A 115,343-nucleotide genomic window follows, 5' to 3' on the forward strand; every position below is an offset into this window, starting at 1 on the left:
CTGAAACGTGCAATCATCCCGTTCGGTGGTATCAAAATGGTTGAAGGTTCCTGCAAAGCGTATAACCGCGAGCTGGACCCAATGCTGAAAAAAATCTTCAGCGAATACCGCAAAACCCACAACCAGGGTGTATTCGATGTTTATACCAAAGACATTCTGAACTGCCGTAAATCTGGCGTTCTGACTGGTCTGCCAGATGCGTATGGCCGTGGCCGTATCATCGGTGACTACCGTCGTGTTGCACTGTACGGTATCGACTTCCTGCTGAAAGACAAATACGCTCAGTTCGTTTCCCTGCAGTCTGACCTGGAAAACGGCGTAAACCTGGAAGCCACTATCCGTCTGCGTGAAGAAATCGCTGAACAGCACCGTGCGCTGGGTCAGATCAAAGAGATGGCTGCTAAATATGGCTGCGATATCTCTGGTCCTGCTACCAACGCTCAGGAAGCTATCCAGTGGACTTACTTCGGCTACCTGGCTGCTGTTAAGTCTCAGAACGGTGCAGCAATGTCCTTCGGTCGCGTATCCACCTTCCTGGACGCTTACATCGAACGTGACATCAAAGCAGGCAAAATCACAGAACAAGACGCTCAGGAAATGATTGACCACCTGGTCATGAAACTGCGTATGGTTCGCTTCCTGCGTACGCCTGAATATGATGAACTGTTCTCTGGTGACCCAATCTGGGCAACTGAGTCTATCGGTGGTATGGGCGTTGATGGCCGTACTCTGGTTACCAAAAACAGCTTCCGCTTCCTGAACACCCTGTACACCATGGGTCCTTCTCCGGAGCCGAACATCACCGTTCTGTGGTCTGAAAAACTGCCTCTGAACTTCAAGAAATTCGCCGCTAAAGTGTCCATCGACACCTCTTCTCTGCAGTACGAGAACGATGACCTGATGCGTCCGGACTTCAACAACGATGACTACGCTATCGCTTGCTGCGTAAGCCCAATGATCGTTGGTAAACAAATGCAGTTCTTCGGTGCGCGTGCAAACCTGGCGAAAACCATGCTGTACGCAATCAACGGCGGCGTTGATGAAAAACTGAAAATGCAGGTTGGTCCTAAGTCTGAACCAATCAAAGGCGACGTGCTGAAGTTCGACGAAGTGATGGACCGTATGGATCACTTCATGGACTGGCTGGCTAAACAGTATGTTACTGCGCTGAACGTTATCCACTACATGCACGACAAGTACAGCTACGAAGCCTCTCTGATGGCGCTGCACGACCGTGACGTTATCCGCACCATGGCGTGTGGTATCGCTGGTCTGTCCGTTGCTGCTGACTCCCTGTCTGCAATCAAATATGCGAAAGTTAAACCAATTCGTGACGAAGACGGCCTGGCTGTTGACTTCGAAATCGAAGGCGAATACCCGCAGTTTGGTAACAACGACTCTCGCGTTGATGACATGGCGGTTGACCTGGTAGAACGTTTCATGAAGAAAATTCAGAAACTGACTACTTACCGTAACGCTATCCCGACTCAGTCTGTTCTGACCATCACCTCTAACGTTGTGTATGGTAAGAAAACCGGTAACACCCCAGACGGTCGTCGTGCTGGCGCGCCATTCGGCCCAGGTGCTAACCCAATGCACGGTCGTGACCAGAAAGGTGCGGTTGCCTCTCTGACCTCCGTTGCTAAACTGCCGTTTGCTTACGCTAAAGATGGTATCTCTTACACCTTCTCTATCGTGCCAAACGCGCTGGGTAAAGACGACGAAGTGCGTAAAACTAACCTCGCGGGTCTGATGGATGGTTACTTCCACCACGAAGCGTCCATCGAAGGTGGTCAGCACCTGAACGTGAACGTCATGAACCGTGAAATGCTGCTCGACGCGATGGAACATCCTGAGAAATATCCTCAGCTGACCATCCGTGTATCAGGCTACGCAGTACGTTTTAACTCCCTGACTAAAGAACAACAGCAGGACGTTATCACCCGTACTTTCACTCAGTCCATGTAAGTGGAATTGACTGAAATCACGCGTTAAAAAGCGTACAATAAAGGCTCCACGCAAGTGGGGCCTTTTTAGCACCCTCTCCACACCAGTCTCTTTTGTCCGCTATCTATACTTTATGGATAACAGCCAAAACAGACTTAAACACAGCCGGTTTTGAGCTGTGCATACACAGGCCCCGGACGGGCCGATGCTGGAGATATCACCGCAATGTCAATTATTGGTCGCATTCACTCCTTTGAATCCTGTGGCACTGTCGATGGCCCGGGTATCCGTTTTATTACCTTCTTCCAGGGCTGCCTGATGCGTTGCCTGTACTGCCATAACCGTGACACATGGGATACGCACGGTGGCAAGGAAGTGACCGTTGAAGATTTGATGAAAGAGGTGGTGACCTACCGCCACTTTATGAACGCGTCCGGCGGCGGCGTGACTGCATCCGGCGGTGAGGCGATCCTTCAGGCTGAATTTGTACGCGACTGGTTCCGCGCCTGCCACAAAGAAGGTATCCATACCTGCCTCGACACCAACGGGTTTGTGCGCCGCTACGATCCGGTCATCGATGAATTGCTTGAAGTGACCGATCTGGTGATGCTCGATCTCAAACAGATGAACGATGAGATCCACCAGAATCTGGTGGGTGTTTCCAACCATCGTACCCTGGAGTTCGCGAAATACATCTCAGGGAAAGGTATCAAAACCTGGATCCGCTATGTTGTTGTACCCGGCTGGTCAGATGATGATGATTCTGCGCATCGTCTGGGCGAATTTACCCGGGATATGGGTAACGTTGAGAAAATAGAACTTCTGCCCTATCACGAGCTGGGTAAACATAAATGGGTGGCGATGGGTGAAGAGTACAAACTCGATGGCGTTAAGCCGCCGAAGAAAGAGACGATGGAACGCGTTAAAGGTATTCTTGAGCAGTACGGCCACAAGGTCATGTATTAATAAAAGGCCCGGTGAGAACCGGGCCTTTTTGTATTCTATTTGAAGACGCCATTGATAATGCTGGTCACAATCGCCGTACTCAATGCCACTAAGACCAGATCATCACCTACCACTCGCCACTCATAACCCGGATACGAAGGAAGCTGATCCAGCATAGAGGCAGGGACAGTTTTCTTAGCAATCCCCGGAGGAAGCGGTTTGCCACGAGCAAGGTTTTTCGCAATGCCTGGAGGCAATGAATCATACCCCGTTAAACCATAGTTCAACGCCAGATGGCGGGCATGATCGAAGCTGACGCGTGCATCAACATCATCGCTGACGTTTTTGCTCGATTTACCATGCACCTGGCTTGCGTTATTTTGTTTATTACTATGATTGCCAGAATTTCCGTTCCCATTATCACCGGAATTCCCGTTTCCATGATTGCCGCCATTGCCTTGTCCACCGCTGTTGCCGTGGCCACCACCATTCCCATTCCCATTCCCGTTTCCTGGGTTAGCCATGACCGGCGCAGTTGCGAACGTTAAAGACAACACTACTGCCAGAGCTGTAGTGGAAAAACGACGTATAGACATGATTACTGCCTTTTAGTGGTAGAACGTATTTGAATTATCGCCTGGCGCAATAAACAAACAATACGTAAAACTCTTATATGTGATGAGAACAAAAAAGCCTGTCATCGACAGGCTTTCATTTAATCAGGCATGTGCCACTGGGGTTGGATGCTCACCCGCTTTGCGCAGCAGCATTAAGAGGTATATAAACGACACGCTGGCGATCATAATAAAGAGCAGGTTGTCGGAATAATTCTGCATCAGCATGGCGGTAAACGTCGGCCCCAATAAGCTGCCGATGGTATAGCTTAATAACAGCGCCTGGTTCATCGCCACCAGTTGGTGATGTTCCACCTTCTCACAGGCCCATGCCATTGCGACCGGATAGAGCGTGAAACCCGCGGCTCCCAGAATAAACAACGCGGGAGCCATCGCAGCGTTGCTGAGCATGGCGAGACACCCCATGATCACCACAAAGACCTGCACGCGCAGCACCAGCAGGCGGCCAAAACGGTCCGCCAGACGGCCAACTGGCCACTGCCCGACAATACCTGCACTGACCATCACGGCCATCCAGAACCCGATCCCGGAATCACTAACCCCCTGATGGTTCAGCCAGAGCGGCATCAGGCCATAGAGCGACCCCAGCACAATGCCAGAGATAATACAGCCGTTCACTCCCAGACGCGCCTGACGCAGCTTCAACATCGGCCAGACGTGGGTCGTCGCTTCCTGATGCTCACTGCTCTGGTTCACAATACGCGTGAAGAGCAGAGGCAGGATCGCCGCCAGCGTCATACCCGTGACCCACGGCAGAACACTCATCAAATCAGTTGGCAGTTTGTTGACCATCAACTGCCCGAGCACGGTACCGACATAATAGACCATCATATAAGCCGCCAGCAGGCGGCCACGGTTGCGCGAAGTGCCACTGCACATTAGCGCACTTTCTACGACTACCCAGATCATCGCGCAGCCTACACCGGCAATAAAACGCCAGGCCATCCAGCTCCAGAAGCCAACCATCAGCCCCAGCCCGGCGCACCCGGCGGCGAAAATCAGCGACGCCAGATAATAGCTACGGTTAAAACCAAAACGTTTAATCAGGTTCCCTGTCACCAGGGTTCCCAGCAGGTTTCCCGTAAAAAACGACGAGCTAACCATACCCACCTGCCAGGTCGGTAAGTTTTCATGGGCGAGCCACAGCGGGACGAGCGTGTTTAACACCGCGATCGCCAGGGTCAGCAAAAGCAGGCCACAGAGCAACAGAAGCACTGGCCGGGTATAGGTGGTCATGGATTAAAAACCGTGAGGAAATTCAGATTTCGTGCGCATCATGCCACTGGCAAAAACAAAGTCAATCCACCGGTTCTGGCTGTGCGCACGATAAGTCCCTTGTCGATTTAAAAAACTCATCCTGCTACTGCAATATCTGTCATTAATATTAATTATGTATATGTTTTTATTTATTAATGGTCAGAATCTACACCTGATGACAGTCGAAAAATTTCATGATCGGAAAAAGAAAAGCCGGGCACTAAGTCCCGGCTTTATATAACAAAAACTGGAGTTAACTGGCGACGGCCATCCCAACGGTCATATGCAAACCGTAGAACACCCCACGGCCAATCAATTCACCGACCAGCACCAGCACAAACGCCAGTGACAGCAGCGGCAGCGCGGGTTGATAGCCCTTGATCTGAGGCGTAATCCAGCAGACTAATGCCGCCACCAGCAACACCACGCGCCAGGCCATCAGCGAACCGTAATCCGGCACCAGTGCAGAAGCCTGTTGAATGGAGCTGTGAATGGTTGCCAGTTCTGCCCCCTGCATCAGAGCAACAACCGCACTCACCACCAGCGCCAGCAGCGAAACAACCGGCAGTAAACGCATTGCCCAGCCATCAACACCCGCAACGCGTAACAGCAGGAAGCCGAGAAGCGGCCCGCCGATAAACATCGTCAGGAAGAAGCTCATCGGTGTCCAGACGCTGTACCAGGTCGGTACGGTGTCGATAGTGTTATAAACCCGCACCATCATCCACACGAACACCACGCCCAGCACCATCGTGACCACAAGCCACACGCTACGCAGACCCGCAGGCAGTTTTTTCAGCGCGGCCAACAGCCAGCCCAGACCACCCACAGCAAAGAAGATTGCCCCGCTGGCGATTTCGTTACTGAGCGAAGACGCACCTACGCGGTTCAGGGAGTTGAACGCGCGCATTGGCGAGCCGAGGTGTAACGTAGAGGCGATAAACCCGATCCCCATCAATACCCACAGGCCAAACATGCTCAATACCAGACGTTGCTGTTGTTCGGCATTCAGATTGCCTTTTAACAACGCAAGGGCGAGAACAATGAAACCGCCCGCAACGCACTGTCCAAAGACCGTGAAGATCATCAGCGGCCATTCATGCCATCCACTTCCCATCTCACACCTCCTTCGGGTTTGCCAGATAGCCGGTGGTATCACCCGTCGGGCGGCTGTTGGCGTTAGGTTTAATCACAATGCTCGGCTTCGTGAAGTGCGCCGACGGCAGCGGCGCGACGGCAGCAAGCTGGCCGTGTTTTTTACGCAGCTCTTCTATCGGACCGAAGTCCAGCGCACGCAGCGGACAGGACTCCACGCAGACGGGCTTTTTGCCGTCTGCGACGCGGGTATAGCAACCGTCGCATTTGGTCATGTGGCCTTTGGCGGCATTGTACTGCGGCGCACCATAAGGACAGGCCATATGGCAGTAGCGACAGCCGATGCAGACATCTTCGTCCACCACCACAAAGCCGTCCTCACGCTTATGCATCGCCCCGCTCGGGCACACTTTGGTACACGCCGGATCTTCGCAGTGGTTGCAGGCAATCGACAGGTAATAAGCAAAGACATTCTGATGCCAGACGCCATTGTCTTCCTGCCAGTCGCCGCCCGCGTATTCGTAAATACGACGGAAGCTGACGTCCGGGGTTAAGTCTTTGTAATCTTTGCAGGCCAGCTCGCAGGTTTTGCACCCGGTGCAACGGCTGGAATCAATATAAAATCCATACTGGGTTGTCATCGGTTACTCCTTACACCTTTTCAACCTGAACAAGGTTCGTGTGGGACGGGTTGCCTTTCGCCAGCGGTGATGGGCGCTGCGTGGTCAGTACGTTAATACTGCCTGCCTGGTCGATACGGTTTGCATCCGGGTTGTACCAGGCCCCTTCCCCCAGCGCGACAACGCCTGGCATCATGCGCGGTGTAACCCTGGCTTCAATGTGTACCTCTCCACGACCGTTAAAGATGCGTACGCGATCGCCATTGCTGATACCGCGCGCTTTCGCATCTATTGGGTTGATCCACATTTCCTGACGGCAGGCGGCTTTCAGTACGTCTACGTTGCCGTAGGTTGAGTGTACGCGTGCCTTATAGTGGAAACCGGTCAACTGCAGCGGGAATTTCGCCGTCAGCGGATCGTTGTAGTTTTCGAAACCAGGCGTATAGATTGGCAGTGGATCGATAACGTCCCCGTCCGGAAGCTCCCAGCTGGAGGCGATTTTCGCCAGCGCTTCCGAATAGATTTCGATTTTGCCTGACGGCGTCATCAACGGGTTGGCGTGAGGATCTTCACGGAATGCCTTATACGCCACGTGGTGCCCTTCCGGGTCACGCTGTTTATACATCCCCTGCTTGCGGAAGGTATCGAAGTCCGGCAGGTCAGGGATGGCTTTACGGGAGAGTTCATGCAGATGACGCATCCACCCTTCCTGAGTACGCCCCTCGGTAAACTGCTGCTCAACGCCAAGGCGTTTTGCCAGCTGGGAGGTCATCTCATAGATGGTTTTGCACTCAAAGCGCGGTTTGATGGCCTGATCGGTGAAGATCACATAGGACATGTTCCCGCAGGAGGCATCAAGCGCAAAATCCATCTGTTCAGAGGCGGTGCAGTCCGGCAGCAGAATATCGGCATATTTCGCCGACGAGGTCATGTGGCAGTCGATCACCACAATCATCTCGCACTTCTTGTCATCCTGCAGAATTTCATGAGTACGGTTAATTTCAGAGTGCTGGTTGATAAGACAGTTACCGGCATAGTTCCAGATCATCTTGATCGGCACATCCAGCTTGTCTTTACCCCGCACACCGTCACGCAACGCGGTCATTTCCGGGCCACGTTCAATTGCATCCGTCCACATAAACATGGAGATGCTGGTCTGAACCGGGTTATCCAGCGTCGGCATACGCTCAAACGGCACGTCATAAGAGCCTTCGCGCGCACCGGTGTTACCGCCATTAATACCAACGTTGCCGGTCAGAATGGAGAGCATCGAAATGGCGCGGGTCGCGATTTCACCGTTTGCGTGACGCTGCGGCCCCCAGCCCTGGCTGATAAAGGCCGGTTTGGCTAAACCAATTTCACGCGCCAGTTGAACAATACGTTCGACCGGAATACCGGTGATGGTAGAGGCCCACTCTGGGGTTTTCGCCACACCGTCACTGCCCTGACCGAGAATGTACGCTTTGTAATGCCCGTTAGCCGGTGCGCTGGCGGGCAGGGTTTTCTCGTCATAACCAACGCAGTATTTATCAAGGAATGGCTGATCGACAAGGTTTTCGGTGATCATCACCCACGCCAGCGCGCTGACTAATGCGGCATCGGTACCAGGACGGATAGGGATCCACTCATCTTCACGCCCTGCACCGGTATCGGTATAGCGTGGATCGATAATAATCATACGTGCATTGGATTTCGCTCGAGCCTGCTCAAGGTAGTATGTCACCCCGCCGCCGCTCATGCGCGTTTCACCCGGGTTATTACCGAACAGCACCACCAGCTTACTGTTCTCAATATCAGAAGGGCTGTTACCGTCTGCCCAGCCACCATAGGTGTAGTTCAGACCTGCGGCAATCTGTGCAGAAGAGTAGTCACCATAGTGATTGAGATAACCGCCGCAGCAGTTCATCAGACGTGCTACCAGCGTTTTTCCCGGTGGCCAGGAACGCGTCAGCGTACCGCCAAGAGTCCCGGTACCATAGTTCAGGTAGATGGATTCGTTGCCATACTCTTTGATCAGACGCTGCATGTTGGTGGCAATGATATCGTAGGCTTCATCCCAGCTAATGCGTTCGAACTTCCCTTCCCCACGCTGACCGACGCGTTTCATCGGATACTTCAGGCGATCCGGGTTATAGACGCGGCGGCGCATTGAGCGGCCACGCAGGCAGGCACGAACCTGATGTAATCCATCGTAGTTATCGTCGCCAGTATTGTCGGTTTCGACATACTTAATTTCACCATCCACCACATGCATACGCAATGGACAACGACTACCACAGTTTACGGTACAGGCACTCCACACCACTTTTTCCGGGGCTGTCGCCGGGGACAGAGCATCCGCCGCTGATGCCAGTCGGGTAAAGGGGAGCGTGAAGGCACTGCTGGCAACAGCCAGGCCGCCAATTGCCGTGGTTTTCATCAACCCACGGCGAGTGACCTCGGCAGCCATTAACGCATCAGGCGCTTTGATTTTCATAGAGACTCACTTTGGTTGCTCACAAAAAAAAGAGAGGCGGCCCAGGCCGCTATATAGCCTTATATACAACGTATTTCTTCGTTATCAGCGCGTTATGCTGACTTTCATTCGGAGGAGTATTACCACTTTAGAGGGAGGGGTTATTGCTTCGTATCAAATCAGAGGCATAAAAAAAGCGCCCTCAGGCGCTTTTTTGTTTTACGACAAATTAACCGATGTACTGCTGGCCTTTCATGTACGGGCGCAGCACTTCAGGGATCTCAATACGACCATCCGCCTGCTGGTAGTTTTCCAGCACCGCGACCAGCGTACGACCCACTGCCAGACCAGAACCGTTCAGGGTATGCACCAGACGGGTTTTCTTGTCAGACTTGTTACGGCAGCGTGCCTGCATGCGACGCGCCTGGAAATCCCAGACGTTAGAGCAGGAAGAGATTTCACGGTAGGTATTCTGCGCAGGAACCCAGACTTCCAGGTCGAAGGTTTTGCAGGCACCGAAGCCCATGTCACCGGTACACAGCGCCATACGGCGGTACGGCAGACCCAGCAGCTCCAGCACTTTTTCAGCATGGCCGGTCATCTCTTCCAGCGCATCCATAGACTCTTCAGGACGCACGATCTGCACCATCTCCACTTTGTCGAACTGGTGCATACGGATCAGACCACGGGTGTCACGGCCATAAGAGCCGGCTTCTGAACGGAAGCACGGAGAGTGCGCCGTCAGTTTGATTGGCAGGTCATCTTCGTCGATGATCTCATCGCGCACGAGGTTGGTCAGCGGTACTTCTGCCGTTGGGATCAGCGCATAGTTGCTGCTGTCAGCTTCCTCGTCCAGCGGACGGGTATGGAACAGATCGCCAGCAAATTTCGGCAACTGACCTGTACCGTACAGCGTATCGTGGTTCACCAGATACGGTACGTAGGTTTCGCTGTAGCCGTGCTGTTCAGTGTGCAGATCCAGCATGAACTGCGCCAGTGCGCGGTGCAGGTGGGCAATCTGACCTTTCATCACCACAAAGCGAGACCCCGTCAGCTTAACCGCTGCGGCAAAGTCCAGTCCTGAGTGCATTTCACCCAGCGTCACGTGATCGCGAACGTCGAAGTCGAACGCGCGAGGAGTGCCCCAGCGTTTCACTTCAACGTTGTCGTTTTCGTCTTTACCGACAGGCACGCTGTCGTCAGGAATGTTCGGGATCGCCAGAGCAATATCACGAATTTCTGCCTGAAGAACGTCCAGTTCCGCTTTCGCCTGGTCCAGCTCTTCACCCAGTTTGTTCACTTCCAGGCGTAATGGCTCAATGTCTTCCCCGCGCGCTTTCGCCTGGCCGATGGACTTCGATCGAGAGTTACGCTCTGCCTGCAGATTTTCAGTTTGTACCTGCAGAACTTTACGACGCTCTTCAAGAGCGCGCAGCTTATCTACATCCAGCTTAAAGCCCCGGCGTGCCAGTTTGTCAGCGACTGCGTCTGGCTCATTACGCAGCAGATTGGGATCGAGCATGCTTATCCTGTGCTTATCGAATTAAAATAGGGAAATGTAACCACAGCCTGCGGTCACAGGGATACTATGCCAACATTACCGCAACGATTGAACTAACGGTAGCGTTTTATAGGGCTATTTTGATCCTGTCCGGCGAGCCAGGCGAGCTTTTCGCCAATCTTGCCTTCAAGACCTCTGTTTGTAGGGTGATAATAGCGGGTTTGTGCCATCTCCTGAGGGAAATATTCCTCTCCGGCAGCGTAGGCATTGGGTTCATCGTGGGCGTAGCGGTACTCCTGCCCATAACCCATCTCTTTCATCAGTTTGGTCGGTGCATTACGCAGATGAACCGGAACATCATAGTCCGGACGTTCACGCGCGTCAGACATGGCCGCTTTAAATGCAGTGTAAACCGCATTACTTTTCGGTGCACAAGCCAGATACACAATCGCCTGCGCAATGGCGCGCTCACCTTCCGCTGGCCCGACGCGGGTAAAACAGTCCCACGCGGAAAGTGCCACCTGCATGGCGCGCGGATCGGCATTGCCGACATCTTCAGAGGCAATCGCCAGGCAGCGACGCGCAACATACAGAGGATCGCCACCCGCACTGATAATGCGCGCGTACCAGTAGAGCGCCGCATCCGGCGCACTGCCGCGCACGGACTTATGCAGAGCAGAAATCAGATCGTAAAAACGATCGCCTTTATTATCAAAACGCGCGCTGCGTTCGCCGGCAATTTCAGTAAGCAACTCCGGTTTCAGCATTCGCTTACCAGCATCGTCAACTTCAGCCATATCGGCCATCATTTCCAGCGTGTTCAGTGCCCGCCGCGCATCACCGTTGACCAGCTCCGCAATTGCCCGGCGCGTCTCGTCCGGCAGAACGATATCCTGCCCGCCGTAGCCGCGCGCTTTGTCGTCCATCGCCTGCGTCAGAACCTTTTCGATATCGTCAGTCGTGAGCGATTTAAGCAGGTACACACGGGCGCGGGAAAGCAGCGCCGAATTCAGTTCAAATGACGGGTTTTCCGTGGTCGCACCGATGAAGAAAATTGTGCCGTCTTCAATATGCGGCAGGAAAGCATCCTGCTGGCTCTTATTGAAGCGGTGGACTTCGTCCACAAAGAGGATGGTACGACGTCCGGCATTACGGTTCTGCCGCGCTCGCTCGATCGCCTCGCGGATCTCCTTCACGCCAGAAGTGACGGCAGAGATGCGTTCCACATCGGCGTTCGCATATCGGGCGATCACTTCCGCGAGTGTCGTTTTACCGGTTCCGGGTGGGCCCCAGAGGATCATCGAGTGCAGATGCCCGGCCTCAATGGCACGCGGCAATGGCTTGCCCGCAGCCAGCAAGTGCTGCTGGCCGATGTACTGCGCTAAATTTTCTGGCCGCATACGGGCGGCCAGAGGTTGAAACGCATTATCTGAAAAATCGAGCGACAGGTTGCCCACTCACGCCTCTTACTTACGTTGGTCGTCCACCGTTACGCCCTTCGGCGGGGTAAAGGTGAATTTTGATGCATCAACAGCGCCGTTTTGCTGAGATTTAAGCTGATAGCTGCTGCGCTGATCGTCCTGCTCAACAGCACCAAACTGATTGATGGTGCCATTGGTGCTCACGTTAATCGTGAACTGCTTAAGGTTGCCGTTGCTGCCTTTTGGCGTCAGGACAAACTCATCACCGCTTTGTTTGATATTGTACTGCTGCCAGTCGCTGGACTGGTTACGGGCAATCAGCATAAAGGGTGTATTGCTGGTCGCATCTTTCAGCCAGGTGGCGGTCGCCTGCTCAACAAACGGGTTGAAGAACCACAGGGTCTTACCGTCAGACACCAGGATGCTCTCATCCGGCTGGGTCATATGCCAGTTAAACAGATTCGGGCGTTTTACCCACAAATCACCCTGGCCTTCCTGCACCGCGTTGCCGCTGCCGTCAGTCACTTTTTGCGTGAAGCTGGCATGGAAGCTGCTCACTTTATCCAGTCGGCTTTTAAGGTCGCTGGCAGCATCAGCCCAGACGCTGCTGGCAACAAAACTGGTGAGTAATGCACAAGCGATTGCAATTTTTTTCATTGTTATTCCTTAAAATACGTCATCCCGATACGGGGTTCTGTCATCTATTGTGAACCTGCCCGCAGGCAGGTGACAGAAGAAAATGCTTAAATTTTGCTGATTTACCCTTCTTTGCAATCGATGAAAGGTCAATCAAACGGCGGTGGAGCCAGTACCTCACGGTTACCGTTATGCCCCTGCTCGCTCACGATGCCCTGGGCCTCCATCTGCTCGATGATACGCGCCGCACGGTTGTAGCCAATGCGGAACTGACGCTGTACCCCGGAGATAGACGCTTTACGTTTTTCGGTGACGAAGTTAACCGCCTGGTCGAATAACGGATCCAGCTCTTCGCCGCCGTCAAAGCCACCACCACCGCCTTCGCTTTCGCTGTCGGAGGTAATACCGTCAACGTACTGCGGACGGCCACGCGCTTTCCAGTCCTGTACCACCGCATGCACTTCCTGGTCACGAACGAACGCGCCGTGAACACGCACCGGAGAGGTTGAGTTCGGGCCGGAGTAGAGCATATCCCCCATCCCCAACAGTGACTCTGCACCGCCCTGGTCGAGGATGGTACGCGAGTCAATTTTACTCGATACGGTAAACGCAATACGGGTCGGGATGTTTGCTTTAATCAACCCGGTGATGACGTCTACTGATGGACGCTGCGTCGCCAGAACGAGGTGAATACCGGCCGCACGCGCTTTCTGTGCCAGACGCGCAATCAGCTCTTCCACTTTCTTACCGACGGTCATCATCAGGTCGGCGAATTCATCCACCAGCACAACGATGTAAGGCAGTTTTTCCAGCACCGGATGCTGGGCATCCATGCTGTCACCCGGCTTCCAGTATGGGTCCGGAATCGGACGGCCCATACGCGCCGCCTCAGCGATTTTCTCGTTATAACCGGCCAGGTTACGCACGCCCAGCGCCGACATCAGCTTATAGCGACGTTCCATCTCATTGACGCTCCAGCGCAGGGCGTTGGCGGCGTCCTTCATATCGGTCACAACTTCAGTCAGCAGATGCGGGATGCCTTCATAAACCGACAACTCCAGCATTTTCGGGTCAATCATGATGAAACGCACATCTTCAGGCTGCGCTTTATAGAGCATGCTGAGGATCATGGCGTTCACCCCAACGGACTTACCGGAGCCGGTGGTACCCGCGACCAGCAGGTGAGGCATTTTCGCCAGATCGGCAACCACCGGATCGCCCGCGATATCTTTACCCAGCACCACGGTCAGTGGAGATGGATTATCGCGGAAGCGGGTGTTGTCCAGCACTTCTCGCAAATACACGGTCTGACGTTTCTTATTCGGCAGTTCAAGCCCTACGTACGGCTTACCCGGGATAACTTCTACCACACGCACCGCCACGGTCGACAGGGAACGCGCCAGGTCGCGGGACAGGTTAGAAATACGCGCCGCTTTTACGCCAGGGGCCAGGTTCAGTTCGAAACGGGTGATCACCGGGCCAGGAGAGTAGTTCACCACATCCGCCTTGATGCGGAAATCAGCCAGACGCGCTTCGACCAGACGCGCCATCTGCTCCAGCGCAAAGGTATCAACCGGTTCAACTTCAGACGGTGGCGGCGTTAACAGATCCAGCGACGGCAATGGCGTACTCGGGCGTTGCAGCGGCCGGCTGTCACCGTTACGCATCAACAGTGGATGAATAAGGCTTTCCTGCGGCTGTGCCGGAGGCTGCTGGAACTGCGGCGGCTGCGCGTGAGTCTGAGGAGTCGGCTGTTGCGGCTGCGCATACGCCTGCTGTGCAGGAACATGCTGTGCCAGTGGCTGCTGGCGCACCGGTTGCTCAGCTTCCGGCATCACGCTCGGGGTGAATAACGGCTCACCAGGGCCATCATCCACCAGATCTTTCATTGGCGAGAATTCAAAATCTGACAGCGAGAACGGGTTCGCACCGGCAGGTTGTTCACCGGAATAGCGCTGCTGCTGCGTTGCCGCAAACTGGCGCGCTAACTCGGCTTCCGCCGCATCCTCTTCGTCTTCAGGAACATGAGGCGATGGCGCATCGTGCTGATACTCTTCACCGTAGCGCTGATGCTGCTGCGCGGCGAACTGACGTGCCAGCTCATCCTGCTGCAGTTCATCGGCGTCGTCTTCATATTCAGACTCGCGCGCTTTTTCCTCAGCCATACGCTGGGAAGGCAGCTTGATGCCGTAAGAGGCCAGCTCACGACGCGTTGGTACGCGAACACGATTAGGACGAGGCAACTGCGGGCCAATCCCCTCTTTCACCTGAGGACGTGGCGCGCCACCAGCTGCCAGGCTAAAGACTGGCGCAGCAACAGCGGCCGCTGCCGTGGCTTGCTTCACGCTTTCAGCCACCGGAGCAACAACAGGTGTAGGATCAACGGAAGGAGCAGAAACAGCAGGAACCTGTACGGCAGGTTCAGGAACGGGCTGATACCAGGCCGCCAGTTGCTCGCGCTCACGGGCCCGACGCTCTTCAACTTCTTCAAAGTAGTACATTGGCGGACGGGACGGTTTCGTCTCTTCCACCACTTCAGGTTCGGACTGCGGCTCTACATATGGCTGCACAGGTTCGACCGGTTCAGGCACATATGCCTGATACGGCTGGGCGGCAGGTTGCTCGTATTCCGGATACCCCTGCGGTTCATACGCAGGTTCAGGCGGCTGATAAGGTTGTTGCCACTGTTCCTGCTGTACCGGCACATAGCTTTCTGGCTCCGGCGTATGGACACCCGGCGCACTCTGCCAGTCAACCTGAGGCTGCTGCATAGCCAGCTCTGGTGCAGGAACCGGCGCGGATGGCATGACGGCTTCAGCAGGTGCAGCAAACGCCTGCGCTGCCGTGGTGGCCGCTGCAGCGACCGCAACCTGCCCGGTGACAGAGTGACCATTGAGTAGCGGATCGTACTCGTCAAAATCACCTGGCGTGGCGCGGCTCCCGGAGAAGAGCACATCATCAGGATCGACGGCCTTACCTGCAGCACGATATTCAACCTGCTCCTCTTCATCCATGCGTTTGCCGGAGAAAAGTGCAGCATCGGTTTTACGGCCCAGCGGGTTGGCAAATTTTTCGGCTACGCGCTGACGGCGCGCCAGCGCCCCACGCAGAATACGGGCACGGCGAGATTCGCGACGCTGCACCGGGGCATCGTCGTCCTCATCGTACTCATCTTCATTGTCGTCTTCATCAACCCATGTGTCATCACGACGGGTACGGTTGCTGGCAAAAGTGAGAATATTAAGGATAAAACTGCCGATCTTTTCGGCGATACTCACCCATGACCAGCCCGTGAACAACGTCAACCCAGCGGCCCAGATGCAGAGCAATGCCAGGGTTCCGCCACTACTGTGGAGCATCGGCTGTAGCGCGGTGCTCAGCAAGCTGCCGATCACCCCACCGGAAGCAAAGTACCAGATATCATCGGCGTTAATCGCCGCCAGCCCGCAGGAGGTCAGGATCAGTGCCAGCGCGCCAATCAGGCGCAGCGAAACAGCGAAATAATCGATGTAGTCATCGTTCTGCCGATGACGCCAGGCAAACCAGCATCCGCCAATCATAATGACGGGAAGGGTGTAGGCCATCACACCGAAAATGAAAAAGAGCGTATCCGCAAGCCAGGCTCCGGGAATGCCGCCTAAATTATGAATAGGCTCATGCCATGCGGTTTGTGACCAGCTTGGATCGGAGGGGTTGAAACTGAGTAAGGCTGCCATCAGCCAGACGGCAAAAAGGGCAATAACAATCAGCAACGCCTCAAGGAGACGACGTCCGCTGCTTAGCTTCGATAGTGTGACTTCTTTGTCTTCAGTGTATTCCTGGCTCAAGAAAGGCTCTCCAGGTATCAGGCATATCCTGCCTGTTTGCTAAAACGGACAACAGCGCCGGGTATCCCCGGCACTGTTGCTGTATGGATTAACAGGAGTGTAATCAAACTACGCTGATTTTGCACCTGTTCCGTGTTAGCGCGTCTTAATAACCAGACGATTGCTCTGTTTGACCTCTTCCATCACCACATAGGTACGGGTGTCGTTCACACCAGGCAGTCGCAGCAGGGTTTCACCCAGCAGCTTACGGTAGGCGGACATGTCTGGCACACGGGTTTTCAACAGGTAGTCAAAATCACCGGAAACCAGATGACACTCTTGAATTTCTTCAAGTTTTTGTACAGCGGCGTTAAATTGCTCAAACACATCCGGCGCACCACGATTCAGAGTAATCTCAACAAATACCAGAAGTGAGGCATCCAGATAATGCGGGTTCAGCAGAGCCGTATAGCCCTGAATAAAACCCTGTCTTTCCAGTCGACGTACACGCTCAAGGCACGGCGTCGGGGAAAGTCCCACACGTTTTGAAAGCTCGACGTTGGAAATACGCCCATCCTTTTGCAATTCATTAAGAATGTTACGATCGATACGGTCGAGGTCTTTGCCAGGGCGCTTCTTGCTATCTACCATTATTATTGTCTCTCTGTATTCCTTCCCTACTCCTGCCTGGACCCTGTGCACATCACTGTTCAGAGCCTGTACCCGTTATTCATCACATCGCCTGGTTATGTATTATATCCGTCATACTTCAAGTTGCCTGCGCGTTGGCTTTTCTCACTCACCCCAGTCACGTACTCATGTACGCTCCCGGGGATTCGCTGCGTCGCCGCCTTCATGCAACTCGAATTATTAGGCTATAGACGCGATGCGGATTCGGGTTCTGTTGGTAAGAAGTCCGTTGCCCGAAGGGCAGTCACCGACATCACGTATGGCGTCTGTCCACACCATGCGTAGATTTCACTAACCCGGTAAAAATGGCATTTACGTGCATGCCTATGCGGCACACAGTTAATGCGTTTTTTTTCTTCCTTGAATGTTTTCGCAAAAGCGCAGGTGATTGTCAAAGCAAAACATCGATTTTTAGTACAACATGCCGGATATTCATTGCGGTCGGGTATTAATCCTCATTTTATTGCCTTATAAACAACCGGTTTTCAATAGCACACAGTATGTTATCGCCCGCCATTCATCGTCAGCGTCTATTGCACATATTGATATCAAAATTGCTGTGCTCTTTTTTTACGGCAACAAATTCCCTACAATCCTGCCAAATGTCTGCCAACAACAATGGGGATCTCATGGGCACGGCCAAACACAGTAAGCTGCTAATTCTTGGTTCTGGACCTGCGGGATATACCGCGGCGGTCTACGCTGCACGCGCTAACCTGCAACCGGTGTTAATTACCGGCATGGAAAAAGGCGGTCAGCTGACCACCACCACCGAAGTGGAAAACTGGCCAGGCGACCCGAACGACCTGACCGGGCCGCTGTTGATGGAACGTATGCACGAGCATGCGACCAAGTTCGAAACCGAAATTCTGTTCGACCATATTCACAAGGTCGATCTGCAGAACCGTCCGTTCCGTCTGACCGGCGACAGTGGTGAGTACACCTGTGACGCGCTGATCGTTGCCACCGGTGCATCCGCCCGTTACCTGGGTCTGCCGTCTGAAGAAGCGTTCAAAGGCCGCGGCGTATCTGCCTGCGCCACCTGCGACGGTTTCTTCTACCGCAACCAGAAAGTCGCGGTCATTGGCGGGGGTAACACCGCAGTGGAAGAAGCGCTTTATCTGGCGAACATCGCCTCTGAGGTACACCTGATCCACCGCCGCGACACCTTCCGTGCGGAGAAAATCCTGATCAAACGTCTGATGGATAAAGTGGCGAGCGGCAACATCGTGCTGCACACCAACCGTACGCTGGAAGAAGTCACGGGCGATCAGATGGGCGTTGCGGGTCTGCGTATCCGTGATACCCAGAACACCGATACCGTGGAATCGCTGGAAGTGGCTGGCCTGTTTGTGGCGATCGGCCACAGCCCGAACACGGCGATCTTCGACGGTCAGCTGGAGCTGGAAAACGGCTACATTAAAGTGCAATCCGGCATTCACGGCAACGCAACCCAGACCAGCATCCCGGGCGTATTCGCCGCAGGTGACGTCATGGATCATATTTACCGTCAGGCAATCACCTCCGCCGGTACCGGTTGTATGGCCGCGCTGGATGCTGAACGCTATCTGGACGGGCTGGCCGAACACGGTAAATAATCTTTACAAGTCAGTAACAAACGTAAATAAAGGCGGCGATAAGTCGCCTTTATTGTCTCTCCGTTGTAACATTGCGCTGCCCAATTTCTAATAACGTCACCTGCAAAGTACGCAATGGAAAAAACCCGTCAACAAGAGTTAACACGCTGGCTGAAACAGCAAAGCGTTCTTTCCCGCCGCTGGCTCATGATTTCCCGCCTTCTGGGACTGATCAGCGGTCTGTTGATTGTTGCCCAGGCATGGCTGCTGGCCCGCATTCTTAACCACATGATCATGGAGAATATTCCGCGCGAAGCACTCCTGATGCCGTTTATCGTCCTTGTTCTGGTTTTTGTTCTGCGCGCCTGGGTGGTCTGGCTGCGTGAACGCGTCGGTTTCCATGCGGGGCAACATATACGCTATGAAATCCGCCGTCAGGTACTCGACCGTCTGCAGGAAGCCGGGCCCGCCTGGATCCAGGGTAAGCCTGCCGGAAGCTGGGCGACGCTTATCCTTGAGCAAATTGACGATATGCACGACTACTATGCCCGCTATCTTCCTCAGATGGCGCTGGCCGTTTGCGTGCCGCTGCTGATTGTGATCACCATTTTCCCGACCAACTGGGTAGCGGCGTTGATCCTGCTGGGTACCGCCCCGTTGATCCCGCTGTTTATGGCGATGGTGGGAATGGGGGCTGCAGACGCTAACCGCCGCAATTTCCTGGCGCTGGGTCGTCTGAGTGGCCATTTCCTTGACCGTCTGCGCGGTATGGAAACCTTGCGTATTTTTGGCCGTGGTGAAGCGGAAACTGAAAACATCCGCCTGGCGTCGCAGGATTTCCGCCAGCGCACGATGGAAGTGTTACGCCTGGCGTTTCTGTCGTCTGGCGTGCTCGAATTCTTTACCTCGCTGTCGATTGCACTGGTGGCGGTTTATTTCGGTTTCTCCTACCTCGGTGCGCTGGATTTTGGCCACTACGGTACGGCAGTGACGCTGTCTTCGGGCTTCCTGGCGCTAATCCTGGCTCCGGAGTTTTTCCAGCCACTGCGCGATCTCGGTACCTTTTATCATGCTAAAGCGCAGGCCGTTGGCGCGGCCGATAGCCTGAAAACATTCATGGAAACGCCGCTGGCACACCCGGAACGGGGTGACGTTACGCTGAATACCAAAGAACCAGTGACAATTGAGGCGAGTGATTTTTCTATTCTGTCGCCTGAAGGCAAAGTGCTGGCAGGCCCGCTGAACTTTACCCTGCCTGCCGGGCAGCGAGTGGTGCTGGTCGGTACCAGCGGTTCAGGTAAAAGTTCGCTGCTTAATACACTGTCCGGCTTTATGGCTTACACCGGTTCGCTACGGATTAACAAAACCGAGCTGCGCGATCTCGACCCGGATGCCTGGCGCAAACAGCTAAGCTGGGTGGGACAAAACCCACAGCTACCGGCCGCCACGCTGCGGGAGAACGTGCTTCTGGCTCGCCCGGATGCACGCGAAGATGAGCTGCAATCCGTCCTTGACCGCGCCTGGGTCAGCGAGTTTCTGCCCCTGCTTGTGCAGGGGGTCAACACTATCGTTGGCGACCAGTCTGCCGGGCTGTCCGTAGGCCAGGCGCAGCGTGTAGCCGTTGCCCGTGCTCTTCTTAATCCCTGCCAGTTGATGCTGCTGGATGAGCCCGCCGCCAGCCTGGATGCACACAGCGAGCAACGCGTAATGCATGCCCTTAACGCAGCCTCATTGCAGCAAACCACCCTGATGGTCACACACCAGCTGGAAGGCATTGCCGACTGGGATCAAATCTGGGTGATGGAAAACGGTCAAATTGTTGAGCAAGGCGATTACGCCTCTCTCGTTACCGCGCAGGGGCCATTTGCCACCCTGCTGGCGAATCGTCAGGAGGACATCTGATGCGTGCCCTGCTCCCGTATCTTGCGCTGTATAAACGCCATAAATGGATGCTGACGCTGGGCATCGTACTGGCGATCGTCACTCTGCTTGCCAGCATTGGCCTGCTGACGCTCTCCGGCTGGTTCTTATCGGCGTCTGCCGTCGCGGGCGTCGCCGGGTTATACAGCTTTAACTACATGCTCCCGGCCGCGGGCGTGCGTGGCACCGCCATTACCCGTACCGCCGGACGCTATTTTGAGCGGCTGGTCAGCCACGATGCGACCTTCCGCGTGCTGCAACACCTGCGCATTTACACCTTCAGCAAACTATTGCCCCTCTCCCCTGCCGGGCTGGCGCGTTTTCGCCAGGGTGAATTGCTCAACCGCGTGGTCGCGGATGTCGATACGCTGGATCACCTCTACCTGCGCGTCATTTCGCCGCTGGTGGGCGCATTTGTGGTGATCGCGGTGGTTACGCTGGGGTTGTGTGTTCTGGATGTTCCCATTGCGCTGACGCTCGGCGGCATCATGCTGTTGACGCTGATGATTCTGCCGCCGCTGTTCTACCGCGCCGGTAAATCCACCGGGGAAAATCTGACTCGCCTTCGCGGTGAATATCGTCAGCAACTCACCTCCTGGTTACAGGGGCAGGCCGAGCTGACCCTTTTTGGTGCCAGCAAACGCTACCGCGCCCGTATGGAAAGCACGGAGTTAAACTGGCACGAAGCGCAACGTCGCCAGTCTGAACTGACGGCGTTCTCCCAGGCCTTGATGATGTTAATTGGCGGCGTGGCTGTCATTGCTATGCTGTGGATGGCTTCTGGCGGAGTGGGCGATAACTCACAGCCCGGCGCACTGATTGCCCTCTTCGTCTTCTGTGCGCTGGCGGCCTTTGAGGCACTGGCACCGGTGACGGGGGCATTCCAGCATCTTGGGCAGGTTATCGCTTCTGCCCTGCGCATCACGGAGATTGCCGGGCAAGAGCCGGAAGTGACGTTCCGCGACGGGCAAACCGTTGTGCCAGAGCGCGTCACTCTGACACTGAATGACGTCACGTTTGCTTATGACAAGCAGGCACAAAACGCGCTGGAAGGCATCAATCTCGTCGTGAACGCAGGCCAACACATTGCGCTTCTTGGCCGCACGGGTTGCGGTAAATCGACGCTCCTGCAGCTGCTGACCCGCGCCTGGGATCCGCAGCAGGGACAGATCCTCCTTAACAATGTGCCACTGGCAGACTTCAGCGAACAGACGTTGCGCAAGACTGTCAGCGTGGTACCGCAGCGTGTGCATCTCTTTAGCGCAACGCTGCGCGATAACCTGCTGCTTGCCGCGCCAGATGCCTCTGATGCGCTGCTTAGCGTGGTGCTGGAGCAGGTTGGGCTGCATAAGCTGCTTGAAGATGACGGGTTAAACAGCTGGCTGGGTGAAGGGGGTCGTCAGCTCTCCGGCGGTGAGTTGCGCCGTCTGGCAATTGCGCGAGCACTGCTGCACGATGCCCCGCTGATGTTGCTGGATGAGCCGACAGAAGGGCTGGACGCCACTACCGAGAGCCAAATCCTTGATTTACTGGCCACTGTCATGGCCGGTAAAACCGTGCTGATGGTGACACACCGACTGCGCGGACTGGCGAGTTTTGATCAGATAATTGTGATGGACAACGGGCACATTATTGAGCATGGTAGTCACGCAGAACTGTTGGCGAAACAGGGTCGCTACTACCAGTTTAAACAGCGTCTGTAGACTATATTTGTACCGATCCTCACTCGCGTATTGGAGTTCTGCTGTCATGCGCCTGGTCCAGCTTTCTCGTCATAATATTGCGTTCCCTTCTCCGGAGGGGGCGCTGCGTGAACCCAATGGGCTACTGGCGCTTGGCGGTGACCTCAGTCCTGCACGGCTATTGATGGCTTACCAGCGCGGGATTTTCCCGTGGTTTTCCCCCGGTGACCCTATTTTATGGTGGTCGCCCGACCCGCGTGCTGTACTGTGGCCAGCCCAGTTTCATCTGAGCCGCAGCATGAAACGTTTCCATGCGAAATCACCGTACCGTGTAACGCTCAACCACGCGTTTGGTCAGGTCATTGAAGGTTGTGCCAGCGATCGTCATGAAGGCACATGGATAACCCGCGATATTATCGACGCCTATCACCGCCTGCATGAGCTTGGCTACGCCCATTCAATAGAAGTGTGGGAGAAAGGTGAGCTGGTTGGTGGCATGTATGGCGTGGCACAGGGTACGTTGTTCTGTGGCGAGTCGATGTTTTCCCGCGCAGTTAACGCCTCGAAAACTGCACTGCTGGTTTTCTGCAACGAGTTTGCCCTACGTGGCGGACAGTTGATGGATTGTCAGGTACTTAATGAGCATACCGCCTCGCTCGGTGCCGTAGAAATCTCCCGTCGTCACTACATTGAGCACCTGGATACCTGCCGCCAGGAGAAGCTTCCGCGCGACTTCTGGGTACCAAGGACACTCTTTATGCCCAATGTCTAAATGTTTTCCGCACATTTTTCATGAGGGTGTTATAATTACGCCGCAGAGTAGCTTCTGCCTGTTGCCCCGCCGCCGTTTGGGACCTTCGCTTCAGATAACGTCCTGACGTTTATCCTGTCGTCTCCCCTTTACGAATGCGCTTTTCGTTCGGTAGTACCGTGACGCTTGGGCAATGCGCCGAAACTGTTTTGCTGCGTTTTAATCGCGCAATTCTTTACTTAATTGATGAATTTCGGCATTATCTTGCCGGTTCAAAACTTGGTAGTGATACCCCAGAGGATTAGATGGCCAAAGAAGACAATATTGAAATGCAGGGTACCGTACTTGATACGTTGCCTAACACCATGTTTCGCGTAGAGCTGGAAAACGGTCACGTGGTAACTGCGCACATCTCCGGTAAAATGCGCAAAAACTATATCCGCATTTTAACGGGCGACAAAGTGACTGTTGAACTGACCCCGTACGACCTGAGCAAAGGCCGCATTGTCTTCCGTAGTCGCTAATTGTTTTCGCCTGTAATGGCAGATGAATATATACAAGGTCGGGATAATCCCGGCCTTATTTTTTTGTAGGCCACGACACCTTTAATCCCTCCGCTCTTAATGCGCAAAAAGTATCCATTCCATAAGTCATGACAAATGACTATACTTCCCTATGACAAATGACATTCATCAGGAGGTACAGATGAGAACATGGGTTCCCGCGCAGAAACCTGCTGACAACGCACTTTGGCGTTTTGCAGGTTTGCCTGCAAACAGAGGTATGCGGCTGATTGAATATCTCAATCAGGGCTTGCCCGTCAGCGTACTTGACAACATTCATGAATGGACCGCGATGTCAAAAGCGGACATTTTACGCGTGACAGGGATTAACGAGCGCAATGTCGCGCGCCGCAAAAGTGCGGGCCGTACGCTGACGCCCGATGAAAGCGAACGCGTGGCTCGTTTCGTTCGGGTACTGGATACCGCTGTCGATTATTTTGGCAGTAAAGACGAGGCATGGAACTGGCTGCAATCACCGGTTCGCGGGCTTGGCAATATAGCACCTGTCGACCTGATTGCCACAGAAACCGGCGCACTGGAAGTCACCGACCTGATTGGCCGTCTGGAACACGGAGTGCTGGCATGATTTTTTATCGTCTGGTGACGGGACGTTATGCCAGCGAAGCGTGGAGTGGAAGCGGTGCAAACCAGTATGGTGGCCGCTGGAATCATAAAGGACACCCTGCGGTGTACGTCTCCACATCCATCTCGCTGGCAGCGCTCGAAATTCTGGTTCACGTTAAAAGGGATACCGTACTGAATCAATACCAACTGTTCAGCATCGATATCCCGGACGATCAGATTGATCATCTGGATAAAGAGTGGCTGCCCGGGGACTGGCAGGAAAATCCAGCTCCGGTTTCAACGATGGACCTGGGAACCAGCTGGCTACAGGCCAGTGATGCACTGGCACTTATTTTACCTTCCTGCATTATTCCTTATGAAAACAATGCCATTCTCAACCCATTGAACCCGGCATTTCAACAGGCTTTATCCTCCGTTCAGCGCCACTCTTTTGTATTCGATACCCGGCTGGCAGAAAAAACCGCACCCTGAAACAGATGCGGTTGTTATTTCTCAGAACCAGGGAACCGTCGCTGTCGCGCTTAGCCCGTAAGTCGCCCGTAGAAAGATCCCCCAGTCAGCGAGCCGATCCTTATTTAATAAGAGTTGCTGACCTTATTTTCCACTTCCCATTTTCCTGAATCAGGCAATCTGCAACGACATGCTCCTGCTTCTGTCCGAATGCGATATAGATGTTTGTGCACACAGCGTCAAAATCAGATGAAACTACCGCAACATGATCCCAGTCATTACCCCAGTCCTGGGCTTTTATAAACATGTCAGCATCTGGCATGTCTTTATCATTACTGTCACCTGAATAAAGTTTTTTTATCGCTGCGATCGTTTCTGATGCTACGTAATCACCCATAGTGTCCGGGTTGAGGACAGGTGCATTATTCTGATTAAGCTGACTGATATACCACTGATTAAATTTTATGGCTATGGTAGCGGGTTGATTGTGTTCACTTGCCACAGCAATTGAAGACAGCGTGAAAATGATTATCAGGAGCGATCTCATTAGTTATCCCTGAAAATTTCATAATGGGGTTTTAATTATTCACTAAAGTGGCCCGCATACTTTTTGCTTCTCTCGTGTTTGGGATGTCCAGGCCACTACAATTTCTTATCACGTCCGTGACGTAATGGGTGCAAGAACCCGTACTGATGCAACAAATCAGATTCAGGGAATAATATGGATTACGGTTTTTTCACGACAAGGCATAATCACATCTGCGGCCATTGAATGCGCTATGTCATGCAATAACCCCGTAAGATGCGGCAACATATCGCGATCAAAATGCGAAATCAGCAATACGTGATTTAATGCCCGGCAGTAATCGCATTTGGTTTCGGTATCTTCCAGCATCCACTCTTTATACCGCGGCGGCTCCTCTGCGTCTTCAAATTCCACCACCTGAAAATCGCGCATTGATTCTGTGAGTCCCGTTTTAACTTCTTCCAGATAAGCGCCCAGACAGCGGCAAACGGGCTGGGTTTGAGGAAGCGAAGTGCAATCCAGCAGGATTTCGGTGAGCAACTTACAACGCTCGGCAAGGGTTGGGAGATCGGGGTTGAGGGAGAGTTCGCTGTAGAGTTGGGAGAAAGATTGGTTTTCCATATCATAATTTCCATATTTAGAAGCCGAAAACTACCACCAGAAACGCCAACTTCAGGTGGCAGACTGAACCGGTTTGGCGTACCGACCATATGGAAAATCGGCGCTTCAAAAGAAGCCCCAGTTCAGCCCACCATATTTGAAGATACGGATTATACCGCAGCTAAAAAAAGAGTGAACGAAACCAGTAACGTTGCTGTGAGCAACATCTTTCCATATGTGTGTATCAGGACGCCAATCCCGGCACCTGATTTTGCAGGTGTGTCGCCATTTTACTACTGTGAATTTATCCAGCAATCAGCATCATTAAATACTGGAAAGCGCCTCGCAAAATTCCTCTGCGCCCTGATGCCCTCACCCTAGCCCTCTCCCACAGGGAGAGGGAACAGATAGTGCGGTCTGCCAGAATCAGGCATAAAAAAACCGGGCAAATGCCCGGTTTTTAAGTTTAACGTTCAACTCAGTGAGCCGCTTCCGGCTTATGCTTCGCCGCACTCTGGAAATCGTACGTCAGCTCATTCTTCGCCTGATCCAGCGCCACGGTCACCTGACCACCGTCCACCAGCGAGCCAAACAACAGCTCGTTCGCCAGCGGTTTCTTCAGGTTATCCTGAATCACACGCGCCATCGGACGCGCACCCATCGCACGGTCGTAGCCTTTCTCAGCCAGCCAGTTGCGGGCCTCCTGGCTCACTTCTAGCGACACGCCTTTCTGATCCAGCTGAACCTGCAACTCGACGATGAACTTATCCACCACCTGATGGATCACCGCGGTAGAGAGGTGATCGAACCAGATAATGTTGTCCAGACGGTTACGGAATTCCGGCGTAAAGATCTTCTTGATCTCTTCCATCGCATCGGTGCTGTTATCCTGGTGGATAAGGCCGATAGATTTACGTTCAGTTTCACGCACCCCGGCGTTGGTGGTCATCACCAGCACCACGTTGCGGAAGTCCGCCTTGCGCCCGTTGTTGTCGGTCAGCGTCCCGTTGTCCATCACCTGCAGCAGGATATTGAACACATCCGGGTGCGCTTTCTCGATTTCATCAAGCAGCAGTACCGCGTGCGGATGCTTGATCACCGCATCGGTGAGCAGGCCGCCCTGATCAAAGCCCACGTAGCCCGGAGGTGCACCAATCAAACGGCTGACGGTGTGACGCTCCATGTACTCAGACATATCAAAACGCAGCAGCTCAATGCCCAGCGCTTTGGAGAGCTGAACCGTCACCTCGGTTTTCCCGACACCGGTCGGGCCGGCGAACAGGAAGGAACCAACAGGTTTATGATCATGCCCCAGTCCGGCGCGAGCCATCTTAATCGCTTCGGTTAAGGCCTCAATGGCTTTGTCCTGACCAAAGACCAGCATTTTCAGGCGGTTGCCGAGGGTACGCAGCGTATCACGGTCGCTCTGAGAAACGCTCTTCTCAGGGATACGCGCGATGCGTGCCACCACCGACTCAATATCCGCCACGTTAACGGTTTTCTTACGCTTGCTGGCTGGCATCAGACGTGCCCGCGCGCCCGCCTCATCAATCACGTCAATCGCCTTATCCGGCAGATGACGGTCGTTGATGTATTTCACCGCCAGCTCCACCGCCGCACGCACCGCTTTGGCGGTATAACGCACGTCGTGGTGGGCTTCATATTTCGGCTTCAGACCGTTAAGGATCTGCACCGTTTCCTCAACGGACGGCTCCGTCACGTCGATTTTCTGGAAGCGGCGCGCCAGAGCACGGTCTTTTTCGAAAATGTTGCTGAACTCCTGGTAGGTCGTGGAGCCAATCACGCGGATCTTGCCGCTGGAAAGCAGCGGTTTGATCAGGTTAGCAGCATCCACCTGGCCACCGGAGGCTGCACCTGCACCGATGATGGTATGAATTTCATCGATAAACAGAATGCTGTTGGTGTCCTGCTCCAGCTGTTTTAACAGCGCCTTGAAGCGTTTTTCAAAATCACCACGGTATTTGGTGCCCGCCAGCAAAGAACCGATATCCAGCGAGTAGATGGTGCAATCGGCAATCACTTCCGGCACATCGCCCTGCACAATACGCCAGGCAAGGCCTTCGGCAATCGCGGTTTTACCCACGCCAGATTCCCCCACCAGCAGCGGGTTGTTCTTACGGCGACGGCACAGCACCTGGATAGCGCGCTCCAGCTCTTTATCGCGGCCAATCAGCGGGTCGATACCGCCAACGCGAGCGAGCTGGTTAAGGTTGGTGGTGAAGTTTTCCATACGATCCTCCCCTCCTGCTTGCTCTTCATTGTTATTGACCTGATTGCTGGAGTCCGACGCCGGGTTAGGCTCGTCTTTCCGCGTTCCGTGAGAGATAAAGTTAACCACGTCGAGTCGGCTGACTTCGTGTTTGCGCAGCAGATAGGCCGCCTGGGACTCCTGCTCGCTGAAGATGGCGACTAATACGTTTGCACCAGTCACTTCGCTACGTCCGGAAGACTGGACGTGGAATACCGCACGCTGCAAGACACGCTGGAAGCTGAGCGTCGGCTGCGTGTCGCGCTCCTCTTCACTGGCTGGCAGCACCGGTGTGGTTTGTTCGATGAAGGCTTCGAGTTCCTGACGTAGCGCCACCAGATCCACAGAGCAGGCTTCCAGCGCTTCGCGGGCGGATGGGTTGCTAAGCAGCGCGAGCAGTAAATGCTCGACGGTCATAAACTCATGTCGGTGCTCACGCGCTCTGGCGAAAGCCATGTTTAAACTGAGTTCCAGTTCTTGATTGAGCATAGGCACCTCCCCCAATTTTATGCCTTATCAGGCCTTTTCCAGCGTACATAGCAACGGATGCTCGTTCTCCCTCGCGTAGTCGTTCACCATCGCCACTTTGGTTTCCGCCACTTCGGCTGTAAAGACGCCGCAGATAGCTTTGCCACGATAATGAACGGTAAGCATCAGTTGCGTTGCACGTTCTACATCATAAGAAAAGAACTTTTGTAGCACGTCAATAACAAATTCCATCGGCGTGTAATCATCGTTCATTAACATAACTTTATACATGGATGGCGGTTTTAGCGCGTCACGCACTTTATCTTCCGCCAGCTGGTCAAAATCCAGCCAGTCGTTAGTCTTACCCATTTTGCATAATCACTTTGAATCTACCTCAGATGTTAGATAACAATCATCTATTACTGTCATCCGCGATGTCTGTCACAAACCGTAGCAATAGCGTTAACTGCTTCAAACTTTGGTTGATTGTTGTCCCAACTCCAGCGCCAAACGCTTGACGGCTTCTTTCGTTTATCTAAATTGTACAAGCGTGAGATGGCGAGGTTTTGAACAGCCCCCACTCCACCACCGGTTCATTCCATCTTAATTTATAAGATTTACGAAGGATGTCGAAGCATGGAAATGGGTACTGTTAAGTGGTTCAACAACGCCAAAGGGTTTGGCTTCATCTGCCCCGAAGGCGGCGGCGAGGATATCTTCGCTCACTATTCCACCATTCAGATGGATGGTTACAGAACGCTCAAAGCCGGGCAATCCGTCCGGTTCGATGTACACCAGGGGCCAAAAGGCAATCACGCAAGCCTTATCGTGCCCATTGAAGCAGAGACGGTTGCATAGCTCTCTGTTTCATTGTGTACATCCCGCAGGCAAAATGCCAGCCCGATCGGCTGGCATTTTTATTTTCGGGTTATTCCCGAGCCAGCGCATCCACCGGATCCAGCCGCGCCGCATTTCGCGCCGGCAGCCAGCCAAACAAAATACCGGTAACGGTTGAGCATAAAAACGCCGTCAGGATCGCCACCGGTGAGAAGCCAATTTCCCAGCCGGGTAAAAAGAGCTGAAGCATAAAGGCGATCATCATCGAGAGTGCAATGCCCATCGCACCGCCAACCAGACACACCAGCACCGCTTCAATCAAAAACTGTTGCAGCACATCGCTTGCCCTGGCTCCAACCGCCATGCGGATACCAATCTCCCGCGTGCGCTCCGTCACCGACACCAGCATGATATTCATCACCCCGATCCCACCAACAACCAGTGAAATCACCGCCACCAGCGTCAGGAACATCTGAAGAGTACGTGTGGTCTTTTCCGCCGTTTTCAAGAGGCCATCCATGTTCCAGGTGAAGAAATCCTTCTTCCCGTGGCGCAGGGTTAACAGCCGCTCAAGCTGCTGCTCGGCCAGCGCACTGTCGTAGCCCTCTTTCACGCGCACGGTGATGGAGTTGAGCCAGGACTGCCCCATGATCCGCCCGGAAATGGTGGTATACGGCAGCCAGACGCGCAGGATTTTACTGCTGCCAAACATCGACTGTTTCTCTTCCGCCACACCGATAACCGTCGCAGGCATGTTCCCGACGAGGATCACTTCGCCCACCACGCGGGTTTTATTGGGGAAGAGCTGCCTGCGTGAGTTGGCATCCAGAACCACCACCTGCGCCCTGCCCGCCAGTTGCTCGGCATTAAAGGTAGCCCCTTCGCTAAAGGTCATGCCGTAAACAGTAAAGTAGTCGCCGCTGACGCCGTTGGCGCTGGCCGCCACGTCGACATTGCCTACGCGCAGACGCAGGTTTTGCGACACCGCAGGTGTGGCTGAATTCACCCACGGCTGCTTCTGGATGGCCGTCAGGTCGTCATATTTCAGCGCCTGCTGATACTGCGGTTCGTCATCACCAAAATCTTTGCCGGGGTAGACGTCAATGGTGTTGGTACCAATGGCACGGATATCCGCCAGCACCAGCTGTTTTGCCGCGTCGCCTACCACCACTATCGACACCACCGACGCGATACCGATGATAATGCCGAGCATGGTCAGCAATGTGCGCATTTTATTGGCCGCCATTGCCAGCCAGGCCATTGTCAACGCTTCGCGAAAACTGCTGGAGAACTGCCCCCAGCCGGACGAGGTGGGCAAAGTCTCTTTCTGTACGGCATCCTTCGTCCGTCGGGCTGGCGGGTTACTGACCAGCTCGCCGTCATAGATCTCAATAATGCGTTCGGCCTGCGCAGCCACCAGCGGATCGTGAGTCACGATGATCACCGTATGCCCCTGGTCGCGAAGCTGGTGGAGGATCTCCATCACCTCTTCGCTGGAACGGCTGTCGAGCGCACCTGTGGGTTCATCGGCGAGGATGACTTGTCCACCGTTCATCAGCGCCCGCGCAATACTGACGCGCTGCTGCTGGCCGCCGGAAAGCTGCGACGGTTGATAATCCACCCGCTCCGCCAGCCCCAGACGCGTCAACAGCTCTCGTGCGCGCTCAAGGCGTTTTTTCCGCTCCACACCGGCATACACCGCCGGAACTTCAACGTTCTGTGCCGCACTCAGATGCGAAAGCAGATGATAGCGCTGAAAAATAAAGCCGAAATGTTCACGGCGCAATTTCGCCAGCGCGTCATCATCCAGCGTGGAGACGTCCGCCCCGGCAACGCGATACGTCCCGCTGGTCGGTTTATCCAGGCAGCCGAGAATGTTCATCAGCGTCGATTTGCCGGAACCCGACGCGCCAACAATCGCCACCATCTCGCCCGCCTCGACGCGCAGGGAAATACCCTTCAGCACCTCCACCGGGCCATCACCCGACGGATAACTGCGACGGATGTTATTTAACTCAAGCAACGCCGTCATTTAACGGCTCCGGGCAGACTTTCGCTGGTGACAACCTCCTCACCCTCTTCCAGCCCTTTCACTACCACCACATCAGTGTCGTTACGCGCGCCAATCACCACTTCACGTTCACGCGTTTCGCCATTACGCAGCACTTTCACCTTATAGCGGCTGTCCCCGGCGGCTCCGCCCAGCGCAGAGAGTGGAATGGTCAATACGTTTTTCACACCGGTCAGCTGAATATGCACCTGCGCGGTCATGTCCAGACGCAGCACACCTTGCGGGTTTGGCACTTCAAAGCGAGCATAGTAGAAGATGGCATCGTTGACTTTTTCCGGCGTTGGCAGAATATCTTTCAGCACACCTTCATAGCGGGTCTGCGGATCGCCCAGCACAGTAAACCAGGCGCTTTGCCCCGGTTTAAGGTGAATCACATCCGCTTCAGAAACCTGTGCTTTCACCAGCATGGTGCCCATATCCGCCAGCGTCAGAATGTTCGGTGCCTGCTGCGCCGCAATCACGGTTTGTCCCTGCAGGGTGGTTATCTGAGTGACTTCACCGGCCATCGGTGCCACGATTTGCGTGTAGTCGAGGTTGGTTTTTGCCGTATCCAGCGAAGCCTGATTGCGCTTAATTTGCGCGTCGATAGTGCCAATCTGCGCCTGTTTTACTGCCAGCGCCGTTGTTGCGGTATCCAGATCCTGTTGCGATATCGCCTGCGTTTTAGCCAGCGCCTGCTGACGGGTCAGCGTGACCTGAGCAAGATTACGCTCCGCCAGGGCCTGGCTGCGCTGCGCACGCAACTCCATCAGCGTCGCTTCCACTTCGCGGATCTGGTTTTCGGCCTGTTCAGGATCGATAACGCCAAGCAGCTGACCTTTTTTCACCTTATCGCCAATCTCAACCGACAGCGTTTTCAACTGACCGCTCACCTGAGCACCCACATCAACCTTGCGCAGAGCATCAAGTTTGCCCGTCGCCAGCACGTTTTGTTGCAGTTCACCCGGACGAACAATCAGCGTCTGATATTGCGGCACGGGCGCATTCAGCACTTTCCAGAGCCAGAATCCGCCGACTAAGGCCACCACCGCCAGCAGCAGAACCAGCTTTCTGCGTTTTCCCTTAAGATTCATAAATATTTCCAATGAATGTTCTGGCAATCATAACTGTTGATTCTATCTAAACCGCACCTCAACGAAACCTCAAATTTCTGGAATCGTCACAATTTGTTTACGAGACGTTGATATACCTCCTGTTGAAATAAAGATCTTCCACAAGAAGGGATCTAACATGTCTTCCATCGTCGATACACCTCATTCACACTTGCCACAGCCTAAATCCGGCTGGCAATTATTTAAAAGCCTGGCCTCCGGGACAATCACGCCCGGGCTTGCGTGGCAAAACCCGTCCTATCGACGTAAGTTTGTACTACGTTCTCTGGCTACACCGTTCAACACGGCACGCCTGCTGGCAAGCCTGGCAAAACAACCTCGCCTGATGCAGATGTTACATGTGCAGCCAGGGTTACCGTGCCGTCTGCATCGCCCGTGGCTGACCGTAAATATGGATCGCCGACATACGCTGGAATCGCTTAGCTGGCACTATCAGACAATGAGTCGTCAGCTTCCGTCGACGCTGCTAAATGGCTATCTTTCTAAACAGGGTATAACGTTGCTGACGTTAACCGGTAAAGATGAGCAGCAATTTACCATCCGCCTGTGCGCCGATGCGTTTCTGGATAAAGAAGGCGAAGCCACTCTCGCTTTTTGTGACCAACAGAACACGGTGCTGGCAGAAATGACCTTCACCCTGTGCCCGTTTGAAGGGAAAACGACGCTCTTTATCGGTGGCCTGCAGGGGGCAAAAGCCCATGTTCCACATGAGCTGATCCAGGGCGCGACCAAAGCATGCCACGGCCTGTTCCCGAAACGTCTGCTGGTTGAAGCCGCCATGACGATCGGAGCCGTCTTCCCGGTGGAGCAGATTGTCGCGGTCAGTAACGCCACCCATATCTACCGCAGCTGGCGCTATCGTAAGAAAAAAGAGGGAAAACTGCTGGCCGATTACGACAGCTTCTGGCTCTCCATCGGCGGCCAACAGCAGGACAACGGTAACTTTGCGCTACCGCTGACCATGCCACGCAAACCGATGGAAGAAATTGCGAGCAAAAAACGCTCGGAATACCGCCGCCGCTATGAGCTACTGGATAGCCTGATCGACCAGGTAAACCAGGCCACCCACGGTTAATCCGCTCTCCCGCGAGCCAGCCAGAGTACGCGGGAGAACATTTTGCGCAGCAGCGTTGGAACAGACTCCACGCCTCTCTTCCCGGCTTCTATTGCCACTTCAATAGCCAGATCGGGTTTTGACGAACGGTGGATCGCTTTGGCGATCACCCGGCGCATATTCATAGGCACATCCACCGGCACCATCGCAACGCGGTGGAAAACATCGTCGAACCCCTGACGATACATAAAGTGTTCCATATCCATCGCTGGCAGCATGGTTAAATGGTCACGTTCTTCTTCCCGCTCGTTATTCAGCAGGCTGCGGACCGTAGAAGCATATTTTTTACCGGCCTCGTCACCGTCCACCAGTACGTGCCATTCAATGCCCATCCGACGGGCGAATCTAATCAGTGGCTTTAACCCTGACTGGGCAAACTCGATGACCTTAATACCTTCCGCATCGAAATGGTGTCCACACTGGCGCGCCAGTTCGTTGATAACCCAGGTTTCCGTTTCCCCTTCAACCAACAGCCAACATCGCGCAAACAGCGACGATGCGCGGTTAAAGCGGATATGAAACGCGATACGGCGTCCATCTTCCGCGTTTAGCCCACCCGGCCCAAGCCGGTAAGCAGAAACGCGTGATGATTCACGCACCAGGCGGCAGACATATTCGACCGGCGCAAGCGATAACAGCTCACCAGAGTTGGTAGTCGTAATGCGCTGGAGGGGCAGCAGGTTCAGTAAGTGCCACGCAACGGAGAGCATAATCGGGTGCAGGCGCGTTTCCGGGTCTTCCACCAGCAGCAGCGGACGTGCATCGCGATCCAGGTGGATAGTACCTTTAGCCTGCAAAAGCGTGGAGAACAGCCCCAGTAAGATCACCCGGTGCGTTCGACCGCCAGGCCTGTCGATCATCCGGTTAATGATGTCGAGATAACGCCAGCTTCGCTGTTCATCGTGAGAACGGCGGCGCATCAGGCGATTACGTGACTGCGATGTCCCCTGCTCGGAAAAGTAGTGCTCCAGCAGTTGTACCATTGCGGACAACCCCTGGCGAATTTGACCATCGGTAAGATTCTGCGGGCGCGAAACCAGCTCACGCGCCAGGAAATCCAGCTCGCGGGCGGTGACTTCCACTTCCGGCATATTCGGCACCGTACCGTTACGGATACGCCGCATAAAGCGTGCATCTCGCAGGCGCAGTACCGGCGTCAGGCGGATCAAATGACGGGCCAGTTCGTCAATGTCATTTAACGGAATAGTGTCGCCTTTGGCATCCAGGAATTCGCGCAGGGTTAGCACGCTGCCGTTCTCGGCCAGCTCACCTTCCAGCCGGTAGAAAATACGATGAAAATCATCATTGCATTGCACCCAGCACTCTGACATCGGGCGGAAGCGGCGCACACGGTGACGCCCCGGCTCAGATTCACGGAAGGTCAGAATAATGTGCAGATGCTTCTCGCGCCCCGCCACATCCCCGGGCGGGAACCAGAAATCATCATGCACGAAGTGGTAGAGATCATCCTCGGGCGAAAGCAACAGCGTAAGCGCATCCAGCAGGCTGGACTTACCCCAGGCATTCTCCCCAATCAGAACATTGTTCTGCTCAAGAAGCAGAGATAAGCGGTTGATACCGCGAAATCCGACTATTTCCACACGTTCGAGAAGCATAAATCCCCCGAGAAACGATCACTTTTTCCTTCAAGTTATCAGGAGTATAACGGCACAAAGCCCGGCAGGACACTGTAATACACCTCGATTATTCCGAAGTAGCCAGAAAAAACCAGAATCTTCCTGTCAGATTTAATTTGAATTAGGTATAGCTGCACAAGATACTACCGCCCGAGAATTGGTCTATGCTGTATTCACTACCAATTTGAACAAGGATTGACATCACATTGCCTTAAATCAAACTTACAGAGTTTATTTGAGTGGCGAAGGGGTGTTGTTGGTTTTTAAAATAATGGCTCCTTGAGTCGTCATCCCTTTTATGGCGATATAGCCTGCACGCAAGCAAGCGTGCGGAATTTTATTATTGAGGTGGTTATGTTCAGGAAATTAGCAGCGGAATGCTTTGGTACATTCTGGTTAGTGTTTGGTGGCTGCGGTAGTGCTGTTCTGGCAGCAGCATTCCCGGAATTAGGAATTGGTTTTGTCGGTGTTGCGCTGGCATTTGGCTTAACCGTATTAACCATGGCGTATGCCGTGGGACATATTTCCGGTGGTCACTTTAACCCGGCAGTGACATTAGGCTTATGGGCGGGCGGTCGTTTCCCGGCCAAAGACGTTATCGGCTACATTGTTGCCCAGGTCGTCGGTGGTATTATTGCTGCGGCGGTTCTGTATGTCATCGCCAGCGGCAAAGCAGGCTTTGACGCAGCAGCCAGCGGCTTTGCCTCTAACGGCTTCGGTGAACACTCTCCAGGCGGCTACTCCATGCTGTCTGCCATCGTCATTGAAATTGTGCTGACCGCAGGCTTCCTGCTGGTTATCCACGGTGCAACAGACAAACAGGCACCGGCGGGCTTTGCCCCTATCGCCATTGGTCTGGCATTAACGCTTATCCACCTGATCTCTATTCCGGTCACCAACACCTCTGTTAACCCGGCGCGTAGTACTGCAGTCGCGATTTTCCAGGGCGGCTGGGCGCTTGAGCAGCTGTGGCTGTTCTGGGTGATGCCAATCATCGGTGGTATTTTGGGCGGCTTGCTGTACCGCACTCTGCTGGAAAAACGTGATTAATTGTTTTCTTCCTCTCCCCGTGGGAGAGGGTCGGGGTGAGGGCATCTTGCCGCACAACCCCTCCTGAATACAGGCCGGGTAAGCGTTCACGCTACCCGGCTTTCTTTTGCCGCTTTACTGGACAGCCTTTATTGGGTAGTGTTTCTGGCGCTTAACAGATACTTAACAGACATTCAAAAGGACCGGCTGTTCATGTTTTCAGGACTCCTCATCATTCTGCTGCCCCTGATTGTGGGCTACCTTATCCCGCTGCATCGTGAATCAGCACTAAGGCTCATCAATCGTTTTCTCAGCTGGATTGTCTACGTCATTCTTTTCTTTATGGGGATTAGCCTGGCGTTTCTGGATAACCTGGCCGCCAATTTGCTGTCGATCCTGCATTATTCTGCCGTAACTGTTGTGGTTATTTTGCTGTGCAATATTGCCGCGCTGTTCTGGCTGGAACGCTCTATTCCATGGAAAAATAATCATCATCAGGAAAAACTGCCTTCCCGTATTGCAATGGCGCTGGAATCGTTAAAATTATGCGGCGTCGTGGTACTCGGTTTTCTTCTGGGACTCACCGGATGGTCCTTTTTACAACACGCCACGGAAGCCAGCGAATATACGCTGATATTCCTGCTGTTCCTGATTGGTATACAGCTGCGAAATAATGGCATGACGCTGAAACAGATTGTCCTCAACCGCCGGGGAATGATTGTGGCCGTTGTGGTGATTGGCAGTTCAATGGCCGCTGGGGTGATTAACGCCTTTATTCTCGACCTGCCGCTGAAAACCGGCCTGGCAATGGCGTCGGGTTTTGGCTGGTATTCCCTTTCCGGTATTCTGCTCACCGAATCTTTCGGCCCGGTCATTGGCAGCGCCGCTTTCTTTAATGACCTGGCACGCGAGCTGATTGCCATCATGCTGATCCCGGGACTGGTGCGCCGTAGCCGCTCTACCGCGCTCGGTCTGTGTGGTGCGACCTCAATGGACTTTACCCTGCCGGTGTTACAACGTTCTGGCGGCCTGGAGATGGTGCCTGCCGCCATCGTACACGGCTTTATTTTGAGCCTGCTGGTACCTGTTCTGATGGCGTTCTTCTCCGCCTGATACTTCTTTGGCGGTAGTCAACCTGCCGCCAAAATTGCGCTAAATCAATATCCCTCTATTTTGTAGCAGAAAGAACTTTTCTCCGTTCTGGCACAGGCATAATCTAAAACATGTATATCAAATATAACTTTAACAGGTGTGATTATGTTTTGTGTGCAATGTGAACAAACCATCCGTACTCCGGCAGGTAATGGCTGCTCCTACGCGCAAGGTATGTGCGGCAAAACGGCAGAGACGTCAGACCTGCAGGATCTGTTGATTGCTTCCCTGCAAGGACTTTCCGCATGGGCATTCAAAGCCCGTGAATACGGCATTATTGACCACTACGTAGACAGTTTCGCCCCTCGCGCATTTTTCTCCACGCTGACTAACGTAAACTTTGATTCTCCTCGCATTGTGGGTTACGCCCGCGAAGCCATCGCCCTGCGCGAAGCGCTCAAAGCACAGTGTCTGAATGCAGACGCCAGCGCCCGCGTGGATAACCCAATGGCGGAGCTGCAACTGGTGAGCGATGACCTGGGCGAACTGCAGCGCCAGGCGGCAGAATTTACCCCGAACAAAGACAAAGCGGCGATTGGCGAGAACATTCTCGGCCTGCGTCTGTTGTGCCTGTACGGCCTGAAAGGTGCGGCGGCCTATATGGAGCACGCGCACGTTCTCGGCCAGTACGACAACGATATTTATGCGCAGTACCACAAAATTATGGCGTGGCTGGGTACCTGGCCTTCCGACATGAACGCGCTGCTGGAGTGCTCGATGGAAATCGGGCTGATGAACTTCAAAGTGATGAGCATTCTGGATGCCGGTGAAACCAACACCTACGGCCACCCGACCCCAACTCAGGTCAACGTGAAGGCGACCGAAGGTAAGTGCATCCTGATCTCCGGCCATGACCTGAAAGATCTCTACAACCTGCTGAAGCAGACTGAAGGCACCGGCGTTAACGTTTATACCCACGGGGAAATGCTGCCCGCGCACGGCTACCCTGAACTGCGTAAGTTCAAACATCTGGTCGGTAACTACGGCAGCGGCTGGCAGAACCAGCAGGTTGAGTTCGCCCGCTTCCCTGGCCCAATCGTGATGACCTCTAACTGCATCATCGACCCAACCGTAGGCGCGTATGACGACCGCATCTGGACCCGCAGTATCGTTGGCTGGCCGGGTGTGAGCCACCTCGAAGGCGACGATTTCGGCCCGGTTATTGCCCAGGCACAGCAAATGGCGGGCTTCCCGTACAGCGAAATCGAACACCTGATCACCGTCGGCTTTGGCCGCGAAACTCTGCTGGGCGCTGCAGATTCGCTGATTGACCTGGTCAGCCGTGAAAAACTGCGTCACATCTTCCTGATCGGCGGCTGTGACGGCGCGCGCGGCGAACGTAACTACTTCACCGATTTTGCCACCAGCGTACCGGACGACTGCCTGATCCTGACCCTGGCATGCGGTAAGTACCGCTTCAACAAACTGGACTTCGGTGACATCGAAGGTCTGCCACGTCTGGTGGATGCCGGTCAGTGTAACGATGCTTACTCTGCCATCATTCTGGCCGTCACTCTGGCTGAAAAACTGGGCTGTGGCGTGAACGATCTGCCGCTGTCACTGGTGCTCTCCTGGTTCGAACAGAAAGCGATTGTCATCCTGCTGACCCTGCTCTCTCTGGGTGTGACCAACATTGTGACCGGCCCAACAGCACCAGGCTTCCTGACGCCGGATCTGCTGGCCGTACTGAACGAGAAATTCGGTCTGCGTTCCGTCACTAACGTTGAAGATGATATGAAGCAACTGCTGAGCGCGTAAGGAGCTATTGATGACGATGCCAACCTCACAGTGTCCGTGGCGGATGCAGGTTCATCACATCCGTCAGGAGACGCCGGACGTGTGGACGCTGTCACTGCTGTGTCATGACTACTATCCGTATCGTGCCGGTCAGTATGCGCTGGTCAGTGTCCGCAACGCGGCGGACACCCTGCGCGCCTACACCATCTCCTCTACGCCGGGTGTGAGCGAGTACATTACGCTCACTATCCGTCGCATTGATGACGGCGCTGGCTCTCAGTGGCTGACCCGTGACGTGAAACGTGGTGACTATATCTGGTTGTCTGACGCGCAGGGGGATTTCACCTGTGACGACAAGGCAGAGGATAAATTCCTGCTGCTGGCCGCTGGTTGTGGCGTAACACCGGTGATGTCAATGCGCCGCTGGCTGGCTAAAAACCGCCCGCAGGCCGACGTGCAGGTGATCTTCAGCGTCCGTTCACCGGAAGATGTGATTTTTGCCGACGAATGGCGTAACTATCCGGTCACGCTGGTTGCTGAAAACAATGCTACCCACGACTTTGTGGCCGGTCGCCTGAGCCGCGAGCTGCTGCAAAACGTGCCGGATATTGCCTCACGCACCGTGATGACCTGCGGCCCTGCGCCGTATATGGACATTGTCGAAGAGGACGTGAAAGCGCTGGGTGTCACCCGCTTCTTCAAAGAACAGTTCTTTACGCCTGTGGCGGAAGCGGCGACCAGCGGTATGAAGTTCACCAAACTGCAACCGGCGCAAACCTTCTTTGGCCGCGTGGGCACCACGCTGCTGGAAGCGCTGGAAAGCAACAACGTGCCGGTCGTTGCTGCCTGTCGTGCTGGCGTGTGCGGTTGTTGTAAGACGAAAGTGGTGGACGGTAACTACACCGTGACCAGCACCATGACGCTGACCGACGCGGAAATCGCCGAAGGGTATGTACTGGCCTGCTCATGTCACCCGCAGGGTGACCTTGTTCTCGCATAAACGGTAAACGTTCACTCGTAGGCCCGGTAAGCGTTAGCGCCACCGGGCTTTTTTGTCGGGGGGTACTGCGTTTACCCGACCGACAATGACACTACCGCCACGCGGGGTCTTTCCCCACTGCGTAACGCCCTGCCCCTAAAAACGCTATCGCGAGTGAACCCATAAAGAAGTAGACCAGGCTCTCCATCGCCCACGCGCCTACGGCGTCGAGCGCAAAGGTTTCACCCGTGCCCACCATCAGCCATGCCACCACCATCGTAAATGCCAGTACCAGCGCTGCGGGACGTGTAAGGAAACCAAGAATGATCAGGATCGGTGCCACGACTTCGCCAATCAAGACGCCATAAGCAATGAACCCCGGTAGCCCTTTTTCCACCAGCAAATGACTGATGAACCCAACGCCGCCCAATAATTTGTGTAATCCGTGAAACAACATCAGCCCGCCAACGGCAAGTCGTAACAAAAGTTTGCCAAGATCGTCGCACGCTAGCTTTTTATTAACAGCAGTTAACAATGATTTAACCATTTGGAATGATTCCTGTTTTCACCCGTGGTATCACCAGATTATGTCGGATAATGACATCTGAAAAGCACCCGTTAATAGGGGGGATTTGGCAGGCAATGCAGAGGCTTTCTTCTAAGCTTGTAAACGATATGACAAAAAGGAGCGGGACACTCATGAAACAAACCGTGGCTGCATACATAGCAAAAACCCTCGAACAGGCTGGTGTAAAACGTATCTGGGGCGTCACTGGCGACTCCCTGAACGGACTCAGTGACAGTCTCAACAAGATGAAAACCATTGAATGGATGCCAACCCGTCATGAAGAGGTTGCCGCCTTTGCCGCCGGAGCCGAAGCGCAACTCACGGGTGAACTGGCCGTCTGTGCCGGGTCATGCGGGCCGGGAAACTTACACCTGATCAACGGCCTGTTTGACTGCCACCGCAACCATGTGCCGGTGCTGGCGATAGCGGCTCACATCCCCTCGACGGAAATCGGCAGCGGCTATTTTCAGGAGACCCATCCTCAGGAGCTGTTTCGTGAATGCAGCCACTACTGCGAGCTGGTTTCCACACCGGAGCAGATCCCTCAGGTACTGGCGATTGCGATGCGCAAAGCCGTACTGAACCGGGGAGTTTCCGTCGTGGTGTTGCCGGGCGATGTGGCACTCAGGGCAGCACCGGAAAGTGCCAGCAGCCACTGGTATCACGCGCCGCAGCCGGTGGTTACGCCCACCGAAGAGGAACTGAAAAAACTGGCGCAGTTGCTGCGTTACTCCAGCAACATCGCCCTGATGTGCGGCAGCGGCTGCGCGGGGGCACATCAGGAACTGCTGGCGTTTGCCGGTAAACTGAAATCCCCGATTGTCCACGCCCTGCGCGGCAAAGAACACGTGGAGTACGATAACCCGTACGATGTGGGCATGACCGGGCTGATTGGTTTTTCCAGCGGTTTCCACACCATGATGAACGCCGACACGCTCATTTTGCTCGGCACTCAATTCCCTTATCGTCCGTTCTACCCGACGGATGCCAAAATCATTCAGATTGATATCAACCCGGCCAGCATTGGCGCGCACAGCAAAGTCGATATGGCGCTGGTGGGTGACATCAAATCCACCCTGGCCGCCCTGCTGCCGCACCTTGAAGAAAAAACAGATCGGACATTCCTCGATAAAGCCCTGAGCGATTACCGCGATGCGCGTAAAGGCCTGGACGATCTCGCCAAACCGAGCGATAAGGCCATCCATCCGCAATACCTGGCACAGCAAATCAGCCATTTTGCTGACGACGACGCCATCTTTACCTGCGATGTGGGCACGCCAACCGTCTGGGCAGCGCGCTACCTGAAAATGAACGGTAAGCGCCGCCTGCTGGGCTCGTTTAACCACGGCTCAATGGCCAACGCCATGCCGCAGGCGCTGGGAGCGAAAGCCACCGCGCCAGAGCGTCAGGTGGTGGCAATGTGTGGCGACGGCGGGTTCAGCATGCTGATGGGTGATTTCCTGTCGGTGGTACAGATGAAGCTCCCGCTTAAAATCGTGGTCTTTAACAACAGTGTGCTGGGCTTCGTGGCGATGGAGATGAAGGCCGGTGGTTATCTCACCAACGGTACCGAACTGCACGATACCCATTTCGCCCGTATCGCTGAAGCGTGCGGCATCACCGGTATCCGCGTGGAAAAAGCCGCTGATGTGGACGAAGCGCTCCAGCGCGCCTTCACCATCGACGGACCGGTGCTGGTGGATGTGGTGGTCGCCAAAGAAGAGCTGGCAATCCCGCCGCAGATCAAGCTGGAGCAGGCCAAAGGATTTAGCCTCTACATGCTGCGCGCCATTATCAGCGGACGCGGTGATGAAGTGATCGAACTGGCAAAAACCAACTGGCTCAGGTAAAACATTTCACATGACCTCTGACATTAAAGGGATGTGAAATGATTGATTTACGCAGCGATACTGTTACCCGCCCGGGCCGTGCCATGCTCGAAGAGATGATGGCCGCCCCGGTCGGGGACGACGTCTATGGTGACGATCCAACCGTCAACGAACTGCAGCGTTATGCCGCAGAACTGAGCGGTAAAGAGGCCGCTCTGTTCCTGCCAACCGGCACCCAGGCGAACCTGGTGGGGCTACTCAGCCACTGTGAACGCGGTGAAGAGTATATCGTCGGCCAGGGTGCACATAACTACCTGTATGAAGCGGGCGGCGCAGCGGTGCTCGGCAGCATTCAGCCACAGCCGATTGATGCCGCACCGGACGGCTCCCTGCCGCTCGATAAGGTCGCCGCAAAAATCAAAGCTGACGATATCCACTTCGCCCGTACAAAACTGCTCAGTCTGGAAAATACCCATAACGGCAAAGTGCTGCCGCGTGAGTATCTGAAAGCCGCATGGGAATTTACCCGCGAGCGCAAGCTGGGGCTGCACGTTGACGGTGCGCGCATCTTTAACGCCGTGGTGGAGTATGGCTGCGAGCTGAAAGAGATCACCCAATATTGTGACTCGTTCACCATTTGCCTCTCTAAAGGCCTGGGTACGCCGGTAGGTTCCCTGCTGGTCGGCAATGCGGACTACATCAAACGCGCCAACCGCTGGCGTAAGATGACCGGCGGCGGAATGCGTCAGGCGGGGATTCTGGCGGCGGCAGGGTTATATGCCCTGAAAAACAACGTGGCGCGCCTGAAGGACGATCACAACAACGCGGCATGGATGGCGACTCAATTGCGCGAAATCGGTGCCGACGTGATGCGTCACGACACCAATATGCTGTTTGTCCGCGTGGGTGACGAGCACGCTGCCGCGCTGGGTGAATTTATGAAAGCGCGTGGCGTGTTGATTAATGCCTCTCCGGTGGTGCGTCTGGTTATGCATCTCGATGTTAGCCGTGAACAGCTGTCAGAGGTGGTGAAACACTGGCAGGCATTTTTACAGCGTTAAGTAAGGAGCATAACGTGCCGCAACGTATTCTGGTGCTTGGTGCCAGTGGGTATATCGGTCAGCACCTGACGTCTGCGTTAAGCCAGCAGGGGCACCAGGTGCTGGCAGCGGCACGCAGCATTGAGCGCCTGCAAAAACAAAATTTGCCCGGCGTGACCTGTCACAGCGTCGATCTCAACTGGCCACAAGAACTTCCTGCCCTGCTGGAAGGGGTCGATACGCTTTACTACCTGGTCCACAGCATGGGTGAAGGTGGGAATTTTATTGCCCACGAGCGTCAGGTGGCAATGAACGTCCGTGACGCCCTGCGGCAAACGCCGGTAAAGCAGGTGATATTTTTAAGCTCGCTACAGGCTCCCGCAAATGAACAGTCCGATCACCTTCGCGCCCGCCAGCTCACGGCTGACACGTTGCGCAGCGCGAATATTCCCGTCACCGAACTACGGGCGGGGATCATCGTGGGAGCCGGTTCCGCCGCATTCGAAGTGATGCGCGATATGGTCTACAACCTGCCGGTACTCACGCCACCGCGCTGGGTGCGCTCGCGCACCACGCCAATTGCGCTGGAGAATTTACTTCATTATCTGGTGGCGTTGCTGGATCACCCAACCGACACACATCGCGTACTGGAAGCCGCTGGCCCTGAAGTGCTGAGCTATCAGGAACAATTTGAACATTTCATGAACGTCAGTGGCCGCCGACGCTGGCTGGTCCCTATCCCCTTCCCGACCCGCTGGATCTCGGTCTGGTTTTTAAATGTTATTACCTCGGTGCCGCCAACCACCGCGAAAGCGCTGATCCAGGGGCTAAAGCACGATCTACTGGCAGACGATCGCGAACTGCACGCGCTGATCCCACAGACGTTGATCCGCTTTGACGACGCGGTTCGCAACACGCTGAAAGAGGAAGAGAAACTGGTGAACTCCAGCGACTGGGGTTATGACGCACAGGCATTTGCCCGCTGGCGACCGGAGTATGGCTATTACCCAAAACAGGCAGGCTGCACGGTCAAAACCTCTGCCAGCCTCGCGGCGCTGTGGGAAGTCGTGAACCAGATTGGCGGTAAAGAGCGCTATTTCTTCGGCAATATCCTCTGGCAAACGCGTGGCGCGATGGATCTGCTCGTCGGCCATCGGCTGGCGAAAGGCCGTCCTGCTCACCCGTATCTTGAGGTGGGCGATACGGTCGACAGCTGGAAGGTGATTATCGTCGAGCCGGAAAAACAGCTGGCGCTGCTGTTCGGTATGAAAGCGCCAGGGCTGGGTCGACTCTGCTTTACCCTCAAAGACAAAGGCGACCACCGTGAACTGGATGTGCGCGCCTGGTGGCATCCTCACGGTATGCCGGGTCTGTTCTACTGGTTGTTCATGATCCCCGCGCACCTGTTTATCTTCCGCGGAATGGCCAAACGTATTGCGCAACTGGCAGCACAAAAGCAGGAAAAATGCTAAATAAAACTCTTATTCTTTCACCTTTCCCATTGCATAGCGCCGTAATTCACGAAAGAATGCGCACGAAATTCTTTTTCAACACAGTGGATTGATATGAAGGTACTGGTTACCGGGGCGACCAGCGGCTTAGGCCGAAATGCGGTCGAGTTTCTGCGCAACAAAGGCATCAGCGTCAGGGCGACCGGTCGCAATGAAGCAATGGGTAAACTTCTGCAAAAAATGGGTGCAGAATTTGTCCACGCCGACCTGACGGAGCTGGTTTCTTCTCAGGCAAAAGTGATGCTCGCCGGTATTGATACGCTGTGGCACTGCTCCAGTTTTACTTCCCCGTGGGGCACGCAGGAAGCCTTTGATCTCGCCAACGTGCGCGCCACGCGCCGTCTGGGCGAATGGGCCGTTGCATGGGGCGTACGTAACTTTATTCATATCTCTTCACCATCACTCTATTTCGACTATCACCACCACCGCGATATTCAGGAAGATTTCCGTCCGGCGCGTTTTGCCTGTGAGTTTGCCCGCAGCAAGGCGGCCAGCGAAGAGGTGATCGACCTGCTGGCGCAGTCGAACCCGCATACGCGGTTTACCGTGCTGCGTCCGCAAAGCCTGTTCGGCCCGCATGACAAAGTGTTTATCCCGCGTCTGGCGCAGATGATGCACCACTACGGTAGCGTGCTGCTGCCACGGGGTGGCGATGCGCTGGTGGATATGACTTATTACGAAAACGCCGTACACGCCATGTGGCTGGCGAGCCAGCCGGACTGCGATAAGCTGGTGTCAGGCCGCGCGTACAACATCACTAACGGCGAGTCCTGCACGCTACGCAGCATTGTGCAGCGGCTGATTGACGAGTTGCAGATCCACTGCCGTATTCGCTCTGTGCCCTACCCGATGCTGGATATGATCGCCCGCAGTATGGAGCGTTTTGGCAGTAAATCCGCCAAAGAGCCCGCGCTGACGCACTATGGCGTCTCAAAGCTCAACTTTGACTTTACGCTGGATATTTCACGCGCTGAGAACGAGCTGGGGTATAAACCGATTGTGACGCTGGATGAAGGGATTGTGCGCACGGCGGCGTGGTTACGCGATCACGGGAAATTGCACCGCTAAGAGACCCGGCCTCATGTAGGCCTGGTAAGCGCTACGCCATCCGGCAAAAGACAGGGAGTGCGACCTGATGTCCTCACCCTGCACCTCTCCCATAGGGGAAGAGGCAAAAAAAAATATTACGATAAAAAGAATAAGGTGTTGTCTGTTCCTCCGGCGATTTCGAAAATAAAAAAATGGTATCATTTCATCCTCTGCGATTCCGCAATAGAATTGATCGACATAATGATTTCACGTTATCCTGAACATGAATATTTATTCCCTAATCAGGGTTACGGTCAAAAGGTCAAACGCTGGAAAGATAAATTAGCTTCTGGTTTGAATGGAAAATATTCACAGGAACTAACAAAACATATGTCCAGCGATATGCTGTCTGATAATGTTGAACGCTTCTGTAAAAAACACCAGGTGATTAAATTTATCCCACGAGATTTCCGCCGAACGTTTAAGACTCTGGCTGGACAACTGAAAATCACAAAAGAAATTCGTGAAATAATACAACACCATGCTTTACATGACGTTTCATCTGTACACTACAACAGATATGATTACAATGAAGAAAAATTAGAAGCGCTTTTAAAATGGGAAAGTAAACTGCATGAGTTAATGAAGTTCTAAATCAGTTATTCCACAGTAATTATCACCACCGGGAATGATATGCAATATATAATTCTCGGTGGTGATAATTTGATTTTTAGTTACTTTTTCCCACGTAATAAATGTGATCCCCCCCCAATTCTCATATGTAAAATGTATAATATCTTACAGCCAAAATGACACTTAATTATTAACGATTCAACTAATGGAGAAGGTGAATATTATGGCGAGAGGATATTTTTTGACTGTGGGCTGTAAAACATCATGTGGTGGTACAATCACTACAGGTTATGCGCATCATACATTATCAGGGCAACCTACAGCCAGAAATGGAGATAAATACATATGCGGAGTTGATAAACAGGTTCATACCATTTTGGGCGGAATTCCGTTCTATTCTATAGATGGTGTAGCAGCAGCAGGTACTTTGCATAGTCGGGGAAGTTGTGATTGTAAATGTGAATTTATCCCTTCTGATTTTTCGATGTCTTATGATGATGAGCCTGTATCCAGACCTCAAAGACTTCAATCGTCCATATCAACCCCGATAGCACCAAAACCGGCGTCAACACCAACTTTCTCTCCTCAGCCACCAGCAGCCACACCTCCAAAACCAATTTACCCTGTGCCAGTAAAAGAGGAAGAACAACGCGAACCAGTAGATGCGGGATTTTGCGTATTACCCTATGAGGCTACTCCCTCAACATATGAATCTTATATTTTTGTTAATCCCCCGGAGGGAACGCGTGAGCTGTATAAGAAATTAAATCCCGATATAAAGAAAAAACCTGGTTCAATTTTGATTATTGCAGATCCAGAAAAGCAGGATGCAGATCAAATCAAACATATCGAGAAAGCCAGAGATAAAATTGATAGTGCACTGGAATCATTAACATTAGATGAAGCAAGATTTTTGTATCAAAGCAGACATGTAATAGATATGTTTACATCATATGGTTCTGACTATGGTGGCATTCTTAGTGATATGTCAGAAAAATATTTTGGAGAAATTGAAAATACATTAAAGCAAATTCAGGATGCATATAAAAATCAATATATAACGCATGGGACGTTAATTAGTGAGCAATTTTTTGCAGAACGAAAACAATTATTCAAAAAACTGGATTGGATATTTTTAAAAATATTTAGGGAGCACATTGGTCTTGCTCAATATGATGATATGAAAAAAGCACTAAGATTATCTTCGTCTTCAATTGTCCATAAATGGAATCAGACAGGGGTTAACGATATTGAAGGTTATGCAACATATATAGAAAAATCGGCAAAACTGGCTAAGCTAATGAAAAAATTCAATGCAGTTAGTATTGGTCTATCTGCATTGAATGGTGCTAATTATATTTATGATGCCTGTACAATTGGTAGAGATTGTGAAAAAACGGCTTATACCGAAATTGGCAAGTTTTCAGGAGGTTTGTTAGTTCCTGCGATGTTTAATGCTTCAATCGAGTCTGGTGCAACCGCAATATGTTCAGTAGTATTGACTGCATTAAGTGCTCCAGAGGGCGGCGTTGGAGGGATTGCTTGCGGGATCGTTGTACAGGCAGCGGCAGCATTTGGCGTAAGCAAGGCTGGAGAAAAGATAGGTGAAACATCCGGTGAGGTAATATACAATGCGACAAAATAAAACAGGGGAAAAGTAAGAGTTATTATTTTATCTATAGGGCATAGAGAGAAAATGATTAATAAATCATCAATTACTTTAAGTTTAATAGGTATAGTATTTTTAGGAGGTATAATTATATACATTCTAATGTTTATAGCCAATAGAAATTTTTATACTATATGTGATTTATATAAAAATAAATTTGGAAAGTTACCATTGAGTACAGATTTATTTTATACATCATCACCATTTTTTTTAGCGGGATATAATATGAAGATAAGTTTCATATTATGGCCTATGTTATATAATAAAAAGTCCAAATATAGTGAAAATATTAATGATGTAGAGTTTATACGTTCGCTTCCTAAAAAACTCACCAGAATATACGTGATACATTTTTATTTTAGCATGATTATTGCCTTTTTCGCTTGTTCACTTGCGGTAATGTTATATGCAATAAAGTAAATGTTTCATCATACTGGTGATAATGGTATACACGAACTAAAACGGCAACCTTTCGGTTGCCGTTTGTTTTTACAGAGCCGTCCAGGCGTCAGACCATGCCAGACCTGCGCCTGGTTCATAGTATGCCGGGGCGTTGTTACACCAGCCGCTGTACGGGAACGGTTTGCACTGGAACAGTTTACCGTGGTTGTTCACGATATCACCTGCCTTGTACTTGCTGTTCGCGCTCCACGCTGCGTAAGAGCCGGAAGTGCCTTCGTCTTTCGACGGCGTGGCCGCTTTCGCTTTCACGTTCAGCAGATAGGTCGTCGTGCTGCTCAGTTCACCGTCGCTGACGGTCAGGCTCACTTCAATCTGCTGAGCCGTAGCAGACTCCGGAGCCGTGAAGGTGACAACCGCTTTGTCCTGGCCGGTCACCGTGGTGCCGTCCTGGGAACGCCAGGTGTAGGTCAGCGTGTTACCATCCGGATCGGTTGAACCTTCCGCACTCAGGGAAACCTGAGCACCGGCTTCAACCGCGCCGACCGGGCCGGCAATCTGCGCGACTGGCGCATGGTTTACCACCGCCGGTTCAGCCGGGGTCTCGTCTGGCGTTGGCGTTGGCGTTGGTGCTGGCGTCTCGTCAGATGGCGCTGGTGTTACCGGTGTTTCATCAGCAGGCGTGACGGAAGAACCGTCATCGTTGATGATGTTAACGTTGTAGAATTTCTTCACGCAGTTAGTGTAATCACCCTCTTTGAACGCGCTGAATGGCGTCTGGTAGCCCACCAGCTGGCAAGAGTACGTCTTGCCGTCTGGCGTGTCCGCGCTCCATCCCCAGTCCTGCTCCCAGTAGATCTTCAGCGCACCGGAACCCCCTTCATCAAACTGCTTCATGTTGGCACAACCCAGCACTTCATTAGCCGGAACAGGCACTTTCAGGTAGTTAGCAAACTCCTTGTAGTACTTGATACGGTTCTGGGACTGAGCGATTTCAGTCGGGCCGCCGCACTCTACGCCACCGTTGATGATCTGGGTAGTCACGCCGAAGCCCGGTACCAGACCGTTGGCTTTATCGTGATCGTTCGGCTGCCAGGTTCCGTCGATAACCTGAAGCATGCTTGGTTTTGGCGGCTGCGGATAGGCGAAGAAGAAGATGGCACTCGCCAGGTTCAGCCAGGTATCAGCCACCAGCTCCGGTTTGTCGAGCAGAGTGCGAACGGTACCGAACATCGCTTCAGAGAACGGACCGTAGTTGTAGTTGTAAGACAACTGTTTAGCACCGCGACCAAAGTAGCTCACAAAGTCGCCATCTTTGTCTTTACCGCACGGCCAGGTCTGGCCCTGCCAGATTTCCGGGTTACATTCGCCGTTGTAACCCCCTTTCTGCCCTTCACTCCAGCCCATCTCACGGACGTGAACCAGCGCCTGACGCCATTCAGCCTCCGGACGCCAGCTTTCATGGCCGCCGGTTTCCTGGGCAAAGTGCGCAAACATGGTTGCCAGCTCTTTACGGCAAATCGCGTCGCTGTCGCGTCCGTCATTATAGGACTTACACAGCGCCGGGAATTTGCCCACCGCTTTCAGGAAGTTGCTGTAGGTGTAAGAGGCTGCGCGCATCGGGAACAGGTATTCCCAGTCGCTCTCTTTCACGATACCTTCAACACGTTTTACGTTATCCGGGTTAGCCGCGCGACCTGGTTCGATCATTTCAACCTGCGCGTTATCCAGCGTACGGATGGTGTCCTTTACGGAAGCCATCAGTGGGAAACTGGTCAGCTCATGTTCTTTTTTCGCCAGATCGCTGGCTTTCATGGTGTACGGTTCGCTGCTGGTCGCCTGCAGTGATGCAGCCTGAGCCATAAACGGAGCAATACATGCTCCTGCAACGAGTACGCTCAGAAGAGTCCTTTTAGTCATCTCAAATAATCCTGTTTTTAAGCAACAATGGTTAATGCAAACCCGGTTTATGTATTATTCCGTTAATAAATAAACCTGAGCGTGCAGTTCTTTTCATTTTCTGAAGAACACTGAACGGTATTCTTCAAAAAACAAAAATCAATATTCATAGGTACTACGCGGTTTTATTTCCTGATATTTACGCCAGACCTTATGGGCATAAATCATCCGTTGCGGATAATTTTCTTTTTTCAATCCGACATTATAGGCACCCACTGCTTCCCAGTTATAACCGTATACTTTAATCATATTTGATAATATTGAGGCACCCACCATAATGGAGGTGCAGGGCTCAGTTATCAGACGGCGCTCATCAATCCCATATCGCTGTAACTCTTCAAAATGCGTGCTATTAATTTGCATTAACCCTACATCATGTGAACCATCACGGTTCCAGCCGATAGCGTAAGGGTTCATACCCGACTCCACTTTCGCGATGGCAAATAATAAATACGGATCGACATGATAATAATGCGCCGCTTTATCCCAGCAGTTTGCAAATACGCTTTGGCTAACTAACAGTAATAATAAAATTATGCGTTTCATTTCTGCACCTGTTTACGTTATATCCCATCCTCTCCTTGCGCACGTCACTGTTATTTTAGAATTGACCACACCCGAAGCGGGGTGTGGTCGGGTATTGCGGGCGAATATCGCGCCCGCAATTTTGGTTCAGAAGATTATTTGCAGTCCGCAGACGCGCCTTCTTTCACCCATACATCGCTGTTGCCTGGCTTATCACCACGGGTCCACCATTTCGCACGGTATACAGAACCCTGATACGTGGTGGTTTCACCGCCGTTATAAACGATGTCTGAACGCCAGTTCATTTTCACCTGGCTGACCAGTTCCCACGCGTCGGCACCAAAGCCAGGTTTGTTACCCTGAGTCCAGTACTTCGCTTTCCACACCAGATTATCGCTGCTGACGGTATCGCCGCTGTTGTAAACCTTGCTGGCGGACCATGCCGCATATTTGCTGGCATTGGCGTCAACCGGGTTGTCACAGCTGCCTGTCGCAGAACCTTCGTCAGCTGGCGGTGTTACGTCATCAGCTGGCGGAGTCACGTCGTCAGAAGGTGGGGTAACGTCATCTGCTGGTGGGGTCACGTTATCTACGGCTTTCGGAGTCACGGTGACCTGTACGTTGGACTGTACGCTGGTCTTACCGTCAGAAACGATCACGCTCAGGGTGTAGCTGGAGTCTGAACTTACCTCTGGTGCCGTGATTGTGACGCTGGAGGTATCCGTACCGGTGGCATGCATATCGGCAGGAACGCTCCAGGAGTAGGTCAGCGCATCACCATCTGGATCCGCAGCCTGTGCGTTCAGGGTAAAGCTCTGGCCTGCTTCCAGGGTCACGGCTTCCATCTGGTTCACAACCGGTGCCTGGTTAGCTTTCGGCGCTTTGTTCACGACCTGTACGTCAACCGCATTGCTCAGCCCTTTCGCGTCAGTCACGGTCAGGCGGAAAGCCAGCGTCTGGTTGCTGGTGACAGCCGACACGTTGAAGGACGCTTTCGCTTTCGTGCTGTTGCTGATGGTTACCGATGGACCAGAGATCTGCGTCCATTTGTAGGTGATCGCATCACCATCCGGATCGGCAGAAGCGGAACCGTCCAGCGTTACGGTGGCCGGGCCAGTGACGGTCTGGTCAGCCGCCGTCGCAACCGGTGCATGGTTAGTCACAACCGGATCAACCGGTGCAGAGCCACCCATCAGGCTTTCGTTCATCGCATTCAGAATATCGCCGTTATCCGAGTCGATAGACCAGGAGAACAGGCCGCCCAGGTGTTTCGACAGAACGTACTTACCTTTCGCGGTCGCCGAGCGGGCATCTTCATAGGAGATCAGATCGCCGGTGGATTTGTTAAAGACGTAAGGCGCTTCGGCGTCAGCGTCATAGCCATATTCCCAGCCAGGCTTGCCTTTGTATTCGTTGACAATCTGACGATAGTCAACCACGCCGGGTTCCCAGGTCCCCTTCACAGGACCTGTTGCGGTACCCGTGAACGGATTGTTACCCGTCTGGCCATGCACGCCGGTCCAGCCACGACCATACATCCCGGTCCCCACAACGATCTTACCTGGCTGTACGCCCTGTTGCAGCAGCGCATCCACACCATTAGCCGTGGTGTAGTTGGTATCCGGACGCCATGCCGGAGCATGCAGTGCCGCCTGATGGCCCAGTTCAGTGTTGCTCCACGCGCCATAGAAGTCATAGCTCATCAGGAAGATGTGATCGAGGTACTGCTGAGCGGTGGTGTAATCCACGTCGTCGATCTTATCTTTGCCGGAACCAATCGCCGTGGTCAGTTCATAGGTACGGCCTGTTTCCGTCGACAGCTCATTCAGCATTGCACGCAGATCGTGCATCAGGGCCGTGTAGGTTGCTTTATCCTGCTGAATGTTACCCAGCGTTTCATTCACGCCACCGCCGCCAGGGAATTCCCAGTCGATATCCACACCGTCAAAGAATTTCCAGGTTTTCAGGAAATCTTTCACAGAGGAGACAAAGCGCGCGCGAATAGCAGGATCGTTCATTTTGAAGAACGGATCGGACATGGTCCAGCCCCCGATAGATGGCAGGACTTTCAGGCCCGGGTGCGCTTTTTTCAGCGCCATCAGCTGACCGAAGTTACCTTTGTATGGGTCATCCCAGTTGGAGACGCCAGACTGTGGTTTCTGCAGGGCAGCCCACGGATCGTGGATCGCCACGGTATAATCCGGACGGCCTGCACAGGCACGCTGCAACGCCGCAAAGCTATTGCCATTTTCGACGGTTTTCAGGCCATCGTTGATGCCGTCGCCGCCACAGACGGGAATAAAGCCGTACAGAATGTGGTTCAGGTTGGCGGCCGGGATTTTATCCACCGGGAAGTTACGACCGTACACACCCCATTCAGGGAAGTATGCACCAACCACTTTATCCGTATGCTGAGCGAAGGTTTTGTTGTTTTCCTGCAGCGGTGTATTCAACGGCAGCAAATGGCTACCGTCGGTGTCCGCGACAATAATCAGCTTACTGGCGCTTTTGGTGCAACCGCTGGCGTTACAGAGTTCAACCTGCTCCTGGTAACGACCACCTTTTTTCACCTTAAAGGTCGCAGAGCCAGAGGCACTGCCCGCACCAGACCACACGGTTTGCCCGTCCAGCAGCACTTTCGCTGACGTCGGTGCATCACCGCTCCAGACGTTCCACTCCACCTTCACATCCACGCCATCGTTATGTACTTTGACGAGGCTGTTATAGTCCTGCGCGGCCTGATCGACTTCAACGAGGGCAAATTTATCATTGCCGCTGCTAATAGTCGGTGTACCTGGCGCAGCTGCAAATGCAGAGCTGGTTGCCGCTGCAATAAAGAGCGCCAGATATTTCGGCTTCATAAATTTCATTTTTATTTCCTGATAAATTTATTCACAAAGATTCGAGCCCATATCTTCCTTTAAAATATGGGGTACTTTTCGCATAACTTGCATTTAAACCAAATGATTTGTAACACGTGATATTTCTCCATCAAAAGATAAAAGCCTGAATTCCGTTTGGCTTATATCTGTCACGATACACTGAAAGAAAAGAGCCATCTTTTCATTTTCTCGTCGAAAAGATTTTTAAAAAAACTTGACCTGAATATTCAAATAATGAAAGCGAACGATTGGCCCATAAATACCACTATTCCGGCAAATGCCAGATAAGGTCCGAAAGAAATAGCGTGGTTATTTTTATTTAAATTATTAAATGCAAAATAGCCGACAATACCGCTTAACGCGGCAGCTAACGCAATGACGGGTATCTCCTGCCAGCCGCACCAGGCACCTAACGCGGCCAGAAGCTTAAAGTCACCATACCCCAACCCCTCTTGCCCGGTTGTCAGACGAAACGTCCAGTACAGAAGCCAGAGCGAGAGGTAACCCACCGCAGCCCCCAATAACGCATCGCGTAACGGTAGCGCATGGTCAAATGCATGTATCAACAACCCCGCCCACAGTAGCGGCTGCGTCAGGCAATCCGGCAGAAGCTGATGCTGCCAGTCAATCATCGCCAGCGGCAGTAAAAAGGCCGCCAGCACCCAGATCGAGAACAATGCCTGAACGCCGGGTATGCACCAGGCCGTCAACCCCAAAAACAGTGCAGTAAAAAGTTCGATTAAAAATAACCGCAGTGGAATTGCCGTCTGGCAGCAGCGACAACGCCCGCGAAGCACCAGCCAGCTGATAAGCGGTATATTTTCCCACGCGTGAAGTGAATGCTGGCACACCGGACAGTGCGACGCGGGAAAAAGGAGATTGCCGCAGTTTTCCTCATCCATCACCATTCCCGGCACACGCTCTGCGACCACGCCAAGAAAGCTCCCCAGGATCGCGCCGAGTCCTCCGCTCATGACAGCAAACCCGACAGGATAGCTCTCCCGCGCGAGTATCAGCGTATTCATACTGCCTTTTTCCAGGTCAACTGGATTTCGGCTTTAACATCGCTGAGATGATCCACCGGTGTGAGATTCATTTTCTGTAGCCTTACGCCCGACGTCAGATTGATCTCTCGCAACCAGTTTTTTAATTCATAAACGTTAACCCGGTTAATGGCAAACGCCAGCGTCTGACCATCCTGGCGGACATCCGTCAGCGTTAAGTTAATCTCGTGCGCACTGTTCTCCACCACACTACGTGGATTATCTGTTTTAATTTTTTGTACCGGGAGATGATGCCTGTCAATTTCTGCTTTCATCCAGTTCAGCGTTTCTGTTTGTCGTGCCAGTACCGACTGACTCTCTTTAATCATGGTATCCAGTGGGATCACCCCGGCGTAATAAACAACAGCACTGCATATTGCAGCCAAACATATTTTTAATATTGCTTTTTCTCTGGCGCTGTAATTCTGGTAACGAGATTTGAGCTGTGTGATTCGTGCCTTCATTTATATTTCCCTGTGATCATGGCGGTATACGGCGCATCCTTTGAAATTGGCTGTAAAGAGAAATCAAAATGCGTACCGGCCTGATGAATAAAATCCTGTAATGCCTGAGCGTTTTGCGCACTGACGCTCAGCGTCAATGCACCTTGCGCGTCATCGTATTCAAGCAGATTAATTTCCATCGCCGGGACGGACTGCCGGGCTTTTTCCAGCGCGTCCAGTTGAAGGAAAATCCCCTTTCTCTGCTTCTTCATGTTCTGACCAAAGTGGTATTTGATGTTGGTCTGCTGTCGCATGCTGGGGAAGTGGTGCTGATAAAGCTGCACGATCGCCTCCTGAACCTGGTTTTCCTGCTGCACCAGCGTCCACGCCATTGCAATACGCGGCCCTGACAGCAAGCCAAGCGACAAAAGGCCCATTGCCACGACAGCGGCTTTTAGCCCTTTCGTCGCCCCGCGGTTTGCCGCTTTAGCGCTAAAGGCACCGTGCAGGAGATTGACTCGGCAGTTTTGCCACTGCGGCTGGATCAACACTAACGGGTGCTGCCACGCCAGCTGTTCATCCGCCTCAACACCGGCAGGGATGTCACCATAGCAGCACACCTCTCCTTCACCGGTTTTTTGCATGAGCAGCGGCAACAGGCTCGCCTCAACGTTACAGGCGGTATGGGGGGATAAGCGCAGCCAGTAGTTTTCCTCCAGCGCGATAAGCGTACTTCCACCTGCGGCCACAGGCAGCAACCAGGCATCCGGCAATACCTGAATGACCTTCAGGCCCGCCTCATGAAAACGGGCCAGCCACTGATGCAAGATCCCGGTATCAATGGCCACCGCATCCACTTCGCCCCCCTTCTTGTGGAGTACCGTCCAGTGAAGATTATCCACCTCGCCAATCAGCGTCTCCTCCGCCATCCACGAGAACGCCGCCGCCTGCGATGCCACTTTTTTCGGCAGCGTAAAGTGACGGAAGATCATCTCGCTGGCAGGCAACAGCAAACAGACGCGGGATGCCAGCGGGTGTTCAGCAAGGATCGTCAGTGCCTCCTGGCTGTCCAGCGTTGTCACCTGCTGGCTGCCGAATTCACACCACCCGATTTTCCCGTCCTCACGGCTGTCGGGACGAATAAAAAGTACCTGTTTCATAGCGTTCTACTTTTCTTATTCAATCATTCGGTAACGACGTTGCCACGTCACAATTTCACCCGCTTCGTTATTCACCTGAAGCTGGCTCACCACGCGAAGCGTTAGCTCATCGGTATTGCCGGTATAGTTGACGCGGAAATACCGACTATTGATGGCGAGCTGTTCTGCCACCTGCGGTAACTCATCTTTCAACTGCGGGAAAGCCTGTTCCAGCGCTTTGCTGAACGTTTCCATACTTTCCCAGCCGGTTTCAGGACGCGAAGCGATCAGGCGAGCGGCATCATCTGCATTTATTTTTCCAGGAAACATGGCGGCCAGTACGGCGGCCTGTTCCGGTTTAAGGGTATTCACATCCACCTTGCTGGCCGTGTCCGGCAGCGCGCATAACAGCTTGCTCACTTTCGGGTACGCTGCGGCGGGAAACGCAGGTAACAGCTTTATCTCTGCAATGGTGCGCATCATCTGGTTTGCCGGCAGGCGGGCAGGCACAACAGCCGCCCAGGCATCCGTCTCTGCTCCCTCTTTAGCCGTCGTCGTATCGCCATCCAGGTAATCCACCAGCTGCAGATAGATCTCTTCGGCCGTGGTCTGGCTGATACCGCTGTCCGTCAAAACGTGTTCGACAATCTGTTCCTTGCGCGGTTTTTCCGGTACGGCGGGGGCATTTTGCCCCTGAGCAATCTTGTCTGCGGCAAGCAGGTTATTAACGTTGAAGCAGTCCTGCGCATCCTCCACCTGGCTTACCACCGTATAATCATCGCCCTGAGTTTCCAGCGGCTGATGCCAGTCACCGTCAGGCGCGAGCGCTTTGCTTTCACCGCTGGCATCGGTCTGCAGCCGGTTTTTCACCACCTTTTCCTGCTCCTGCATCGCCCAGCGCAACTGCTGCTGGCTCACCTGATAGTGGGTTTTCTGCAGGTTGCGGCAGAACTGCTGGCTAATTTTGGCCGCCAGTGCCGACATCATGACCAGCAGGATCAGCACAACTAACAGGGCAACCCCTTTCTGTTTATACGATCGCCTCATGGTTTGACTTCCGGTGCCGGGGCTGGCGCATCTGTTCTCTCTTTTGGTGCGCTGACAGAGGCCTCTGGCCTATCTCCGGGAGTGGTAAACACCCATCGCCAGGTGTCACCGTTTTCCATGGTGAGCGTCAGCTCCACGCCATCCGGTTGATGGGCACTGTCCGTCCAGCTTTTCAGCCAGCCGTTGCGATAAAAGCGCCATTGCAGTGATTTCACCTCGCTGACAATCGGCACCTCTTCCGGTTTGACGTCCGCAGGGCTATCAATGGCTGGCCAGACATCCCGATACAAGCGACCTTCGTCCAGCCGCCAGCGCACGCGCTCCAGCTGAACAGTTCCACTCACCCCGTTCAGGGTCGTCAGTTCAATGGCATCGCCATCCTGACGAAACAGATCCGGTTCATTACGCGGCGCACGCGCCTGGAGCTGGAAAAAATCGCGCTCCATCAGGCTCCAGGCACGCTGAAGCTGGTTGAGCTTCGCCGCGCTGGCATCGGTTGCCGAGCTGGTGCGCATCGCCCCGTCCAGGATTTGCCAGGCCAGGGTGCTGATCACCGCAAAAATGGTCAGCGCAATCATGATCTCCAGCAGGGTAAATCCTCGCTGGCGTCGGGTCTTATTCACTTGCTCTCTCCCGGCGGGATGATCTGCAGCGCGATAACTGGCTGGCTTTCATCGCCTTCCGCATAAACGCGGATCGTGTTCGCCCAACCGTTGTTGGCCGTTTTCACCCGCTGTTTGCGCCAGTTCCAGCTGCGTCCCCCCATGATTTCCGTTCCCTGCTCTTCGGCATCAGGGAAATCGCTTTTGGTCAGTTGGGCTTCCGCGAGCTGGTTTTCCGCGACCCAACTGGCCTGCAGCGTATCGGCCAGACCGTGGGTGAAGCGTACGTTCAGGGAAACCGAGTTCATCAGCGCCAGCGCGGCGGTGGAGAAGATGACCAGCGCCACCATCACTTCCAGCAGCGTCATCCCGTGTTGCTTAACCTTGCCTTTAGTCATCGTTCTCTACCGATACCGGGGCAGCACCTTGCGACACCACGCGAAAGTGATGCTGTTTGTCGTAGCTTTGCAGCGTCAGCGTAAAGCGGCTGATCTCACCATCAGGCAAAAAGACCACCTGCGGTTCGGCCTCTGGCGTCGCCGCCAGACGCTGTGGAGAAAGCGAAACATGCATCTCTTCCGGAAAATCGCCGTTGGTGGTAATCCGTCCGGCGGATAACGGTACCCAGTGGCGTTCGCCGTTTTTATCTTCAGGCGTGACCAGCTGATACTTATCCGCCGTCAGTACCAGACCCACGATATTTCCGTCCATCACGGCGCGGTCTGAACCATAATCAACAAGGGCTTTTAATTGCTGGCCAAATATATCCGCACCGCTGCGTGACGGTATTGTTGACACCACCATCATGGCGCAACTGGCAAATATCACCAGCGCCAGAATAATTTCCAGCAACGTAAAGCCACGTTGTTTTTTCATTATTTATCTTTTTTATCCAGTGACCAGTTGGTGATGTCATCTGCAGTATTTGCTTCACCATCCGGACCAGCGGAAAATACATCTACCGCACCATGTTCACCCGGGCTCACCATCAGATAATCATTACCCCACGGGTCCTGCGGCAGGCGGCGAATATAGCCATCTGCGCGGTAACCGTTCGGAACTGGCGCGATTTCAGGTTTGGTCACCAGCGCCTGAAGCCCCTGCTCCGTGGTCGGATAGCGGTGGTTATCCAGCTTATACATATCCAGAGAACCTTCGAGGGCGACAATATCGCTGGTTGCTTTTTGTGCATCCGCTTTTTCTTTGTTACCCATTAAATTAGGCACCACCATACTCGCCAGTACACCGAGAATAACAATGACCACCATTAATTCGAGCAATGTGAAGCCCGCCTGGTGAGCCAGGTGTTTTCTTTTTATAGCCATGATTTAACCTACCATATTATTAAGTTGCAGAAGCGGTTGTAATATTGACAGGACGATGAATAAAACAATCGTCGCCATTGATACCACCAGCGCCGGTTCAAATACCGACAGTGTTAATGTAATGCGATGCTGTAAGGCCGATTCCTGGTTTTCCGCCGCGCGATCCATTAAATTGCCTAATTCACCGCTCTCTTCACCGGAGGCAATCATATACAACATGGTGGGTGGAAAGAGTCTCGCCTGTTCCAGCGCCGCATATAATGATGCCCCCTGGCGCACAGTATCCGCCGCCTGCTCCAGCACCTGCCGGGCATAAAGGTTTTCGATACCGTCCATCGCGATATACATCCCTTCCAGCAGCGGCACGCTGCTTGCCTGCAGAATACTCAGCGTGCGGATATAGCGGGCGCTGTTGATGGCGCACACCAGCTTTTTGATCGGCGAACCATTCACCAGCCAGCTGTTCCATTTGAAGCGGTTTTTGGCATTTCTGAGCCAGGCCCTGAAGCCGACGAAACCACCACCCAACACGCCGACAATGTAAATGCCATACGCCTGCAGGAAGTCGCTCACCGCAATCAGCGTGCGGGTGGTAATGGGCAGTTGCTGTTTCATGTGGGTGAACTGTTCAATCACCTGCGGCACCACCGCCACCAGCAAAATGCTGATCACCGCGATGGCCACAACGGTCAACGTAATCGGATAGACCATTGCCTGCGTCAGCTTGCTTTTCATCTTCTGGCGCTGCTCGTTGTACTCCGCCAGTTTTTCCAGCACATCGCCCAGATGACCGGTTTTTTCACCGGCCATCACCAGCGTACAGTAGAGTTTGTCGAAGGTGCGGGGAAACTGGCTGAATGCGTCGAACAGGGTGTGTCCTTCCACGACTTTCTCGCGGATCTCCACCACCATCGCCGCCAGCTTTTTATCTTCCGTCTGCTTAGAAATGGCCTTCAGCGCGCTCTCCAGCGGCAGCGCGGCATTGACCAGCGTCGACAGCTGACGGGTAAACATCGACAACACCGGCGTGGAGAGCTTTGCGCCCGTTTTCGCCTTGCCAGACTCCGCTTTCTCACGGGTTTCGGTGATGCTGACGGGCATAAGCTTCTGCTCACGCAGCCACTGGCGAACCTGCTTTTGCCCTTCGGCCTGCTGGGTACCGCGCCGTGTTTTACCTGCCGCATCCGTCGCCGTCCACGCGTAGAGGGCCATTACTCATCCCCTCCGCGTTCGGCGGTGACGCGCATCACCTCTTCCAGAGAGGTCACGCCGCTGATGACTTTCATCAGCCCGTTTTCACGCAGGCTGTAGGCCTGCTTAAAGAGCTGTGTCTCGATGGACATTTCATCTTTATCTTCATGAATGGCCCGGCGCATGGCGGTATCGACAACCAAAAACTCGTGGATCCCCGCACGCCCCTGATACCCACTCTGACGGCAATGTTCGCAGCCCACGGCGCGATAAATCGCGTGTGGTGGTGTGTCCATGAAGCTGAACAGTGCCTTTTCATTGTCATCCAGCGGACTGGTGGTTCGGCAATGGATACACAACCGACGCACCAGACGCTGGGCAATGACACCGAGCAACGATGATCCAATTAAAAACGACTCCAGACCCATATCACGCAAACGGGTAATCGCCCCTGCGGCGCTGTTGGTGTGCAGCGTAGACATGACCAGGTGACCGGTGAGCGACGCCTGCACCGCAATTTGCGCGGTTTCCCCGTCACGAATTTCGCCGATCATCACCACGTCCGGGTCCTGACGCAAAATGGCGCGCAGCCCGCGGGCAAAGGTCATGTCCACGCGCGGGTTAACCTGCGTCTGCCCCACCCCTTCCAGCTCATACTCGATCGGGTCTTCCACGGTCAGAATGTTACGTTCGTGTCCGTTAAGCGCCGACAGAATGGCGTACAGGGTGGTACTTTTCCCGGAGCCAGTCGGCCCGGTGACCAGGATAATGCCGTGCGGACGGTCAATCAGTCCTTTTAACCTCTCCAGCTCTTCGTCAATCAGGCCGAGCTTATTAATATCCGGCTTCAGGTTACTTTTATCGAGCAAGCGCATAACCACCCGCTCGCCATACTGTGACGGAATGGTCGACACACGCACATCGATCGCCTTGCGGCCAATGCGCAGTGAAATACGACCATCCTGCGGCAGACGCTTTTCGGCGATGTCCAGTTTTGACATCACCTTAATACGCGACACCAGCAGCGGCGCGAGTTTGCGCGCAGGCTGTAGCACCGGGCGCAGCACGCCGTCGACGCGAAAACGGATGCTCAGCGTGCGCTCGAAGGTTTCGATATGAATATCCGATGCCCCCTCTTTCACCGCCTCGCCGAGAATGGCGTTAATCAGGCGGATCACCGGTGAGTTTTCGTCGTTATCCAGCAGATCCTCGTTATCGGGGATCTCCTCGGTGAGCGCCATGAGATCAATATCCGCATCCATGTCATCCACCAGCTGTTGGGACACACCGCTGCTTTGCTGCCAGATTTTTGCCAGCATCTCCTCGAACGCCTCAGGCGTCAGGATCACCGGGATAAAGGCGCGCCCCAGCACCCGGCGCATTTCCAGCAGGGCAAACGCTGGCGCATCGTCACGAATATAGACATCGTTTTGGTAAAACAGGATGCCGTTATCCTTTGCGTAGCTACTGCTACAGAGCGCGTTACTCAGCTCGTCCACGTTGCACCTCCTGCTACTCTTTGAACGGGTTACGCGGCGTGGAGGCGCTGGCTTTTACCGCCGTGGTGCTACCCTGGCCCGGGAATGCCGGTAAAACGGCGTTATCTGACGGCTCGATAATCCCCAGCTTTTTCTCTTCCACGCGCTGCTGTTGACGAGCACGGATCTGGTCGTATTTCTCTTTCGAGGCCGCGCTGTAGTTGTCGTCGTCGCGCAGTACGGTGGTATGGATAAAGACCATCAGGTTACGCTTCGCCGTGTCCTGCGAGGTGTAGCGGAACAGCTGCCCGACAAGTGGAATATCCCCCAACAGAGGCACTTTGGAGACCGACTGTTTGGTGACGTTTTCCATCAGGCCGCCGAGCACCACCGTCTGCCCGCTGTGTACCATCACTTCGTTATTGATGGTGCGGGTGTTGAAGGTTGGGCCAAGGCTGGCATCTTCTGTTGCACTGTTGTCTACGCTGGAGACTTCCTGCTCGATCTTCAGATGGATCATGTCGCCATCGTTGATCTGTGGCACGATTTTGAGCTTAGTACCGACAGTTTTACGCTCAACAGAATTAAAGACGTTGTCGCCGCTGGTGGTTTGTGAACCGGAAAGTACCGGCACATCCTGACCGACGTTAAACGACGCTTCTTTGTTATCCAGCGTCACCACACTTGGCGTGGAGAGAATGTCGTTTTTGCCATCGGTCGAAAGCGCGGTCATCAGCGCACCGAAATCACCGTTAAAGAAGCCCGTTGCCAGACCGGTAAAACTCGCCCCTTTCATCGTGCCATTTTTAATCTGGCTAATCGGCAGGCCGGTAGAGCCAAACTGTACGCCGCCGTGCTTGCTGGTCCACTGCACGCCCAGATCCAGACCATTACCGTCCTGAACCTCAGCAATGATGGCCTCCACCAGCACCTGAGGACGGCGGATATCGAGTTTGTCGATCACCTTCTCCAGCGAATTCATCACGTTAGGTTGCGCGGTGATCACCAGCGAGTTGGTCGATTCATCGGCGGTAATATTCAGGTCAGTCGACGCCGCCGCGGTTTTACTTTTTGCCGTGCCCGGTTTATCTTTCAGCTGCTCGCCAATCCCGGTTAACACCGGAACCACTTTGCTGGCATTGGCATATTTGAGGTAGAACACGCGGGTGTTGCCCTCATTGCTCTGTTCGCGGTCGAGCTGGCCAATCAGCGAGCGGGTTCGCGCGCGCGCATCTTCCGGGCCGCTGATCACCAGGCTATTGGTTTCGTCGTCGGCCACCACTTTGGTCGCCAGCTGCGGTGCGTTTTGCCCTTTCTGCTCTTCGTTGTTGAGGTTATTCAACATATCCGAAAGCGCTTTGGCCGAGGCATAGTGCAGCGGCACAATTTCACGGCGCTGAACGCCATCTTTGTCGACGCGCTGTACCAGATCGACCAGGCGGTTAACCACGGAGGCTTTACCGGTCAGCAACAGCACGTTTGACGGTTCAAAATGCACGACGTTACCGATGCCGGAGGCGTCGTTTAACTGCCGCAGTAGCGGAGCCAGTTCACGTACCGGGACGTTCTCCATCCTGACCACACGGGTGATTATCTCATCGCCCTTGCCCGGATTTTTGCTGTCCGCAACGGGAACCCCGGCAGTACGCGCCACGCTTGAACGCACGACTTTCACCATCCCGTTATCCATCGGGATCACCGACAAACCATACAAATCGAGCACGCTCAGGAAGAACTGGTAATACTCATCTTCCGTCAGCACGTTGTAGGTTCTGACCGAGACCGTTCCCTGAACAGAGGGATCGACCAGAATGGTTTTATTTAAATTACGGCTCACCGTATCGATAAACTCGCGGATATCCGTATTTTTAAAACTCGCGCTAAAGTTAGCTGCGAACAGCGAACCCGAATATAACGACAATGCGGTCAGCGCCACGCACGCCCAGGGAAATTTCTTCATGTCTGTACACTTGTTAATTGTTTAGAACATTAACCCGAATATTTTCAAGGTGAGCGTGACGTCTGACGACGACCTCCGCTTCTTTCATTTTCGGCCAGTTAGCAACAATAGTTTTTGCATCACGTTCATTGGTCATATCGACAGAATTCACTTTTATCGCTACGTCCCCTTTTTGCAGCCCTGAATGCTTGTAGAAAGCGGACGCATTTCCTGGGTTAATGTTGTAACCTTCCAGTTGGCCCTTTTTGATTACGGGTTTTAACACCAGATAATCATTCAGATGTACGCTATCAGCACCGGCATCTTTCGTTGATTTAGCGACCGGGCCGCTTTCAACACCGCCCTTAAAATAATCAGGACGCTTTAATGCCAGTACCTGCGGAGTACCTTCATAATTAACCACCACATTATCTTTATTGATCTCCTGAATATAAGCATCGCCAAAACCAGACAGCGATTCCCCTTCACGATAGCTTTTCTGCCCACCCGACGTTTTAATCACAGCAAAGGAAAGCCAGGGATCGTCACTGCTGACAATCCCTTCTATTTCCGCCGCCAGAGGGGTTTTTACCGCAGCCGGTAAATTATCCTGACGCACTGCCGCTGTAAAAAGTGTAAACGTATTTTCTTCGGTACGTTTTCTCAGTGGCTGTTCATCTGAATTAGCCAACTTATTCGTAACTTTTTTATAATCTTTAAACGTCATATACCCTTGCTGACCGCAGAAAACCAGCAGCGCAAACATAATACAAGGGGTGATCCACTGTGACAGAAATGAGAATCTCATTTTTCACCTGGCCTTTAGCAAAGCAAAAATAAGCAGCGTCGTACTGCGCCAATATGTGAGGAAATAGTAATTACCCGCCCCGAATGCGACCACTGACTTTGCCACCAACTTTCATAAAGAAAAATATTGACCGTATAAAAACCAGATGTTAGGGCTCACCAGGAAGATATTTTTACCCTGTGTGCAAATTGACCATTTCCGGTGCTTACCTTACTTTCACGTCCTGTTGCTATGCCCTAAATAATTCGGGTTGCAGGCAGACGGCAAGCGAGCGAATCCCCGGACGCATAGAAAACTATGTGACCCGGGTGAGCGAACGCAGCCAACGCACCTGCGACCTGGAGTGTGACGGGTATATTCCTAATCAGAGACGGTAAATCGTTATGTATCAGAGCCACTTTTGTTTTAAACATCCGCCTTTCAGGAAGATCACCCGATTATCCGGGGATTTTCTGGTGCCTTATCATCAGGACGTGTTTAACCTGCTGAAAGAGAAAACCCAACAGGCGGGGATCACCGGGCTTTTTTATCATGACAGTCATCTGTTGGACTCGTTCAGCGACGTGCTGAAAACCAGCAACAGTGCCGTACTTTCCATTAATGCCTTTCCTAAACTGAGTGCCAGTAGCCTGCTGTACAAACTCAGCCCGGGAACAAAAGAGAGCAAGAACCGTATTCAGGCGGTGGATGCCGTGTTGCGCCAGTGGCAGGAAGAGCCGTCCTCACGCAAAGCGAAAGCCAAAATCCTGACGATCGCCCACAGCGAAGCCATGAAAGATAACTGCCGGGAAGTACTGGGGATGCTGCTCACGCGCGCCCGGGAGCTGGATTTCCGGTTGTCCGTCGTGCTGATGGGTTCTGCCGATCAGGACACCGCGCTGATGCAACAACCTGAACTGCGGGAATACATCCATACCCGTCATACTTTACGCCCCCTGACCTGCCGCGAATATCTCAGCTATGTGCAGGCGCAGTGTGAAGAACACGGGTGCGAACACGCCCCGTTACCCGCGGCACGCGTACGCAAAATGCATGCGCTGACAAAGGGAAACATCATCCAGTTGAATGAGCTGGCACATCTGTCGATGCTGGCGGCGTGGACGGAACGCGCGGAGAGTGTCGGCGCGCGCCATTTGCGCCTGGCAGCCGGTGAGATCCTGCCGGCAAAAAACCACGGTAAGCGCCTGGCAACCACTGGATTATTGGCCTCTGTGCTGTTCGCGGCCTGCGGCTGGTATTTGACCGCTTCTGTGAATGCAAGACTTCCCATCCGGCTACCCGTTCCGGCCAGCTGGAAACACCAGACGCCGGGCGCAGTCCGCCCCGTGGTACCGGTTATCGACAACGAAATGGTCAATCAGGCGGATGCGATGCACCAGCTTTACTTAATTTGGGGGTATGACACCTCGGCAGAAGAAGCATTGTGTCAGAACGCCGCGAAGGTAAACCTGATGTGTAAACAGGGGAATGCCTCACCGGACGCACTGGCGCATGAAGGTTATCCGTGGATCAGTGAACTGAAAACGGGCGGTCATCTTAACTATGCCGTCGTCGCCCGCGTCGGGGACAATTCAATCGACCTGCTGATGAACAACCGCACCTGGCAGGTGAGCCGTAACTGGTTCAGTCAGCATGCGACCGGCAATTATACGCAACTGCATCGCCTGACGCCGGAGGGTAAAAACGCCATCAGTACCGCCAGTGACAGCAAAGATATGACCTGGCTCGATCAGCAATTAAGCCAGGTGCTCGCCCAGCCCGAAACACATTCCCGGAGCTGGACGGCGGAGATGATGAAACGCACTCGCGAGTTCCAGCAAAAAATGAACCTGCATGTGGACGGCATTCCTGGTGAAGATACGTTGATGCAGCTTATGCGTGAAACCCATACGACGCCGAGCGTGCTGATCCAGGTCCCTCAGACCACGACGGCGGTGAAACCGCAGGAGAAGAATTCCTGATGTCTACAATCTGTCTTGCGGCCCAGCGCAGCTACGCAACCGGGGAGGCCGTCTGGTTTTCGTACCGCTTCCCCAGCCTGAAGAAAATTGCCGGTAACACGTTATTGTGGATGCTGGGACTATGCACCATGCTGGTGGCCGGACTTTACACGCATGTTTACTGGAACCTGCGCCACCCGGCAGCCGAGCCGGTTAAGGCGAGCGTCGCCAAACCGGAAACACAGCTTTCGGATATGCATTATGTGTACGTGAGTAAGCCGTTCCCGCATCCGCAACCCAAACCGGAGCCGCCAGCAAAAGCGATCCCTGCCATGCAGGATATGCCGATCAATAGTGATGCAGCAGACTGGCAGCAGGCACCTGACGGGGATATTCCGCGCGACACGTCGCACGATACCCTACCGGGAACCGAGGCACACGAGGATGCCCCCGCAAACACGGGCCAGGAAGATGCGTCAGTGGCCGAATTATTAAAGCAGGCATTAAAAGAACAGGAGCAGGATTATTCACAAGGCAAAATTCCCGCGCCACCGGTTGATGAAACGCAGGATAATTCACGGGCAAATGTGGGACATCAAGAGAACACCCGGTCTCCCTCAGGTAAAAAAGGAGACCAACTGGGATAATTAATATTTTTCCGGCAGGGTGGTGATGTTAAGGAGTCGACCCTTTTCCACCACAATATATTGCCCTTTCTTCAGATCGGAAAGTATTTTGATGATGGTACTGCGCGCCAGGTTAGTGTATTCCTGAATATAGTCATAAACGTTGATATCACGTTGATGATAAATAATCAGTTCATTTATCTCTAACAAAAACTCGCGCACAACAGAGTAAGCACTGCGGGCAACCAAAACGTCATCACGTTTGCTCAGCATGCAGATATACCAGGAGAGCACCTTAGTGAGCTGTGGCCACAGGTTTTTCTCCGTCATCAACTGAGCAAAAACCACTTTCGGGATAGAGCGAACCACCGCATTCGTCCGTACCATGCCATACATGTGGGACGACTGGTAATAAATTGATGACAGGCCAAAGATACACTGACCTTGTAGCATGAACATACACAGTTCGTCTGATTCGCGGCGGAACTCAACTTCACCGCTGACAATGATATGAATATAGTCATTATCGCTGGTTGTTATTTTCTGCCATTTCTTTAAGGTTTTTTCTTCATAACCCTCAGTTGCAGAAATAATGGCGTCCAGTTCACTATGAGGGCGTAATTTTTACCGTAAATGCTTAACATTGTTATACCCGTTTTAAGATGTTTATTTAAGATGTGAGAACCCGCAGTAACAATACTGCGAGCATTCCATTTGAAATAAAAAACCAGGCCGAGAAATAATCTCTGATTATAAGATTTATTGTGTGATTGCTTAGCGAGCTATGTGTCTATCATAGATTCGGGTAATATTAAGTCAATTAACTATAATTTAAACATCATTGAACCTAAGATTAATCTTAGGCTTATTCTGGACAGGATCCCCACTCAAACCCTGAAAGACGGGGGAATTACTCCTGCCCGTATTTCTCTAAAAGCGCTTCGGCGATGGCCATCGTTTCGACATCCGCGACACCGTTCCACAGCGAGGGGCGGTAATGCATCTGAAACGCTGTAATCACTCTTTTCTGCTGCTGCTCTGTCGCGTTGTCAGGGACTTCATAACCATAACGCGCCAGCAGATCGAGCAATGCCGCACGATCCACGTCCTGATTACGTGGGCGGCCATTGATGTAAAACGCGACGCGAGCGGGATCTGGCCAGGCACCTATCCCCTGCTTTGCCAACGCCTGCCACGGAAACAGCGGGCCAGGATCGTCCTTGCGCTGCGGTGCAATATCAGAATGCGCCACCACGTTCTGCGGTTTGATGTCGTAGCGGGCAATAATATCTTTGGCGAGAGGGATCAGTGCCGCAATTTGCGCGGGCTCGAACGGTGTGAAGGATTTCGTCCCCCCGGTCTTTTGCCAGCCACGGTTTTCCAGCTCAATACCGACAGACGTATCATTAATGCGGTTAGTGCCGCGCCAGAAGCTGATACCCGCATGCCAGGCCAGTTCGCTCTCTGGCACCAGCTGCCAGATGCGCGGTTTACCATCAGGAACAGGCGGGTTCGCGGGGATCAAATAGTGGGAGCTGACGTTTTTATCCGTCAGCGTTGCCAGCGAGCTGTCAAAATCATCGGCGGTGTAGTGGAGCACCAGCACCTTTATGCGTGGGTAGGCTGCCTGCGCCTGATGACGGGTATCCAGCTCATAGGTACCTTTATCAACAATGCCTTTTTCCGTGGCACAGCCTGCCAGCAACAGCGCCAGCAGGAAGGTTGAGAGCGTACGCTTCATCGACGGGTTTTCACCGCCGTACCGCTTACGCTCACCATCAGCATGCTGGCATCTTTACCGACCGTTTCGTAGTCAATATCAATCCCTACAACCGCATCTGCGCCCAGTGCCTGCGCCTGCTCGCCCAGCTCTTTGAACGCAATTTCACGCGCTTTACGCAGCTCTTTTTCGTAAGCGCCAGAACGCCCACCGACGATGTCGCGGATCCCGGCAAAGAAGTCCCGGAAGATGTTCGCCCCGAGAATGGCCTCGCCCGTTACCACACCGCAATATTCAATAATCGGTTGTCCTTCCAGGGTTGGCGTCGTTGAAAATTGCATACTTTATCTCCTTCTTTAGCGTTCAATGCGTTAGCGTGTTGCTCAGGCAGCATTATCGGTTCGTTACGCTATGATTGAAAGGATAGTTAATAAATAAGGAAATCAACATGCGCTACTCTGCTTTAACGCTTTTAGTGCCCTGTGCGCTGGTGCTCAGCGCCTGTACCACCACGGTTACGCCAGCCTTTAAGGATATCGGTACCCGCAGCGGCCCATGTATTGATGGCGGCCCGGATACCGTGGCGCAGCAGTTTTATGATTATCGCATTCAGCACCGCAGTAACGACATCACGGCCCTGCGTCCGTACCTGAGCGATGGTCTGGCAAAGCGGCTCACCGATGCGTCGCGCGTTCCGCAGCATAACGCGTTGCTGAAATCCGATCCGTTCTCCAGCCGGGCTACGCTGCCAGACAGCGCCGAGGTTGCCAGCGCCTCGACAATCCCGAACACCGATGCACGAAACATTCCCCTGCGCGTAAAACTGACCCAGGGCACCCAGACCTGGCAGGATGAAGTGCTGATGATCCGTGAAGGTCAGTGCTGGGCGGTGGACGACGTACGCTACGTTGGCGGTAGCGTTCATGCCCCGGCAGGTACGCTTCGCCAGTCGATTGAAAACCGCTAAACCAACCGTTATAAAATTGTAACCCCCGTAAAATGTGCGGCATTTCATACGGAATGCCGACATTTATACTTGTCGCCCTTGCGGTTCACTATTTTGTGCTATGTTTAGAGAGGTTTGCGGGTTATATTTAACTTTTAACGCAGAAATATTGCATAACTATTCTGTCAACGGTACTATCTGCGGCTTCAATGGCTATAGATTGCCTGGATGAGTAAAGACTGCCCCGATGAGTATTAAACTAAACGGCATTAACTGCTTTTACGGCGCACACCAGGCGCTGTTTGACATCACGCTGAACTGCCCGGAAGGCGAAACGTTGGTTTTGCTTGGCCCAAGCGGCGCAGGTAAAAGTTCTCTTTTGCGTGTCCTTAATCTGCTTGAAATGCCCCGTTCCGGTACGCTGGCGATTGCCGGCAACCATTTTGACTTCGCGAAAACCCCGTCAGAAAAAGCGATTCGCGAATTGCGTCAAAACGTCGGCATGGTCTTCCAGCAATACAACCTCTGGCCTCACCTGACCGTCCTGCAAAACCTGATTGAAGCGCCTTGTCGCGTGCTCGGTTTAAGCAAAGATCAGGCGATGGCACGTGCCGAGAAGTTGCTGGAACGTCTGCGTCTTAAACCGTACAGCGACCGTTATCCTCTGCACCTTTCAGGTGGTCAGCAACAGCGCGTGGCCATTGCCCGTGCTCTGATGATGGAGCCTGCGGTTCTGCTGTTTGATGAGCCGACCGCAGCGCTGGACCCGGAAATTACCGCCCAGATCGTGAGCATCATTCGTGAGCTGGCGGAAACCAACATTACACAAGTCATCGTTACCCATGAAGTGGAAGTGGCGCGCAAAACCGCCAGCCGCGTGGTTTACATGGAAAACGGGTATATCGTTGAGCAAGGTGATGCGAGCTGCTTCACGAACCCGCAAACCGATGCCTTCAAAAATTACTTATCTCACTGATGTGTTAGGGAAAATGATAATGAAAAAAGTATTGATTGCCGCGCTGCTTGCTAGCGTCAGCCTTTCCGCTACCGCAGCCCAGACCATTCGTTTCGCTACCGAAGCGTCTTATCCTCCGTTTGAATCCATCGACGCCAACAACAAAATTGTTGGCTTCGACGTGGATCTGGCTAACGCCCTGTGTAAAGAGATCGACGCCACCTGTACCTTCAGCAACCAGGCGTTTGACAGCCTGATCCCAAGCCTGAAGTTCCGCCGTATCGACGCCGTGATGGCGGGTATGGACATCACCCCTGAACGTGAAAAGCAGGTGCTGTTCTCCACGCCGTACTATGACAACTCCGCCCTGTTCATTGGTCAGAAAGGGAAATTCACCTCTATTGATCAGCTGAAAGGCAAGAAAGTTGGCGTGCAGAACGGTACCACCCACCAGAAATTCATTACCGATAAGCACCCGGAAATCACCACCGTTCCGTATGACAGCTACCAGAATGCGAAGCTGGATCTGCAGAATGGCCGTATTGACGGTGTGTTTGGTGATACCGCCGTGGTGACTGAATGGCTGAAAGCGAACGACAAACTGGCGGCTGTTGGTGACAAAGTGACAGATAAAGCGTACTTCGGTACCGGTCTCGGCATCGCCGTGCGTCAGGGCAACACTGACCTGCAGCAGAAATTCAACGCTGCGCTGGAAAAAGTGAAGAAAGACGGCACCTACGAAACCATCTACAAAAAATGGTTCCAGAAGTAATTCCTGATGAATGAAATTTTTCCTTTAGCAAGCGCCGCCGGGATGACCGTCGGCCTTGCCGTTTGTGCACTGATTATCGGCCTCGTGCTGGCGATGTTCTTTGCGGTATGGGAATCAGCGAAATGGTTCCCTGTCGCCTGGACGGGTTCCGCGCTGGTGACCGTGCTGCGTGGATTACCCGAGATTCTGGTCGTCCTGTTTATCTATTTCGGTTCCTCACAGCTGCTGTTAACGCTGTCAGACGGCTTTACCATCAATCTTGGGTTTGCGCAGATCCCGGTGCAGATGCAGATTGAAAACTTTGACGTCAGCCCGTTCCTGTGTGGCGTGATCGCCCTCTCCCTGCTCTACTCCGCCTATGCCTCGCAGACCCTGCGCGGCGCGCTGAAAGCGGTACCGCAGGGGCAGTGGGAATCTGGCCAGGCGTTAGGTTTATCGAAAGCGGCTATTTTCTTCCGTCTGGTGATGCCGCAGATGTGGCGTCATGCTCTGCCGGGTCTGGGTAACCAGTGGCTGGTACTGTTGAAAGACACCGCGCTGGTGAGCCTGATAAGCGTGAATGATTTGATGCTGCAAACCAAAAGTATCGCCACCCGTACCCAGGAACCGTTTACCTGGTACATTGTGGCGGCCGCTATCTACCTGGTGATCACGTTGCTGAGTCAGTACATCCTGAAGCGGATTGACCTGCGTGCAACACGTTTTGAACGGAGACCAGGCTGATGCTTGACTACTTACCCGAGCTGATGAAAGGGCTGCACACCAGCCTGACGCTGACCGTGGCGTCCATCATCGTGGCGCTGATCCTGGCACTCATCTTCACCATCATCCTGACGCTGAAAACGCCAGTGCTGGTGTGGATTGTGCGCGGCTACATCACCCTGTTTACCGGTACACCGCTGCTGGTGCAGATCTTCCTGATTTACTACGGCCCGGGCCAGTTCCCGTCGCTGCAGGAGTATCCGGTTATCTGGCATCTGCTCTCTGAACCGTGGCTGTGTGCCCTGATTGCTCTCTCCCTGAACAGTGCGGCCTATACCACCCAGCTGTTCTACGGTGCTATCCGGGCGATCCCGGAAGGGCAATGGCAGTCCTGCGGTGCGCTGGGCATGAGCAAAAAAGACACGCTGGCTATACTGCTGCCGTACGCCTTTAAGCGTGCGCTGTCCTCGTATTCCAACGAAGTGGTGCTGGTATTCAAAAGTACTTCTCTGGCCTACACCATTACGCTGATGGAAGTGATGGGCCACGGACAGCTGCTGTATGGACGCACCTACGACGTGATGGTGTTCGGTGCAGCGGGTCTGGTGTATCTGGTGGTGAACGGTCTGCTGACGTTGATGATGCGTCTGATTGAACGTAAAGCGCTGGCGTTCGAGCGCAGAAATTAATCACTCAGGTGCATAAATCTATATTCCCGATGCGGGTAACCTTATGGGTTGCCCGCTTTTTTTTGTGATAAAAATAATATTTAATCATTTTTATTGCATATAAATTCAATCACTGGCATTGTACATCCATGCCGCAGACACGGCGCATAATGACAAGATTGACAGACGGGAGTATTCAATGAAAAAGTTAGTTCTGGCCGCATTACTGGCAACTTTCGCCGCTGGCGCATCCGCCGCAGAGAAAATCAATTTCGGTGTTTCTGCTACCTACCCACCGTTTGAATCACTGGATGCCAGCAACCAGATTGTCGGGTTTGATATTGACCTGGCAAAAGCGCTGTGCAAACAGATGCAGGCCGACTGCACATTCACCAACCACGCATTTGACAGCCTGATCCCGTCTCTGAAATTCAAGAAATACGACGCGGTGATCTCCGGTATGGACATCACCCCAGAACGTAGCAAACAGGTCTCCTTCACCGACCCGTACTATGCAAACTCTGCGGTAGTGATTGCCAAAAAAGGCGAGTACAAATCCTTTGGCGAGCTGAAAGGCAAACGCATTGGGATGGAAAACGGCACCACGCACCAGAAATACCTGCAGGACAAACATCCTGAAGTGAAAACCGTGGCCTATGACAGCTACCAGAACGCGATTATCGACCTGAAAAATGGCCGTATCGATGGCGTGTTTGGTGACACCGCCGTGGTAAACGAGTGGCTGAAAACCAACCCGCAGCTGGGTACCGCCACTGAAAAAGTGACCGACCCGCAGTACTTTGGCACCGGTCTGGGTATCGCGGTTCGTCCGGATAACAAAGCCCTGCTGGAAAAACTGAACGGCGCGCTGAAAGCAATTAAAGCAGACGGGACGTATCAGAAAATCAGCGAGCAGTGGTTCCCGCAGTAATACTTTGTTGTCGGGTGGCTCGGCCTCGGGGGGTCTGTAGCCCGAGCCATCCGGCAACGTCTCACAGTGGTACAAAGAAGCGAAAACGGGCTCCGCTCACCGAATCCATCAGCCTGATCCCACCGCCGTGCAATTCCAGCATCCGTTTCACAATTAACAACCCTAACCCCCCGCGATTCTCCCGTGACGCCTGTGGGTTTAACGCAGAAGGACGCTGAAACAGCCCGTCGCGCAGCGCAGCATCAATGCCTGCCCCGCTGTCCGCCACTTCGACCTGCAGCTGCTCGTTCTCCTGCCACACCGCCATGCGGATCTCGCCACCCGGGGGCGTATGACGTATCGCGTTATCCAGCAAATTGGTCACCACCCGCTCAATCATCGACACGTCGGCGTTTAAAAGTGGCAGAGGCCCCGGCACATCAATATGCAGATTCAGCTCACGCGTGCGCGCCGCCAGTTCAAACTTCTGCGCCACATCGGAAATCAGCTCTCCCATCGCAAAGCGCTCGCGCTGTGGTTTTATACCGCCGTGCTCAAGACGCGCCAGTTCAAACAGCTGTTGCGACAGATGCCGCACCTTTTGTCCCTGGCGCAGCGCGGTGGTGAGATATTGCTGGTGCTCCTGCGGCGTCAGCGTGGCGGATTTGAGCGACAGCGTCTCCAGATAGCCCAGCAATGAGGTAAGCGGCGTGCGCAGATCGTGCGAAATATTGGCAATAAACTCCCGGCGCTGACGGTCGCTATCGGCCAGGAGATCCCATTGCGTGGTGATTTTGCGCGCCAGCTCGATAAAGGTATTGCGCAGGATCGCCACTTCATCATTTGCCGCGGGCTCCGGCGGTTGTGCCGCCAGCTGTTTGATGGCAGTCATGCTGTCCTGCTCCAGCCCGGCGACCTCCAGCGTCAGGCGTTTCACCGGACGCGTCACCCAGTACCAGACCAGCAACCCCGCCAGCAGGCCAAACAGCGCCACCAGCAACAACGACCAGAGTGCCGTGCTCCAGAGCGCTTTATGCCAGGCCATCTCTGCCAGCGCATTTGACTCTTCGCCCTGCAAAATAATGTAGAGATAGCCTTTCAGCTCACCGTCCTGACGCAATGGGGTAACGCTGAAGACTTTCTGCCCCTGGCTACGGGGGTCGTCTCCAAAAACCGGCATTGCCGCACCGTTGAGGAAGGTTTGCAATGGCGCAATATCGATTTTTTGCCGCTGAATATGGCCCGGAGGTGCTGCATCGGCCAGCAGATCGCCGTCGGGAGAGATGACATACAGCTCAACGCTCGGGTTAAAGGTCATCAGCCGATCGAACAGCGGTTTCAACACGCGGCGGTCGACGCTGCCCTGGGCGTCCAGAATCGGTTCACGCTGCACAATCTGTTGCGCCAGTCCCCCGGACAGCCGCTGCACCATTGCGTTGCCGTACTGCATGCTGCTGTAGAGCTGCACCGCGCAGGCAACGGTGGCGCAGAGCATCAGCAGCAGAATAAACAGCACCGTCAGCCGCTGGCTCAGGTTAAAGCGGCGCATCTTGATTCAGCTCCGCAAATTTGTAGCCTTTACCCCAGACGGTACGAATGATCTCCGGCTCGGCGGCATCTTTTTCAATCTTGATACGCAGGCGGTTAATGTGGGTGTTGACGGTATGTTCGTAACCCTCGTGCTGATAACCCCAGACCTGCTCAAGCAACGCCAGACGCGAGAAAACCTCGCCAGGATGACGGGCAAAGAAGTACAACAGTTCGAATTCGCGCGGGGTGAGATCGACCTCCTGCCCGTGCAGGCGTACCGTTCGCGCAAGCGGATCGAGCGTCAGGCCGTGAGCCTGAACGTGTCCGGTGGTCTGCGCCTGCCCCATCGCCTGCTGGCGGCGAAACAGCGCCTTGATGCGTGCAATCAGCTCCTGCACTGAGAACGGTTTTGCCAGGTAATCATCAGCGCCGGTTTCCAGCCCGGTAATGCGGTCGGTTTCGCTACTACGGGCGCTGATGATGATCACCGGCAGGTAACGGGTCATCTGGCGGATACGGCGACAAATTTCCAGTCCGTCGACATTAGGGAGCATCAAATCGAGGATGACGGCATCCCACGGCTGTTTTTCCAGCCGGTGCAAGGCACTGCCCCCATCGGGTTCGTGGGTAATGGCGTAGCCTTCATCTTCTAAATTGAGGCGCAGAAGCGCCGCGATATCGTGGTCATCTTCCACCAGCAGGATCTGCTTCATGGACAAGCCTTCATTCAATTCTGATGACTTAAGCTTACCTGATTTCGCAGAGGGGAAGAGTTCACATTTTGTTTAAGATTTCACGAGCAATGTTAGCACTTCATAATGCGCGGTATGCGGGAACATATCGAAAAGCTGAACGCGTTCGATACGGTAGCCCGGAAGATGGGCAATGTCTTTTGCCATTGTCTGCGCGTTGCAGCTGGAATAGACAATGTAATCCGGTGCCATCTGGCTCAGGTAATCGCACAGGGCTTTCCCGATGCCACGCCGTGGCGGGTTGACCAGTACCAGCTCCGGCACATTGCCCTGGCCGGTGGCGAACTGGGTTGAGTCCAGCGCCTGGAAATGAAGGTCTGTTAACCCCAGCTCAGCGGCGGACTGTTTTGCACAGGCAATCGCTTCTGCAGAAATCTCAATCCCGGTCAGTTGCATTTCAGGGGTGGCACAGTGCAGACCGAATCCCCCCACGCCGCAGAATAAATCCCACATATGGCGGATATTTAACGCGCGGACCCAGTCGCGTGCAGTGGCGTACAGCGCACTCGCAACCGTCGGGTTTGTCTGGAAGAAACTTTGCGGACGGATCCACAGCGGCACACCGTTGAAGTTTTCTGCCAGCGCATGCTCCCCGGTGAAGAAAACTTCTGTGTCCCCTTCCATGATCGCCATATGCACCGGCTGAATATTCGCGGTAATGACCTTCAACTGAGGAAGCTGCTGCTGAAGCCACGGCAGCGCCGCACGCAATTGCTCAAGCTTAGCCTCTGAGCGCAGCACAAAACGCAGCATCATACCGCCGTCAATCTGGCTCTCGGTCAGAAGCAGGTATTTCAGCTCGCCGCGCTTACGGGCAACGTTATAGGGCGTTAACCCGGCACGGGCAATGAACGGCTTCAGTGCGGCAAAAACAGGTTCAAACGACGCAGGATAAAGCGGACAGTCGGTTAAATCTTCCGGTGTACCGTCGCGGTGCAACATCCCCAGCAGCGGTTTTTCAACGCTGCCGCTGACCACCATTTTGGCCTTATTACGAAAACCCTGCTCTGGCCCACTAACGGGTGCGCACCACTCTCCCACCGCGTGTTCAGCCAGCAGCTGTTGCAGGTCGGCCATTTTGGCGGTGAGTTGTTGGGGAACCGGCTGTTCTATCCACTGACAGGAGCGGCAGCGACCGGCGTCATAGAGTGCGCACTGCATATGAAGACCTTAAGAATCACGAGGGCTGCGATTATACACATTATTGCAGACGGAAGAACCGCCGACTGGATGCGGGCACAAAGAGCAGGAACAGCACCAGCATATCCGGGAGTTTCTGCATCACCAGTGCGCGTAAAATCTCGCGCTTCGATTCCCCCGCAATGCTGAACAGTTCCGGGTAGCCATAACCCAGTGACGCCGCCCACAGGTAGCCTGCCGCAACAATTTGCGTCAGCAGATAAACCCAGCGCGCCCAGTTGCGCCCTTTGACCAGTGAGAACGCGCAGTAAATCTCGATAAACACCAGCACCAGGCTGCTTAAAAAGACCAGCGTCAGATTCCACGTCTGCACGCTGCGGTGAATGAATTCCCCTATGCCGCGCGCGCCCAGGGTGTTCAGAATCATCAGCACATCGAGACAGCGGATCATAATAATGGCGAGCGCCGCCACCTGCACCAGCGCAGGAACATTCGGACGAGCGTGCGTAATACGTGATTTTTTTAATAATCCCAATGTTTTACTTCCCTGAAAAACAGTGCCGCGTCATGCGCGGCACTTCACTGGAAATTTTAAATGCTTCAGCCGCGTCTTGCACGCTGGATATCACGCACGCGTTGTTTTTCCGCGCGCGCCATCAAATACCAGGCGATAAATCCGACAATTCCGACCACGCCGAGGATGATGGACGCCAGGGCGTTGATCTCCGGGTTTACCCCCATGCGCACGCTGGAGAAGACCAGCATTGGCAGCGTCGTGGCTCCCGGGCCGGAGACAAAGCTGGCGATGACCAGGTCGTCAAGTGACAACGTAAACGCCAGCAGCCAGCCGGAGATCACCGCAGGCATGATCATCGGCAGGGTAATGATGAAAAAGACCTTCAGCGGTGTTGCGCCGAGATCCATCGCCGCCTCTTCAATAGAGCGATCCAGTTCGCGCAGACGCGAAGAGATCACCACCGCCACATAGGCGGTACAGAAGGTGACGTGCGCCAGCCAGATGGTGAGCATACCGCGATCCGCTGGCCAGCCGATGGCATGCGCCAGGGCGACAAACAGCAGCAGCAGCGACAGACCGGTGATGACGTCCGGCATGACCAGCGGTGCCGTGATCATAAAAGCAAAACCGTTCGCTCCGCGAAAATGCCCAAAACGCACCATCACCATTGCCGCAATAGTGCCGAGGACAGACGCCATTGTGGCGGCACAGGCGGCAATGGTCAGGCTTAGCACCACCGCACTCATCATCGCATCATCGTGGAACAGTTCACTGTACCAGCGCGTCGACCAGCCCGCCCACACCGTCACCAGTTTCGAACTGTTGAACGAGTAGATCACCAGCATCAGCATTGGTGCATACAGGAAGGTAAACCCAAGCACCAGGATCAGAATTCGCCACGGGGAGCGCACTACCGGTAAGTTGTTCATCCGTGATCTCCCATCTGTTTTTGCTGATGCTTGTGGAACCACATGATCGGCACGATCAGCAGCAGCAACATCACAATCGCCACCGCCGACGCCACCGGCCAGTCGCGGTTGTTGAAGAACTCTTGCCACAGCACGCGGCCAATCATGATGCTGTCCGGGCCACCAAGCAGTTCCGGGATCACGAACTCCCCAACCGCCGGAATAAACACCAGCATCGAACCGGCGATAATCCCGCCTTTGGTCAGCGGAACAATCACGCTAAAGAACGTCTTCAGCGGGCGGGCTCCCAGGTCAAGTGAGGCTTCCACCAGCGAATAATCGATGCGCGTCAGGGCGGTATAGATTGGCAACACCATAAACGGCAGATAGGCGTACACAATCCCGATATACACCGCGAGATTGGTATGCAGGATCGTCAGCGGCTGGTCGATAACCCCCAGCCACATCAGGAAGTTATTCAACACGCCGTTGTTTTTCAGGATCCCCATCCACGCGTAAACGCGGATCAGGAATGACGTCCATGACGGTAAAATGACCAGCAGCAGCAGAATGTTGCGTGTCGATGGCTTACTGTGCGCCACTGCCCACGCCAGCGGGTAACCCAACAGCAGACAGCAGATCGTCGAGATCGCCGCCACCTGCAATGACTGCAAATAGGCTTCGAAATAGAGCGGATCGTCCGTCAATTGCAGGAAATTGCCGACATTCAGCGTCAGCGTCAGTTGTCCATCGGCCCATTCCATCAGGTTGGTATATGGCGGAATAGACCGCGCCATTTCTGCCAGGCTTATCTTGAAAACAATCAGGAACGGCAGCATAAACAGCAGGATCAGCCACACGTAGGGCATGGCGATCACCAGCTTGCGGCCATGTGTCATCTGTATGCGCGCCAGCCAGTGTGCAAAACCGCCCGGTTTTTCTGCGCGGGCTGGAGGTTCAAGTGTACTCATTGGCCGCTCCTTATACCGTCAGCACTACGCAACTGTCTGCATCCCAGCACAGGCGCACTTCGTCACCCCAGGTGGGTAGCCCTTTACGGTAGCGATGTTCGTTTTGCAGCTGAGCGCTGAGCATCTGTCCGCTCGTCAGTCGCACATGGTAAATAGAGAGATCGCCCAGATAAGCAATGTGTACCACCTCCCCGACGGCAAAGTTATAGCCATCGGCTGGCGGCTCTTCACAGAGCATGATTTTTTCCGGGCGCAGAGCGATATAAACCGGAACGTTGTCCACCACAGAGGCATCCGGGTCCACCTTCAACGGGTGTACCAGCCCCGGCGATTCAAGCACCAGACCGTCGTCATGGCGCGCCTTCACCAACCCTTCGAAGACATTCACCGAGCCGATAAACTCGGCGCTGTAGCGGGTGGTCGGGTGCTCGTAAATCTCCTCCGGCTCGCCGATTTGCACAAACTTACCGCGATTCATAATCGCGATACGCCCGGCCATCGTCATCGCCTCTTCCTGGTCGTGGGTCACCATCACGCAGGTCACTCCCACGCGTTCGAGAATATCCACCACTTCCAGCTGCATACGGTCGCGCAGTTTTTTATCCAGTGCGCCCATCGGTTCATCAAGCAACAGCAGTTTCGGACGTTTCGCCAGGCTTCTGGCCAGCGCCACACGCTGACGTTGACCGCCAGAGAGCTGGTGCGGCTTACGTTTTGCGAACTCCTGCATATGCACCAGGCTCAACATCTCCGCCACTCGCGCGGTAATTTCGGCTTTCGGTAGTTTGTCCTGCTTGAGGCCAAAAGCGATGTTCTGCTCAACCGTCATGTGCGGGAACAGCGCGTAAGACTGGAACATCATGTTGATTGGTCGTTGATACGGCGGTACGCGGGAGAGGTCGACACCATCCAGCACAATCTGTCCGGTGGTGGGCTGTTCAAAACCTGCCAGCATACGCAGTAATGTGGATTTACCGCAGCCAGATGCCCCGAGCAGGGCAAAAATTTCACCTTTGTAGATAGTCAGGCTGACGTCATCCACGGCATGCTGGCCATCAAAAGATTTGGTGAGGTTACGGATTTCAAGAAGCGGGGTCAGCGCTTTACGGACTTTCGCCTGCGGGCGGGGGATCGCGTCATTCACGGGGTGCTCTCCGGCATAAATCAAAACTGGTGCAAACGCACCATCAGGGTGCGCATCGCCGGGCAGCACTAACGCCTGCCCGGCCTGGAACTCACTGAATATTATTTACCGCTTTTCACTCTGGTCCACGCACGGGTGCGCACGCGGTCAATTTTTGGATCCTGAACCTTCAGGGTAAACAGCTTGGCGAAGACATCCGCAGGCGGATAGATGCCCGGGTTATCACGCACTTCCGCGCTGACCAGCGGTACAGACGCTTTGTTACCGTTAGCGTAGAACACGTGGTCGCTGATGTGGGCAATCACATCCGGACGCATCAGGTAATTGAGGAACTGATAAGCTTCATCTTTGTTTTTCGCATCAGCAGGCATCGCGAAGACATCAAAGAACGCCAGCGCGCCCTCTTTTGGAATGAAGTAGGAAATATTCACGCCATTTTTCGCCTCTTTCGCACGATTAGCCGCCTGCCAGACATCCCCCGCCCAGCCGATAGCCACGCAGATGTCGCCGTTTGCCAGGTCGTTAATGTACTGAGAGGAGTGGAAGTAGCGAATATTCGGACGCAGCTTCAGCAGCAGATCGGTAGCCGGGCCAGTGTAGTCATCGGCTTTGCTGCTGTTCGGATCTTTGCCCAGGTAGTTAAGTACGGTGGCGAAAATCTCTTCCGGTGCGTCGAGGAATGACACGCCGCAGCTTTTCAGTTTCTCAAGGTTTTCAGGCTTCAGCACCACATCCCAGCTATCGAGCTTGACGTCTTTACCCAGCACCGCTTTGACTTTATCAACGTTATAGCCGATACCAGTGGTCGCCCACAGGTAAGGCATCGCGTATTTGTTGTCCGGGTCGTGTTTAGCCACCAGCTTCAGCACGTCAGGATCGAGGTTTTTCCAGTTCGGAAGTTTGCTTTTATCCAGCGGCTGGAAGACACCTGCCGTCAGTTGACGCTCCAGGAAGCTTGCAGAAGGTACCACGAGGTCAAACCCGGTACTGCCTGCCATCAGCTTTCCTTCCAGCACTTCGTTGGAATCGAAAACGTCGTAAACCACTTTAATGCCGGTCTCTTTTTCAAAATTGGCGACCGTGTCCGGTGCAATATAGTCAGACCAGTTATAGATATGCAGCGTTTTTTGTTCCGCAGCGAGCGTACCGACAGAGACAGCCATCAGAGCACCCGCAACCAGACCCGATAACCATTTTTTATTCAAGGCGATCATATTGTTATTCCTTCTGAAAGCTCGTTAACAAACGAACTAAAACTATGCAATCTGAAGATATGCAAAAACCATGCATATTTTGTCGCTCTGACCGAAATAAAATAACAGACTCTATCCGGCAGTATTCGCTCGCTTTTTTAAGCATCGCAAGAATAACTGTAGCCCGTGTCTCCGGCTATAGCCCAGACGAAAAAACGCCTTTTATCAATTTTTTATGCACGTTATATCTACGTGATAAGCCGAAACCGCTTTCAGGGAGGTGAAATATTCTTTAAGGAAAGGTTAAAAGCAGCAGAAAAAATGGTGTTATGCAGCCGCTCTGGCAGCGACTGCGCGGATATCAGACAGGTTTAGTGGAGAAAATTGGGAGATGCATCATTATTCTCTGCATCATCTTCAGTGCTATACAGTAAATGATGTGCATTGGCTTCCATCATTACCATCGAAATTTGCTCTTCGCTCTGGCGCATGAACCAGGAGAACTGTTTGAAGGAAAGTCCCGCTCCGGCGAATAAAGACTGGCAAACGACCAGTTTTGGCAGATTATCATCCTGTATGTCGAGAAATGCTTTGACCGTCAAAGAACTGGCATTGATAGCCGACAGATCGGATGCCAGTGCCAGTAACGCAGACGGTTTCACTTCAGCCAGCGCAGAGAAGAGGATCACGTCGTTGATGAGATCGATTTTGGCATCGAAAATGCCATCGAAATTTTGCATATGAGGCAAATGCAGCGCCTGGCAGGAATCACATTCAAAAAAGGTGATACCAGCGTCATCAAGCCATTGACGTAATGTATCCAGTGTAGGAACGACCTGTAAATCCATCGCTGTGCAGCCTCTTTAATAAAAACTTCGCATATAACCGTCATACTTCAAGCTGCATGTGCGTTGGCTGCGCTCGTTCACCCCAGTCACTTACTTATGTAAGCTCCTGGGGATTCACTCCCTTGCCGCCTTCCTGCAACTCGAATTATTTAGGGTATAGATTACGCAAAAAGTGCGTTCAATGCTATTTAACCGCCCGTTTTTAGACAGTAACCCGGCGTCGCATGACGCTCGATCCATGAGATCATTTTACCCGCAATATCGACCCCGGTCGTTTTTTCCACCCCTTCCAGCCCTGGCGATGCATTAACCTCCATCACCAGCGGCCCGCGGGACGCACGCAGGATGTCCACACCCGCCACATCCAGGCCTAACGTTTGCGCCGCTTTTACGGCAATTTCGCGCTCACGTGCGGTGATATCCGCCACGCGCGCCACACCACCACGGTGCAGGTTAGAGCGGAAATCCCCCTCTTTCGCCTGACGCTCAATGGCCGCAACGACCTCATCGCCGACCACAAAGCAACGGATGTCACGCCCTTTGGCTTCTTCAATATATTCCTGCACCAGGATATGGGCATTGAGGCCGCGAAACGCGTCAATCACGCTCTCTGCCGCCTGCCGGGTTTCCGCCAGCACGACGCCAATCCCCTGAGTGCCTTCCACCAGCTTTATCACTAACGGCGCACCACCCACCATGTCGATCAGATCGCTGGTGTCATCCGGAGAGTGAGCAATGCCGGTCACGGGCAGATCGATCCCCTGACGGGCAAGCAGTTGCAGGGAGCGAAGTTTATCGCGGGCGCGTGAGATGGCGACGGATTCATTAAGGGGATAGCTGCCGAGCATTTCAAACTGACGCAAGGCGGCCGTGCCATAAAAGGTAATCTGCGAGCCAATGCGCGGTATAACCGCATCAAATCGTGGCAGCTGGCGACCTTTATAGTGAATGGACGACGCTGCGGGATCGATGTTCATATAGCAAGACATTGGATCGAGAATGTCAACCTGATGGCCGCGTTTCGCCGCGGCATCTCGCAGGCGTTTACATGAGTAGAGCGTTCCATCCCGGGACAAAATGGCAATTTTCACCCTGCACCTCTCTAAAGACATAGGAAAAGCCTGCGTATCATATACACAAAATCATGCAAGTTGTATCACAGCAGCCTGAAGGATGAGGTGCATACACGCAGGCAGGCGCAGAAGGAATGGACTAGCGCGTTGCCCAGCCCTGTTTGTGCAAATAGTCGAGAATAAACGGGCGATTTTCTTTAATGATGGTACGACGGATATGGTCACTCCACGTGTCGCGGCGGTTATTGCTGCCGCGCGTCATATAGTAGTGCGCCAGCTCCTCGTCGTATTGTGCCAACACGTCCCGATCGATCGGCTGATAGTGGTTTTCATGCATGATTATCGTGGCGGGCAGGCGCGGCTTCACGTCCGGGTTATCCGCCGGCCACCCGAGGCACAGGCCGAACAGTGGCAGCACATGTTTAGGGAGCTTCAGCAGTTCGGTCACGCTGTCAATATTGTTACGCAGGCCGCCGATATACACCCCACCCAACCCCAGCGATTCCGCCGCCGTCAGCGCGTTTTGTGCCATCAGGGCAGTATCGACGACACCCAACAGCAGCTGTTCCGCCAGGCCCAGTTCAGCTTCAGGGCAAATCTGCAGGTGGCGGTTAAAGTCGGCACAGAACACCCAGAACTCAGCCGCCTGAGCCACATGCTTCTGTCCGCCCGTCAGCGTCACCAGCTGTTCACGCATTGCCGGGTCGGTAATGCGAATAATAGAGCTGCATTGCAGGAAGCTGGAGCTGGAGGTTCCCCTTGCACTGTCAATAATCGCTTCACGCTGCGCCCGGGTAACCTGCTGGTCGGTGAAGTGACGAATCGAGCGGTGGGAACGGAGCAGGTCAATGGTTGGCGTCATTCTCTCTCTCTTTAACTGTCTGAACACGGTCTAACAGCCAGTATAGGAAATGTTGTGTGCCGTGTAATTGGCGAAACATAGCCTGACTATATCAAAGTGACAGGCGAAACCTTCTTTCCATGACAGCGGGTTATCGTGCAATATAATCGTCATTCGCCGTCAGGCTTGTTTTTTGAGGAGAGAGAAATGTTTGCAGTGATTTTTGGCCGTCCAGGATGCCCTTACTGCGTGCGCGCAAAAGAACTGGCAGAGAAACTGACCGAAGAGCGTGATGACTTCAACTTCCGCTATGTGGATATCCACGCGGAAGGTATCAGCAAAGCGGACCTGGAAAAAACTGTCGGTAAACCGGTTGAAACCGTGCCGCAGATTTTCCTCGATCAGAAGCACATTGGTGGCTGCACCGATTTTGAAGCTTACGCAAAAGAACATCTGGGTCTGTTTGCTGCAGAGTAATGCGAAGACGCCCTCACCGTGAGGGCGTTTTTATTTGTGCCGCCGCCGGTGGAGCATGCTGCGCACAAACAGGAAGCACAACGCCCCAAGCGCGCACCAGAATACCCCGCTCAATAACCACGCCAGTTCCTGCCAGAACGATCGCGAGGTGACAAACACCAGTCGTAGCAACAGCAGACACAGTGGAGCCGCCAGCATCGCGCCCAAAAGAGGCTTAACGACCTCCCCGCCACGGGAGAGAAAGCTGGCCGCCGCCCCCGGCAAGGTAAAAAAGAGCAAGCCCAGCTCGGGATGGCCGGAAGCCCTAAACGCCCCTTTGACATGGAAGGCTAATGACAGACACACTGTCGTAAACAGTAAAAAGCAACTGACCACACCCGCCCAGTTTCGCTTTATGTTCAAACTATCCTCCTGACTTCATCTCTATCAAATACGCTTTCGTCCAGTGGACGCCCAGTCAGATAAAGCAATGTGGCAATCCTTGCCAAAGTACACATCTGTTAATGCGATAATAGGTAGCTGTCGATAGCTAATACGATTAAACTAACCGGCAGCTATGGTTTTAGAGAATTAATGAAGGGAGCCGGGAATGTTGAAACGCTCCCCTGATGTTCAAAACAGTAGCCCAAATAGCCTCTTCATTCAACAACTTACTGGTAAACAAGAAGTTAGCCTCCGTGAATATAAACGTCGCAGACTTGTTAAATGGGAATTACATCCTGTTATTATTTGTGGTACTGGCACTGGGTCTTTGCCTGGGCAAATTGCGCCTGGGTTCAGTTCAACTTGGTAATTCCATTGGCGTTTTAGTCGTCTCTTTATTATTAGGCCAGCAACATTTCAGCATTAACACGGACGCGCTCAACTTAGGTTTTATGCTGTTTATTTTTTGCGTTGGGGTGGAAGCAGGGCCGAACTTTTTTTCAATTTTCTTCCGCGACGGCAAAAATTATCTGATGCTGGCGCTGGTGATGGTCGGCAGTGCGCTGCTGATTGCGTTAGGGCTGGGTAAACTGTTTGGCTGGGATATCGGGTTAACGGCCGGTATGCTGGCAGGATCGATGACCTCCACACCGGTTCTTGTGGGTGCAGGAGATACTCTGCGGCACTCAGGTATGGCGGGCTCACAGCTCTCTACCGCTCTCGATCACCTGAGTCTGGGCTATGCCCTGACCTATCTGATTGGCCTGGTAAGCCTGATTGTGGGTGCGCGTTACCTGCCAAAACTCCAGCATCAGGATTTACAGACCAGCGCCCAACAGATTGCCCGCGAGCGCGGTCTGGACACGGACACCAAACGTAAAGTCTACCTGCCGGTGATCCGCGCCTATCGCGTGGGGCCGGAACTGGTCTCCTGGGCCGACGGGAAAAATCTGCGCGAGCTGGGCATTTATCGCCAGACGGGCTGCTATATCGAACGTATTCGCCGCAACGGCATTCTGGCAAACCCGGACGGTGACGCAGTACTGCAGATGGGCGATGACATCGCGCTGGTGGGTTATCCGGACGCTCACGCGCGCCTTGACCCCAGCTTCCGTAACGGCAAAGAGGTATTCGACCGCGATCTGCTCGACATGCGTATCGTCACCGAAGAGATTGTGGTGAAAAACCATAACGCCGTGGGTCGTCGCCTGGCGCAGTTGAAGCTGACCGACCACGGCTGCTTCCTGAACCGCGTGATCCGTAGCCAGATTGAGATGCCCATCGACGATAACGTGGTGCTGAACAAAGGTGACGTTTTACAGGTAAGCGGCGATACCCGACGCGTAAAAACCGTTGCTGACCGCATCGGCTTTATCTCCATTCACAGCCAGGTCACCGACCTGCTGGCCTTCTGCGCCTTCTTTATCGTGGGCCTGATGATCGGGATGATCACCTTCCAGTTCAGCAACTTTAGCTTCGGCATCGGTAACGCCGCCGGGCTGCTGTTTGCCGGGATTATGCTCGGCTTCCTGCGAGCGAACCACCCGACCTTCGGCTATATCCCGCAGGGTGCGCTGAATATGGTAAAAGAGTTCGGCCTGATGGTGTTTATGGCGGGCGTTGGCTTAAGCGCCGGTAGCGGCATTGGTCACAGCCTGGGTGCTGTCGGCTGGCAAATGCTGGTCTCTGGCCTTATCGTCAGCCTGGTACCGGTGGTGATCTGTTTCCTGTTTGGTGCATACGTGCTGCGCATGAACCGCGCCCTGCTCTTCGGCGCGATGATGGGCGCACGTACCTGTGCTCCGGCAATGGAAATCATCAGCGATACTGCACGCAGTAACATCCCGGCGCTGGGCTATGCCGGCACCTACGCCATCGCCAACGTCCTGCTGACGCTGGCCGGTACGCTGATTATCATCATCTGGCCAGGGCTGGGACTCGGATAACACTCAGGTTTGCGCATACCAGAAAAAAATTTTCGTTATGCGCAGAACTTTTTATTCAGGGGGCAGTCATAATTAGTGCCACTGCTTTTCTTTGATGTCCCCAATTTGTGGAGCCCATCAACCCCGCCGTTTTGGTTCAAGGTTGATGGGTTTTTTGTTGGGTGAAATTTAGTGCGTCCCAAATTAACCACTTAGAGAACCATCTGGGGACACAGTGGTTGCAACGCTTCAGCGATGACAGTAACTGACATTCCCGTATAGAGATCCCTCCGGCACGCAACCACTCGCAGGGAGAATGGCACGCCCCCACACTACAGATGTTCCCATCGCATTTTTATCGCACACTCTAATTGCTTCGGCTGGTGAGCAAATCACCATTCGCTCCGGGGACACCATGTCCCGATAGCAGTGTTACCGTGGCACCAGTCCTGGATTGTAAGGCAATCCCTGCGGTTTACAGGGTGGTGCCTATACTCTGGTTGATATGTGTATAGTACACACCCAGGGCTTTGTAACTGATACGATATAATTTATAGAATATGAAAACGCCTTTTGGCTTAGAATGAAAAACGATGGGCATCACCACCAAATGCTGTGTTAGCATCAGAAAAAATTTAACCTGAATATGATTATGAACATCAGAAATGACCTCCACGGCCTAACAATATTCCGCTTTATAGCTGCTTTTTATGTGTTTTTATTTCATTGTAATCTTAGATATAGGGCCGATGTCTCTGACTGGCTTCAATCGGTGATCGGCAATGGCGCTATAGGGATGTCTTTCTTCTTTGTTCTTTCTGGCTTTGTCATGGCATGGGCATCAAGAAATGGGATTAAGGAGAATTACTATCGCTCCAGAGTTGCCAGAATATTTCCTGCGTATATTCTAATGGGGTTAATTACTAGCCCATTCCTTTTTGAATACGATCTGAAAAATGCCACGACCTATGTTTTATTATTTTTAAGCGCATCACAATCGTGGTTTCCGGATAGCTTTAGCCAGTGGAATTTTGGCGGTTCATGGTCCGTCTCAACCGAAATGTTTTTTTATATCGTTTTTCCACTCCTATTACCTACAATAAAAAGAAGACCTATCTTAGCATTGATTATCTCAGTCTTAATATCATCAATCATCATACCAACATCTATGATTCTGACTAATGGTGCAGCTTTCCCACATTATTACGTAAGCCCTATGCATCGCCTACCAGAGTTCATCTCTGGCGTAGCGATTGGTTGTATTTTTACTCAAGGTTTTCGCTTCACTCGATTTAACACCAGTCTTTTTATATTCGCAATAATATCATTACTTTACATTTCACCATCTCACAATAATGGTTGGATGCAAAATAATTATATAACCCTTCCCGCAACATGCATTGTTATTTATTACCTTGCCAGCACGGCGATTAATAAAAACCCCATTACTCTCCCATTAATATATCTAGGTAAAATAAGCTATTCATTTTACCTAATGCAACTACCTATAATGATTTATATAACAAAATATCATGACAGCCTTGCATCACTCCCAATATGGCTCATCTGGACACTTTTGGCAGCCATTAACTTAGTGATGGCATCAGCTTGTTACCATTTTGTTGAAGACAATAAGGCTATAAAATCCTTCGTCCTGAACTGGAGACGTAAACCGAATTCATCCTTTGAATTAAGCTAGTTCAAGCTTTTCAGCCCTACTAAATGACGGGCTGACGGAATCGTTATCAGGCGTGCTGAATGTGCTGGCTGAACACGGGATCTGGGTAACCACGCTGGGAACCGGGTTCATCACCGCCTTACTGCGCAAGGATGTAGAGTCCTACGAGCAGCTGGAACTGACACAAGAGCATTTCAATGATGACCAGCTCATTGATTACGTACTGCAATACCCGATTCTGATTAACCGCCAGATTGTGGTTACGCCTCCAGGAACGCGTCTGTGTCGACCTTCTGAAGTGATGCATCCGGGAAAAAAATCCAGGACAGTAATACCTTGATTGCCCTGCCAATATGCGCAGGGCAGTGTCATCCGGTCGCCAGGCATATTTGCATCAATCCCGTTCCTGCCCATAATTTTGATCACAGTCATTGGGTGAGGATGTGCCACTATGCAGCTCAAAAACAAAACCGCCGTCATTTTTGGTGGCAGCGGTGCTATCGGCAGCGCTGCTGCATATGCCCTGGCACGTGAAGGCGCACATGTCTGGCTTGCTGCCCGCACTCAAACCAGACTGGATCGTGTGGCTGACCGTATTCGCGCCGCTGGCGGTTCAGCCAGTACCCTGATCTTCAACGCCCTCGACGAGTCCTCACCACTGCCGGATCTTGCCCACATTGATATTGCCGTGAATGCCACTGGCTTTATGCACGATCAGGGCAAACGCATCGAAGCGTTAACGCTGGCTGAATTCAGACAGGGGTTCGATCCCTTTCTGACCGCGTACTTCAACATTGCCAAAGCTGTCTCGCCCCGTATGGGTGGCGAGCATGCCGGAACAATGATCACCGTCGTTGCGCCTGCCGCAAATATGGCGATGCCGGGCCATCCCGGGCATATTATCGGGTGCGCGGGCACTGAAGCCTTTACCCGGGCGCTTGCCGCTGAGTTAGGGCCAAAAAATATTCGTGTACTGTGTATACGTTCGCATGCGATTGCCGACGCGGTTCAGGCGGGTTCTTATGTGGGTGAACTGTTTGCCATTAAGGCGCAGGAGCTGGGAACTACCGTGGATCAGTTTTTAGGCGGCGCGGCACAAGGCACAATGCTTAAACGCCTGCCCACGCTGGCGCAGGTGGCGAGCACCATCGTGTTTCTGGCGTCCGATTCAGCAAACGCCATGACGGGAACAACCGTGAACATGACGGCTGGCGCGACCACTCTCTAACCGCCGCTCTCTCCTGCAATCCGCCCTACCATCGCGCGGATCTCCTCCCGCGATAAGGGCTGCCTGTCCGTCACAAAGTGCAGCGTCATCCCTTCAATAAACGCGTCCAGCGCGCGGGCGGTGGCAGGCTCGAACCACTGCTCAAGGGTTGTCTGGCTCATCTTCATCCAGTCCTGCATCACCGTTTTAAGCGCCGCGCTGCGGTGCATAAAGGCATACAGCTGGTACATCAGCGCCATATTGTGCGGCGTGGTGACCTGCGAGCTGTAGATCAGGGTCGTGATCGATTCACACGCCATTACCGGGCCGTTCACACCCGAGAAAAAATCCCGGTACTGCTTTGACATCTGGCGGGTAAACCACGTAAAAGCCTCTTCAAGCAGCGATTCCATACCGTCAAAATAGTAGGTCATCGACCCCAACGGCACCCCCGCGCAACTGGCGATTTTCCGGTGCGTGACGGCATGAATACCGTGCTCAGCAATGGTGTCCAGGGTCGCCTGCAGGATCTTTTCCCGGCGATGGGGGTCGTTCGGTGGTCTGCTCATAAAATCCTCACGTGGTTTATGTACAAATGTACACAAACTTGCTAGTGTTGTCGCTATTGTTGTACTTCTGGTGTTTACCCCGATGATTCAGACCTCACCCCGTAAAGCCCTTCAGCTGCGTATGTGGGCGCTGTTTATGTTCTTCTTTATCCCAGGGCTACTGATGGCCTCCTGGGCGACACGCACCCCGGCAATCCGCGATATTTTGTCCGTCTCAACGGCAGAGATGGGCATTGTGCTGTTTGGCCTGTCGATAGGCTCCATGAGCGGCATTCTCTGCTCTGCATGGCTGGTGAAGCGCTTTGGTACGCGTACGGTGATCCGCACCACGATGTGCTGTGCAGTCGCCGGGATGCTGGTGCTGAGTGTGGCCCTGTGGTTCGCCTCACCAGTTCTGTTTGCCCTGGGGCTGACGGTATTTGGTGGTAGCTTCGGTGCGGCAGAAGTTTCCATCAACGTTGAAGGCGCTGCCGTAGAACGCGAGATGAACAAGACGGTGCTGCCGATGATGCACGGTTTTTACAGCCTCGGCACGCTGGCGGGCGCAGGTGTGGGGATGGCGCTGACGGCATTGGGTATTGCCGCGAATCTGCACATTTTACTGGCGGCGCTGGTCTGTATTGTGCCGATCCTGACCGGCATCAGAGCCATTCCTGACGGCACGGGTAAGAACTCCTCTGACGAACAAAAAACGGTACAAAAAGGGCTGCCGTTCTACCGCGACATTCAGCTGATGCTGATTGGCGTGGTGGTGCTGGCAATGGCCTTTGCCGAAGGCTCTGCCAACGACTGGCTGCCACTGCTGATGGTGGACGGTCACGGGTTTAGCCCAACGTCCGGCTCGCTTATCTACGCCGGGTTTACGCTGGGGATGACCGTCGGACGCTTTACCGGCGGCTGGTTTATCGACCGCTACAGCCGCGTCACGGTAGTACGTGCCAGCGCCCTGCTCGGTGGGTTAGGCATCGCGATGATCATCTTTGTCGATGTGGACTGGATTGCCGGAGTCTCGGTGATCCTGTGGGGACTGGGTGCCTCACTGGGCTTCCCGCTCACCATTTCTGCCGCCAGCGATACCGGCCCGGATGCCCCGACGCGCGTCAGCGTGGTCGCCACCACGGGCTATCTCGCCTTCCTGGTGGGCCCTCCGTTGCTCGGCTTCCTCGGTGAGCACTACGGGTTGCGCAGTGCCATGCTGGTGGTGTTAGGGTTAGTGGTTATTGCAGCGCTGGTGGCGCGCGCAGTGGCAAAACCGGAAACAGAACAGACGACACTGGAGAAGGGATATGAGCGTTAAACTGATTGCAGTCGACATGGATGGCACCTTTCTGAGCGACGCGAAGACCTATAATCGCGAGCGTTTTCTGGCGCAGTATGCGCGCATGAAGGAACAAGGTATTCGCTTTGTGGTCGCCAGCGGTAACCAGTATTACCAGCTGATTTCGTTTTTCCCGGAGATCGCGCATGAAATTGCGTTTGTCGCCGAAAACGGCGGTTGGGTAGTCAGCGCCGGGGAAGATGTCTTTAACGGCGAACTGTCGAAAGACCACTTCAACACCGTCGCCACCGTGCTAAGCGGTGTCCCCGGCATAGAGATTATCGCCTGCGGGAAAGGCAGTGCTTACACCCTGAAAGAGTATGACGAGGTCTTCAAAGACATCGCAGCGAAGTACTATCATCGCCTCGAAATGGTGAATGATTTCGACAACCTGAACGATATTTTCTTCAAATTCGGGCTTAACGTCTCTGACGATGACATTCCGCGCATTCAGGCAATGCTGCATGAAAAGCTCAACGACATCATGGTGCCCGTCACCACTGGCCACGGCAGCATCGACCTGATTATCCCCGGCGTGCATAAAGCCAACGGGCTGCGAATTTTGCAGAAACGCTGGGGGATTGACGACCGCGAAGTGGTGGCCTTTGGCGACAGCGGCAACGACGTGGAGATGTTGCATCAGTCAGGGTTCAGCTTTGCGATGGCCAATGCCCGGCCGCATATTAAAGCAGCCGCCCGCTTTGAAGCACCGCACAATAATGACGAAGGTGTACTGGCTGTGATCGAGAAGGTGTTGAACGGGGAAGCGCCATTTCATTGACGCTGTGCGGTCTGGTTCCCTCTCCCACAGGGAGAGGGAACAAAAACTTATGGCTGTAGCGCATTCCCGACGCGTTTATCTTTCAGGAACACCACCATCAGCCCCAGCCACAGCACACCATTGGCAAGGTTGAACAGGCTGAACAGCCCATTGCCGCCCATCGCGTAAGCGTGCTTGCTCACCTCGATACCGACGGTGAAAATCAACATCTGCAACATCCCCATCGCCGCAGACACGGTACCTTTACTCATATCACTGGCAAACAGCGTCAGACGCACCAGCCCGGCGTTCGCCAGGCCAATACCAAAGGCATAAACACTCAGCCCCGCCGTCATCCACAGGTAAGCATGCGACGATGCCACTGTAGCAACGGCCGCCATAATCAGCCCTGCCACAATCGGCCAGCCGCCCATAATAATCAGCGAACGCACGGTACGACGAGACGTCAGACGAGCCAGCGTCAGGTTACCGATTATCAGCGCACCAAAAATCGGTACCTGCAACATGCCGTACTCGTAACTGCTGAGCTTCTCGCCGCTGATGATAATCACCGGAGACTGGGCAATCCATGCCAGCAACGGCAGGCTGACGAACCCCAGCGCCAGTGCTCCCGCAACAAAGCGAACGTTTTTCAGCACCAATTTGTAATCACGCCCCAGCTCTTTGAGCGACAGCGTTTCACCCAGCCGGGTAGCCGTTTCCGGCATCGCGCGGTGCAGGCCAAAGAAAGCGATGGCGGCAAATGCGGCAAACAGCACAAACATCCCTTCCCACGGCGCAACATGTATCCACGCGGCTCCCACCAGCGGCCCCAGCAGCGGGGCAATTAGCGCCACATTCGCCATCAGCGCGGTAATTTTGATACACATCGCCTCTTCAAATGACTCCTGGATCGCGGCGTATCCCACAGCACCGATGAAGCACAGGCTCACCCCCTGCAGGAAGCGCAGCAGGGTAAATTGTTCAATGTTTTGCGCCAGCAGCGTGGCGAGGCAGGTCACGATAAACCATACCACACCCGTTAACATTACCGGGCGACGGCCAATACGATCCGACAGCGGGCCTAACAGCCACTGCAAAAACATACCGCCAGCCAGATAGGCGGTCATCGACGTTGGCACCCACTCAATCCCTGCGTTGTACTGTTCCACAACGGCCAGCATACCCGGCTGGATCATATCGTTGCCGATATAGGTAGAGAATTCGTAGAGCACCAGACACAGAGGGAAAAGTAACGCCTGACGACCCAGACGCGTACCGGAAGAAGAACGGTTTAACATGCAATCTCTTTATGGTGAAAAATCGCGGCGAGTGTAATGAATTGCCGCAGTCTGAAATAGTAAGTTATCGAGAAGAAACAGAAATAAAGCTTATATCGTCTTTGTTTAAGGTTTCCTTAAGTTGACACTATTATGATAACTCCATTTCATGTCACCGATCAAAATTATGGCACAGACCTCCAGCCGTTCAGAATTGTCTAAGTTACCAACAATTAAGACAACACAACTTTACCGTTTACCCGCTCGATTTTATGGTTATCAGCTTTTCGTGCTGATCGCCCTCGCCGTGCTGTTTACCTGGCTATCTCGCGATGAAACGCTCGATAAATGGATCACCGGCTTTTGGTATGACGCGGCAACCCAGAGTTTTCCGCTGCAGAAAAACCATCTGCTGGATCTGCTGAACCACCGGATGGCGAAGTACATCGCTATCGCGTTGGGCGCAGTGGCGTTGTTATACGGCGCTTACAAACGCAACGCAAAGCTGGTGACGGGTGCGCTGTTGATGGGGCTTGGTGCGCTGGTGGTTGGTGCGCTGAAAAGTATTAGCCATCACAGCTGCCCGTGGGATCTGGTGGAGTATGGCGGTAAGGCCGTCTCTTACCCTCTGTTCAGCGCGGCTCCGGCAGACAGTGGTCCTGGGCGCTGCTTCCCCGGTGGTCATGCCTCCAGCGGCTTTATGGTGATGGGCTTGTTTTTTGCTTTCTGGCGCGATCGTCCACGTCTGGCCTGGTGCTTTGTCGCCCTGGGCGTGGTGTTAGGGCTGGCAATGGGTTACGGGCAGGTCATGCGCGGGGCACATTTCTTCTCTCACAACCTGTGGGCTGGGTGGTGGGTCTGGTTTTCCCAGGTGGTGGTCTACGGACTGGTATCCACCCGGTTTGCTAAAGGGTAATGACACTATGTTAGAGCATTTGAATTACGGGCTGTTTTATCTGATCAACGCCACCCCGGCGTCACCGGAGTGGATGATCGATACAGCCACTTTTTTTGCAAAGGATCTGATCAGCATTGTTCCTGTCCTGGCCGCTATTCTCTGGCTGTGGGGTCCACGCGACCAGGTGACCGCACGACGTCAGTTGGTTATCAAGGTCGGGATGGCACTCGTCGTGAGCGTGCTGGTGAGCTTTATGCTGGGACATCTGTTCCCGCACGATCGTCCTTTCGTCGCTCACGCAGGCTATACCTTCCTGCACCATGCGCCGGATGATTCCTTCCCGAGCGATCACGGCACGGTGATCTTCACCTTCGCGCTGGCATTCCTGTTCTGGCATCGCCTGTGGTCTGGCGCACTGCTGATGGTGGTTGCAGCGGCAATCGCCTGGTCTCGTGTTTACCTGGGCGTCCACTGGCCACTGGATATGGTGGGTGGCTTCCTCGTGGGGCTGATTGGCTGCGTAAGCGCGGCGATCCTGTGGAGTCTCGTTGGTCAGGTGCTCTACCGCGGGCTGTCCCGGGTTTATCACGTCCTGTTTGCCATCCCGATCCGCAAAGGCTGGGTGCGTGACTAACCCCAGTCCGACAGGTTACACTTGAGCCCCCGCCCTGCGGGGGTTCACTTTTTCAGCCCGAGGATCTATGGAAACACGACGCGATGACCGCATAGCTCAGCTGCTACAGGCGCTGAAGCGCAGTGATAAACTGCACCTCAAAGAAGCTGCAACCCTGCTCGGCGTCTCTGAGATGACCATTCGTCGTGACCTGAACAGCGAGAGTGCCCCCGTCGTTTTGCTGGGTGGGTATATTGTGCTGGAGCCGCGTAGCGCCAGCCATTATCTGATAAGCGATCAAAAAACGCGCCTGGTTGAAGAGAAACGCAAAGCCGCGCGGCTTGCCGCTTCACTGGTACAGCCCCACCAGACGCTGTTTTTTGACTGCGGAACCACCACGCCGTGGATCATTGAAGCAATCGACAGCAGCATCCCTTTTACTGCCGTATGCTATTCACTGAACACCTTCCTGGCGCTGCAGGAAAAACCCGAGTGTCGGGTGATCCTCTGCGGCGGAGAGTTCCACGCCAGCAATGCGATTTTCAAACCCCTGAATCTGCAGGACACGCTCAGCAATTTATGCCCGGATATCGCTTTTTATTCTGCGGCGGGAGTGAATGTCCGTCAGGGCGCAACCTGCTTTAATCTGGAAGAGTTGCCGGTGAAGCGCTGGGCGTTAAACGCGGCGCAGTACCATGTCCTGGTGGTCGATCACAGTAAGTTTGGCAAAGTACGTGCGGCAAGAATGGGTGAACTGTCGGGCTTTAACGCTATCGTGAGTGATTGCCGACCAGATGAAGAGATCGTGGCACACGCGAAGGCACAGCAGATTAAGTTGATGTATTGAGTCGTACGGTGCGGCCTGATCCCCCCTCCCACAGGGAGAGGGGGAAAAGAATGCAGGCCGTCACCCGACAAAAAGCTTAGAACCAACTCCCAAACCACGTGTGGAGTTTCATCATCACGAAATCCCACATCCGGCTGAAGAAGCCGCCCTCTTCTACCGCTTCCATCACAATCAGCGGACGCTGCTCAATCGATTTGCCGTTAAGCTGGAAGTCAATCGTCCCGACCACCTGGCCTTTTTTCAGCGGCGCGGTAAGCTGGCTCTCGGTCAGGGTGTAGCTGGCTTTCAGGTTTTTCAGCTGGCCGCGCGGAATGGTTACCGAACCGCCCTCACCGGCCCCCAGATTAACCTCGCTCTTGTCACCAAACCACACGCGCTGGCTGACAAACGTGGCATCCGGTTTAATTGGCGTCACGGTTTCAAAGAAGCGGAAGCCCCAGGTCAGCAGTTTTTCCGATTCGTTAAAACGAATGCGGTCAGTCTTCGTCCCCAGTACCACCGAAATCAGGCGCATATCGCCCTGAGTCGCGGAAGCCACCAGGTTGTAACCCGCACCGGCCGTGGTGCCGGTCTTCATCCCGTCAACGTTGATGTTACTGCTCCACAGCAGGCGGTTACGGTTAGGCTGGCGGATCTTATTGAAGGTGAACTCTTTCTCTTTATGGATGGCATATTCATCCGGCACGTCGTGGATCAGCGCCTTCCCGAGCAACGCCATATCGCGCGCGGTGCTGAACTGGCCCGGTGCATCGAGGCCGTGAACCGTTTTAAAGGTGGTTTTGTTCAGACCCAGCTTTTGCGCGTAGCCGTTCATCAGGCCGATAAACGAGTCCTGGCTGCCCGCGACATAATCCGCCAGCGCAATACAGGCATCGTTACCCGACTGGATAATCACCCCTTTATTCAAATCTGAGACGGAAACCTGATCCCCGGGCTTCAGGAACATCACAGACGACCCACGCAGTGCAGGGTTGCCGGTCGCCCAGGCATCTTTTCCGATGGTAACCATATCCTCAAGCTTGATCTTGCCCGCTTTTAACGCCTGGCCGACCACATAGCTGGTCATTATTTTGGTCAGACTGGCCGGGTCAAGCTGTTCGTCGGCATTGCCTTCCGCCAGCACTTTTCCGCTGGAATAATCCATCAGGATCCAGGCGCGCGCATCAACCGGCGGCGCTTCAGGCGCAGCCTGCTCAGCCGCATAAAGAGTTGGTGCAAACAGGAAAAGGAGCGCAGAGCCTGCCGCCAGGCTGCGCAGAGAAGTCAATTTTCGCGTCATAAATGCCACCCGAGTATCCATTCAAATAATTATGTCACATCACCGTATCGCAAGAAGCGATGAGTAATAGCGCACTAAAACGGTTAAAGAAACCTAAACCAGGTAAAGTTTTTAAAGTTTATGCAATAACATTCGGATACGCTTTGATTCGAACGATTTTTTTGTCTTCTGTTGCGTAATTGTTAGGTTTATCTCACCATGACAAATCGCTGGCTCTGATTCACATCTCAGGTTGTTTGACTATTTCGGGAGTTAATATGATTACGCTGTGGGGCAGGAACAATTCGACCAACGTTAAAAAGGTGCTCTGGACGCTGGAAGAGCTGGATTTACCGTTTAAGCAGGTGATGGCGGGCATGCAGTTTGGGGTCAACAAAGAGGCGGAGTATCTGGCCATGAACCCAAACGGTCTGGTGCCATTGCTGCGCGATGAAGAGACCAACGCTACGCTATGGGAGTCCAACACCATTGTGCGTTACCTCGCGGCTCAGTACGGCCAGGGGCGTCTGTGGGTGGAAAGCCCGGTGCAGCGTGCTCAGGGTGAAAAGTGGATGGACTGGGCAAACCAGACGCTCTCTCCCACCCACCGTGTGATCCTGATGGGGTTAGTCAGAACGCCGGAAGCCGAACGCGACTATCCCGCTATCCATGCCGCACAAGATGCCTGTGAAGCCCTTTTCGCAATGATGGACAACGAACTGGCGAAGCACACGTGGTTCTCGGGTGAGACATTTGGCGTGGGGGATATTGCTGTTGCGCCCTTCGTCTGGAACCTGACCAACATGGGCCTGACGTGGACGCCACGTCCGCATCTTGAGCGCTGGCTCCGCCAGCTTAGCGAGCGTCCGGCGTACCGTCATGCTGTGATGATCCCGGTAAGCTGATTACGCACCGCCGGACGGGCTCATTTTCAACCGCGACCCGTCCGTCTCATCGGTCAGAACATACAGATAACATGTCATCAGAAGGGGGAGTTGCCTCCCCCGGGCTTAGTGCTGTTCAAGCGTCGCGTGCTCGTTCAGACACATGATGCAAAGAGAGATCGTAGTCAGGCAGTGTTCGAGCTTCTCCGCGTTGACGGCTATAAACGTCGGGCAGTCGTGGCGTCCGGTCATCAAACATACCCCTGCAATGGAGAGCACCTCAGCGGCTCGACGCAGAGCAATCAGCTCGCTTTCAGCGTATTCCGCTTTCAGGATGGGTGCTTTTTCACGCATGAAATTGCAAAGTTCAAAGAAATTATCACGCAGATGTTCGCTTTCGCTGACTGACATATACCCTTTTGCCTTCCTCAACTGCAGGTATGCGGCAAGGTCGATTCGGGCGTTGATCAGCTTGTTAAGCAGATCGCGTTTCAGTCTGTCAACGGACATGCTATTTCCTCCTCTGTCAGCCATTATGCACCTTCAGAATAAGTTCATTTTTTGTACAGTTTAATGCTTCAGATCAATAAAACATAACTGATTAACATCATTTACAATGTTACAACTTTAAGCCCTGCGGGGCACAAATTCCCGGCATGTGCTATTTTTTCTACAGGATTGAATGGCCTGCGACAGCGCCAGTGCTGGAGGGATTATGTCGACAATACCGGCGTCCGAAAAAATATGTTCGCTTTCAAAGATTGACCTGAATCTGCTCACCCTCTTTTGCTTAATCTATAGCGTGGGTAGCATTTCTAAAGTCGCCGACATGCTGGACATTTCCCCCTCTGCCGTCAGCCAGTCGCTGCGAAAACTGCGCGAAATGATGGGGGACAACCTTTTTGTTCGTAGCGGAAACATGCTGCTGCCGACGGTGTTTTCCGATGAGCTTTACGACAACACGGTTCCGATAATCGACAAGCTCTCCACACTGTTACCTGGCTCAACGCCCTCGCCCAAAAAAAGAGTCACTCTGTATACCGAATCCTTTGTTTCTCCGCTGGTGGTACCTGAATTAACGGAAAAGCTCCTCGAAACGAATTCTGACATTAGCCTGCTACATCGCACTGCCGACCTGAACGAACAAAAAATTACCGAGCTGCTCAACATGCGCCAGGCCGATGTGGTGTTCTCCACCCTTTCGGTGGAAAACAGCAACATCAGCTGCCAGAAAGTGTGCAAGGTGAACCTGGTGCTGGTGGCCGCACAGGATAACTCGCTCTACGGAAACGTGATTGATGAAGAGTCGTTCAGAAATGCCAGTCTGGTGGGCTATAACACCAAAAATGAAAAAATCATTTATTACCGCAGTATTGTTGACAAAAAATTCCGCTCCAGCGACCGCTGTCTGCTCACCACCTCTTTTGCCTCCATTCTGATTATCATCGCCAGAACGCAGTGCCTGGGAATTATCCCGGAGCGCGCCTTCGCCACCTACTCGGAGATGTACAAGCTCAGGCGAATTGACACACCGTTCCCACTACCGCAATTCAGCATTTACTCCTCATACAGAAAAGAGAGCAATACATTGCTCTCTTCTGTGCTGAATGATCTGCTGCTCCAGACGACCTAGAGCCGCGTTTTGCCGATATGCCAGATAGTGTCGGCATATTCCTGAATAGCGCGGTCAGACGAGAAATACCCCATATTGGCAATATTGTGCATTGCCCGGGCTGTCCACTCCCGTGGCTGACGGTACAGCTCATCCACCTGATCCTGACACTCAACGTAGCTGCGATAATCCGCAAGCACCTGATAATAGTCGCCAAAATTGATTAATGAATCCAGCAGGTTACGGTAACGCCCTGGCTCCTGCGGGCTAAATTTCCCGGTGCCAATCTGCGTCAGCACCTGGTGCAGCGCTTCATCCTGCTCAAAGATATCGTGCGGGTTATAGCCGCCACGGCGCAGCATTTCCACTTCTTCTGCCGTATTGCCGAAGATGAAGAAATTGTTCTCGCCAACATACTCACGCATCTCAATATTCGCCCCATCCAGCGTACCGATGGTCAGCGCGCCGTTAAGTGCAAATTTCATGTTGCTGGTACCAGAGGCTTCGGTCCCCGCCAGCGAAATCTGTTCAGAGAGATCGGCTGCCGGAATAATCATCTGTGCCAGGCTGACGCTGTAATCCGGGATAAAGACCACCTTGAGCCGGTTACCCATCTGCGGATCGTTATTCACCACCTGCGCCACGTCGTTAATCAGACGAATAATTTGCTTCGCCATAAAGTACGACGAGGCGGCCTTACCGGCGAAGATATTGACGCGCGGGACCCAGTTCACCTCCGGATCGGCCTTGATGCGGTTATAACGGGTGATGATATGCAGCACGTTCAACAGCTGACGCTTGTATTCATGAATACGTTTCACCTGCACATCGAACAGCGCCCCGGGGTTAACCACGACGTTAAAGTGCGTGGCAATGTAGTCGGCAAGACGCTTTTTATTTTCCCGTTTCGCCCGACAAATAGCCGCGTTTACCGTTGGATAATCAATACAGGATTTCAGATCGCTGAGCTGGTTTAAGTCGGTTCGCCAGGCCGGGCCAATGTTGGTATCCAGCACGTCGGAGAGCGACGGGTTGGCAAGCGCCAGCCAGCGACGGGCAGTCACCCCGTTGGTCACGTTGGTAAAACGCGTCGGGAAGATGCGCGCAAAATCAGCAAACAACGACTGCGCCATCAAATCAGAATGCAGTTCAGAGACGCCATTTACCTTATAACTGGCTACGACCGCCAGCCATGCCATGCGCACCACGCGGCCATGCGATTCGTCGATTAGCGATACGCGGCGCAGCAGCCCGCTATCCCCACCATGCACATCACACACTTTCTTCAGGAAACGGTCATTAATCTCGAAAATAATCTGCAGATGACGCGGCAGAATACGGCTCAGCATCTCTACCGGCCAGGTTTCCAGTGCTTCGCTCATCAACGTATGGTTGGTGTAAGAGAAAATCTGGCTCGTGATATCCCAGGCCTTTTCCCAGCTGAATTTATGCTCATCGATCAACACGCGCATCAGCTCCGGAATGGAGAGTACCGGATGCGTATCGTTGAGATGAATGGCCACTTTCCCGGCCAGGTTATCCCATGTTTTATGCAGCATATAATGGCGATTCAGGATGTCCTGAATCGTCGCCGAGGCCAGGAAGTAGGCCTGACGCAGACGCAATTCGCGCCCGGCTTCCGTCGAGTCATCCGGATAGAGTACCCGCGAGATTTTGTCGTAGTGATAGCTATTTTCCTCCGGCAGGGAAACATCCTCCTGCGCAAGGCGAGCGGAATTAATCTCACTATTCACCTGGACATTCCACAGACGCAGCGTATTGGTGGTATCCGTTTTATAACCGGGAATAATCTGGTCGTGTGCCACGGCCAGGATCTCTTCAGTATCAACCCAGCGGGTTCTACCACCTTCGTGCTGAAGCCGTCCGCCAAAGCGGATTTTATAATGGGTATTATGGCGTTTAAATTCCCACGGGTTACCATATTCCAGCCAATAATCCGGCGTCTCTTTTTGGCGACCATCAATAATACTTTGTTTGAACATACCGTAATTATAGCGAATACCGTACCCGCAACCCGGCAAGCCAAGCGTAGCCAGCGAATCCAGGAAACAGGCCGCCAGACGGCCCAAACCGCCATTGCCTAACCCCGGGTCGTTTTCTTCATCGATAAGTTCTTCCAGGTCCAGCCCAATGGACTCCAGCGCGCCTTTGACATCATCATAAATCCCCAGAGATAACAGAGAATTGGATAATGTCCGACCAATTAAAAACTCCATTGAAAGGTAATAGACCTGCCGCTCGTCCTGAGAAAATTGCGCGCGGTTAGACCGGTGCCAGCGCTCGACCAGCTGGTCGCGCACGGCGTACAGCGTGGCATTTAGCCATTCACGGTTGGTGGCAATGACCGGATCTTTACCAACGATATAAAGTAATTTTTCGACAATCGTTTTTTTCAGCGTTTCAATGTCGGTGCGATAAGCTGTGCGAACAACGGAATTTTGCATAGGAAACCCTCTTCAGGCAACTGAATAAATTTGGGGGTAAACAGGTAAAAGTGGAATCTGGAATAATGCAGGGATTACAGTTTGCGTTTATTAATTTTATTTTTAATGGCAAGTTTTAATTCAGATCTAATTTTGCGCGGGGTCAGTCCGGTCGCAACCGCAATGTAAGGCAGGTTTACGCCGTGAGCGTGAAGGGTTTTGGCCATAGCAACTTTGGATTGCACATGAATATCTTTCATTAATAACCTCATCAGTGTTGTTGATGGGATGAAAGATACCACCTGCTTCTTTTTTAGCCAATTAGCAACGCTTAAAGCCGGGATAAGTAATTCTAAACAGTGTTGGTTAGCAAAGCGGTTAACCCGGACCAGGCCACATCAGCACACAGACCTGTATAAATCCCCTGCAGAACGCTGTAAAATCCCGCCCTGACAACTCCATAATTGATGAATTTTTAACCTATGAGCAATGTTACGCACCAGCCGAAAATCGGCTTCGTCTCCCTGGGCTGCCCGAAAAACCTGGTGGATTCTGAACGTATCCTGACCGAACTTCGCACCGAAGGCTATGACGTGGTGCCAAGCTACGACAACGCCGACATGGTGATCGTCAATACCTGCGGGTTTATCGACAGTGCGGTTCAGGAGTCTCTGGAAGCCATCGGTGAAGCCCTGACTGAAAACGGCAAAGTCATCGTGACTGGCTGCCTGGGCGCAAAAGTGGATCAAATCCGCGAAGTACACCCGAAGGTGCTGGAAATCACTGGCCCACACAGCTACGAGCAGGTGCTGGAACATGTTCACCACTACGTGCCAAAACCAAAGCACAACCCGTTCCTGAGCCTGGTACCGGAACAGGGCGTGAAACTGACGCCGCGCCACTATGCATACCTGAAAATTTCCGAAGGCTGCAACCATCGCTGCACCTTCTGCATTATCCCGTCTATGCGTGGCGATCTGGTGAGTCGTCCGATTGGCGAAGTGCTGGCAGAAGCTAAGCGTCTGGCCGACGCGGGCGTGAAGGAACTGCTGGTCATTTCCCAGGATACCTCTGCCTACGGCGTGGACGTGAAGCACCGTTCCGGCTTCCACAACGGTGAACCGGTAAAAACCAGCATGGTCGGCCTGTGCGAACAGCTCTCTAAGCTGGGTATCTGGACGCGTCTGCACTACGTCTACCCTTACCCACATGTTGACGACGTCATCCCGCTGATGGCAGAAGGTAAGATCCTGCCGTACCTGGATATTCCGCTGCAGCATGCCAGCCCGCGTATTCTGAAGCTGATGAAACGCCCAGGTTCCGTTGACCGCCAGCTGGCGCGCATCAAACAGTGGCGTGAAATCTGCCCGGATCTGACCCTGCGTTCCACCTTTATCGTCGGCTTCCCGGGTGAAACCGAAGAAGATTTCCAGATGCTGCTGGACTTCCTGAAAGAAGCGCGTCTGGATCGCGTAGGCTGCTTCAAATACAGCCCGGTAGAAGGCGCAACCGCCAACGAACTGGCTGATCAGGTACCTGAAGAGGTGAAGGAAGAACGCTGGAACCGCTTTATGCAGCTGCAACAGCAGATTTCTGCTGAACGTCTGCAGGAAAAAGTGGGTCGCGAAATTCTGGTGATTATCGATGAAGTCGACGAAGAAGGCGCGATTGGCCGCAGCATGGCGGATGCCCCTGAAATCGACGGCGCGGTGTACCTGAACGGGGAAACCAACGTGAAGCCGGGTGATATCATTCGTGTGAAAGTTGAAAACGCCGACGAGTATGATTTGTGGGGTAGCCGGGTTTAATTCCCCCCTCACCCTGACCCTCTCCCCACTGGGGAGAGGGGAAACCTACCCCTTAATCCTCGTATCCAGCGCGTCGCGCAGCCCATCCCCCAGCAGGTTAAATGCCAGCACGGTCAGGAAAATCGCCAGGCTCGGGAATATCGCCACATGCGGTGCGATCACCATATCCGCCCTCGCCTCATTCAGCATCGCCCCCCATTCCGGCGTCGGTGGTTGTGCCCCTAACCCCAGAAACGACAGGCTGGCCGCCGAGATAATCGACACGCCAATACGCATTGTGAAATAGACCACGATGGACGACACCGTCCCCGGCAGAATATGGCTGAACAGGATGGTGGCATCACTGGCCCCCATACTGCGCGCCGACTCGATAAAGGTTTGCTGTTTAAGTACCAGCGTGTTGCCGCGCACCAGACGGGCAAATGCCGGGATCGAGAAGACCGCCACGGCAACAATCACGTTCGCCATACCGCTGCCCATAATCGCGACAACAGCGATCGCCAGCAGAATGCCGGGGAACGCAAACAAGACGTCGCATATACGCATGATGATCCTGTCCCACCAGCCTTCGTAATACCCGGCAATCAGGCCAAGTACGGTGCCTGTCGCCGCGCCAATCAGTACCGCAAAGACCCCGGCGGCAAGAGAGATCTGTGCCCCCACCAGCACGCGGCTGAAGATATCGCGCCCGAGTGAGTCCACGCCGAACCAGTGCAGCATTGATGGCCCGTCATTCAACCGATCGTAATCAAAGTAGTTTTCGGCATCAAACGGAGCCACCCACGGGGCAATGATCGCCACCACAATCAGCAACAGCACAAACAGCCCTGCCGTCATGGCGACCGGCTGGCGACGAAAACGCCGCCAGAACTCAAACCACGGGGTGCGGATATGATCCGGTTTAAGCCCCGGCATAGCGTTTAAAACGGCCTGACGACGCCAGTTTAACAATCGCATCTTACTTGTACCTGATGGCCGGGTTAATGGCGGCGTAGAGCACGTCCACCACTAAGTTGATAAGAATAAACTCCAGTGAGAAAAGCAGGACTTCCGCCTGAATGACCGGGTAATCACGCATGTCGACTGAATCGACCAGCAGACGCCCCAGCCCTGGCCAGTTGAAGACCTTCTCCACTACGATAGAGCCGCCCAGCAGGAAGCCGAACTGCAGCCCCATCATCGTCACCACCGGGATCATCGCATTACGAAAACCGTGCTTGAGAATGACCCATTTTTCACTCACCCCTTTTGCCCGCGCGGTGCGGATGTAGTCTTCACTCAGCACATCAACAAACGAAGCGCGGGTAAAGCGCGCCATTACCGCCGCAACGGCAGCGCCCAGAGTCAGAGAAGGCAGGATATAGTGCTTCCAGGTATCAGCCCCGACGGTTGGCAGCCAGCCCAGCTCCACGGAGAAAATCTGCATCAGCAGCATCCCGAGCGCAAACGCCGGGAAGGAGATGCCCGTTACCGCCAGTGCCATACCGAGTTTGTCCGGCCAGCGGTTACGCCACACGGCCGCGACAATCCCGGCACTCAGACCAAACAGCACCGCCCAGGTCATACTGGCGATGGTCAGCCAGAACGTCGGCATAAAGCGGCTGGCAATCTCTTCCGATACCGGACGACGCGACACCATTGAGGTGCCAAAATCACCCTGCAGCACATTGCCAATGTAGTGCAGGAACTGCCGGTACAAAGGCTGATCAAGGCCCAGTTGTGTACGTACCCGTTCAATGACCGTAGCATCTGCCTCCGGCCCTGCCACCAACCGGGCCGGATCGCCTGGCAACATATGAACAAACAAAAACACCAGCACCGCCACAATCAGCAGCGTCGGGATAAGCCCCAGCAGGCGTTTACAAACATAATTCAGCATGCCTCTCCCTCTCATCCCACAGATCACCGCCTGCAGGCATGAGTTTTCTTATTTCAAATCTGCATCATCGAAGCTAAAACCCGTATCCGGCATGATGTAGAAGCCAGTCAGCGCCTTGTTATGGGCTGATACCAGTTTTTCCACCACCAGCGGGACCCACGGTGACTCTTTCCAGATGATATCCTGAGCCTCTTTATAGAGGCGCGCTTTCTCTTCCGGTTTGGTGGTTTTCAGCGCGTTGGCCAGGTTTTTGTCCACCTGCGGGTTACTGTAGAACGCGGTGTTGAACAGGGTTGGCGGCCAGTTCTGCGAGGCGAACAGCGGCGAGAGCGCCCAGTCCGCTTCGCCGGTGGAGGCCGACCAGCCGGTGTAGAACATCCGTACGCCGCTCTCTTTCTGCCCTTTTCCTTCCACTTCTGCCGCACGTTGTCCGGCGTCCATCGCGGTAACCTGCGCCTTAATACCCACCTGCGCCAGCTGCTGCTGGGTGAACTGCAGTACCTTCTGCGCGGTACTGTGATTGTGCGACGACCACAGCGTGGTGCTAAAGCCGTTCGGGAAGCCCGCTTCTTTTAGCAACTCGCGCGCTTTAGCCGGATCGTATGGCCACGGTTGATAATTTTGCGAATAGGCGATGGTCGGCGGCAGGACGCCAGTTGCCGGGGTCGCGAAGCCCGCAAAGGCCACCTTCACCAGCGCCTGACGGTTAATTGCATAGTTGATGGCTTCACGCACCTTCGGGTTATCAAACGGTTTCTGCGTGATGTTCATGCTGATATAGCGCTGCATGATGGACGGGCTGGCCACCAGCTCCAGCTTGCTGTTTTTCGCCAGGATCGCCGCCTGCTCATACGGGATCGGGAAGGCAAACTGCGCTTCTCCGGTTTGCAGCATCGCCGCGCGGGTGTTGTTGTCCACCACCGGACGCCAGGTAATGGTATCCAGCTTCGGCAACCCTTGTTGCCAGTAACCGGTATATTTCTTCACCTTCACAAAATCGGTCTGATTCCAGGTAACCAGCTCATACGGGCCGGTGCCGACCGGATGGAAGCCAATCTCTTTACCGTATTTTTTCAGCGCCGCAGGCGAGATCATTGCCGTTGCCGGGTGCGCGAGAATATTGATAAAGGCCGAGAACGGCTCTTTCAGGGTGATCTTCACCGTCGCCGGGTCAACCACCTGGGTGCTGGCAATGGTTTTATAGAGGTTGTAGCGCTTAAGGCTATTTTCCGGGTTGCTGGCACGGTCGAGGTTCACCTTCACCGCCTCAGCGTTAAAATCCGTGCCGTCCTGGAACTTCACGCCGGTTCTGAGCTTAATGGTATACACCAGCCCGTCGTCAGAGACGGTATAGCTCTTCGCCAGCACGTTCATCAGCTTCATCTCTTTATCCAGGCCAAATAGCCCCTGATAGAAAGATTTGGCGACCGCCTGCGAGAGCGTGTCGTTAGCGTCATAAGGATCGAGGGTCGTGAAATTCGATCCAACCGCAACCACGACATCTTTGGCAGCGAACGCGGGTGCGGCGGCCAGGGCTGCCGTCACGCTCGCGGCTAACAGCCATGTCCGGGCAACAAATTTAACCATTGTGTTCTCCTGCCTGTTGTAAGTTATAACCGCGAGAATGCATTGTCCTGACGCGGAGGGGCGACAAAATGACCCGGGCCGACTTCACGCAGCGTCACTCGCTCCATACGCTCGCCCCGTTTACGAATATTGCCCGGCATTTCGTCCTGCAGCAGCACGCGCTGGGCATGACGATGCTCAGGATCGGCAACCGGTACAGCAGCCATCAGCTTACGGGTGTACGGATGTTGCGGGTTTTCAAATACCGCCCGCCGTGGGCCAATCTCAACAATCTGCCCCATGTACATCACCGCCACACGATGGCTGATACGCTCGACCACCGCCATATCGTGCGAGATAAACAGGAACGCAATCCCCATATCCCGCTGCAAATCGAGCAACAGATTAATAATTTGCGCGCGGATGGAGACATCCAGCGCCGAGACGGATTCGTCCGCAATCACCACTTTCGGGTTCAGCGCCAGCGCGCGGGCAATGCAGATGCGCTGCCGCTGGCCACCGGAAAATTCGTGCGGATAACGCCAGGCATGTTCCGGTTTCAGTCCCACGCGCTCCAGCAGCCAGGCGACACGACGCTGCGCGGCGTCACCGTCGAGCAGGTTATGCACACGCAGCGGCTCCATGATCGAGTACCCCACCGTATGGCGCGGGTCGAGGGAGGCATACGGATCCTGAAAAATAAACTGAATATCCCGCCTTACCGCCTGCAGCTTACCGGAAGGCAGGGTATCGATACGTTCACCGTTAAAGGTGATGCTCCCTTCCTGAGACTCCACCAGCCGCAGCAGCGCCCGGCCAGTGGTGGATTTGCCACAGCCGGACTCCCCCACCAGCGCCAGCGTTTCACCGGGCCAGAGATCAAAACTGACATTTTCGACGGCGTGGACTTCGCGCTTCACGCGATTAAACAACCCGCTGCGCAAGGGAAAACGCGTCACCAGCCCCCGGACTTCCAGAATCGGTTTACCCGGCACCACGGTGTCCTGTTCAGTTTCCTGAGTACCGGGTTCACCCGGCGATATCAGCGGAAAGCGTCGCGGCAAATCGCTGCCGTTCATTGCCCCAAGACGGGGTACCGCCGCCAGCAGCGCCTGGGTATAGGGGTGAACAGGCGTATGAAAAATCTGCTCTACGCTGCCCGTTTCCACGGCATTACCCTGGTGCATCACCAGTACGCGATCGGCAATATCCGCCACCACGCCCATATCATGGGTGATGAAAATCACCCCCATCTCCATTTCCTGTTGCAGCACTTTAATAAGCTGCAGGATCTGCGCCTGAATGGTGACATCCAGAGCCGTTGTGGGTTCGTCCGCAATCAGCACCGCCGGGCGGCACGACAGGGCCATCGCAATCATCACCCGCTGGCGCATCCCGCCGGAAAGCTGGTGCGGGTAGCGCGATAAAATGGCCTGCGCCTCCGGAATACGCACCCGTTCCAGCATCCGTTTCGCTTCAAGGAGCGCCTCGTCGCCGCTCAGTCCCTGATGCAAACGGATGGACTCGGCAATCTGTTCACCGACCGGAAAAACCGGGTTCAGCGAGGTCATGGGCTCCTGGAAAATCATCGCGATATCCGCCCCGCGCACACCCTGCATCTGCGAGGCGCTCAGTTCGTTTAAATCGATTACCTGTCGGTTACGGCGGCGCAACAGCATTTTGTCACTGGTCACCTGCCCGCCGGTTTGTTCAAGCAGGCGCATCAGCGCCAGCGCGGTGACCGATTTGCCCGAGCCAGATTCACCGACAATCGCCAGCGTCTCGCCACGATTAAGCGAAAACGATAAATTCTGTACGGCGGGGATAAACTGCCGTTCTTCCTGAAACGCGATATTCAGATGATGAACGGCCAACACTTCGCGGTTGTCCAGCGCTTCACTGTGCGGCACGCTTTGCCCCCTTATTCACGATAGATCCCCGTACTGGGCTCATCACCCGCATAGCCCCAGGCACGGTACATACCTTCACTGTTAAACGGCAACGCCACGTTTCCTTCATGATCCACGGCAATTAACCCACCGACGCCGCCCAGCGCAGGCAACTTCTCCATCACCACACGTTCACAGGCCTCACTCAGGCTTAATCCGCCGTAATCCATCAGTGCGGTAATGTCATACGCCGCAAGGGTGCGAATAAAGACTTCGCCCGTCCCGGTACACGACACCGCCGCTGTGGCGTTGTTGGCGTAGCATCCTGCCCCCGGCAGTGGGCTATCACCTACCCGGCCCGGCAGTTTGTTGGTCATGCCGCCAGTCGAGGTGGCGGCCGCAAGGTTACCGGCTTTATCGAGCGCAACCGCCCCTACCGTGCCCATTTTGGTGGTCTCATCCAGCGGTGCAGTGTGGTCAAGCTGTGTCACACCCGCTGAACGAGCCTCCAGCAGTTGTTGATAACGCTCCGGGGTCGAAAAGAGATCGGGCGAGACCGCCTCCATCCCGTGTTCAAAGGCAAACTGTTCCGCTCCGGCTCCCGTCAACAGGACATGGGGACTCTCTTCCATCACCAGACGTGCCGCCAGAACGGGGTTACGCAGGTGGCTCACGCCAGCCACTGCCCCCGCTTTCAGAGTGATACCGTCCATCACACAGGCGTCCAGCTCATGGGTTTCATCGCGCGTAAACACGGAGCCGATCCCCGCATTAAACAGCGGACACTCTTCCAGCAGACGCACCGCCTCGGTGACCACATCCAGCGCGCTCTCGCCTGCCTCCAGCATCCGCTGGCCTGTTTCTACAATGGCGTAAAGCGCGTCGATATAGCATTTTTCCTGCTCAGGGCTGAGCTTTGCGCGGGTAATTGCCCCTGCACCACCATGAATTGCGATAACCGCATTAACCATTTCACATCACCGTTAGCCGACTTGCCGCTTTTGCTATAAATATCATTATCGTTGATGATTCTTCAGATAATTTTTGAATATAGAAAGACGCAACAACGATGTAAAGGGTACTCCAGGCGGGTCATACTGTTAGTGGCACTTTTCTGCCATAATGGACGCTTTCGTTGTTACTGTGCAGGAGCCACCTATGGATTTTACCGCCGGACTGATGCCGCTTGAAACGGCACTCACGCAAATGCTCAACCGAATCTCCCCGCTGCATGATCACGAGACGCTGCCGTTAGTGCGCTGTTTTGGTCGTATTGCCGCACGCGATATCGTCTCCCCGCTTAACGTGCCTGGGTTCGATAACGCCGCGATGGACGGCTACGCAGTGCGCCTGGCGGATATCCAGACGGGCCAGGCGCTGCCGGTAGCAGGTAAAGCGTTTGCGGGTCAACCGTTTAAGGGTGAATGGCCGGCTGGCACCTGCGTGCGCATCATGACCGGTGCCCCGGTTCCGGCGGGATGCGATGCCGTGGTGATGCAGGAAGAGACGGAACAAACCGACGGCGGCGTACATTTTACCGCCAGCGTCAAAGCGGGCCAGAACATCCGCCGTGTCGGGGAAGACATTACCCTCGGCGCAACGGTTTTTGCCGCCGGACAGAAGCTGACAGTGGCCGAGCTGCCGGTGCTGGCCTCGCTTGGCATCGCCGAAATCGACGTCATTCGTAAGGTACGTGTCGCCGTCTTCTCCACCGGTGACGAGCTTCAGCTGCCCGGCCAGCCGCTAAAAGAGGGGCAGATTTACGACACCAACCGCCTGGCGGTACATCTGATGCTGGAGCAGTTGGGTTGTGAAGTCATCAACCTTGGCATTATTCCCGACGACCCGGAAAAACTGCGCGCCGCGTTTATTGAAGCGGATAAATCCGCCGACGTGGTGATAAGCTCCGGCGGCGTCTCCGTGGGGGAAGCGGATTACACCAAAACCATGCTCGAAGAGTTGGGGGAGATAGCCTTCTGGAAGCTGGCCATCAAACCGGGCAAACCGTTCGCGTTTGGTAAGCTGGAGCACAGCTGGTTCTGTGGCCTGCCGGGTAACCCGGTCTCTGCGGCATTGACCTTCTACCAGCTGGTGCAGCCGCTGCTGGCGAAGCTTTCTGGCAGCAATGTGGCTCCACTTCCGGTGCGTCAGCGCGTGCGTGCGGCAACACGGCTTAAAAAATCACCGGGTCGTCTTGATTTCCAGCGTGGGATTTTGACACGCAACGCCGACGGCGAGCTGGAAGTGAGTACTACCGGCCATCAGGGCTCGCACATTTTCAGCTCCTTCAGTCAGGGAAACTGCTTTATCGTGCTGGAGCGCGAGCGCGGCAGCGTGGAAGCCGGCGAATGGGTTGAAGTGGAAAGCTTTAATCATCTGTTCGGAGGCTGACGATGGCGGCAGAGCTGAACGACCAGGAGATGATGCGTTATAACCGTCAGATTGTGCTGCGCGGTTTTGATTTCGAGGGTCAGGAAGCGCTCAGGGCGGCGCGGGTGCTGGTCGTCGGTCTGGGCGGTCTGGGCTGCGCAGCTGCGCAGTATCTGGCGGCTGCGGGCGTGGGTAGCATGACGCTGCTGGATTTCGATACCGTATCGGTATCAAACCTGCAGCGCCAGACGTTGCACAGCGACGCGACGGTGGGCCAGCCGAAAGTCAACTCTGCCCGGGCGGCACTGGCGCGTATCAACCCCAACGTTCAGTTTACCCTGATTGATGCCATGCTCGACGAGGAACCGCTGTTCGCACAGATTGCGCAGCATGACCTCGTGCTGGACTGCACCGATAACGTCACCATTCGTAACCAGCTCAACGCGGGCTGTTTCGCCCATAAAGTACCGCTGGTCTCCGGTGCGGCGATCCGCATGGAGGGGCAAATCAGTGTCTTCACGTACGCCGAAGGTGAACCCTGCTACCGCTGCCTGAGCCGCCTGTTTGGCGAAAACGCGCTGACCTGCGTGGAGGCGGGTGTGATGGCTCCGCTCGTCGGCGTGATTGGCTCACTGCAGGCGATGGAAGCAATCAAAGTGCTGGCGCACTACGGCACGCCAGCAGCAGGGAAAATCGTGATGTATGACGCGATGACCTGCCAGTTCCGCGAGATGAAGTTGATGCGTAACCCGGGGTGTGAGGTTTGCGGAGGTTAAAGCAAACGGCAACCTTCAGGTTGCCGTTTTAGTGTTTGCTCCCTCTCCCTGTGGGAGAGGGTCGGGAGTGAGGGCATCAGGCAGCATCCGTCAGATAGACGTCCGCCCAAACGCCCCCTGCCAGTCCTGCTCAAACTTCACAATCGCCGCATCCACTGCTGGTGACGTAATAAACTGCTGCGCCACGTCCAGCGGCAGCGTGATGGACTCACAACCCGCCAGCAGGCAATCCAGCGCCTGACGTGGGGTTTTGAAGCTCGCGGCCAGCACTTTTGACTGCGGGGCATGCAGCGTCAGCAGTTGTTGCAGCTCGATAACCGTCTGGATCCCGTCCCCACCCTGCGCATCTACGCGGTTAACGTAAGGCGCTACGTACTCTGCTCCCGCCAGCGCGGACAACATCCCCTGAGCAGCACCATACACCGCCGTACCCAGCGTCGGGATCCCTTCGGCTTTCAGCATCTTAATTGCCCCCAGCCCTTCCGCTGTCACCGGTACTTTCACGACCAGGTCATGAATAATTGCACGCAGTTTATGCGCATCATCCACCATCCCTTCGGCGGTGGTCGCCATCACCTGCGCGAACAGACGACCTTTACCACCCAGCGCGTCATGTAACTCTGGCAGCAGCACGTCGAGCGGTGTTTTACCCGCTGCCACGATGCTTGGGTTGGTGGTCACGCCCGCCAGTGGAAAGATACGTGCCAGCTTTCTCACTGCCGCAACATCGGATGTGTCGAGATAAAGTTCCATGATGTAACCCTCAAAATTAGCCTGCACTTACCCTATCACGGCAAAACCCGCTCAAGAGTTGACCCACATCAAGATAACTTTCATTCGAAAGTAATTTAATCTTCATATGCAAATAAGGGGCGAAAAAATGATCTTCAATATTCAGCGTTACTCCACTCACGATGGCCCAGGTATTCGTACCGTGGTGTTCCTGAAAGGTTGCTCGCTGGGCTGTCGCTGGTGTCAGAACCCGGAAAGCCGCTCCCGCACGCGGGATGTGCTGTTTGATGCACGTCTGTGCCTCGAAGGTTGTGACCTGTGCCAGCTGGCTGCCCCGGGCTGTATTGAACGAGCGCTGAACGGCCTGGTCATCCACCGGGAAAAACTGAGCGAAGAAACGCTCAACGCCCTCACTGACTGCTGTCCAACGCAGGCGCTTACCGTATGCGGTGAAGAGCAGCAGGTCGCAGACATTATGGCCACCGTACTACGTGACAAACCGTTTTACGATCGCAGTGGCGGTGGGATCACCCTTTCCGGTGGCGAACCGTTTATGAACCCGGAGCTGGCGCACGCCCTGTTTAAGGCCAGCCACGAAGAAGGGATCCACACTGCCGTCGAAACCTGCCTTCACGTACCGTGGCACTATATCGAACCCTCATTGCCTTATGTCGATCTGTTCCTGGCCGACCTGAAGCACGTCGATGGTGACACGTTCAAACAATGGACGGACGGCTCGGCAAAACGGATCCTGGATAACCTGAAACGCCTTACTGCCGCCGGGAAACAGATAACCATCCGCGTACCGCTGATCCAGGGCTTTAACGCTGATGAAGCTTCCATTACTG

103 protein-coding genes and 2 pseudogenes (2 of these 105 cut by a window edge) are annotated in these 115,343 nt (G+C 53.8%); 45 read left to right on the forward strand and 60 right to left on the reverse strand.

The window, feature by feature from the left end:
- Together pflB and pflA are read left to right on the forward strand one after the other, a co-directional pair.
- Positions 1-1,968 carry the 3' portion of a formate C-acetyltransferase gene (gene pflB, locus ACJ9N4_RS00675; RefSeq protein WP_182919713.1) on the forward strand. Its footprint begins 315 nt before the window's first position, so the window shows 1,968 of its 2,283 coding nt (coding positions 316-2,283); its start codon lies off the left edge, out of view; the stop codon is at positions 1,966-1,968.
- A 204-nt stretch (positions 1,969-2,172) separates the two neighbouring features.
- A complete protein-coding gene (pflA, locus tag ACJ9N4_RS00680) occupies positions 2,173-2,913 on the forward strand; it encodes a pyruvate formate lyase 1-activating protein (protein WP_182274381.1) in 741 nt (246 codons plus the stop codon).
- Between the two features lie 35 nt (positions 2,914-2,948).
- On the opposite strand, the gene ACJ9N4_RS00685 is transcribed toward pflA, so the two are convergent.
- From ACJ9N4_RS00685 to lrp, 10 genes are all read right to left on the reverse strand, one after another.
- Entirely contained in the window at positions 2,949-3,488 is a 540-nt protein-coding gene (locus ACJ9N4_RS00685; protein WP_182919712.1) for an anti-virulence regulator CigR family protein, read from the reverse strand.
- Between the two features lie 123 nt (positions 3,489-3,611).
- A complete protein-coding gene (locus ACJ9N4_RS00690) occupies positions 3,612-4,763 on the reverse strand; it encodes an MFS transporter (protein WP_182274379.1) in 1,152 nt (383 codons plus the stop codon).
- A gap of 274 nt (positions 4,764-5,037) precedes the next feature.
- A complete protein-coding gene (locus ACJ9N4_RS00695; protein ID WP_182274378.1) occupies positions 5,038-5,901 on the reverse strand; it encodes a dimethyl sulfoxide reductase anchor subunit family protein in 864 nt (287 codons plus the stop codon).
- 1 nt (position 5,902) lies between these two features.
- Positions 5,903-6,520 (reverse strand): DMSO/selenate family reductase complex B subunit, encoded by a 618-nt coding sequence (locus ACJ9N4_RS00700; RefSeq protein ID WP_182274377.1) that lies wholly within the window; start codon positions 6,518-6,520, stop codon positions 5,903-5,905.
- A gap of 10 nt (positions 6,521-6,530) precedes the next feature.
- Positions 6,531-8,975, reverse strand: a complete 2,445-nt coding sequence (gene dmsA / locus ACJ9N4_RS00705; protein ID WP_182919711.1) for a dimethylsulfoxide reductase subunit A — start codon at positions 8,973-8,975, stop codon at positions 6,531-6,533.
- Between the two features lie 208 nt (positions 8,976-9,183).
- The gene (gene serS, locus ACJ9N4_RS00710) at positions 9,184-10,476 is read right to left on the reverse strand and encodes a serine--tRNA ligase (RefSeq protein ID WP_182274375.1); all 1,293 of its coding nucleotides are present in this window, start codon (positions 10,474-10,476) and stop codon (positions 9,184-9,186) included.
- A gap of 92 nt (positions 10,477-10,568) precedes the next feature.
- Positions 10,569-11,912 (reverse strand): replication-associated recombination protein RarA, encoded by a 1,344-nt coding sequence (gene rarA, locus ACJ9N4_RS00715; RefSeq protein ID WP_182274374.1) that lies wholly within the window; start codon positions 11,910-11,912, stop codon positions 10,569-10,571.
- Between the two features lie 9 nt (positions 11,913-11,921).
- Positions 11,922-12,533 (reverse strand): outer membrane lipoprotein chaperone LolA, encoded by a 612-nt coding sequence (gene lolA, locus ACJ9N4_RS00720; protein WP_182274373.1) that lies wholly within the window; start codon positions 12,531-12,533, stop codon positions 11,922-11,924.
- Positions 12,534-12,661: 128 nt separating this feature from the next.
- Complete coding sequence (locus ACJ9N4_RS00725; protein WP_411500191.1) at positions 12,662-16,339, reverse strand: DNA translocase FtsK 4TM domain-containing protein; 3,678 nt, start codon at positions 16,337-16,339, stop codon at positions 12,662-12,664.
- A 135-nt stretch (positions 16,340-16,474) separates the two neighbouring features.
- Complete coding sequence (lrp, locus tag ACJ9N4_RS00730; RefSeq protein ID WP_000228469.1) at positions 16,475-16,969, reverse strand: leucine-responsive transcriptional regulator Lrp; 495 nt, start codon at positions 16,967-16,969, stop codon at positions 16,475-16,477.
- Positions 16,970-17,637: 668 nt separating this feature from the next.
- Here lrp and trxB point away from each other — a divergent pair.
- The 7 genes from trxB to ACJ9N4_RS00765 all read left to right on the forward strand — a co-directional run bounded on the left by trxB (position 17,638) and on the right by ACJ9N4_RS00765 (position 24,557).
- Positions 17,638-18,606, forward strand: coding sequence for a thioredoxin-disulfide reductase (gene trxB / locus ACJ9N4_RS00735; RefSeq protein ID WP_182919709.1), 969 nt, complete (start codon positions 17,638-17,640; stop codon positions 18,604-18,606).
- A gap of 114 nt (positions 18,607-18,720) precedes the next feature.
- Positions 18,721-20,487 carry a heme ABC transporter permease/ATP-binding protein CydD gene (gene cydD / locus ACJ9N4_RS00740; RefSeq protein ID WP_182274370.1) on the forward strand — a complete coding sequence of 589 codons (1,767 nt, stop codon included), beginning with the start codon at positions 18,721-18,723 and terminating at the stop codon, positions 20,485-20,487.
- Positions 20,487-22,208 carry a heme ABC transporter ATP-binding protein/permease CydC gene (gene cydC, locus ACJ9N4_RS00745; protein WP_182919708.1) on the forward strand — a complete coding sequence of 574 codons (1,722 nt, stop codon included), beginning with the start codon at positions 20,487-20,489 and terminating at the stop codon, positions 22,206-22,208. The genes cydD and cydC overlap by 1 nt, the downstream gene beginning before the upstream one ends.
- A 46-nt stretch (positions 22,209-22,254) precedes the next feature.
- Positions 22,255-22,959: a leucyl/phenylalanyl-tRNA--protein transferase gene (gene aat, locus ACJ9N4_RS00750; protein ID WP_182274368.1), complete on the forward strand. Its 705-nt coding sequence runs from the start codon at positions 22,255-22,257 to the stop codon at positions 22,957-22,959.
- Positions 22,960-23,243: 284 nt separating this feature from the next.
- Positions 23,244-23,462, forward strand: a complete 219-nt coding sequence (gene infA / locus ACJ9N4_RS00755; RefSeq protein WP_002211347.1) for a translation initiation factor IF-1 — start codon at positions 23,244-23,246, stop codon at positions 23,460-23,462.
- Between the two features lie 181 nt (positions 23,463-23,643).
- A complete protein-coding gene (locus tag ACJ9N4_RS00760; RefSeq protein ID WP_182919707.1) occupies positions 23,644-24,087 on the forward strand; it encodes an antitoxin Xre/MbcA/ParS toxin-binding domain-containing protein in 444 nt (147 codons plus the stop codon).
- Complete coding sequence (locus ACJ9N4_RS00765) at positions 24,084-24,557, forward strand: RES family NAD+ phosphorylase (protein WP_182274366.1); 474 nt, start codon at positions 24,084-24,086, stop codon at positions 24,555-24,557. Before ACJ9N4_RS00760 ends, ACJ9N4_RS00765 begins: the two co-directional genes overlap by 4 nt.
- Positions 24,558-24,657: 100 nt before the next feature.
- Here ACJ9N4_RS00765 and ACJ9N4_RS00770 read toward each other — a convergent pair whose 3' ends face one another.
- From ACJ9N4_RS00770 to clpS, 4 genes are all read right to left on the reverse strand, one after another.
- The gene (locus ACJ9N4_RS00770; protein ID WP_182274365.1) at positions 24,658-25,083 is read right to left on the reverse strand and encodes a DUF3828 domain-containing protein; all 426 of its coding nucleotides are present in this window, start codon (positions 25,081-25,083) and stop codon (positions 24,658-24,660) included.
- Positions 25,084-25,245: 162 nt separating this feature from the next.
- On the reverse strand, positions 25,246-25,683 hold the full coding sequence (locus ACJ9N4_RS00775) for a hypothetical protein (protein ID WP_182919706.1): 438 nt from the start codon (positions 25,681-25,683) through the stop codon (positions 25,246-25,248).
- Positions 25,684-26,140: 457 nt separating this feature from the next.
- On the reverse strand, positions 26,141-28,420 hold the full coding sequence (gene clpA / locus ACJ9N4_RS00780; protein WP_182274363.1) for an ATP-dependent Clp protease ATP-binding subunit ClpA: 2,280 nt from the start codon (positions 28,418-28,420) through the stop codon (positions 26,141-26,143).
- A 27-nt stretch (positions 28,421-28,447) separates the two neighbouring features.
- On the reverse strand, positions 28,448-28,768 hold the full coding sequence (gene clpS, locus ACJ9N4_RS00785) for an ATP-dependent Clp protease adapter ClpS (protein WP_182274362.1): 321 nt from the start codon (positions 28,766-28,768) through the stop codon (positions 28,448-28,450).
- 267 nt (positions 28,769-29,035) lie between these two features.
- Between clpS and cspD the strand changes: the two genes are divergently transcribed.
- Positions 29,036-29,257 carry a cold shock-like protein CspD gene (gene cspD, locus ACJ9N4_RS00790; protein WP_008499993.1) on the forward strand — a complete coding sequence of 74 codons (222 nt, stop codon included), beginning with the start codon at positions 29,036-29,038 and terminating at the stop codon, positions 29,255-29,257.
- A 70-nt stretch (positions 29,258-29,327) separates the two neighbouring features.
- On the opposite strand, the gene macB is transcribed toward cspD, so the two are convergent.
- A complete protein-coding gene (gene macB / locus ACJ9N4_RS00795) occupies positions 29,328-31,268 on the reverse strand; it encodes a macrolide ABC transporter ATP-binding protein/permease MacB (protein ID WP_182274361.1) in 1,941 nt (646 codons plus the stop codon).
- Positions 31,265-32,380: a macrolide transporter subunit MacA gene (gene macA / locus ACJ9N4_RS00800; protein WP_182274360.1), complete on the reverse strand. Its 1,116-nt coding sequence runs from the start codon at positions 32,378-32,380 to the stop codon at positions 31,265-31,267. Before macA ends, macB begins: the two co-directional genes overlap by 4 nt.
- A 157-nt stretch (positions 32,381-32,537) precedes the next feature.
- On the opposite strand from macA, the gene ACJ9N4_RS00805 reads away from it, so the two are divergent.
- A complete protein-coding gene (locus tag ACJ9N4_RS00805) occupies positions 32,538-33,494 on the forward strand; it encodes a VirK/YbjX family protein (RefSeq protein WP_395122808.1) in 957 nt (318 codons plus the stop codon).
- Here ACJ9N4_RS00805 and ACJ9N4_RS00810 read toward each other — a convergent pair.
- Complete coding sequence (locus ACJ9N4_RS00810; RefSeq protein ID WP_411500192.1) at positions 33,491-35,149, reverse strand: ATP-dependent endonuclease; 1,659 nt, start codon at positions 35,147-35,149, stop codon at positions 33,491-33,493. The two genes, ACJ9N4_RS00805 and ACJ9N4_RS00810, sit on opposite strands and share 4 nt — an antisense overlap.
- A gap of 375 nt (positions 35,150-35,524) precedes the next feature.
- Between ACJ9N4_RS00810 and aqpZ the strand changes: the two genes are divergently transcribed.
- The 4 genes from aqpZ (at position 35,525) to hcr (ending at position 40,088) form a co-directional block, all read left to right on the forward strand.
- Positions 35,525-36,220, forward strand: coding sequence for an aquaporin Z (aqpZ, locus tag ACJ9N4_RS00815; RefSeq protein WP_182274357.1), 696 nt, complete (start codon positions 35,525-35,527; stop codon positions 36,218-36,220).
- 192 nt (positions 36,221-36,412) lie between these two features.
- Entirely contained in the window at positions 36,413-37,312 is a 900-nt protein-coding gene (locus tag ACJ9N4_RS00820) for a lysine exporter LysO family protein (protein WP_182919705.1), read from the forward strand.
- A gap of 144 nt (positions 37,313-37,456) precedes the next feature.
- Positions 37,457-39,109, forward strand: coding sequence for a hydroxylamine reductase (gene hcp, locus ACJ9N4_RS00825; protein ID WP_182274355.1), 1,653 nt, complete (start codon positions 37,457-37,459; stop codon positions 39,107-39,109).
- A gap of 10 nt (positions 39,110-39,119) precedes the next feature.
- Positions 39,120-40,088, forward strand: coding sequence for an NADH oxidoreductase (gene hcr / locus ACJ9N4_RS00830; protein WP_182274354.1), 969 nt, complete (start codon positions 39,120-39,122; stop codon positions 40,086-40,088).
- 91 nt (positions 40,089-40,179) lie between these two features.
- Here hcr and ACJ9N4_RS00835 read toward each other — a convergent pair whose 3' ends face one another.
- Positions 40,180-40,614 (reverse strand): DoxX family protein, encoded by a 435-nt coding sequence (locus ACJ9N4_RS00835; protein ID WP_182919704.1) that lies wholly within the window; start codon positions 40,612-40,614, stop codon positions 40,180-40,182.
- Between the two features lie 152 nt (positions 40,615-40,766).
- Between ACJ9N4_RS00835 and poxB the strand changes: the two genes are divergently transcribed.
- The 6 genes from poxB (at position 40,767) to ACJ9N4_RS00865 (ending at position 48,322) form a co-directional block, all read left to right on the forward strand.
- On the forward strand, positions 40,767-42,485 hold the full coding sequence (poxB, locus tag ACJ9N4_RS00840; RefSeq protein ID WP_182919703.1) for a ubiquinone-dependent pyruvate dehydrogenase: 1,719 nt from the start codon (positions 40,767-40,769) through the stop codon (positions 42,483-42,485).
- Between the two features lie 38 nt (positions 42,486-42,523).
- Positions 42,524-43,525 (forward strand): low-specificity L-threonine aldolase, encoded by a 1,002-nt coding sequence (gene ltaE / locus ACJ9N4_RS00845; RefSeq protein WP_182919702.1) that lies wholly within the window; start codon positions 42,524-42,526, stop codon positions 43,523-43,525.
- A gap of 14 nt (positions 43,526-43,539) precedes the next feature.
- Positions 43,540-44,976, forward strand: a complete 1,437-nt coding sequence (locus ACJ9N4_RS00850) for an SDR family oxidoreductase (RefSeq protein WP_182919701.1) — start codon at positions 43,540-43,542, stop codon at positions 44,974-44,976.
- 93 nt (positions 44,977-45,069) lie between these two features.
- Positions 45,070-46,083: an NAD-dependent epimerase/dehydratase family protein gene (locus ACJ9N4_RS00855; protein WP_182274349.1), complete on the forward strand. Its 1,014-nt coding sequence runs from the start codon at positions 45,070-45,072 to the stop codon at positions 46,081-46,083.
- A gap of 57 nt (positions 46,084-46,140) precedes the next feature.
- Positions 46,141-46,698: a hypothetical protein gene (locus ACJ9N4_RS00860; RefSeq protein ID WP_182919700.1), complete on the forward strand. Its 558-nt coding sequence runs from the start codon at positions 46,141-46,143 to the stop codon at positions 46,696-46,698.
- 202 nt (positions 46,699-46,900) lie between these two features.
- On the forward strand, positions 46,901-48,322 hold the full coding sequence (locus tag ACJ9N4_RS00865; RefSeq protein ID WP_411500193.1) for a PAAR domain-containing protein: 1,422 nt from the start codon (positions 46,901-46,903) through the stop codon (positions 48,320-48,322).
- Between the two features lie 513 nt (positions 48,323-48,835).
- On the opposite strand, the gene ACJ9N4_RS00870 is transcribed toward ACJ9N4_RS00865, so the two are convergent.
- The 15 genes from ACJ9N4_RS00870 to gspC all read right to left on the reverse strand — a co-directional run bounded on the left by ACJ9N4_RS00870 (position 48,836) and on the right by gspC (position 65,084).
- Positions 48,836-50,665 carry a chitinase gene (locus tag ACJ9N4_RS00870; RefSeq protein ID WP_182919698.1) on the reverse strand — a complete coding sequence of 610 codons (1,830 nt, stop codon included), beginning with the start codon at positions 50,663-50,665 and terminating at the stop codon, positions 48,836-48,838.
- 138 nt (positions 50,666-50,803) lie between these two features.
- On the reverse strand, positions 50,804-51,250 hold the full coding sequence (gene iagB / locus ACJ9N4_RS00875; RefSeq protein ID WP_182919697.1) for a type III secretion system invasion protein IagB: 447 nt from the start codon (positions 51,248-51,250) through the stop codon (positions 50,804-50,806).
- 134 nt (positions 51,251-51,384) lie between these two features.
- On the reverse strand, positions 51,385-54,099 hold the full coding sequence (locus tag ACJ9N4_RS00880) for a glycosyl hydrolase family 18 protein (protein WP_182919696.1): 2,715 nt from the start codon (positions 54,097-54,099) through the stop codon (positions 51,385-51,387).
- Between the two features lie 239 nt (positions 54,100-54,338).
- Entirely contained in the window at positions 54,339-55,136 is a 798-nt protein-coding gene (locus tag ACJ9N4_RS00885; RefSeq protein WP_182919695.1) for a prepilin peptidase, read from the reverse strand.
- Positions 55,133-55,618: a type II secretion system protein GspM gene (gene gspM / locus ACJ9N4_RS00890; RefSeq protein WP_182274342.1), complete on the reverse strand. Its 486-nt coding sequence runs from the start codon at positions 55,616-55,618 to the stop codon at positions 55,133-55,135. The genes ACJ9N4_RS00885 and gspM overlap by 4 nt, the downstream gene beginning before the upstream one ends.
- Positions 55,615-56,757: a type II secretion system protein GspL gene (gspL, locus tag ACJ9N4_RS00895; RefSeq protein WP_182919693.1), complete on the reverse strand. Its 1,143-nt coding sequence runs from the start codon at positions 56,755-56,757 to the stop codon at positions 55,615-55,617. Before gspL ends, gspM begins: the two co-directional genes overlap by 4 nt.
- Before the next feature lie 15 nt (positions 56,758-56,772).
- Positions 56,773-57,783, reverse strand: a complete 1,011-nt coding sequence (gspK, locus tag ACJ9N4_RS00900; protein ID WP_182919692.1) for a type II secretion system minor pseudopilin GspK — start codon at positions 57,781-57,783, stop codon at positions 56,773-56,775.
- A complete protein-coding gene (gene gspJ / locus ACJ9N4_RS00905) occupies positions 57,780-58,406 on the reverse strand; it encodes a type II secretion system minor pseudopilin GspJ (RefSeq protein WP_182919691.1) in 627 nt (208 codons plus the stop codon). Before gspJ ends, gspK begins: the two co-directional genes overlap by 4 nt.
- Positions 58,403-58,783, reverse strand: a complete 381-nt coding sequence (gene gspI, locus ACJ9N4_RS00910; protein ID WP_182274338.1) for a type II secretion system minor pseudopilin GspI — start codon at positions 58,781-58,783, stop codon at positions 58,403-58,405. The genes gspJ and gspI overlap by 4 nt, the downstream gene beginning before the upstream one ends.
- On the reverse strand, positions 58,776-59,261 hold the full coding sequence (gene gspH / locus ACJ9N4_RS00915; RefSeq protein ID WP_182274337.1) for a type II secretion system minor pseudopilin GspH: 486 nt from the start codon (positions 59,259-59,261) through the stop codon (positions 58,776-58,778). The genes gspI and gspH overlap by 8 nt, the downstream gene beginning before the upstream one ends.
- Positions 59,261-59,710 carry a type II secretion system major pseudopilin GspG gene (gene gspG, locus ACJ9N4_RS00920; protein ID WP_182274336.1) on the reverse strand — a complete coding sequence of 150 codons (450 nt, stop codon included), beginning with the start codon at positions 59,708-59,710 and terminating at the stop codon, positions 59,261-59,263. Before gspG ends, gspH begins: the two co-directional genes overlap by 1 nt.
- 3 nt (positions 59,711-59,713) lie before the next feature.
- A complete protein-coding gene (gene gspF, locus ACJ9N4_RS00925; protein ID WP_182919690.1) occupies positions 59,714-60,922 on the reverse strand; it encodes a type II secretion system inner membrane protein GspF in 1,209 nt (402 codons plus the stop codon).
- Entirely contained in the window at positions 60,922-62,400 is a 1,479-nt protein-coding gene (gene gspE / locus ACJ9N4_RS00930; protein WP_182274334.1) for a type II secretion system ATPase GspE, read from the reverse strand. Before gspE ends, gspF begins: the two co-directional genes overlap by 1 nt.
- 13 nt (positions 62,401-62,413) lie before the next feature.
- Entirely contained in the window at positions 62,414-64,339 is a 1,926-nt protein-coding gene (gspD, locus tag ACJ9N4_RS00935) for a type II secretion system secretin GspD (protein WP_182274333.1), read from the reverse strand.
- Between the two features lie 13 nt (positions 64,340-64,352).
- A complete protein-coding gene (gspC, locus tag ACJ9N4_RS00940; protein WP_411500194.1) occupies positions 64,353-65,084 on the reverse strand; it encodes a type II secretion system protein GspC in 732 nt (243 codons plus the stop codon).
- A gap of 425 nt (positions 65,085-65,509) precedes the next feature.
- Between gspC and ACJ9N4_RS00945 the strand changes: the two genes are divergently transcribed.
- The gene (locus tag ACJ9N4_RS00945; protein ID WP_182274331.1) at positions 65,510-67,087 is read left to right on the forward strand and encodes an ExeA family protein; all 1,578 of its coding nucleotides are present in this window, start codon (positions 65,510-65,512) and stop codon (positions 67,085-67,087) included.
- The gene (locus ACJ9N4_RS00950) at positions 67,087-67,713 is read left to right on the forward strand and encodes a hypothetical protein (RefSeq protein WP_395122820.1); all 627 of its coding nucleotides are present in this window, start codon (positions 67,087-67,089) and stop codon (positions 67,711-67,713) included. The genes ACJ9N4_RS00945 and ACJ9N4_RS00950 overlap by 1 nt, the downstream gene beginning before the upstream one ends.
- Here ACJ9N4_RS00950 and ACJ9N4_RS00955 read toward each other — a convergent pair.
- The 3 genes and pseudogenes from ACJ9N4_RS00955 to ACJ9N4_RS00965 form a co-directional block, all read right to left on the reverse strand.
- A pseudogene (locus ACJ9N4_RS00955) lies at positions 67,714-68,336 on the reverse strand (helix-turn-helix domain-containing protein). It lies immediately after the preceding gene.
- A gap of 266 nt (positions 68,337-68,602) precedes the next feature.
- Positions 68,603-69,433: an N-acetylmuramoyl-L-alanine amidase gene (locus ACJ9N4_RS00960; protein ID WP_182919686.1), complete on the reverse strand. Its 831-nt coding sequence runs from the start codon at positions 69,431-69,433 to the stop codon at positions 68,603-68,605.
- On the reverse strand, positions 69,430-69,753 hold the full coding sequence (locus ACJ9N4_RS00965) for a heavy metal-binding domain-containing protein (RefSeq protein WP_182274327.1): 324 nt from the start codon (positions 69,751-69,753) through the stop codon (positions 69,430-69,432). Before ACJ9N4_RS00965 ends, ACJ9N4_RS00960 begins: the two co-directional genes overlap by 4 nt.
- Before the next feature lie 107 nt (positions 69,754-69,860).
- Here ACJ9N4_RS00965 and ACJ9N4_RS00970 point away from each other — a divergent pair, with 107 nt between their 5' ends.
- From ACJ9N4_RS00970 to artJ, 6 genes are all read left to right on the forward strand, one after another.
- Positions 69,861-70,379: a lipoprotein gene (locus tag ACJ9N4_RS00970; protein ID WP_182919685.1), complete on the forward strand. Its 519-nt coding sequence runs from the start codon at positions 69,861-69,863 to the stop codon at positions 70,377-70,379.
- Between the two features lie 226 nt (positions 70,380-70,605).
- Positions 70,606-71,334: an arginine ABC transporter ATP-binding protein ArtP gene (gene artP, locus ACJ9N4_RS00975; RefSeq protein WP_182274325.1), complete on the forward strand. Its 729-nt coding sequence runs from the start codon at positions 70,606-70,608 to the stop codon at positions 71,332-71,334.
- A gap of 19 nt (positions 71,335-71,353) precedes the next feature.
- Positions 71,354-72,085 carry an arginine ABC transporter substrate-binding protein ArtI gene (gene artI, locus ACJ9N4_RS00980; protein ID WP_182274324.1) on the forward strand — a complete coding sequence of 244 codons (732 nt, stop codon included), beginning with the start codon at positions 71,354-71,356 and terminating at the stop codon, positions 72,083-72,085.
- Between the two features lie 6 nt (positions 72,086-72,091).
- Positions 72,092-72,808 (forward strand): arginine ABC transporter permease ArtQ, encoded by a 717-nt coding sequence (artQ, locus tag ACJ9N4_RS00985; protein WP_182274323.1) that lies wholly within the window; start codon positions 72,092-72,094, stop codon positions 72,806-72,808.
- A complete protein-coding gene (gene artM / locus ACJ9N4_RS00990; RefSeq protein WP_182274322.1) occupies positions 72,808-73,476 on the forward strand; it encodes an arginine ABC transporter permease ArtM in 669 nt (222 codons plus the stop codon). Before artQ ends, artM begins: the two co-directional genes overlap by 1 nt.
- Before the next feature lie 178 nt (positions 73,477-73,654).
- On the forward strand, positions 73,655-74,386 hold the full coding sequence (artJ, locus tag ACJ9N4_RS00995; protein ID WP_182274321.1) for an arginine ABC transporter substrate-binding protein ArtJ: 732 nt from the start codon (positions 73,655-73,657) through the stop codon (positions 74,384-74,386).
- 61 nt (positions 74,387-74,447) lie between these two features.
- Here artJ and ACJ9N4_RS01000 read toward each other — a convergent pair whose 3' ends face one another.
- The 11 genes from ACJ9N4_RS01000 to nfsA all read right to left on the reverse strand — a co-directional run bounded on the left by ACJ9N4_RS01000 (position 74,448) and on the right by nfsA (position 85,303).
- A complete protein-coding gene (locus ACJ9N4_RS01000; RefSeq protein WP_395122823.1) occupies positions 74,448-75,914 on the reverse strand; it encodes a sensor histidine kinase in 1,467 nt (488 codons plus the stop codon).
- Positions 75,901-76,608: a response regulator transcription factor gene (locus ACJ9N4_RS01005; protein WP_182274319.1), complete on the reverse strand. Its 708-nt coding sequence runs from the start codon at positions 76,606-76,608 to the stop codon at positions 75,901-75,903. Before ACJ9N4_RS01005 ends, ACJ9N4_RS01000 begins: the two co-directional genes overlap by 14 nt.
- A 72-nt stretch (positions 76,609-76,680) precedes the next feature.
- Entirely contained in the window at positions 76,681-77,808 is a 1,128-nt protein-coding gene (gene rlmC, locus ACJ9N4_RS01010) for a 23S rRNA (uracil(747)-C(5))-methyltransferase RlmC (RefSeq protein WP_182274318.1), read from the reverse strand.
- 40 nt (positions 77,809-77,848) lie between these two features.
- Positions 77,849-78,322: a YbjO family protein gene (locus ACJ9N4_RS01015; protein ID WP_182274317.1), complete on the reverse strand. Its 474-nt coding sequence runs from the start codon at positions 78,320-78,322 to the stop codon at positions 77,849-77,851.
- Between the two features lie 65 nt (positions 78,323-78,387).
- Complete coding sequence (potI, locus tag ACJ9N4_RS01020) at positions 78,388-79,233, reverse strand: putrescine ABC transporter permease PotI (RefSeq protein WP_182274316.1); 846 nt, start codon at positions 79,231-79,233, stop codon at positions 78,388-78,390.
- Positions 79,230-80,183: a putrescine ABC transporter permease PotH gene (gene potH / locus ACJ9N4_RS01025; protein WP_182274315.1), complete on the reverse strand. Its 954-nt coding sequence runs from the start codon at positions 80,181-80,183 to the stop codon at positions 79,230-79,232. Before potH ends, potI begins: the two co-directional genes overlap by 4 nt.
- Before the next feature lie 10 nt (positions 80,184-80,193).
- A complete protein-coding gene (potG, locus tag ACJ9N4_RS01030; RefSeq protein WP_182274314.1) occupies positions 80,194-81,327 on the reverse strand; it encodes a putrescine ABC transporter ATP-binding subunit PotG in 1,134 nt (377 codons plus the stop codon).
- Positions 81,328-81,428: 101 nt separating this feature from the next.
- Entirely contained in the window at positions 81,429-82,541 is a 1,113-nt protein-coding gene (potF, locus tag ACJ9N4_RS01035) for a spermidine/putrescine ABC transporter substrate-binding protein PotF (protein ID WP_196391057.1), read from the reverse strand.
- Positions 82,542-82,891: 350 nt separating this feature from the next.
- Positions 82,892-83,368, reverse strand: a complete 477-nt coding sequence (locus tag ACJ9N4_RS01040; RefSeq protein WP_182274312.1) for a YbjN domain-containing protein — start codon at positions 83,366-83,368, stop codon at positions 82,892-82,894.
- Between the two features lie 188 nt (positions 83,369-83,556).
- Positions 83,557-84,459 (reverse strand): 30S ribosomal protein S6--L-glutamate ligase, encoded by a 903-nt coding sequence (gene rimK, locus ACJ9N4_RS01045; RefSeq protein ID WP_182274311.1) that lies wholly within the window; start codon positions 84,457-84,459, stop codon positions 83,557-83,559.
- A gap of 121 nt (positions 84,460-84,580) precedes the next feature.
- Positions 84,581-85,303, reverse strand: coding sequence for a nitroreductase NfsA (gene nfsA / locus ACJ9N4_RS01050; RefSeq protein WP_182274310.1), 723 nt, complete (start codon positions 85,301-85,303; stop codon positions 84,581-84,583).
- Positions 85,304-85,489: 186 nt separating this feature from the next.
- On the opposite strand from nfsA, the gene ACJ9N4_RS01055 reads away from it, so the two are divergent.
- Entirely contained in the window at positions 85,490-85,759 is a 270-nt protein-coding gene (locus tag ACJ9N4_RS01055) for a GrxA family glutaredoxin (RefSeq protein WP_182274309.1), read from the forward strand.
- A gap of 30 nt (positions 85,760-85,789) precedes the next feature.
- On the opposite strand, the gene ACJ9N4_RS01060 is transcribed toward ACJ9N4_RS01055, so the two are convergent.
- On the reverse strand, positions 85,790-86,161 hold the full coding sequence (locus ACJ9N4_RS01060; protein WP_182274308.1) for an inner membrane protein YbjM: 372 nt from the start codon (positions 86,159-86,161) through the stop codon (positions 85,790-85,792).
- A 275-nt stretch (positions 86,162-86,436) separates the two neighbouring features.
- Between ACJ9N4_RS01060 and ACJ9N4_RS01065 the strand changes: the two genes are divergently transcribed.
- From ACJ9N4_RS01065 to ACJ9N4_RS01080, 4 genes and pseudogenes are all read left to right on the forward strand, one after another.
- Positions 86,437-88,128, forward strand: coding sequence for an aspartate:alanine antiporter (locus tag ACJ9N4_RS01065; RefSeq protein WP_182274307.1), 1,692 nt, complete (start codon positions 86,437-86,439; stop codon positions 88,126-88,128).
- A gap of 631 nt (positions 88,129-88,759) precedes the next feature.
- Positions 88,760-89,806 (forward strand): acyltransferase family protein, encoded by a 1,047-nt coding sequence (locus ACJ9N4_RS01070; protein WP_182274272.1) that lies wholly within the window; start codon positions 88,760-88,762, stop codon positions 89,804-89,806.
- Positions 89,807-89,915: 109 nt separating this feature from the next.
- Positions 89,916-90,089: pseudogene (locus ACJ9N4_RS01075) on the forward strand (ArsC/Spx/MgsR family protein); the annotation flags it as partial.
- Positions 90,090-90,236: 147 nt separating this feature from the next.
- Positions 90,237-91,013, forward strand: coding sequence for an SDR family NAD(P)-dependent oxidoreductase (locus ACJ9N4_RS01080; RefSeq protein ID WP_182274270.1), 777 nt, complete (start codon positions 90,237-90,239; stop codon positions 91,011-91,013).
- Here ACJ9N4_RS01080 and ACJ9N4_RS01085 read toward each other — a convergent pair.
- Positions 91,010-91,561 carry a TetR/AcrR family transcriptional regulator gene (locus tag ACJ9N4_RS01085; RefSeq protein ID WP_182274269.1) on the reverse strand — a complete coding sequence of 184 codons (552 nt, stop codon included), beginning with the start codon at positions 91,559-91,561 and terminating at the stop codon, positions 91,010-91,012. The two genes, ACJ9N4_RS01080 and ACJ9N4_RS01085, sit on opposite strands and share 4 nt — an antisense overlap.
- An 82-nt stretch (positions 91,562-91,643) precedes the next feature.
- Here ACJ9N4_RS01085 and ACJ9N4_RS01090 point away from each other — a divergent pair, with 82 nt between their 5' ends.
- Together ACJ9N4_RS01090 and ACJ9N4_RS01095 are read left to right on the forward strand one after the other, a co-directional pair.
- Positions 91,644-92,858, forward strand: coding sequence for an MFS transporter (locus ACJ9N4_RS01090; RefSeq protein ID WP_182274268.1), 1,215 nt, complete (start codon positions 91,644-91,646; stop codon positions 92,856-92,858).
- Positions 92,848-93,660 (forward strand): Cof-type HAD-IIB family hydrolase, encoded by an 813-nt coding sequence (locus ACJ9N4_RS01095; protein ID WP_182919681.1) that lies wholly within the window; start codon positions 92,848-92,850, stop codon positions 93,658-93,660. Before ACJ9N4_RS01090 ends, ACJ9N4_RS01095 begins: the two co-directional genes overlap by 11 nt.
- Before the next feature lie 47 nt (positions 93,661-93,707).
- On the opposite strand, the gene ACJ9N4_RS01100 is transcribed toward ACJ9N4_RS01095, so the two are convergent.
- Positions 93,708-94,940: an MFS transporter gene (locus ACJ9N4_RS01100; protein WP_182274266.1), complete on the reverse strand. Its 1,233-nt coding sequence runs from the start codon at positions 94,938-94,940 to the stop codon at positions 93,708-93,710.
- A 166-nt stretch (positions 94,941-95,106) separates the two neighbouring features.
- Here ACJ9N4_RS01100 and ACJ9N4_RS01105 point away from each other — a divergent pair, with 166 nt between their 5' ends.
- The 3 genes from ACJ9N4_RS01105 (at position 95,107) to deoR (ending at position 97,277) form a co-directional block, all read left to right on the forward strand.
- Positions 95,107-95,835 (forward strand): phosphatase PAP2 family protein, encoded by a 729-nt coding sequence (locus tag ACJ9N4_RS01105; RefSeq protein WP_182274647.1) that lies wholly within the window; start codon positions 95,107-95,109, stop codon positions 95,833-95,835.
- Between the two features lie 7 nt (positions 95,836-95,842).
- Positions 95,843-96,451 (forward strand): undecaprenyl-diphosphate phosphatase, encoded by a 609-nt coding sequence (gene ybjG, locus ACJ9N4_RS01110; RefSeq protein WP_182274265.1) that lies wholly within the window; start codon positions 95,843-95,845, stop codon positions 96,449-96,451.
- A gap of 67 nt (positions 96,452-96,518) precedes the next feature.
- A complete protein-coding gene (deoR, locus tag ACJ9N4_RS01115) occupies positions 96,519-97,277 on the forward strand; it encodes a DNA-binding transcriptional repressor DeoR (RefSeq protein WP_182919680.1) in 759 nt (252 codons plus the stop codon).
- A 76-nt stretch (positions 97,278-97,353) separates the two neighbouring features.
- Here deoR and dacC read toward each other — a convergent pair whose 3' ends face one another.
- A complete protein-coding gene (gene dacC / locus ACJ9N4_RS01120; RefSeq protein WP_182919679.1) occupies positions 97,354-98,556 on the reverse strand; it encodes a serine-type D-Ala-D-Ala carboxypeptidase in 1,203 nt (400 codons plus the stop codon).
- Between the two features lie 257 nt (positions 98,557-98,813).
- Here dacC and ACJ9N4_RS01125 point away from each other — a divergent pair, with 257 nt between their 5' ends.
- Positions 98,814-99,440, forward strand: coding sequence for a glutathione S-transferase family protein (locus tag ACJ9N4_RS01125; protein ID WP_182919678.1), 627 nt, complete (start codon positions 98,814-98,816; stop codon positions 99,438-99,440).
- Between the two features lie 105 nt (positions 99,441-99,545).
- On the opposite strand, the gene bssR is transcribed toward ACJ9N4_RS01125, so the two are convergent.
- Positions 99,546-99,929, reverse strand: coding sequence for a biofilm formation regulator BssR (gene bssR, locus ACJ9N4_RS01130; RefSeq protein WP_182274261.1), 384 nt, complete (start codon positions 99,927-99,929; stop codon positions 99,546-99,548).
- Positions 99,930-100,134: 205 nt separating this feature from the next.
- Between bssR and ACJ9N4_RS01135 the strand changes: the two genes are divergently transcribed.
- Entirely contained in the window at positions 100,135-101,052 is a 918-nt protein-coding gene (locus tag ACJ9N4_RS01135; RefSeq protein WP_411500195.1) for a LysR family transcriptional regulator, read from the forward strand.
- Here the strand turns inward: ACJ9N4_RS01135 and glgP are convergent.
- Positions 101,049-103,496 (reverse strand): glycogen/starch/alpha-glucan family phosphorylase, encoded by a 2,448-nt coding sequence (gene glgP, locus ACJ9N4_RS01140; RefSeq protein WP_182919676.1) that lies wholly within the window; start codon positions 103,494-103,496, stop codon positions 101,049-101,051. The two genes, ACJ9N4_RS01135 and glgP, sit on opposite strands and share 4 nt — an antisense overlap.
- Before the next feature lie 74 nt (positions 103,497-103,570).
- Positions 103,571-103,735: a glycine cleavage system protein T gene (locus tag ACJ9N4_RS01145; protein WP_182919675.1), complete on the reverse strand. Its 165-nt coding sequence runs from the start codon at positions 103,733-103,735 to the stop codon at positions 103,571-103,573.
- Positions 103,736-103,957: 222 nt separating this feature from the next.
- On the opposite strand from ACJ9N4_RS01145, the gene rimO reads away from it, so the two are divergent.
- Positions 103,958-105,283: a 30S ribosomal protein S12 methylthiotransferase RimO gene (rimO, locus tag ACJ9N4_RS01150; protein ID WP_059355489.1), complete on the forward strand. Its 1,326-nt coding sequence runs from the start codon at positions 103,958-103,960 to the stop codon at positions 105,281-105,283.
- Between the two features lie 45 nt (positions 105,284-105,328).
- Here the strand turns inward: rimO and gsiD are convergent, their stop codons facing one another.
- From gsiD to iaaA, 5 genes are read right to left on the reverse strand one after another with little or no spacing between them, the layout of a single operon-like run.
- Positions 105,329-106,240 carry a glutathione ABC transporter permease GsiD gene (gene gsiD, locus ACJ9N4_RS01155; protein WP_182274256.1) on the reverse strand — a complete coding sequence of 304 codons (912 nt, stop codon included), beginning with the start codon at positions 106,238-106,240 and terminating at the stop codon, positions 105,329-105,331.
- A gap of 1 nt (position 106,241) precedes the next feature.
- Positions 106,242-107,162: a glutathione ABC transporter permease GsiC gene (gene gsiC / locus ACJ9N4_RS01160; RefSeq protein ID WP_182919674.1), complete on the reverse strand. Its 921-nt coding sequence runs from the start codon at positions 107,160-107,162 to the stop codon at positions 106,242-106,244.
- A 48-nt stretch (positions 107,163-107,210) separates the two neighbouring features.
- Positions 107,211-108,749 carry a glutathione ABC transporter substrate-binding protein GsiB gene (gsiB, locus tag ACJ9N4_RS01165; RefSeq protein ID WP_182274254.1) on the reverse strand — a complete coding sequence of 513 codons (1,539 nt, stop codon included), beginning with the start codon at positions 108,747-108,749 and terminating at the stop codon, positions 107,211-107,213.
- A 23-nt stretch (positions 108,750-108,772) separates the two neighbouring features.
- On the reverse strand, positions 108,773-110,638 hold the full coding sequence (gene gsiA / locus ACJ9N4_RS01170; protein WP_182919673.1) for a glutathione ABC transporter ATP-binding protein GsiA: 1,866 nt from the start codon (positions 110,636-110,638) through the stop codon (positions 108,773-108,775).
- A gap of 11 nt (positions 110,639-110,649) precedes the next feature.
- Entirely contained in the window at positions 110,650-111,588 is a 939-nt protein-coding gene (gene iaaA / locus ACJ9N4_RS01175; RefSeq protein WP_182919672.1) for a beta-aspartyl-peptidase, read from the reverse strand.
- 187 nt (positions 111,589-111,775) lie between these two features.
- On the opposite strand from iaaA, the gene moeA reads away from it, so the two are divergent.
- Together moeA and moeB are read left to right on the forward strand one after the other, a co-directional pair.
- Positions 111,776-113,008: a molybdopterin molybdotransferase MoeA gene (gene moeA / locus ACJ9N4_RS01180; protein WP_182274251.1), complete on the forward strand. Its 1,233-nt coding sequence runs from the start codon at positions 111,776-111,778 to the stop codon at positions 113,006-113,008.
- 2 nt (positions 113,009-113,010) lie between these two features.
- Positions 113,011-113,763: a molybdopterin-synthase adenylyltransferase MoeB gene (gene moeB / locus ACJ9N4_RS01185; protein ID WP_182274250.1), complete on the forward strand. Its 753-nt coding sequence runs from the start codon at positions 113,011-113,013 to the stop codon at positions 113,761-113,763.
- 90 nt (positions 113,764-113,853) lie between these two features.
- Here moeB and fsa read toward each other — a convergent pair whose 3' ends face one another.
- On the reverse strand, positions 113,854-114,516 hold the full coding sequence (gene fsa, locus ACJ9N4_RS01190; RefSeq protein WP_182274249.1) for a fructose-6-phosphate aldolase: 663 nt from the start codon (positions 114,514-114,516) through the stop codon (positions 113,854-113,856).
- Between the two features lie 127 nt (positions 114,517-114,643).
- Between fsa and ACJ9N4_RS01195 the strand changes: the two genes are divergently transcribed.
- Positions 114,644-115,343: the 5' portion of a glycyl-radical enzyme activating protein gene (locus ACJ9N4_RS01195; protein WP_182919671.1), read on the forward strand. 200 nt of this gene lie beyond the right edge of the window; the window shows 700 of its 900 coding nt (coding positions 1-700); its start codon is at positions 114,644-114,646; the stop codon falls past the right edge of the window.

Origin of the sequence: Enterobacter sp. LM3 (genome assembly GCF_046622475.1) — a bacterium.
Classification (GTDB): domain Bacteria; phylum Pseudomonadota; class Gammaproteobacteria; order Enterobacterales; family Enterobacteriaceae; genus Enterobacter; species Enterobacter cloacae_P.

Excerpts from the sequence above, each read along its gene's own strand:
- cydC (WP_182919708.1), top strand. The coding sequence starts at position 20,487 with ATGCGTGCCCTGCTCCCGTATCTTGCGCTGTATAAACGCCATAAATGG.
- cspD (WP_008499993.1), top strand. The coding sequence starts at position 29,036 with ATGGAAATGGGTACTGTTAAGTGGTTCAACAACGCCAAAGGGTTTGGC.
- iagB (WP_182919697.1), bottom strand. The coding sequence starts at position 51,250 with ATGAAACGCATAATTTTATTATTACTGTTAGTTAGCCAAAGCGTATTT.
- hcr (WP_182274354.1), top strand. The coding sequence starts at position 39,120 with ATGACGATGCCAACCTCACAGTGTCCGTGGCGGATGCAGGTTCATCAC.
- gspC (WP_411500194.1), bottom strand. The coding sequence starts at position 65,084 with ATGTTTGCGCTGCTGGTTTTCTGCGGTCAGCAAGGGTATATGACGTTT.
- rlmC (WP_182274318.1), bottom strand. The coding sequence starts at position 77,808 with ATGCAGTGCGCACTCTATGACGCCGGTCGCTGCCGCTCCTGTCAGTGG.
- hcp (WP_182274355.1), top strand. The coding sequence starts at position 37,457 with ATGTTTTGTGTGCAATGTGAACAAACCATCCGTACTCCGGCAGGTAAT.
- ACJ9N4_RS00805 (WP_395122808.1), top strand. The coding sequence starts at position 32,538 with ATGTCTTCCATCGTCGATACACCTCATTCACACTTGCCACAGCCTAAA.
- ltaE (WP_182919702.1), top strand. The coding sequence starts at position 42,524 with ATGATTGATTTACGCAGCGATACTGTTACCCGCCCGGGCCGTGCCATG.
- ybjG (WP_182274265.1), top strand. The coding sequence starts at position 95,843 with ATGTTAGAGCATTTGAATTACGGGCTGTTTTATCTGATCAACGCCACC.
- ACJ9N4_RS00760 (WP_182919707.1), top strand. The coding sequence starts at position 23,644 with ATGAGAACATGGGTTCCCGCGCAGAAACCTGCTGACAACGCACTTTGG.
- ACJ9N4_RS00950 (WP_395122820.1), top strand. The coding sequence starts at position 67,087 with ATGTCTACAATCTGTCTTGCGGCCCAGCGCAGCTACGCAACCGGGGAG.
- ACJ9N4_RS00880 (WP_182919696.1), bottom strand. The coding sequence starts at position 54,099 with ATGAAATTTATGAAGCCGAAATATCTGGCGCTCTTTATTGCAGCGGCA.
- ACJ9N4_RS01055 (WP_182274309.1), top strand. The coding sequence starts at position 85,490 with ATGTTTGCAGTGATTTTTGGCCGTCCAGGATGCCCTTACTGCGTGCGC.
- lolA (WP_182274373.1), bottom strand. The coding sequence starts at position 12,533 with ATGAAAAAAATTGCAATCGCTTGTGCATTACTCACCAGTTTTGTTGCC.
- gspF (WP_182919690.1), bottom strand. The coding sequence starts at position 60,922 with ATGGCCCTCTACGCGTGGACGGCGACGGATGCGGCAGGTAAAACACGG.
- ACJ9N4_RS01095 (WP_182919681.1), top strand. The coding sequence starts at position 92,848 with ATGAGCGTTAAACTGATTGCAGTCGACATGGATGGCACCTTTCTGAGC.
- deoR (WP_182919680.1), top strand. The coding sequence starts at position 96,519 with ATGGAAACACGACGCGATGACCGCATAGCTCAGCTGCTACAGGCGCTG.
- iaaA (WP_182919672.1), bottom strand. The coding sequence starts at position 111,588 with ATGGTTAATGCGGTTATCGCAATTCATGGTGGTGCAGGGGCAATTACC.
- ACJ9N4_RS00855 (WP_182274349.1), top strand. The coding sequence starts at position 45,070 with ATGAAGGTACTGGTTACCGGGGCGACCAGCGGCTTAGGCCGAAATGCG.
- pflA (WP_182274381.1), top strand. The coding sequence starts at position 2,173 with ATGTCAATTATTGGTCGCATTCACTCCTTTGAATCCTGTGGCACTGTC.
- gspM (WP_182274342.1), bottom strand. The coding sequence starts at position 55,618 with ATGAAGGCACGAATCACACAGCTCAAATCTCGTTACCAGAATTACAGC.
- clpS (WP_182274362.1), bottom strand. The coding sequence starts at position 28,768 with ATGGGTAAGACTAACGACTGGCTGGATTTTGACCAGCTGGCGGAAGAT.
- macA (WP_182274360.1), bottom strand. The coding sequence starts at position 32,380 with ATGAATCTTAAGGGAAAACGCAGAAAGCTGGTTCTGCTGCTGGCGGTG.
- bssR (WP_182274261.1), bottom strand. The coding sequence starts at position 99,929 with ATGTCCGTTGACAGACTGAAACGCGATCTGCTTAACAAGCTGATCAAC.
- aqpZ (WP_182274357.1), top strand. The coding sequence starts at position 35,525 with ATGTTCAGGAAATTAGCAGCGGAATGCTTTGGTACATTCTGGTTAGTG.
- gsiD (WP_182274256.1), bottom strand. The coding sequence starts at position 106,240 with ATGCGATTGTTAAACTGGCGTCGTCAGGCCGTTTTAAACGCTATGCCG.
- artP (WP_182274325.1), top strand. The coding sequence starts at position 70,606 with ATGAGTATTAAACTAAACGGCATTAACTGCTTTTACGGCGCACACCAG.
- glgP (WP_182919676.1), bottom strand. The coding sequence starts at position 103,496 with ATGCAAAATTCCGTTGTTCGCACAGCTTATCGCACCGACATTGAAACG.
- ACJ9N4_RS00870 (WP_182919698.1), bottom strand. The coding sequence starts at position 50,665 with ATGACTAAAAGGACTCTTCTGAGCGTACTCGTTGCAGGAGCATGTATT.
- potI (WP_182274316.1), bottom strand. The coding sequence starts at position 79,233 with ATGAACAACTTACCGGTAGTGCGCTCCCCGTGGCGAATTCTGATCCTG.
- gspD (WP_182274333.1), bottom strand. The coding sequence starts at position 64,339 with ATGAAGAAATTTCCCTGGGCGTGCGTGGCGCTGACCGCATTGTCGTTA.
- gsiC (WP_182919674.1), bottom strand. The coding sequence starts at position 107,162 with ATGCTGAATTATGTTTGTAAACGCCTGCTGGGGCTTATCCCGACGCTG.
- ACJ9N4_RS01145 (WP_182919675.1), bottom strand. The coding sequence starts at position 103,735 with ATGAAAGATATTCATGTGCAATCCAAAGTTGCTATGGCCAAAACCCTT.
- gsiB (WP_182274254.1), bottom strand. The coding sequence starts at position 108,749 with ATGGTTAAATTTGTTGCCCGGACATGGCTGTTAGCCGCGAGCGTGACG.
- artQ (WP_182274323.1), top strand. The coding sequence starts at position 72,092 with ATGAATGAAATTTTTCCTTTAGCAAGCGCCGCCGGGATGACCGTCGGC.
- clpA (WP_182274363.1), bottom strand. The coding sequence starts at position 28,420 with ATGCTCAATCAAGAACTGGAACTCAGTTTAAACATGGCTTTCGCCAGA.
- ACJ9N4_RS00775 (WP_182919706.1), bottom strand. The coding sequence starts at position 25,683 with ATGGAAAACCAATCTTTCTCCCAACTCTACAGCGAACTCTCCCTCAAC.
- fsa (WP_182274249.1), bottom strand. The coding sequence starts at position 114,516 with ATGGAACTTTATCTCGACACATCCGATGTTGCGGCAGTGAGAAAGCTG.
- ACJ9N4_RS00865 (WP_411500193.1), top strand. The coding sequence starts at position 46,901 with ATGGCGAGAGGATATTTTTTGACTGTGGGCTGTAAAACATCATGTGGT.
- ACJ9N4_RS00835 (WP_182919704.1), bottom strand. The coding sequence starts at position 40,614 with ATGGTTAAATCATTGTTAACTGCTGTTAATAAAAAGCTAGCGTGCGAC.
- ACJ9N4_RS01090 (WP_182274268.1), top strand. The coding sequence starts at position 91,644 with ATGATTCAGACCTCACCCCGTAAAGCCCTTCAGCTGCGTATGTGGGCG.
- ACJ9N4_RS00770 (WP_182274365.1), bottom strand. The coding sequence starts at position 25,083 with ATGAGATCGCTCCTGATAATCATTTTCACGCTGTCTTCAATTGCTGTG.
- gspH (WP_182274337.1), bottom strand. The coding sequence starts at position 59,261 with ATGAAAAAACAACGTGGCTTTACGTTGCTGGAAATTATTCTGGCGCTG.
- ACJ9N4_RS01100 (WP_182274266.1), bottom strand. The coding sequence starts at position 94,940 with ATGTTAAACCGTTCTTCTTCCGGTACGCGTCTGGGTCGTCAGGCGTTA.
- macB (WP_182274361.1), bottom strand. The coding sequence starts at position 31,268 with ATGACGGCGTTGCTTGAGTTAAATAACATCCGTCGCAGTTATCCGTCG.
- artM (WP_182274322.1), top strand. The coding sequence starts at position 72,808 with ATGCTTGACTACTTACCCGAGCTGATGAAAGGGCTGCACACCAGCCTG.
- ACJ9N4_RS01040 (WP_182274312.1), bottom strand. The coding sequence starts at position 83,368 with ATGGATTTACAGGTCGTTCCTACACTGGATACATTACGTCAATGGCTT.
- gspG (WP_182274336.1), bottom strand. The coding sequence starts at position 59,710 with ATGGCTATAAAAAGAAAACACCTGGCTCACCAGGCGGGCTTCACATTG.
- ACJ9N4_RS00945 (WP_182274331.1), top strand. The coding sequence starts at position 65,510 with ATGTATCAGAGCCACTTTTGTTTTAAACATCCGCCTTTCAGGAAGATC.
- gspK (WP_182919692.1), bottom strand. The coding sequence starts at position 57,783 with ATGAGGCGATCGTATAAACAGAAAGGGGTTGCCCTGTTAGTTGTGCTG.
- ACJ9N4_RS00965 (WP_182274327.1), bottom strand. The coding sequence starts at position 69,753 with ATGCAATTTTCAACGACGCCAACCCTGGAAGGACAACCGATTATTGAA.
- lrp (WP_000228469.1), bottom strand. The coding sequence starts at position 16,969 with ATGGTAGATAGCAAGAAGCGCCCTGGCAAAGACCTCGACCGTATCGAT.
- aat (WP_182274368.1), top strand. The coding sequence starts at position 22,255 with ATGCGCCTGGTCCAGCTTTCTCGTCATAATATTGCGTTCCCTTCTCCG.
- cydD (WP_182274370.1), top strand. The coding sequence starts at position 18,721 with ATGGAAAAAACCCGTCAACAAGAGTTAACACGCTGGCTGAAACAGCAA.
- ACJ9N4_RS01080 (WP_182274270.1), top strand. The coding sequence starts at position 90,237 with ATGCAGCTCAAAAACAAAACCGCCGTCATTTTTGGTGGCAGCGGTGCT.
- ACJ9N4_RS00810 (WP_411500192.1), bottom strand. The coding sequence starts at position 35,149 with ATGCTTCTCGAACGTGTGGAAATAGTCGGATTTCGCGGTATCAACCGC.
- gspI (WP_182274338.1), bottom strand. The coding sequence starts at position 58,783 with ATGACTAAAGGCAAGGTTAAGCAACACGGGATGACGCTGCTGGAAGTG.
- ACJ9N4_RS00685 (WP_182919712.1), bottom strand. The coding sequence starts at position 3,488 with ATGTCTATACGTCGTTTTTCCACTACAGCTCTGGCAGTAGTGTTGTCT.
- moeA (WP_182274251.1), top strand. The coding sequence starts at position 111,776 with ATGGATTTTACCGCCGGACTGATGCCGCTTGAAACGGCACTCACGCAA.
- dacC (WP_182919679.1), bottom strand. The coding sequence starts at position 98,556 with ATGACGCGAAAATTGACTTCTCTGCGCAGCCTGGCGGCAGGCTCTGCG.
- ACJ9N4_RS01000 (WP_395122823.1), bottom strand. The coding sequence starts at position 75,914 with ATGCGCCGCTTTAACCTGAGCCAGCGGCTGACGGTGCTGTTTATTCTG.
- ACJ9N4_RS00820 (WP_182919705.1), top strand. The coding sequence starts at position 36,413 with ATGTTTTCAGGACTCCTCATCATTCTGCTGCCCCTGATTGTGGGCTAC.
- trxB (WP_182919709.1), top strand. The coding sequence starts at position 17,638 with ATGGGCACGGCCAAACACAGTAAGCTGCTAATTCTTGGTTCTGGACCT.
- nfsA (WP_182274310.1), bottom strand. The coding sequence starts at position 85,303 with ATGACGCCAACCATTGACCTGCTCCGTTCCCACCGCTCGATTCGTCAC.
- ACJ9N4_RS01085 (WP_182274269.1), bottom strand. The coding sequence starts at position 91,561 with ATGAGCAGACCACCGAACGACCCCCATCGCCGGGAAAAGATCCTGCAG.
- artI (WP_182274324.1), top strand. The coding sequence starts at position 71,354 with ATGAAAAAAGTATTGATTGCCGCGCTGCTTGCTAGCGTCAGCCTTTCC.
- ACJ9N4_RS00690 (WP_182274379.1), bottom strand. The coding sequence starts at position 4,763 with ATGACCACCTATACCCGGCCAGTGCTTCTGTTGCTCTGTGGCCTGCTT.
- ACJ9N4_RS01005 (WP_182274319.1), bottom strand. The coding sequence starts at position 76,608 with ATGAAGCAGATCCTGCTGGTGGAAGATGACCACGATATCGCGGCGCTT.
- potF (WP_196391057.1), bottom strand. The coding sequence starts at position 82,541 with ATGATCGCCTTGAATAAAAAATGGTTATCGGGTCTGGTTGCGGGTGCT.
- ACJ9N4_RS01135 (WP_411500195.1), top strand. The coding sequence starts at position 100,135 with ATGTCGACAATACCGGCGTCCGAAAAAATATGTTCGCTTTCAAAGATT.
- artJ (WP_182274321.1), top strand. The coding sequence starts at position 73,655 with ATGAAAAAGTTAGTTCTGGCCGCATTACTGGCAACTTTCGCCGCTGGC.
- ACJ9N4_RS00695 (WP_182274378.1), bottom strand. The coding sequence starts at position 5,901 with ATGGGAAGTGGATGGCATGAATGGCCGCTGATGATCTTCACGGTCTTT.
- rimO (WP_059355489.1), top strand. The coding sequence starts at position 103,958 with ATGAGCAATGTTACGCACCAGCCGAAAATCGGCTTCGTCTCCCTGGGC.
- poxB (WP_182919703.1), top strand. The coding sequence starts at position 40,767 with ATGAAACAAACCGTGGCTGCATACATAGCAAAAACCCTCGAACAGGCT.
- ACJ9N4_RS00970 (WP_182919685.1), top strand. The coding sequence starts at position 69,861 with ATGCGCTACTCTGCTTTAACGCTTTTAGTGCCCTGTGCGCTGGTGCTC.
- ACJ9N4_RS00885 (WP_182919695.1), bottom strand. The coding sequence starts at position 55,136 with ATGAATACGCTGATACTCGCGCGGGAGAGCTATCCTGTCGGGTTTGCT.
- ACJ9N4_RS00765 (WP_182274366.1), top strand. The coding sequence starts at position 24,084 with ATGATTTTTTATCGTCTGGTGACGGGACGTTATGCCAGCGAAGCGTGG.
- potH (WP_182274315.1), bottom strand. The coding sequence starts at position 80,183 with ATGAGTACACTTGAACCTCCAGCCCGCGCAGAAAAACCGGGCGGTTTT.
- serS (WP_182274375.1), bottom strand. The coding sequence starts at position 10,476 with ATGCTCGATCCCAATCTGCTGCGTAATGAGCCAGACGCAGTCGCTGAC.
- moeB (WP_182274250.1), top strand. The coding sequence starts at position 113,011 with ATGGCGGCAGAGCTGAACGACCAGGAGATGATGCGTTATAACCGTCAG.
- ACJ9N4_RS00700 (WP_182274377.1), bottom strand. The coding sequence starts at position 6,520 with ATGACAACCCAGTATGGATTTTATATTGATTCCAGCCGTTGCACCGGG.
- ACJ9N4_RS01125 (WP_182919678.1), top strand. The coding sequence starts at position 98,814 with ATGATTACGCTGTGGGGCAGGAACAATTCGACCAACGTTAAAAAGGTG.
- dmsA (WP_182919711.1), bottom strand. The coding sequence starts at position 8,975 with ATGAAAATCAAAGCGCCTGATGCGTTAATGGCTGCCGAGGTCACTCGC.
- infA (WP_002211347.1), top strand. The coding sequence starts at position 23,244 with ATGGCCAAAGAAGACAATATTGAAATGCAGGGTACCGTACTTGATACG.
- ACJ9N4_RS01105 (WP_182274647.1), top strand. The coding sequence starts at position 95,107 with ATGGCACAGACCTCCAGCCGTTCAGAATTGTCTAAGTTACCAACAATT.
- ACJ9N4_RS01070 (WP_182274272.1), top strand. The coding sequence starts at position 88,760 with ATGAACATCAGAAATGACCTCCACGGCCTAACAATATTCCGCTTTATA.
- gspL (WP_182919693.1), bottom strand. The coding sequence starts at position 56,757 with ATGAAACAGGTACTTTTTATTCGTCCCGACAGCCGTGAGGACGGGAAA.
- ACJ9N4_RS00960 (WP_182919686.1), bottom strand. The coding sequence starts at position 69,433 with ATGAAGCGTACGCTCTCAACCTTCCTGCTGGCGCTGTTGCTGGCAGGC.